The organism is Streptomyces sp. NPDC047017 (assembly GCF_040644175.1).
Lineage (GTDB): Bacteria > Actinomycetota > Actinomycetes > Streptomycetales > Streptomycetaceae > Streptomyces.
Genome location: NZ_JBEYVW010000002.1, coordinates 398,711 through 499,280, shown reverse-complemented (window position 1 = coordinate 499,280; position 100,570 = coordinate 398,711). Strand labels below are relative to the sequence as shown.

104 protein-coding genes, 1 tRNA gene, 2 rRNA genes and 1 pseudogene (1 of these 108 only partly in view) are annotated in these 100,570 nt (G+C 72.6%); 60 read left to right on the top strand and 48 right to left on the bottom strand.

Features of this window, described 5'->3' with window-relative positions; genetic code table 11:
• The 3 genes from ABZ858_RS05630 to ABZ858_RS05620 all read left to right on the top strand — a co-directional run.
• A 23S ribosomal RNA gene (locus ABZ858_RS05630) occupies window positions 1–74 on the top strand; the annotation flags it as partial.
• Between the two features lie 84 nt (window positions 75–158).
• Window positions 159–275: ribosomal RNA gene (gene rrf / locus ABZ858_RS05625) — 5S ribosomal RNA — on the top strand.
• A 71-nt stretch (window positions 276–346) separates the two neighbouring features.
• Window positions 347–913, top strand: a complete 567-nt coding sequence (locus ABZ858_RS05620) for a GNAT family N-acetyltransferase (RefSeq protein WP_361372910.1) — start codon at window positions 347–349, stop codon at window positions 911–913.
• Window positions 914–928: 15 nt separating this feature from the next.
• Here ABZ858_RS05620 and ABZ858_RS05615 read toward each other — a convergent pair whose 3' ends face one another.
• The 6 genes from ABZ858_RS05615 to ABZ858_RS05590 form a co-directional block, all read right to left on the bottom strand.
• The gene (locus ABZ858_RS05615; protein WP_361372908.1) at window positions 929–2,557 is read right to left on the bottom strand and encodes a type VI secretion protein; all 1,629 of its coding nucleotides are present in this window, start codon (window positions 2,555–2,557) and stop codon (window positions 929–931) included.
• 13 nt (window positions 2,558–2,570) lie between these two features.
• Window positions 2,571–3,998, bottom strand: a complete 1,428-nt coding sequence (locus ABZ858_RS05610) for an ATP-binding protein (RefSeq protein ID WP_361372906.1) — start codon at window positions 3,996–3,998, stop codon at window positions 2,571–2,573.
• Window positions 3,999–4,012: 14 nt separating this feature from the next.
• Entirely contained in the window at window positions 4,013–5,572 is a 1,560-nt protein-coding gene (locus ABZ858_RS05605; RefSeq protein ID WP_361372904.1) for an SCO6880 family protein, read from the bottom strand.
• Window positions 5,569–6,927, bottom strand: a complete 1,359-nt coding sequence (locus ABZ858_RS05600; RefSeq protein WP_361372902.1) for a hypothetical protein — start codon at window positions 6,925–6,927, stop codon at window positions 5,569–5,571. The genes ABZ858_RS05605 and ABZ858_RS05600 overlap by 4 nt, the downstream gene beginning before the upstream one ends.
• On the bottom strand, window positions 6,917–7,789 hold the full coding sequence (locus ABZ858_RS05595; protein ID WP_361372900.1) for a hypothetical protein: 873 nt from the start codon (window positions 7,787–7,789) through the stop codon (window positions 6,917–6,919). Before ABZ858_RS05595 ends, ABZ858_RS05600 begins: the two co-directional genes overlap by 11 nt.
• A 255-nt stretch (window positions 7,790–8,044) precedes the next feature.
• The gene (locus ABZ858_RS05590) at window positions 8,045–8,353 is read right to left on the bottom strand and encodes a hypothetical protein (RefSeq protein WP_009189392.1); all 309 of its coding nucleotides are present in this window, start codon (window positions 8,351–8,353) and stop codon (window positions 8,045–8,047) included.
• Between the two features lie 681 nt (window positions 8,354–9,034).
• On the opposite strand from ABZ858_RS05590, the gene ABZ858_RS05585 reads away from it, so the two are divergent.
• From ABZ858_RS05585 to ABZ858_RS05575, 3 genes are all read left to right on the top strand, one after another.
• Window positions 9,035–9,832 carry a trypsin-like peptidase domain-containing protein gene (locus tag ABZ858_RS05585; RefSeq protein WP_361372898.1) on the top strand — a complete coding sequence of 266 codons (798 nt, stop codon included), beginning with the start codon at window positions 9,035–9,037 and terminating at the stop codon, window positions 9,830–9,832.
• A gap of 185 nt (window positions 9,833–10,017) precedes the next feature.
• Window positions 10,018–11,019, top strand: coding sequence for a bifunctional lytic transglycosylase/C40 family peptidase (locus ABZ858_RS05580; RefSeq protein WP_361372896.1), 1,002 nt, complete (start codon window positions 10,018–10,020; stop codon window positions 11,017–11,019).
• A gap of 251 nt (window positions 11,020–11,270) precedes the next feature.
• Window positions 11,271–11,975 carry a phosphatase PAP2 family protein gene (locus ABZ858_RS05575; RefSeq protein WP_361372894.1) on the top strand — a complete coding sequence of 235 codons (705 nt, stop codon included), beginning with the start codon at window positions 11,271–11,273 and terminating at the stop codon, window positions 11,973–11,975.
• A 12-nt stretch (window positions 11,976–11,987) separates the two neighbouring features.
• Here ABZ858_RS05575 and ABZ858_RS05570 read toward each other — a convergent pair whose 3' ends face one another.
• Window positions 11,988–13,580 carry an FAD-binding oxidoreductase gene (locus tag ABZ858_RS05570; protein ID WP_361372892.1) on the bottom strand — a complete coding sequence of 531 codons (1,593 nt, stop codon included), beginning with the start codon at window positions 13,578–13,580 and terminating at the stop codon, window positions 11,988–11,990.
• A 457-nt stretch (window positions 13,581–14,037) separates the two neighbouring features.
• Between ABZ858_RS05570 and pstS the strand changes: the two genes are divergently transcribed.
• From pstS to pstB, 4 genes are all read left to right on the top strand, one after another.
• Window positions 14,038–15,165: a phosphate ABC transporter substrate-binding protein PstS gene (gene pstS / locus ABZ858_RS05565; protein ID WP_361372890.1), complete on the top strand. Its 1,128-nt coding sequence runs from the start codon at window positions 14,038–14,040 to the stop codon at window positions 15,163–15,165.
• Window positions 15,166–15,272: 107 nt separating this feature from the next.
• Window positions 15,273–16,286 carry a phosphate ABC transporter permease subunit PstC gene (gene pstC / locus ABZ858_RS05560; protein ID WP_361372888.1) on the top strand — a complete coding sequence of 338 codons (1,014 nt, stop codon included), beginning with the start codon at window positions 15,273–15,275 and terminating at the stop codon, window positions 16,284–16,286.
• Entirely contained in the window at window positions 16,283–17,344 is a 1,062-nt protein-coding gene (gene pstA / locus ABZ858_RS05555; protein WP_361372886.1) for a phosphate ABC transporter permease PstA, read from the top strand. Before pstC ends, pstA begins: the two co-directional genes overlap by 4 nt.
• 41 nt (window positions 17,345–17,385) lie before the next feature.
• Window positions 17,386–18,162 (top strand): phosphate ABC transporter ATP-binding protein PstB, encoded by a 777-nt coding sequence (gene pstB / locus ABZ858_RS05550; protein WP_361372884.1) that lies wholly within the window; start codon window positions 17,386–17,388, stop codon window positions 18,160–18,162.
• A 119-nt stretch (window positions 18,163–18,281) separates the two neighbouring features.
• Here pstB and ABZ858_RS05545 read toward each other — a convergent pair whose 3' ends face one another.
• Window positions 18,282–19,280, bottom strand: coding sequence for an inorganic phosphate transporter (locus ABZ858_RS05545; protein WP_361372882.1), 999 nt, complete (start codon window positions 19,278–19,280; stop codon window positions 18,282–18,284).
• Between the two features lie 7 nt (window positions 19,281–19,287).
• Window positions 19,288–19,908: a DUF47 family protein gene (locus ABZ858_RS05540; protein ID WP_026252685.1), complete on the bottom strand. Its 621-nt coding sequence runs from the start codon at window positions 19,906–19,908 to the stop codon at window positions 19,288–19,290.
• 227 nt (window positions 19,909–20,135) lie between these two features.
• Between ABZ858_RS05540 and ABZ858_RS05535 the strand changes: the two genes are divergently transcribed.
• On the top strand, window positions 20,136–20,510 hold the full coding sequence (locus tag ABZ858_RS05535; RefSeq protein WP_361372880.1) for a metal-sensitive transcriptional regulator: 375 nt from the start codon (window positions 20,136–20,138) through the stop codon (window positions 20,508–20,510).
• Between the two features lie 29 nt (window positions 20,511–20,539).
• On the opposite strand, the gene ABZ858_RS05530 is transcribed toward ABZ858_RS05535, so the two are convergent.
• A complete protein-coding gene (locus ABZ858_RS05530; RefSeq protein ID WP_361372878.1) occupies window positions 20,540–20,716 on the bottom strand; it encodes a hypothetical protein in 177 nt (58 codons plus the stop codon).
• A 109-nt stretch (window positions 20,717–20,825) separates the two neighbouring features.
• Window positions 20,826–21,674, bottom strand: a complete 849-nt coding sequence (locus tag ABZ858_RS05525; protein WP_361372876.1) for a hypothetical protein — start codon at window positions 21,672–21,674, stop codon at window positions 20,826–20,828.
• Between the two features lie 153 nt (window positions 21,675–21,827).
• Between ABZ858_RS05525 and ABZ858_RS05520 the strand changes: the two genes are divergently transcribed.
• Entirely contained in the window at window positions 21,828–21,971 is a 144-nt protein-coding gene (locus tag ABZ858_RS05520) for a hypothetical protein (protein WP_361372994.1), read from the top strand.
• A 35-nt stretch (window positions 21,972–22,006) separates the two neighbouring features.
• Here ABZ858_RS05520 and ABZ858_RS05515 read toward each other — a convergent pair whose 3' ends face one another.
• From ABZ858_RS05515 to ABZ858_RS05475, 9 genes are all read right to left on the bottom strand, one after another.
• The gene (locus ABZ858_RS05515) at window positions 22,007–22,426 is read right to left on the bottom strand and encodes an NUDIX hydrolase (protein WP_361372874.1); all 420 of its coding nucleotides are present in this window, start codon (window positions 22,424–22,426) and stop codon (window positions 22,007–22,009) included.
• 16 nt (window positions 22,427–22,442) lie between these two features.
• Window positions 22,443–23,504, bottom strand: coding sequence for a CHAD domain-containing protein (locus tag ABZ858_RS05510; protein ID WP_361372988.1), 1,062 nt, complete (start codon window positions 23,502–23,504; stop codon window positions 22,443–22,445).
• Window positions 23,505–23,628: 124 nt separating this feature from the next.
• Window positions 23,629–25,977 carry an RNA degradosome polyphosphate kinase gene (locus ABZ858_RS05505; RefSeq protein ID WP_361372872.1) on the bottom strand — a complete coding sequence of 783 codons (2,349 nt, stop codon included), beginning with the start codon at window positions 25,975–25,977 and terminating at the stop codon, window positions 23,629–23,631.
• Between the two features lie 143 nt (window positions 25,978–26,120).
• Window positions 26,121–27,041 (bottom strand): mycothiol synthase, encoded by a 921-nt coding sequence (gene mshD / locus ABZ858_RS05500; RefSeq protein ID WP_361372870.1) that lies wholly within the window; start codon window positions 27,039–27,041, stop codon window positions 26,121–26,123.
• Between the two features lie 54 nt (window positions 27,042–27,095).
• On the bottom strand, window positions 27,096–28,547 hold the full coding sequence (locus ABZ858_RS05495) for a HAMP domain-containing sensor histidine kinase (RefSeq protein ID WP_361372868.1): 1,452 nt from the start codon (window positions 28,545–28,547) through the stop codon (window positions 27,096–27,098).
• The gene (locus ABZ858_RS05490; protein WP_361372866.1) at window positions 28,544–29,284 is read right to left on the bottom strand and encodes a response regulator transcription factor; all 741 of its coding nucleotides are present in this window, start codon (window positions 29,282–29,284) and stop codon (window positions 28,544–28,546) included. The genes ABZ858_RS05495 and ABZ858_RS05490 overlap by 4 nt, the downstream gene beginning before the upstream one ends.
• A 123-nt stretch (window positions 29,285–29,407) precedes the next feature.
• On the bottom strand, window positions 29,408–30,664 hold the full coding sequence (locus ABZ858_RS05485; protein WP_361372864.1) for a trypsin-like peptidase domain-containing protein: 1,257 nt from the start codon (window positions 30,662–30,664) through the stop codon (window positions 29,408–29,410).
• Between the two features lie 112 nt (window positions 30,665–30,776).
• Window positions 30,777–31,799 carry a LacI family DNA-binding transcriptional regulator gene (locus tag ABZ858_RS05480; protein ID WP_361372862.1) on the bottom strand — a complete coding sequence of 341 codons (1,023 nt, stop codon included), beginning with the start codon at window positions 31,797–31,799 and terminating at the stop codon, window positions 30,777–30,779.
• 423 nt (window positions 31,800–32,222) lie between these two features.
• Window positions 32,223–33,134, bottom strand: coding sequence for a winged helix-turn-helix domain-containing protein (locus ABZ858_RS05475; protein WP_361372860.1), 912 nt, complete (start codon window positions 33,132–33,134; stop codon window positions 32,223–32,225).
• 259 nt (window positions 33,135–33,393) lie between these two features.
• Here ABZ858_RS05475 and ABZ858_RS05470 point away from each other — a divergent pair, with 259 nt between their 5' ends.
• The 8 genes from ABZ858_RS05470 to ABZ858_RS05435 all read left to right on the top strand — a co-directional run bounded on the left by ABZ858_RS05470 (window position 33,394) and on the right by ABZ858_RS05435 (window position 38,662).
• The gene (locus ABZ858_RS05470) at window positions 33,394–34,242 is read left to right on the top strand and encodes an alpha/beta fold hydrolase (protein ID WP_361372858.1); all 849 of its coding nucleotides are present in this window, start codon (window positions 33,394–33,396) and stop codon (window positions 34,240–34,242) included.
• A 46-nt stretch (window positions 34,243–34,288) separates the two neighbouring features.
• Window positions 34,289–34,543 carry a MoaD/ThiS family protein gene (locus ABZ858_RS05465; protein ID WP_361372856.1) on the top strand — a complete coding sequence of 85 codons (255 nt, stop codon included), beginning with the start codon at window positions 34,289–34,291 and terminating at the stop codon, window positions 34,541–34,543.
• A gap of 3 nt (window positions 34,544–34,546) precedes the next feature.
• A complete protein-coding gene (locus ABZ858_RS05460; RefSeq protein WP_361372854.1) occupies window positions 34,547–35,797 on the top strand; it encodes a hypothetical protein in 1,251 nt (416 codons plus the stop codon).
• 146 nt (window positions 35,798–35,943) lie between these two features.
• Window positions 35,944–36,669: a DUF2993 domain-containing protein gene (locus tag ABZ858_RS05455; protein WP_361372852.1), complete on the top strand. Its 726-nt coding sequence runs from the start codon at window positions 35,944–35,946 to the stop codon at window positions 36,667–36,669.
• 196 nt (window positions 36,670–36,865) lie between these two features.
• Window positions 36,866–36,946, top strand: coding sequence for an Ms5788A family Cys-rich leader peptide (locus ABZ858_RS05450; RefSeq protein ID WP_350751515.1), 81 nt, complete (start codon window positions 36,866–36,868; stop codon window positions 36,944–36,946).
• A gap of 143 nt (window positions 36,947–37,089) precedes the next feature.
• Window positions 37,090–37,935 carry a sulfurtransferase gene (locus ABZ858_RS05445; RefSeq protein WP_361372850.1) on the top strand — a complete coding sequence of 282 codons (846 nt, stop codon included), beginning with the start codon at window positions 37,090–37,092 and terminating at the stop codon, window positions 37,933–37,935.
• A 38-nt stretch (window positions 37,936–37,973) separates the two neighbouring features.
• Window positions 37,974–38,261 (top strand): DUF1416 domain-containing protein, encoded by a 288-nt coding sequence (locus ABZ858_RS05440; RefSeq protein ID WP_361372848.1) that lies wholly within the window; start codon window positions 37,974–37,976, stop codon window positions 38,259–38,261.
• A gap of 113 nt (window positions 38,262–38,374) precedes the next feature.
• Window positions 38,375–38,662, top strand: coding sequence for a DUF3099 domain-containing protein (locus ABZ858_RS05435; protein ID WP_361372846.1), 288 nt, complete (start codon window positions 38,375–38,377; stop codon window positions 38,660–38,662).
• On the opposite strand, the gene ABZ858_RS05430 is transcribed toward ABZ858_RS05435, so the two are convergent.
• Window positions 38,656–39,018: a DsrE family protein gene (locus ABZ858_RS05430; RefSeq protein ID WP_361372844.1), complete on the bottom strand. Its 363-nt coding sequence runs from the start codon at window positions 39,016–39,018 to the stop codon at window positions 38,656–38,658. The genes ABZ858_RS05435 and ABZ858_RS05430 overlap by 7 nt on opposite strands.
• Before the next feature lie 88 nt (window positions 39,019–39,106).
• A complete protein-coding gene (locus ABZ858_RS05425) occupies window positions 39,107–39,511 on the bottom strand; it encodes a hypothetical protein (protein ID WP_361372842.1) in 405 nt (134 codons plus the stop codon).
• A gap of 166 nt (window positions 39,512–39,677) precedes the next feature.
• On the opposite strand from ABZ858_RS05425, the gene ABZ858_RS05420 reads away from it, so the two are divergent.
• The 5 genes from ABZ858_RS05420 to ABZ858_RS05400 all read left to right on the top strand — a co-directional run bounded on the left by ABZ858_RS05420 (window position 39,678) and on the right by ABZ858_RS05400 (window position 43,022).
• Window positions 39,678–40,520, top strand: coding sequence for a helix-turn-helix transcriptional regulator (locus ABZ858_RS05420; protein WP_361372840.1), 843 nt, complete (start codon window positions 39,678–39,680; stop codon window positions 40,518–40,520).
• On the top strand, window positions 40,502–40,777 hold the full coding sequence (locus tag ABZ858_RS05415) for a DUF397 domain-containing protein (protein WP_361372838.1): 276 nt from the start codon (window positions 40,502–40,504) through the stop codon (window positions 40,775–40,777). Before ABZ858_RS05420 ends, ABZ858_RS05415 begins: the two co-directional genes overlap by 19 nt.
• 225 nt (window positions 40,778–41,002) lie before the next feature.
• Entirely contained in the window at window positions 41,003–41,578 is a 576-nt protein-coding gene (locus ABZ858_RS05410; RefSeq protein WP_361372836.1) for an FABP family protein, read from the top strand.
• Window positions 41,579–41,608: 30 nt separating this feature from the next.
• Window positions 41,609–42,046 carry a Fur family transcriptional regulator gene (locus ABZ858_RS05405; RefSeq protein ID WP_361372834.1) on the top strand — a complete coding sequence of 146 codons (438 nt, stop codon included), beginning with the start codon at window positions 41,609–41,611 and terminating at the stop codon, window positions 42,044–42,046.
• Between the two features lie 10 nt (window positions 42,047–42,056).
• Window positions 42,057–43,022, top strand: coding sequence for a folate-binding protein (locus ABZ858_RS05400; RefSeq protein ID WP_361372832.1), 966 nt, complete (start codon window positions 42,057–42,059; stop codon window positions 43,020–43,022).
• Window positions 43,023–43,059: 37 nt separating this feature from the next.
• On the opposite strand, the gene dtd is transcribed toward ABZ858_RS05400, so the two are convergent.
• Window positions 43,060–43,485: a D-aminoacyl-tRNA deacylase gene (gene dtd, locus ABZ858_RS05395; RefSeq protein ID WP_361372830.1), complete on the bottom strand. Its 426-nt coding sequence runs from the start codon at window positions 43,483–43,485 to the stop codon at window positions 43,060–43,062.
• Between the two features lie 191 nt (window positions 43,486–43,676).
• On the opposite strand from dtd, the gene ABZ858_RS05390 reads away from it, so the two are divergent.
• Together ABZ858_RS05390 and ABZ858_RS05385 are read left to right on the top strand one after the other, a co-directional pair.
• The gene (locus ABZ858_RS05390) at window positions 43,677–44,351 is read left to right on the top strand and encodes an AmfC protein (RefSeq protein ID WP_361372828.1); all 675 of its coding nucleotides are present in this window, start codon (window positions 43,677–43,679) and stop codon (window positions 44,349–44,351) included.
• A 557-nt stretch (window positions 44,352–44,908) separates the two neighbouring features.
• Complete coding sequence (locus tag ABZ858_RS05385; protein ID WP_361372826.1) at window positions 44,909–45,820, top strand: winged helix-turn-helix domain-containing protein; 912 nt, start codon at window positions 44,909–44,911, stop codon at window positions 45,818–45,820.
• 51 nt (window positions 45,821–45,871) lie between these two features.
• Here ABZ858_RS05385 and ABZ858_RS05380 read toward each other — a convergent pair whose 3' ends face one another.
• Window positions 45,872–46,060 carry a hypothetical protein gene (locus ABZ858_RS05380; protein ID WP_361372824.1) on the bottom strand — a complete coding sequence of 63 codons (189 nt, stop codon included), beginning with the start codon at window positions 46,058–46,060 and terminating at the stop codon, window positions 45,872–45,874.
• 190 nt (window positions 46,061–46,250) lie between these two features.
• Here ABZ858_RS05380 and ABZ858_RS05375 point away from each other — a divergent pair, with 190 nt between their 5' ends.
• The 4 genes from ABZ858_RS05375 to ABZ858_RS05360 all read left to right on the top strand — a co-directional run bounded on the left by ABZ858_RS05375 (window position 46,251) and on the right by ABZ858_RS05360 (window position 50,111).
• The gene (locus ABZ858_RS05375) at window positions 46,251–47,129 is read left to right on the top strand and encodes a GntR family transcriptional regulator (protein WP_361372822.1); all 879 of its coding nucleotides are present in this window, start codon (window positions 46,251–46,253) and stop codon (window positions 47,127–47,129) included.
• Window positions 47,129–47,860, top strand: a complete 732-nt coding sequence (locus ABZ858_RS05370) for an HAD-IA family hydrolase (protein WP_361372820.1) — start codon at window positions 47,129–47,131, stop codon at window positions 47,858–47,860. Before ABZ858_RS05375 ends, ABZ858_RS05370 begins: the two co-directional genes overlap by 1 nt.
• 84 nt (window positions 47,861–47,944) lie before the next feature.
• Complete coding sequence (locus ABZ858_RS05365; RefSeq protein WP_361372818.1) at window positions 47,945–49,030, top strand: phosphotransferase; 1,086 nt, start codon at window positions 47,945–47,947, stop codon at window positions 49,028–49,030.
• A gap of 409 nt (window positions 49,031–49,439) precedes the next feature.
• Complete coding sequence (locus ABZ858_RS05360; RefSeq protein ID WP_361372816.1) at window positions 49,440–50,111, top strand: RraA family protein; 672 nt, start codon at window positions 49,440–49,442, stop codon at window positions 50,109–50,111.
• Between the two features lie 316 nt (window positions 50,112–50,427).
• On the opposite strand, the gene ABZ858_RS05355 is transcribed toward ABZ858_RS05360, so the two are convergent.
• The 3 genes from ABZ858_RS05355 to ABZ858_RS05345 form a co-directional block, all read right to left on the bottom strand.
• Window positions 50,428–50,655, bottom strand: a complete 228-nt coding sequence (locus ABZ858_RS05355) for a hypothetical protein (protein ID WP_361372814.1) — start codon at window positions 50,653–50,655, stop codon at window positions 50,428–50,430.
• Between the two features lie 282 nt (window positions 50,656–50,937).
• On the bottom strand, window positions 50,938–51,279 hold the full coding sequence (locus ABZ858_RS05350; RefSeq protein WP_361372812.1) for a DUF6228 family protein: 342 nt from the start codon (window positions 51,277–51,279) through the stop codon (window positions 50,938–50,940).
• A gap of 159 nt (window positions 51,280–51,438) precedes the next feature.
• Window positions 51,439–51,972, bottom strand: coding sequence for an SMI1/KNR4 family protein (locus ABZ858_RS05345; protein ID WP_361372810.1), 534 nt, complete (start codon window positions 51,970–51,972; stop codon window positions 51,439–51,441).
• 166 nt (window positions 51,973–52,138) lie between these two features.
• On the opposite strand from ABZ858_RS05345, the gene ABZ858_RS05340 reads away from it, so the two are divergent.
• The 3 genes from ABZ858_RS05340 to ABZ858_RS05330 all read left to right on the top strand — a co-directional run bounded on the left by ABZ858_RS05340 (window position 52,139) and on the right by ABZ858_RS05330 (window position 54,060).
• Window positions 52,139–52,732 carry a helix-turn-helix domain-containing protein gene (locus tag ABZ858_RS05340; protein WP_361372808.1) on the top strand — a complete coding sequence of 198 codons (594 nt, stop codon included), beginning with the start codon at window positions 52,139–52,141 and terminating at the stop codon, window positions 52,730–52,732.
• An 86-nt stretch (window positions 52,733–52,818) separates the two neighbouring features.
• Entirely contained in the window at window positions 52,819–53,586 is a 768-nt protein-coding gene (locus ABZ858_RS05335; protein WP_361372806.1) for a hypothetical protein, read from the top strand.
• 129 nt (window positions 53,587–53,715) lie between these two features.
• Entirely contained in the window at window positions 53,716–54,060 is a 345-nt protein-coding gene (locus ABZ858_RS05330) for a DUF2516 family protein (protein ID WP_361372804.1), read from the top strand.
• Between the two features lie 102 nt (window positions 54,061–54,162).
• Here ABZ858_RS05330 and ABZ858_RS05325 read toward each other — a convergent pair whose 3' ends face one another.
• The 3 genes from ABZ858_RS05325 to ABZ858_RS05315 all read right to left on the bottom strand — a co-directional run bounded on the left by ABZ858_RS05325 (window position 54,163) and on the right by ABZ858_RS05315 (window position 58,038).
• On the bottom strand, window positions 54,163–55,554 hold the full coding sequence (locus tag ABZ858_RS05325) for a fused response regulator/phosphatase (RefSeq protein ID WP_361372802.1): 1,392 nt from the start codon (window positions 55,552–55,554) through the stop codon (window positions 54,163–54,165).
• Between the two features lie 334 nt (window positions 55,555–55,888).
• Window positions 55,889–57,043: an NlpC/P60 family protein gene (locus ABZ858_RS05320; RefSeq protein WP_361372800.1), complete on the bottom strand. Its 1,155-nt coding sequence runs from the start codon at window positions 57,041–57,043 to the stop codon at window positions 55,889–55,891.
• A gap of 209 nt (window positions 57,044–57,252) precedes the next feature.
• A complete protein-coding gene (locus ABZ858_RS05315; protein ID WP_361372986.1) occupies window positions 57,253–58,038 on the bottom strand; it encodes a class I SAM-dependent methyltransferase in 786 nt (261 codons plus the stop codon).
• A gap of 307 nt (window positions 58,039–58,345) precedes the next feature.
• Here ABZ858_RS05315 and ABZ858_RS05310 point away from each other — a divergent pair, with 307 nt between their 5' ends.
• The 3 genes from ABZ858_RS05310 to ABZ858_RS05300 all read left to right on the top strand — a co-directional run bounded on the left by ABZ858_RS05310 (window position 58,346) and on the right by ABZ858_RS05300 (window position 60,951).
• A complete protein-coding gene (locus tag ABZ858_RS05310; protein WP_361372798.1) occupies window positions 58,346–59,779 on the top strand; it encodes a glycosyltransferase in 1,434 nt (477 codons plus the stop codon).
• Window positions 59,772–60,356: a YbjN domain-containing protein gene (locus ABZ858_RS05305; RefSeq protein WP_361372796.1), complete on the top strand. Its 585-nt coding sequence runs from the start codon at window positions 59,772–59,774 to the stop codon at window positions 60,354–60,356. The genes ABZ858_RS05310 and ABZ858_RS05305 overlap by 8 nt, the downstream gene beginning before the upstream one ends.
• A 157-nt stretch (window positions 60,357–60,513) precedes the next feature.
• A complete protein-coding gene (locus tag ABZ858_RS05300) occupies window positions 60,514–60,951 on the top strand; it encodes a DUF2000 domain-containing protein (RefSeq protein WP_361372984.1) in 438 nt (145 codons plus the stop codon).
• Between the two features lie 39 nt (window positions 60,952–60,990).
• Here ABZ858_RS05300 and ABZ858_RS05295 read toward each other — a convergent pair whose 3' ends face one another.
• Window positions 60,991–62,346, bottom strand: coding sequence for an MFS transporter (locus ABZ858_RS05295; protein WP_361372794.1), 1,356 nt, complete (start codon window positions 62,344–62,346; stop codon window positions 60,991–60,993).
• A gap of 196 nt (window positions 62,347–62,542) precedes the next feature.
• Here ABZ858_RS05295 and ABZ858_RS05290 point away from each other — a divergent pair, with 196 nt between their 5' ends.
• Window positions 62,543–63,304 carry a phosphoglyceromutase gene (locus tag ABZ858_RS05290; RefSeq protein ID WP_361372792.1) on the top strand — a complete coding sequence of 254 codons (762 nt, stop codon included), beginning with the start codon at window positions 62,543–62,545 and terminating at the stop codon, window positions 63,302–63,304.
• A 53-nt stretch (window positions 63,305–63,357) separates the two neighbouring features.
• Here ABZ858_RS05290 and ABZ858_RS05285 read toward each other — a convergent pair whose 3' ends face one another.
• Both ABZ858_RS05285 and ABZ858_RS05280 read right to left on the bottom strand, forming a co-directional pair.
• The gene (locus ABZ858_RS05285) at window positions 63,358–64,590 is read right to left on the bottom strand and encodes a helix-turn-helix transcriptional regulator (protein ID WP_361372790.1); all 1,233 of its coding nucleotides are present in this window, start codon (window positions 64,588–64,590) and stop codon (window positions 63,358–63,360) included.
• Window positions 64,580–64,894: an antibiotic biosynthesis monooxygenase gene (locus tag ABZ858_RS05280; RefSeq protein WP_361372788.1), complete on the bottom strand. Its 315-nt coding sequence runs from the start codon at window positions 64,892–64,894 to the stop codon at window positions 64,580–64,582. Before ABZ858_RS05280 ends, ABZ858_RS05285 begins: the two co-directional genes overlap by 11 nt.
• 529 nt (window positions 64,895–65,423) lie before the next feature.
• Between ABZ858_RS05280 and ABZ858_RS05275 the strand changes: the two genes are divergently transcribed.
• Window positions 65,424–65,807: a hypothetical protein gene (locus tag ABZ858_RS05275; protein WP_361372786.1), complete on the top strand. Its 384-nt coding sequence runs from the start codon at window positions 65,424–65,426 to the stop codon at window positions 65,805–65,807.
• A gap of 237 nt (window positions 65,808–66,044) precedes the next feature.
• Here the strand turns inward: ABZ858_RS05275 and ABZ858_RS05270 are convergent, their stop codons facing one another.
• Both ABZ858_RS05270 and ABZ858_RS05265 read right to left on the bottom strand, forming a co-directional pair.
• Window positions 66,045–66,329, bottom strand: coding sequence for a ribosomal protein L7/L12 (locus ABZ858_RS05270; protein WP_361372784.1), 285 nt, complete (start codon window positions 66,327–66,329; stop codon window positions 66,045–66,047).
• Between the two features lie 213 nt (window positions 66,330–66,542).
• Window positions 66,543–66,707: a hypothetical protein gene (locus tag ABZ858_RS05265; RefSeq protein ID WP_361372782.1), complete on the bottom strand. Its 165-nt coding sequence runs from the start codon at window positions 66,705–66,707 to the stop codon at window positions 66,543–66,545.
• Between the two features lie 543 nt (window positions 66,708–67,250).
• Here ABZ858_RS05265 and ABZ858_RS05260 point away from each other — a divergent pair.
• On the top strand, window positions 67,251–68,015 hold the full coding sequence (locus ABZ858_RS05260) for an XRE family transcriptional regulator (protein ID WP_361372780.1): 765 nt from the start codon (window positions 67,251–67,253) through the stop codon (window positions 68,013–68,015).
• A gap of 117 nt (window positions 68,016–68,132) precedes the next feature.
• Here ABZ858_RS05260 and ABZ858_RS05255 read toward each other — a convergent pair whose 3' ends face one another.
• The 4 genes from ABZ858_RS05255 to phoU form a co-directional block, all read right to left on the bottom strand.
• Complete coding sequence (locus tag ABZ858_RS05255) at window positions 68,133–69,512, bottom strand: S53 family peptidase (protein ID WP_361372778.1); 1,380 nt, start codon at window positions 69,510–69,512, stop codon at window positions 68,133–68,135.
• Between the two features lie 205 nt (window positions 69,513–69,717).
• The gene (locus ABZ858_RS05250) at window positions 69,718–70,128 is read right to left on the bottom strand and encodes a nuclear transport factor 2 family protein (RefSeq protein ID WP_361372776.1); all 411 of its coding nucleotides are present in this window, start codon (window positions 70,126–70,128) and stop codon (window positions 69,718–69,720) included.
• 188 nt (window positions 70,129–70,316) lie between these two features.
• The gene (locus tag ABZ858_RS05245) at window positions 70,317–70,472 is read right to left on the bottom strand and encodes a hypothetical protein (protein ID WP_361372774.1); all 156 of its coding nucleotides are present in this window, start codon (window positions 70,470–70,472) and stop codon (window positions 70,317–70,319) included.
• Window positions 70,473–70,677: 205 nt separating this feature from the next.
• On the bottom strand, window positions 70,678–71,367 hold the full coding sequence (gene phoU / locus ABZ858_RS05240; RefSeq protein WP_361372772.1) for a phosphate signaling complex protein PhoU: 690 nt from the start codon (window positions 71,365–71,367) through the stop codon (window positions 70,678–70,680).
• A 295-nt stretch (window positions 71,368–71,662) separates the two neighbouring features.
• On the opposite strand from phoU, the gene ABZ858_RS05235 reads away from it, so the two are divergent.
• Complete coding sequence (locus ABZ858_RS05235) at window positions 71,663–72,979, top strand: ATP-binding protein (RefSeq protein ID WP_361372770.1); 1,317 nt, start codon at window positions 71,663–71,665, stop codon at window positions 72,977–72,979.
• The gene (locus ABZ858_RS05230; protein ID WP_361372768.1) at window positions 72,976–73,656 is read left to right on the top strand and encodes a response regulator transcription factor; all 681 of its coding nucleotides are present in this window, start codon (window positions 72,976–72,978) and stop codon (window positions 73,654–73,656) included. Before ABZ858_RS05235 ends, ABZ858_RS05230 begins: the two co-directional genes overlap by 4 nt.
• Before the next feature lie 138 nt (window positions 73,657–73,794).
• Here ABZ858_RS05230 and ABZ858_RS05225 read toward each other — a convergent pair whose 3' ends face one another.
• Window positions 73,795–74,499: a DUF461 domain-containing protein gene (locus ABZ858_RS05225; RefSeq protein ID WP_361372766.1), complete on the bottom strand. Its 705-nt coding sequence runs from the start codon at window positions 74,497–74,499 to the stop codon at window positions 73,795–73,797.
• A 738-nt stretch (window positions 74,500–75,237) separates the two neighbouring features.
• Here ABZ858_RS05225 and ABZ858_RS05220 point away from each other — a divergent pair.
• The 7 genes from ABZ858_RS05220 to ABZ858_RS05190 all read left to right on the top strand — a co-directional run bounded on the left by ABZ858_RS05220 (window position 75,238) and on the right by ABZ858_RS05190 (window position 82,658).
• Complete coding sequence (locus ABZ858_RS05220; protein WP_003953493.1) at window positions 75,238–75,720, top strand: CarD family transcriptional regulator; 483 nt, start codon at window positions 75,238–75,240, stop codon at window positions 75,718–75,720.
• Between the two features lie 464 nt (window positions 75,721–76,184).
• Window positions 76,185–76,949, top strand: coding sequence for a 2-C-methyl-D-erythritol 4-phosphate cytidylyltransferase (ispD, locus tag ABZ858_RS05215; RefSeq protein ID WP_361372764.1), 765 nt, complete (start codon window positions 76,185–76,187; stop codon window positions 76,947–76,949).
• A gap of 175 nt (window positions 76,950–77,124) precedes the next feature.
• Window positions 77,125–77,643, top strand: a complete 519-nt coding sequence (ispF, locus tag ABZ858_RS05210; protein ID WP_361372982.1) for a 2-C-methyl-D-erythritol 2,4-cyclodiphosphate synthase — start codon at window positions 77,125–77,127, stop codon at window positions 77,641–77,643.
• 73 nt (window positions 77,644–77,716) lie between these two features.
• Window positions 77,717–78,121 (top strand): PPOX class F420-dependent oxidoreductase, encoded by a 405-nt coding sequence (locus tag ABZ858_RS05205; RefSeq protein WP_361372762.1) that lies wholly within the window; start codon window positions 77,717–77,719, stop codon window positions 78,119–78,121.
• Window positions 78,122–78,194: 73 nt separating this feature from the next.
• Window positions 78,195–79,595, top strand: coding sequence for a cysteine--tRNA ligase (gene cysS / locus ABZ858_RS05200; protein WP_361372760.1), 1,401 nt, complete (start codon window positions 78,195–78,197; stop codon window positions 79,593–79,595).
• A gap of 174 nt (window positions 79,596–79,769) precedes the next feature.
• On the top strand, window positions 79,770–80,714 hold the full coding sequence (rlmB, locus tag ABZ858_RS05195; RefSeq protein WP_361372758.1) for a 23S rRNA (guanosine(2251)-2'-O)-methyltransferase RlmB: 945 nt from the start codon (window positions 79,770–79,772) through the stop codon (window positions 80,712–80,714).
• A gap of 162 nt (window positions 80,715–80,876) precedes the next feature.
• Window positions 80,877–82,658 carry a DoxX family protein gene (locus ABZ858_RS05190; RefSeq protein WP_361372756.1) on the top strand — a complete coding sequence of 594 codons (1,782 nt, stop codon included), beginning with the start codon at window positions 80,877–80,879 and terminating at the stop codon, window positions 82,656–82,658.
• Window positions 82,659–82,779: 121 nt separating this feature from the next.
• Here ABZ858_RS05190 and ABZ858_RS05185 read toward each other — a convergent pair whose 3' ends face one another.
• From ABZ858_RS05185 to ugpC, 3 genes are all read right to left on the bottom strand, one after another.
• Window positions 82,780–83,511 (bottom strand): nucleotidyltransferase family protein, encoded by a 732-nt coding sequence (locus ABZ858_RS05185; RefSeq protein WP_361372754.1) that lies wholly within the window; start codon window positions 83,509–83,511, stop codon window positions 82,780–82,782.
• A 535-nt stretch (window positions 83,512–84,046) separates the two neighbouring features.
• The gene (locus ABZ858_RS05180) at window positions 84,047–84,502 is read right to left on the bottom strand and encodes a hypothetical protein (protein ID WP_361372752.1); all 456 of its coding nucleotides are present in this window, start codon (window positions 84,500–84,502) and stop codon (window positions 84,047–84,049) included.
• A 275-nt stretch (window positions 84,503–84,777) separates the two neighbouring features.
• Window positions 84,778–85,917 (bottom strand): sn-glycerol-3-phosphate ABC transporter ATP-binding protein UgpC, encoded by a 1,140-nt coding sequence (gene ugpC, locus ABZ858_RS05175; RefSeq protein ID WP_361372750.1) that lies wholly within the window; start codon window positions 85,915–85,917, stop codon window positions 84,778–84,780.
• A 203-nt stretch (window positions 85,918–86,120) separates the two neighbouring features.
• On the opposite strand from ugpC, the gene ABZ858_RS05170 reads away from it, so the two are divergent.
• Window positions 86,121–86,194: transfer RNA gene (locus ABZ858_RS05170), tRNA-Thr, on the top strand.
• 64 nt (window positions 86,195–86,258) lie between these two features.
• On the opposite strand, the gene ABZ858_RS05165 is transcribed toward ABZ858_RS05170, so the two are convergent.
• On the bottom strand, window positions 86,259–87,902 hold the full coding sequence (locus ABZ858_RS05165; RefSeq protein WP_361372748.1) for an FAD-dependent monooxygenase: 1,644 nt from the start codon (window positions 87,900–87,902) through the stop codon (window positions 86,259–86,261).
• A gap of 263 nt (window positions 87,903–88,165) precedes the next feature.
• Here ABZ858_RS05165 and ABZ858_RS05160 point away from each other — a divergent pair, with 263 nt between their 5' ends.
• The 7 genes from ABZ858_RS05160 to ABZ858_RS05130 are packed head-to-tail and all read left to right on the top strand — an operon-like array spanning window position 88,166 to window position 93,462.
• On the top strand, window positions 88,166–89,308 hold the full coding sequence (locus ABZ858_RS05160; RefSeq protein WP_361372746.1) for a SchA/CurD-like domain-containing protein: 1,143 nt from the start codon (window positions 88,166–88,168) through the stop codon (window positions 89,306–89,308).
• A gap of 46 nt (window positions 89,309–89,354) precedes the next feature.
• Window positions 89,355–89,801: a cupin domain-containing protein gene (locus tag ABZ858_RS05155; protein WP_361372744.1), complete on the top strand. Its 447-nt coding sequence runs from the start codon at window positions 89,355–89,357 to the stop codon at window positions 89,799–89,801.
• Window positions 89,798–91,066 carry a beta-ketoacyl-[acyl-carrier-protein] synthase family protein gene (locus tag ABZ858_RS05150; protein ID WP_361372742.1) on the top strand — a complete coding sequence of 423 codons (1,269 nt, stop codon included), beginning with the start codon at window positions 89,798–89,800 and terminating at the stop codon, window positions 91,064–91,066. Before ABZ858_RS05155 ends, ABZ858_RS05150 begins: the two co-directional genes overlap by 4 nt.
• Complete coding sequence (locus ABZ858_RS05145; protein WP_361372740.1) at window positions 91,063–92,313, top strand: beta-ketoacyl synthase N-terminal-like domain-containing protein; 1,251 nt, start codon at window positions 91,063–91,065, stop codon at window positions 92,311–92,313. Before ABZ858_RS05150 ends, ABZ858_RS05145 begins: the two co-directional genes overlap by 4 nt.
• Window positions 92,314–92,359: 46 nt before the next feature.
• A complete protein-coding gene (locus tag ABZ858_RS05140) occupies window positions 92,360–92,617 on the top strand; it encodes an acyl carrier protein (RefSeq protein WP_361372738.1) in 258 nt (85 codons plus the stop codon).
• A 1-nt stretch (window position 92,618) separates the two neighbouring features.
• Window positions 92,619–93,104, top strand: a complete 486-nt coding sequence (locus ABZ858_RS05135; RefSeq protein WP_361372736.1) for an SRPBCC family protein — start codon at window positions 92,619–92,621, stop codon at window positions 93,102–93,104.
• Between the two features lie 25 nt (window positions 93,105–93,129).
• Window positions 93,130–93,462: a TcmI family type II polyketide cyclase gene (locus ABZ858_RS05130; RefSeq protein WP_361372734.1), complete on the top strand. Its 333-nt coding sequence runs from the start codon at window positions 93,130–93,132 to the stop codon at window positions 93,460–93,462.
• An 82-nt stretch (window positions 93,463–93,544) separates the two neighbouring features.
• Here ABZ858_RS05130 and ABZ858_RS05125 read toward each other — a convergent pair whose 3' ends face one another.
• The 3 genes and pseudogenes from ABZ858_RS05125 to ABZ858_RS05115 all read right to left on the bottom strand — a co-directional run bounded on the left by ABZ858_RS05125 (window position 93,545) and on the right by ABZ858_RS05115 (window position 96,651).
• Window positions 93,545–94,573, bottom strand: coding sequence for a methyltransferase (locus ABZ858_RS05125; protein ID WP_361372732.1), 1,029 nt, complete (start codon window positions 94,571–94,573; stop codon window positions 93,545–93,547).
• Between the two features lie 43 nt (window positions 94,574–94,616).
• Window positions 94,617–95,681, bottom strand: coding sequence for a right-handed parallel beta-helix repeat-containing protein (locus ABZ858_RS05120; RefSeq protein ID WP_361372730.1), 1,065 nt, complete (start codon window positions 95,679–95,681; stop codon window positions 94,617–94,619).
• 79 nt (window positions 95,682–95,760) lie between these two features.
• Window positions 95,761–96,651, bottom strand: a pseudogene (locus ABZ858_RS05115) (aminoglycoside phosphotransferase family protein).
• A 10-nt stretch (window positions 96,652–96,661) separates the two neighbouring features.
• Between ABZ858_RS05115 and ABZ858_RS05110 the strand changes: the two are divergent.
• Entirely contained in the window at window positions 96,662–97,327 is a 666-nt protein-coding gene (locus ABZ858_RS05110; protein ID WP_361372728.1) for a rhomboid-like protein, read from the top strand.
• A 9-nt stretch (window positions 97,328–97,336) separates the two neighbouring features.
• Window positions 97,337–98,755 carry an FAD-dependent oxidoreductase gene (locus ABZ858_RS05105; RefSeq protein WP_361372726.1) on the top strand — a complete coding sequence of 473 codons (1,419 nt, stop codon included), beginning with the start codon at window positions 97,337–97,339 and terminating at the stop codon, window positions 98,753–98,755.
• A 122-nt stretch (window positions 98,756–98,877) separates the two neighbouring features.
• On the opposite strand, the gene ABZ858_RS05100 is transcribed toward ABZ858_RS05105, so the two are convergent.
• Entirely contained in the window at window positions 98,878–100,416 is a 1,539-nt protein-coding gene (locus tag ABZ858_RS05100; protein ID WP_361372724.1) for a DHA2 family efflux MFS transporter permease subunit, read from the bottom strand.
• A 134-nt stretch (window positions 100,417–100,550) separates the two neighbouring features.
• On the opposite strand from ABZ858_RS05100, the gene ABZ858_RS05095 reads away from it, so the two are divergent.
• A protein-coding gene (locus ABZ858_RS05095; protein ID WP_361372722.1) for a pentapeptide repeat-containing protein crosses the window boundary here: on the top strand, window positions 100,551–100,570 show its start. The gene runs 649 nt beyond the window's last position; only the first 20 of its 669 coding nucleotides appear in the window; its start codon is at window positions 100,551–100,553; the stop codon falls past the right edge of the window.

Here is a 100,570-nt window from a genome sequence, read left to right as displayed (position 1 = left end):
GGTTGATAGGCCGGATCTGGAAGCACGGTAACGTGTGGAGGTGACCGGTACTAATAGGCCGAGGGCTTGTCCTCAGTTGCTCGCGTCCACTGTGTTGGTTCTGAAACCACGAACAACCCCATGTGCCACACATGGTGCGGTTGATTGTTTCATAGTGTTTCGGTGGTCATAGCGTGAGGGAAACGCCCGGTTACATTCCGAACCCGGAAGCTAAGCCTTACAGCGCCGATGGTACTGCAGGGGGGACCCTGTGGGAGAGTAGGACACCGCCGAACAATTCTTTGGGAAAGGCCCACACCTTAAATGGTGTGGGCCTTTTCTTTTTTCCTGGACTACGGTGATTCCCATGAGCATCCCCGATGACAACGAGAAGTTCCTGGTCCGGGCCATACGTGCCGAGGAGTGGCCGGCCATGAAGGCGCTGCGGCTCCAGTCGCTGCGGGACCCGATCGCCCACCTCGCCTTCCTGGACACCTATGACGCGGCCGTCGTCCGGCCGGACTCCTTCTGGGTGGAGCGGGCGGCGGGGGCCTGCGTGGGGGCCACCGGGACCCAGCAGTTCATCGCGGAAGGGCCGGACGGCCAGTGGGTCGGGACCGTCACCGTGCTCGTGGAGGAGGCCGGCACCACCGACTGGGCTGGGTTCCCGATCGAGCGGCGGCAGGGGCATCTCGTCGGGGTGTACGTCCAGCCCGAGCAGCGCGGCTGCGGCCTGACCGAGGTGCTGTTCGACGAGGCCCTGCGGTGGGCCTGGGAGGCCGAGGTCGAGCGGGTGCGGCTGCTGGTGCACGAGGACAACGGCCGGGCCCAGCGCTTCTACCGCCGGATCGGGTTCCTGCCGAGCGGGGTCACGGTGCCGATGGCCGGTGACCCGGACGCGCGGGAGCTGGAGTTCGTACTCGAACGTCCCTGAGAGCGACGGGCCCGGTCAGCCGGGGAGTTCGTCGTGCGGCCAGCGGGCGCGGCCCTGCTCGCGGGAGCGGAGCAGGGCCAGGGTCGGCAGGCCGCGACCGGCCCCGCCGGCCAGCAGCCCGGGGAGCTGGGGCAGCGGGGCGACGGCCGCCACGTCGTCCAGGACGAGCGCGAGTGGTGGGTCGAGCCGACCGGAGGATGACCGTTCGGCCATGCGCCGGCCGCGCTCGACCACGCTTGCGGCGAGAGCCGTCAGGAACGGCATCGCGCCAGGCTTGGAGCGGGGATCCTCGATGGACTCGCCCACCAGGTAAAGCGTTCCCCCTTCGTTGACGAAGGAATCCAAGGCGAGCGCATCATTTCGGTGAGGAGTGCACGCCTCGCGGATGTTCACCGTGAACAGGGCGGCCAGGGCACGGCCGGTCAGTTCCTGGGCGATGTCCCGGCGTTCGGGGTGCGAGGTGAGCGCGGCCTCCAGCTCGCCCGCCGTTCCCGGGGCCGCCTTGGGGTGGGTGCGCAGGGTCCGTACGGCGTCCTGGAGCTGGGTGCCCTGCGACCAGCGGTGGACGTGGCGGATGGTGCGGCCGTCGATGGCGGCGGCGTGCAGGTAACTGCGCAGCAGGGTCTGCGCGGTGTCGCTCACCGCCTGGTCGATCCGGGCGGTCGGGCGGACCGGGGCGAGCAGGGCGGCCGCCCGCGCCACCGCGGTGTCCTTGTCCTCGCAGCCCGCCGTGGGCGACCAGTGCAGGCGGGCCGGGGTGTCGCAGAGGTGGGCGGGGTCGTAGAGGAGGACCGGCCCCAGTTTGGCCCGCGCGTCCTTCGTCTCCTGCCACAGGGCGGGGTCGGAGGTGACGACGAGGGCCGGGCCGGCCGCGTCGCGGATCGTCTGGGCGGCGGTCGGGCGGCGGCTGTCCTTCGGGCCCACGAAGAGCGAGGGCCGCGGGTCCTCGGTGCCGCCGGACGGCTGCCGCTTCTGCGTGAGGGGCTGCGGGGCTTCCGGCGCGGCGGGCGCGGCGGTCACCGCTGCCGCCGACGCCACCAGGGGAGCGGCCGGGTCGGCCGGGGGCGCCTGGTGGGGTGCCGGGGCCTCGGCCGGGTGGTGGTGGCCGTCCGGCGGCGGGAGTCCCGGGGCGGGAGCTGTCCGTGGGCCCGGCAGGTCGTGCCGGGGAGCCGGCAGCGGGACCTCGTGGGCGGCCGGGGCGGGCGGCCGATCCGGTGCGGCGGCCGTGGTCCGGGCCCGGGCGGCCATGGCCTCGGCGCGGCGCCGTGCCCGTCCCGCCCGCCAGCGTGCCGTCGTACCGAGGGTGAACACGGTCAGCACGAACAGCACCATCAGCTGGCCGATGAACAGGCCCCAGAAGAGCCCGTACCCCGTCAGGCTGCCCGGCGGGGCGTCGGGCCAGGCGCCGGGGACGTCGTGCGGGCGGGCGATGAGGTGGCGCATGGCCGCGGGCGTACGGGTGAAGGTGACGCCGGACGGCCAGGAGCCGTGCGCGAACAGGCCGGCCAGGCCGGTCGCCGTCCACACCAGCACGGTCATGCCGAGCAGGAAGGCGAGCAGGCCGACCAGCAGGCCGTCCGGGATGCCGCCCTGGCCGCCCCGCCGGCCCGGCCCCTGCCGCTGGTCGCCGTCGTCCGGTCTCACCTCGCCGTGCCTCCTACGCCACCGTCGACTCGGACGAGCCGCCCAGGTCGGGGACGTGCTGCTCCATGAAGGCAGCCGCCCGCTGCTCGGCCTCCAGTTCGGCGGCGCGCAGGGCGTCGTCGGCGTCGAGGCGGTCGCGGGAGGACTCCGTCATGGCCCGGTCGGTGAAGACCAGCGGGCGTTCGGTCTCCGTGATCAGGTGCTTGACGACCTGGACGTTGCCGTTGACGTCCCACACGGCGATGCCCGGGGTGAGGGTGGGGATGATCTCCACCGCCCACCGGGGCAGACCGAGGACCCGGCCGGTGGCTCTCGCCTCGTCGGCCTTCTGGGCGTAGATGGTCCTGGTGGAGGCCATCTTGAGGATCGCGGCGGCCTCCTTGGCGGCCGCGCCGTCGACCACGTCGGACAGGTGGTGGACGACGGCGACGAAGGACAGGCCGAGCCGGCGGCCGAACTTCAGCAGCCGCTGGAACAGCTGGGCCACGAACGGGCTGTTGATGATGTGCCAGGCTTCCTCGACCAGGAAGATGCGCTTCTTGCGGTCGGGGCGGATCCAGGTGTGCTCCAGCCACACGCCGACGATCGCCATCAGGATGGGCATGGCGATGGAGTTGCGGTCGATGTGCGAGAGGTCGAAGACGATCAGCGGCGCGTCCAGGTCGATGCCGACGGTGGTGGGGCCGTCGAACATGCCGCGCAGGTCGCCGTCGACCAGGCGGTCCAGGACGAGGGCGACGTCCAGGCCCCAGGCGCGTACGTCGTCTATGGCGACGTTCATCGCCTCCGCCGACTCCGGTTCGGGGTGACGCAGCTGCTCGACGATGTCGGACAGCACCGGCTGGCGCTGGACGATGGTCTCGTTGACGTAGGCGTGCGCGACCTTGAGGGCGAAGCCGGAGCGCTCGTCCAGGCCGTGGCCCATCGCGACCTCGATGATGGTGCGCAGCAGCGCGAGCTGGCCGGTCGTGGTGATCGACGGGTCCAGCGGGTTGAGGCGGATGCCGTGGTTCAGGGCGGCGGTCGGGTCGAGGCGGATGGGGGTTATCCCCAGCTCCTCGGCGATGAGGTTCCACTCGCCGACGCCGTCCTCGCCCTGGGCGTCCAGGACGACGACCTGGCGGTCGCGGAAGCGCAGCTGGCGCAGGACGTACGTCTTCTCCAGCGCGGACTTGCCGTTGCCCGACTCGCCGAGGACCAGCCAGTGCGGGGCGGGCAGCTGCTGGCCGTACAGCTGGAAGGGGTCGTAGATGTAGCCCTTCCCGGAGTACACCTCGCGGCCGATGATGACGCCCGAGTCGCCGAGGCCGGGCGCGGCGGTGGGCAGGTAGACCGCCTGGGCCTGGCCGGTGGAGGTGCGCACCGGCAGCCGGGTCGTCTCGATCTTCCCGAACAGGAAGGCCGTGAAGGCGTCCGTGAGTGCGGTCAGCGGGTCCCGCATCAGAGCATCAGCCCCTACCGTCGGATTCCGGTGGCGAACGGGAGCGTGTTCACGAAGGCGCGGTGGTGCTCGCGGTCGCACCACTCCAGTTTCAGGTACGACTTCCCGGCCGAGGCGCGGATGGTGCGCTTGTCGCGGGCCAGGGCCTCGGGGGTGCGGGCGGAGACGGTGATGTAGCCGACGAGGTTGACGCCGGCGGCGCCGCTGGCGAGGTCCTCGCCGCGCTGGTCGATGCGGTGGTGGGCCTGGACGTCGCGCGGGTCCACGGTGCGGTTCATCTTGGCGGCGCGGCTGGCCTCGGCGACGTCGTTGGTCTTCTCGGTGAGCATGCGCTCGATGGCGACCTCGGTGGGTTCGAGGTCCATGGTGACGGCGACGGTGCGGATGACGTCCGGGGTGTGGACGAGCAGGGGCGCCAGGAAGTTCACGCCGACCGGGGTCATCGGCCACTCCTTGACCCAGGCGGTGGCGTGGCACCAGGGTTCGCGGGTGGCCGACTCGCGGGTCTTGGCCTGGAGGAACGTCGGCTCCATCGCGTCCAGTTCGGCCGGCCAGGCGTTGCGCTTGGTCATCGCCTGGATGTGGTCGATGGGGTGGTCCGGGTCGTACATGGAGTGGATCAGGGAGGCGAGCCGGCCCTGGCCGAGCGGCTGGCGGACGCGGATGTCGGCTTCCTGGAGGCGGGAGCAGATGTCGGTCAGCTCGCGGGCCATGACGACGGCGAGTCCGGCGTCCCGGTCCAGCTTGCGGCCGGCCCGGGGTCGGGCGGCGCGGGCCATGGCCTGGGCCTCGGCGGCCAGTTCGCGGGTGTAGTGCATGCAGGCGACGAGGTAGGCGCGGTGCTGCTCGCTGCTGGTGGACACCATGGACTGCAACTGGTCGTAGGACTCCTGGAGCCACTGCGGGGAGCGTTCGTCGCCGCGCTGGGTGACGTCCTTGGCGTGGGCGTCGGGGTCGGCGGGCAGGGTGCGGGCGAGCATCTGCAGCCGGGTGACGAAGCCGTCGCCGTTGGCCACGTGCTTGAGCAGGGTGCCGAACCGGTCGACGAGGGCTTCCTGGTCCTCGGAGTCGCGCAGGCCGACGCCGGGGCCCTCGATCTCGATGGCGGCGGTGACGGTCTTGCGGTCGGCGTGCAGCAGGACGGCGATCTCGTCGGGGCCGAAGGGGGCGGCGAGCCAGCTGATCCGGCCGATGCCAGGGGGCGGCCCGATCTCGATCTCGCGGCCGTCGAGGCCGGTGCCGGCCTCCATCACGCCGGAGCGGTAGGCGGTGCCGCGCTTGACGGAGCGCTTGTAGCTGCGGTTGATCTCGAACCACTTGTAGAAGGTGCGGTGCCGGTAGGGCACGTAGACGGCGGCCAGCGCCAGCATCGGGAAGCCGGCCAGCAGCATGATGCGCAGGGGCAGTACGGGGACGAGGAGTCCGCACATCATGCCGATGAACGCGCCGGCGACGATCAGGGCGATCTCGCCGGTCTCGCGGTTGCGGCCGATGATCGCGTTCGGCCGGGCGCGGCCGATGAGATAGGTACGGCGGGGCGTGATCGCGGGGGACACGTGGGACTCGGTCGTCAACGCCCTTCACCTCCCGTGCGGTTGGTGCTGCTGTTGCGGGTGCTGCTGGCGTGCGGGGTGTTCACCGGGCTGGGGGCGCGGGGAGCGGGGGCGGCGGAGGGGGCGGACCCGCCGCTGTCGGAGCCGCGCGAGCTGTGCGCGGCGACGCCGCCGGAGGCGGGGTTGGCGGGGCGGGGGCCGGAGGACTGGCCGCCGCCGCCCGCGCCGTTGCTGTCGGCGCGGGTGCTGTGGGTCTTGATGCCCTGGGCGACCAGGGTGGCCGGGGAGCTGATGACGGCCGCGGCCTTGCGTTCGGCGCCCTGCATGATGCGGTTGTTGCGGCCGGCGGCGATCTCGTCGCCGAAGCCGGGGACGAAGCGGTAGATCATCGCGCTGGCGAAGATGGCGAGCAGGATGATGGCGAGGCCGGAGACGACAGCGCCGAGGGAGTCGGGGCCCTTGTCCGTGGTCAGGGCGCTGGCGAGGCCGAGCACGATGACGATGACCGGCTTGACGAGGATCACGGCGATCATGACGCCGGCCCAGCGGCGGACGTGGCCCCAGAGGTTCTTGTCGACGAGTCCGGAGTAGACGACGACGCCGAGCAGGGCGCCCACGTACAGCAGGATCGCCCGCAGGAACATCTCCATGTAGAGCACGCCCGCGGCGAGGATCGAGATGAGCGACACCAGGATCAGCATGATCGGGCCGCCGCCGATGTCCGTGCCCTTGTCCAGCGCGGAGGAGAAGGTGCCGAAGAACGTGCCGGTCTGGTCGCCGGTGGCCTTGGCCATGACGTCGCTGACGCTGTCGGTCGCCGAGACGACGGTGTAGAGGACCAGCGGGGTGAAGGCGGAGGCGAGCACGGTCAGCCACAGGAAGCCGACGGCCTCCGACAGGGCGGTGCTCAGCGGCACGCCGCGCACGGCCCGCTTGGCGACGGCGAGCAGCCACAGCAGCAGGGTGAGGATGGCCGAGGCGGCGAAGACGATGGCGTACTGCTTACGGAAGGCCGCGTTGGTGAAGTCGACGGTGGCGGTGTCGTGCAGGGCCTTGGTGAGCTGCTTGATCGTCCAGGAGGCGGCGTCGGCGCAGCCTTTGGCGAGGGAGGAGAGGGGGTCGAGGCTGGAGCTGGGGTCGGTGCCGCCGCCGGTGGAGGTCGCGGGGGCCTGGCCCTTCTCGCAGTAGTCCTTGGCGGGGCCGCGGATCAGCCCGCACAGGTCCTTGCTCGGCGACGGCGAGGGCGACGACGGGGCCGACGAGGTGGGGCCGGGGGAGGGCGGTGCGGCCAGGGCCCGGCCGGCGAGCAGCACCATGCCGGTCTGTACGGCGGTGACGGCGGCCGCCACCTTGAGGAAGCGGTGATCAGCGCGCATACGTGAACCCTCCGTACTCCTCGACGGCCTTCGTCATGTCGTCGGCGGTGGAGGCACGCTGATCGCGTCCGACCGGCACGGGACCGTCCTTCTGCTGGAAGTCGGTGATCTTCCAGTCGTTGTCGACCCACGTCAGCTGGTACGTGGTGGTGTACCAGCTCTCGGACACGGGGTTGGTCGACGCCGCTCCGGACAGGCCGAACAGCGACGTGTACCAGACCTCGACGCTCGCCTTGTCCCCGCTCAGTGACGTGGTCCTGGTGCCCACCGGGACCACGCGGGAGATGAACGTCTGGCCGGAGGGTGCGGCGCCGTCCTTGCTGAGGCCGATGCTGCCGAGGAAGGACGGGCTGGAGTACGCGCTGTCCAGGTCGGTCTGGCGGCGGGTGGCGATGTCGGGGGCGTAGACGGTGTTCACGATCCGGTGGCGCTGGGCGGCGTCGAACATCTCCGCCGAGCCCAGTGCCACGGAGTAGTTCGCCGCCGCGCTCTGTGCCCCCTGTTCGTCGTGGGCGAAACCGGAGGGGATTCCTCCGGTCTTTGTGGTCACCGGGCGGGTGCCGGTCGGGGCGGTGGCCGAGGTCTTGGGGGCCTTGCCGCGGGCGCCCGAGGCGCCGGAGGAGCCGCCGCCGGAGCGGTTGGCGACCGCGATGGCGGCGATGAGGAGGACGACCACGGCGACCACCGTGATCAGGCCGCGCGAGGGCGAGCGGCCGCCGCGGCGGGCTCCGCCGTAGGGGTCGCCGGCCCGGTCGGGGAGCCGGGTGCGGGTCTGGCCGCCGCCGTACGGACCGCCGTACGGACCGTCGTCGGCGCGCGCCGGGTCGCCGGCGCCGTGTCCGTGCTCGTCTCCGAGACTCATGTCCCGCAGGCCCCCTCGACCTCGACCTCTACCTCGTACCGGAACGCGTAGACGTACGACGGTAGCCGTGCTGGTTCCCGCGCGGGCGCGGTGTGGTGACTCGACATCAGGGAAACGCAACCTCGGCCGGTGGGCACGGTGGGTGGGCGGGGGCAACGGGGGCACCGGTCGCGCCCGCGGGGGGCGGTCGGCGGTGCGGGCGGGGCGCCGTGCGCGGGGTGCGCGGGTGTGCGCCGGTCACCTGGCACGCACGTGCTACACCGCCATGCCGTACACGATGGTGAACAGGGTGCCGAGGGAACCGATGATGAACACCCCGGTGAGACCGGCGATGATCAGGCCCTTGCCCTGCTCCGCGCTGAAGGTGTCGCGCAGGGCGGTCGCGCCGATCCGCTGTTTGGCGGCACCCCACACGGCGATTCCGAGGCAGAGCAGGATGGCCACCGCCATCACCACCTCGATCATCACCTTCGCCTCGTTGCCCAGGCTGCCGAAGGGGCCCCAGTTCGGGGCGATCCCGCCGATGATGGTGTTGATGTCTCCCTTGTCGGCCGCAAAGAGCATGTAAGTCACCGCCCCTGGTGGGTAGTTCCGCGGCCCCTGCGGGCGCGCAGAGGTCGGCCCTCATTGTCGCCGACGACGACGCCCGCGTATGTCGACTTGGCGCCATTGGCGGCGAGTTTTGTCCGTATGGTCACTCTGTGTATCACGGCAGGTCACGCCGGGCAATGAGGTAAGAAACGGAACCTGTGGTGTGGTCCCGTCGTTGGCCACTTCTCGTGCCGGGCGCGGTTTCTGACGGCCGGTCGGGTGAGGCGCCGTTTCGATGGTCTCACGCTTCGCGGCGGTGGTCGCTCCGCCGGACGGCCCTGGTGGGCGTCCGTTCGGGTGAGCCGTCGGCGCGGCGGCCGGCCGGGCGTCCGGGAGGCGCGCGGCCGGGGTGGGCCGTACCGTGGTTTCCAAGGTCGGCGGGGTGCCGGGCCTTCCGGCGGTCCTGCTCGCGCGCCTGTCGGCGCCGGGAACGGAGGTGGCGGGCCATGGCCGAGTGGGACGTCCTCACGGGGGTATCAGCCTGTCGGCCGTCGCCCCCGGGTGCGGACGGCCGTTCGGGCATACGCGGCCGGGCCGAGCGGAGGGACAAGGAGGGCGATGCGGGGCAGACTGTGCGGTGAACGGGGGGTTCACAGGAAAATCTCAGTGAAGTCTGGAGCCGTTTCTCACCTTGGTGGGCCACAGTGGTGGCTGATGAAGCGCACCCCAGGTACCCAGAGCCCCGTTCACCACGGACGCCCGAGGACCAGCGCCCGGCGTCAGGCGCTGTTCGTCGGCCTGATGCTGGTCGCCGTGACCTCTGCCTCGGTCGCGTCCGCCGACGACGGTCCCGGTCCCCTCGGGGTGACCGCCGTGACCACGGTGACGCCGCAGAGCGCCCGGATCGGTGCGCTGTTCGACGCGGAGGACGCCCGGTCCCTCGCCGGCAATCACTTCTGCACGGCCTCGGTGGTGCACAGTCCGCACGGCGACCTCATCCTCAGCGCCGGGCACTGCCTGTCCGACAGCACCGATCTGGTCTTCGCGCCGGGGTACCGCGACGGCAGGGCGCCCTACGGCCTGTGGAAGGTGCAAAGACGCTTCCTGCCCACCGGCTGGACCAAGGAGCAGGACGAGGACAGCGACCTCGGCTTCGCCGTCGTGACCCCGCTCGGCGGGAAGAGCATCGAGGACGTCGTCGGCGCCAACCGGTTCGTGGCCGGGGCGGCGACCGGGGCGACCTCGGTGACGGTCACCGGCTACCCCGACTCCCGCGAACAGCCCATCAGCTGCACCAACCGGCCCACCGCGCACAGCAGCACCCAGCAGCGCATCGACTGCCCGGAGTTCACCAGCGGCACCAGCGGCAGCCCGTGGATCAACCGCGACCACGCGGTCGTCGGCGTCCTCGGCGGCCACGAGATGGGCGGCTCCACCCCGGACACCTCCTACAGCGTCGCCTTCGCCACCACCGCCGCCGCCCTGTACAAGGACGCCGCCGCGGAACCGTGAGGAGCACGACCGGGGCCCTGGCCGGTGGGGCGGCCGAGGTGACGGTGGCCGCGCGGGCGGTGGCCGCGCGTGCGGCGTCCGAGAGGTGGGATGGCCTGTTCCCGGTGTGTGACCCCCTCTGAAACCAGGCAGCGCACCCCTAGACTGTTCGCGGCGGACTCCCGTGCGGCGAGGGGCGGTTGACGGTGCGTAGGACCTGGGTGCTGGTGATCGCCGCCGTCGGCTCCGGGCTGGCTTTCGTGATGGCGCTCGTCGTCGCCGTGTACCTCGTCGCCGGGAACGCCGTGGGCGGAGCGGGCGCGGGAGCCGTCGGGCTCGCGCGGGGGGCGGTGCCGGCCGTCTACAGCACCCTGGTGCAGAAGTGGGGCAACCTCTGCCCGGCCATCAACCCGTCCCTGCTGGCCGCCCAGTTGTACCAGGAGAGCGGCTTCAACCCGCGTGCCGTCAGCCCGGCGCAGGCGCAGGGCATAGCGCAGTTCATCCCCGGCACCTGGGCCACCCACGGCATCGACGGCAACGGCGACGGCAAGCGCGACGTCTGGGACCCGAACGACGCGATCCCGTCGGCCGCCTCCTACGACTGCCAGCTCGCCTCGTACGTCAGGACGGTGCCGGGGGACGTCTCGTCGAACATGCTGGCCGCGTACAACGCGGGTGCGGACGCGGTCATCAGGTACGCGGGCGTGCCGCCGTACGCCGAGACCCGCAACTACGTGAAGACGATCAGGACACTGGCCGAAAGTTTCGCCGCCCCCGTCGCCCGTCTCGACCCCTCCAAGCAGGCCGCCGCCGCCATCTCCTACGCGCAGAGCAAGTTGGGGACGCCGTATCTGTGGGGTGGGGAGGGGACCGTCGAGCAGGGGGGGCGGTTCGACTGTTCGGGGCTGACGCGGGCGGCGTACAAGAGTGTGGGGGTGTCGTTGCCGCGGGTGGCGAACGACCAGTACAACGCGGGGCCGCACCCCAAGCGGGAGGAGCTGCTGCCGGGGGATCTGGTGTTCTTCTCCGACGATCTCACCAACTCGCGGGCGATCCGGCACGTGGGGATCTACGTCGGCGGCGGGTACATGATCGACGCGCCGCGGACGGGGGCCGTGATCCGGTTCGACCCGATCGACACGCCCGACTACTTCGGCGCCACCCGGGTCACCGAGGATGGCGCGAAAGCGCTGCCCACGTCCGTGTGAACCGAGCGTGAATCCCACCCCTGAGCTGCGGAGACGTGTTTCTCTTCGATAACGTCTGCGTGATCATTCGGTGGAGTGTGGAACGTATCAAACGGGGCCGTGCGTTCCTGTTGACGTAGCCCAGGGGGCGTCGGAGGAGCGCGCGTCGCACACGCGCGCGGACAGCGGAAGCGGACCTACGACCACGGGGGTGGCAGCAGCGGCGCACACACGGTGCGTCCGGAAGGACACGACGAAGGGGCCGCAGCACCATGGCTGGACTCGCCGAATCCGGGTCGAACCCCGACGTCGACCTGCTCTACGACATCAACGGCCTGGCCAAGGACGCACCGCACTGGTGCGACCGGGCCATGGAGTTCGTCGGTGAGTACGGGCTGCTGCTCGCCATGGTGCTGCTCGTGGTGTGGTGCTGGTGGTCGGTGCGGCGGCGCGGCGGGGAGGACGCCCCCGCGTCCGTGGCCGCGCTGGTGTGGGCGCCGCTGGCGGCCGGGATCGCGGTCCTGGTGAACGTGCCGATCCGCGGGTTCGTGGAGCGGCCCCGGCCCTTCCGGGACCATCAGGGGCTGGACGTCCTGGTGGCGGGGAAGACCGACTTCTCGTTCGTCAGCGACCACGCGACGCTCACCATGGCGATGGGGGTCGCGCTGTTCGTGGTCGACCGGCGGTTCGGGCTGGCCGGGATCGGCCTCGCGCTGGCCGAGGGCTTCTGCCGGGTGTACCTGGGCGTGCACTACCCGACGGACGTGGTCGGCGGGTTCGCGCTCGGCACGGCGGTCGCGCTGCTGCTGTCGCCGCTCGCCGGCGCGCTGCTCACCCCGGTGGTCAGGGCGGTCGCGAGCACGCGGTGGGGCGGGTGGCTGGTGCGCGGCCGGCGGGGCGCCGGAGTGAGCCGGGTGCTGTCCGGGACGTGCGGTGAGGAGCGGGCCTCGGTGGAGGAGCGGGATCTCGCGGCGTGAGGGCGGCGGGGCCTACAGGCCCTGCGGGGACGTGAAGAAGCGGTCCGGGTCGTAGCGCTGCTTCACCTTCGCCAGGCGGCCGGCCGCGTCGCCGTAGTACGCCGTGCGCCAGTCGGCCAGGGTCGGGTCGATGTAGTTCTGGTAGGCCGCCCCGGAGGCGTAGGGGCGCATCGCCCGGTGGGCGGTGGCCAGCCAGGACTGGGCGGCCGCCCCGGCGGTGCCCGGCGTCCAGGAGGCGATGTACTGGGCGAGCATGCGTGAGCGGCGGTGCACGAAGGCCGTCGCCGTGGGGGAGACCCGGTTGACCGCGCCGCCGAGCGCGACGAACGCGATGCTGCCCGCCCCGCCGTGGGCCGAGGCCAGTTGGGACACGACCGCCTGGACGCCGTCCTCGGTGAGCGAGCGGTCGAAGAAGTCCGAGCGGGCCGCGTACGTCTCCCGGCCGAGGGCGCCCTGCGCGGAGCGGCCCGGGGTGGCGCCGGGCAGATGGCACTGGGGTTCGGCCGCGAAGGACGAGCAGCCCGCGTACGCCTCCATCGCCCCTTCGTAGGAGTGGCGGTCGAGCGAGACGCCCGTCGCCCGGGCGCCGGTTCGGGCGGCCAGCCGGTCCACGGCGTTCTGCAGTTCGCCGTACGTGCCCAGGGAGAAGGCGGACACCGACACCTTCGGGCCGCCGCCGGCCGGCTTCTCCAGGCTGAGGGAGGACCAGATCTCGTCGGGCTGGTCCGGGCCCCACTCCTGCCAGGCCCGCACCACCGCGGCCGCCTGCGCCCACGGCCAGGTCAGGTGGGCCGAGACGGCCTGCGGGGCGGGGTGGGTGGCGAAGCGCAGTTCGGTGACGACACCGAAGTTCCCGTTCCCGGCGCCGCGCAGCGCCCAGAACAGGTCCGGGTTCTCGGTGGCGTTCGCGGTGAGCTGCCGGCCGTCGGCGGTGACGAGGGTGGCCTGGGTCAGGCTGTCGCAGGTCAGGCCGTAGGCGCGGGAGACGATCCCGTGGCCGCCGCCCAGCGCCAGGCCGGAGACGCCCACGGTCGGGCAGGTGCCGGCCGGTACGGTCACGCCCCGCGCGACGAGCGCGCGGTAGACGTCGATGAGCTTGGCGCCGGCGCCGACCACCGCGGACGTGCCGCTCACCCGGACCCGGTCGAGCCGGGAGACGTCGAGGACCAGACGGCCGTCGCCGGAGGACCAGCCCGCGTACGAGTGGCCGCCGTTGCGGATCGCCACGGGGACCCGGCGGGCGCGGGCGTAGCCGAGCAGCGCGCGGAGGTCGCCGGCGTGCGCCGGGTAGGCGACGGCGGCGGGCCGCAGCGTGTCGAAGCGGGTGTTGTAGAGGCGGCGCGCGGTCGTCCAGTCGGCGTCGCCGGGGCGGACCAGGGAGCCGTCGAGGTCCCGGGCGAGCGCGGTCCAGTCGGCGGGGGCGGCGGCCCCGGTGGTCCGCGCGGCGGTGCCGGAGGGGCTTCGGGAGGCGGTCGTGCCCGGGGCGCCGCCGCCGGCCGCCCCCGACGGCGTACCGCCGCCGCTGCCGCCGTGGCCGCCGCACCCGGCCGTGGTGACGGCGGCGACCGCTCCCGCGCCGCCCGCGATGAACGTGCGCCGTTCCATGTCCGCGTCTCCTGTCCGCGCCTCCTGCCGGCTCCCCCTGGACCGAGACGCCACGAGGGCCCGGCGGGTTCCCGTACGGCGCAAGCAGAAGGCGGAACGGCAGGCGCAGCCGGAAGGGCGGAGGCGGAAAGCGGAAGGCGGAAGCGGAAGGCGGAAGCGGAAGGCGGAAGCGGAAGGCGGAAGCGGAAGGCGGCGCGGGCGGTGCTACGGGGCTCTGCCGGGCGGCGGGGGCGTGGCTGCCGGAAGCCGCGCGTGCCCTGTCCGAGAGCATTCCGTGACCTCACCACGCCGACGGCAGGGGTTCACCCCTCGTTCACTTCCGGCCATCGGACGCTTCACCTGTTCTGCCTAATTTCGGCCTTACCCGGTGCCGGGGTGCCCCGCGGGGCCCACCCGGCGTCGCCCACTCTTCGCACGCCGCCGATCAGGACGGCGGCTCCTGGAAGGAATTCCCTCAGTGAAGCTTCAGCGCAAGAACCGGCGGGCACTCGCTCTCGGCGTCCTCGCCGTCTCCGGCGCCCTGGCCCTCACGGCGTGCGGTTCGGACGACACGGGCGGCAAGAGCGGCTCCGACGGCGGCAGCACCGCGGCCTCCAAGTCGTCCGTCAAGTGCGACGGCGCCAAGGGCCAGCTGCTCGCGGACGGCTCCTCCGCGCAGAAGAACGCGATCGACGCCTGGGTGAAGCAGTTCAGCCAGGCCTGCGGCGTGCAGATCAACTACAAGGGCGGCGGCTCCGGCGCCGGTGTGACGGCGTTCACCCAGGGCCAGGTGGCCTTCGCCGGTTCCGACTCCGCGCTGAAGCCGGCGGAGGTCACCGCCTCCCAGAAGGTCTGCACCGGCGGCGGCCAGGGCATCGACCTGCCGATGGTCGGCGGCCCGATCGCGATCGGCTACAACGTCTCCGGGGTCGACAACCTGGTCCTGGACGCCCCGACCCTGGCCAAGATCTTCGACGACAAGATCAAGACCTGGGACGACCCGGCGATCAAGAAGCTCAACCCGAACGCCAAGCTGCCCAGCCTGAAGATCCAGGCGTTCCACCGCTCCGACGAGTCCGGCACCACGGACAACTTCACCAAGTACCTGAAGGCCGCCGCCCCGAGCGACTGGACGTACTCGGGCGGCAAGGCGTGGCAGGCCAAGGGCGGCCAGGCCGCGCCGCAGTCCTCCGGCGTGGCCCAGCAGGTCAAGCAGACCAACGGCGCCATCGGCTACTTCGAGCTGTCCTACGCCAAGGACGTGAGCACGGTCGCCCTGGCCACCGGCGCCGCCGCCCCGGTCAAGGCCACCGTGGAGAACGCCACCAAGGCCATCGCGGACGCCAAGGTCGCCGGCACCGGCAAGGACCTGGCGCTCAAGCTCAACTACAACACCAAGGCCGAGGGCGCCTACCCGATGGTCCTCGTCACCTACGAGATCGCCTGCGACAAGGGCAACAAGGCCGACACCCTGCCGGCCACCAAGGCGTTCCTGCGCTACATCGCCAGCCAGGACGGCCAGAACCTGCTCTCCCAGCACGACTACGCGCCGATCCCCGACGCGATCATCGGCCAGGTCCGCACCACCATCGAGGGCCTGAGCTGATCCGCGTGCGGCCCGGCCCCCGCCACGCCGGGGGCCGGGCCGCACCGTCCGGTGCACCGCCGCCAGGAGCCGTACACCGCGTACGGCGCCGCAGACCGGAGAACCCGATGGACATATCCACACAGAACACAGACGCGGGCGCGCCTGCCACCCCCCGGCCGCCCCAGACCGAGCAGCAGCAGCGCGCCACCCGCGGCGCCACCCGGCCCGGAGACCGCATCTTCCTCGCCCTCTCCCGGGGCTCGGGCATCCTGCTGCTGGTGATCATGGCCGCGATCGCGGGCTTCCTCACCTACCGCGCGTTCCTCGCCATCGGCAGGGACCACGGCAACTTCCTGACCACCTTCGAGTGGAACACCAACCTGCAGCCGCCGGTCTTCGGCATCGCCGTGCTGGCCTTCGGCACGGTGGTCTCCTCGGTGGTCGCCATGGTCATCGCGGTCCCGGTCGCGGTCGCCATCGCGCTCTTCCTCACCCACTACGCCCCGCGCCGGCTCAGCGGCCCCATCTCGTACGTCATCGACCTGCTCGCCGCCGTGCCGTCCATCGTGTACGGCCTGTGGGGCGCCCTGGTCCTGGTCCCGCACCTGGACGGCCTGTTCGGCTGGCTCAACGACTACCTGGGCTGGACCGGGATCTTCTCCTGGGACGGCGGCGCGCCCCGCTCGATGCTCACCGTCGGCGTCCTGCTGGCCATCATGATCCTGCCGATCGTGACCAACGTCAGCCGTGAGGTGTTCCGCCAGGTCCCGCGCATGCACGAGGAGGCGGCACTCGCGCTGGGCGCCACCCGCTGGGAGGTCGTGCGCATGTCGGTGCTGCCCTTCGGGCGCTCCGGCGTGATCTCCGCCTCGATGCTGGGCCTCGGCCGCGCGCTCGGCGAGACGATGGCCGTGGCCACCGTGCTCTCGCCGACCTTCGACATCCAGGCCAGCCTGCTCGACCCGGGCGGCGGCACCTTCGCGCAGAACATCGCCAGCAAGTTCAGCGAGGCGACCCAGGACGGCCGGGACGCGCTGATCGCCTCCGGCCTGGTCCTCTTCGTCATCACCCTGCTGGTCAACGGAGCGGCCCGGCTGATCATCGCCCGCCGCAAGGAGTACTCGGGGGCCAACGCATGAGCACCGCGACCACCGCCGCGCAGCGGGGCGGCAGCCTGCGCGGCGCGTCCCTGCCCCGCTGGTCCCCCTGGGCCATCGCCGCCGGCTCCCTCGCCGCCGCCGTCCTGATCGGGCTGGCCGGCGGCCTGCACAGCCACGTCCAGTGGGGCCTGATCGCCGGGATTCTCTTCGTGCTGGGCACCTACGGCATCGCCGCCCGCGTCGAGGGCCGCCGCCAGGCCAAGGACCGGGTCGCCACCAGCCTGGTCTGGGTGGCCTTTCTGCTCGCCGTGGTGCCGCTGGTCTCCCTGGTGTGGACGACCGTGCAGCGCGGCGTGAAGGTCCTGGACGTCTACTTCCTCACCCACTCGATGGGCGTGGTCGCCGACACCGAGCCGGGCGGCGGCATCTACCACGCCATCATCGGCAGCCTGGAGCAGGTCGGCCTCGCCACCCTGATCGGCGCCCCGATCGGTGTGCTCACCGCGATCTACCTCGTGGAGTACGGGCGCGGCGCGCTCGCCCGGGCCGTGACGTTCTTCGTCGACGTGATGACCGGCATCCCCTCGATCGTGGCCGGCCTGTTCATCCTCAGCCTGATGCTCATCTTCAAGATGGAGCCCTTCGGCTTCGCCGGGTCGCTGGCCCTGGCCATCCTGATGATGCCGGTCGTGGTGCGCTCCACCGAGGAGATGCTCAAGCTCGTCCCGAACGAGCTGCGCGAGGCGTCCCTCGCCCTGGGCGTGCCGAAGTGGCGCACCATCGTCAAGGTGGTCCTGCCGACCTCGATCGGCGGCATCACCACCGGTGTCGTGCTGGCCATCGCCCGGATCGCCGGCGAGACCGCCCCGGTGCTGCTGCTGGTGTTCGGCAACCCCTTCATCAACACGAACCCCTTCGAGGGGGCGCAGTCCTCGCTGCCGCTGTACATCTACCAGCAGTACGCGAACAGCGCGGGCTCCGGCGCGGCGTACGACCGCGCGTGGGCGGCCTCGCTCACCCTGATCGCCTTCGTGATGATCCTCAACCTGGCGGCCCGCGGCATCGCCCGCTGGAAGGCCCCGAAGTCCGGTCGCTGACCGCGGCCCAGCGACCGAAGAAGACTGGAAGTGAAGTAGTCATGGCCAAGCGAATCGACGTGAGCGGGCTCACCGCCTACTACGGCGCACACAAGGCGATCGAGGACATCTCGATGACGGTGGAGCCGCGTTCGGTGACGGCGTTCATCGGCCCGTCCGGCTGCGGCAAGTCGACGTTCCTGCGCACCCTGAACCGGATGCACGAGGTCACCCCCGGCGGCCGCGTCGAGGGCAAGGTGATGCTGGACACCGAGGACCTGTACGGCGCCGGGATCGACCCGGTCTCCGTCCGCCGCGAGGTGGGGATGGTCTTCCAGCGGCCCAACCCCTTCCCCACCATGTCGATCTTCGACAACGTGGCGGCGGGGCTGCGGCTCAACGGCGGCCACAAGAAGAGCGAGCTGGGCGACATCGTGGAGAAGTCGCTGCAGGGCGCCAACCTCTGGAACGAGGTCAAGGACCGCCTGAACAAGCCGGGCGCGGGGCTGTCCGGCGGCCAGCAGCAGCGGCTGTGCATCGCGCGCGCGATCGCGGTCGCGCCCAAGGTGCTGCTCATGGACGAGCCCTGCTCCGCGCTCGACCCGATCTCCACCCTCGCCATCGAGGACCTGATCGGCGAGCTGAAGGAGCGCTTCACGATCGTCATCGTGACGCACAACATGCAGCAGGCGGCGCGCGTCTCGGACCGTACGGCGTTCTTCAACCTCGCCGGGGTCGGGCAGCCGGGCCGGCTGATCGAGATCGACGACACCGAGCGGATCTTCTCCAACCCGTCGGTGCAGGCCACCGAGGACTACATCTCGGGCCGCTTCGGCTGACCGGCGCGGGCCGGTCCACGGACCCCTCGCGGTGCTGCATGGCGGTGCCACCGTGAGGACGCGGAAGGGCCCGCCCCCGAGGCCGGGGGCGGGCCCTTCCCGCGTGTACCGCGGTGTTCCTACAGGATCACGAGGTTGATCAGCCAGAAGGCGACGGCCGAGACGATCGCCGCGGCCGGCATGGTGATGAACCAGCCGAGCACGATGTTCTTCGCGACGCCCCAGCGGACGGCGTTCACCCGCTTGGTGGCGCCCACGCCCATGATCGCGGAGGTGATCACATGCGTGGTGGAGATCGGCGCCTTGAAGACGAACGCGGTGGTGAACATGATCGACGCGCCGGTGGCCTCGGCCGCGAACCCCTGCGGCGGGTCCAGCTCGATGATCTTGCGGCCCAGGGTGCGCATGATGCGCCAGCCGCCCGCGTAGGTGCCCAGCGACAGCATCAGCGCGGAGACCAGCTTCACCCACACCGGGATCGGGTCGCCGTAGGTCTCGGCACCGCCGATGACCAGGGCCATCACCACGACACCCATGGTCTTCTGGGCGTCCTGGAGGCCGTGGCCGAGCGCCATGCCGGCCGCCGACACGGTCTGCGCTATGCGGAAGCCGCGCTTGGCCTTGTGCGGGTTGGCCCGGCGGAACATCCACAGGATGGCCGTCATCACCAGATAGCCGACGATCAGGCCGACCACCGGGGACAGGAACATCGGAGTGACGACCTTGTCGACCACCCCGGACCAGTACACCGTGGTGCCGCCCGCCAGCGCCGCGCCCACCAGGCCGCCGAACAGGGCGTGCGAGGAGGACGAGGGCAGGCCGAAGTACCAGGTGACCAGATTCCAGACGATGGCCCCGAGCAGGGCCGAGAAGAGGATGCCCATCCCCTTGCCGCCGGAGGGGGTCTCGATCAGGCCCTCGCTGACGGTCTTGGCGACGCCGCTGCCCAGGAAGGCACCGGCGAGGTTCATCACCGCGGCCATCGCCAGTGCCGCGCGCGGGGTGAGCGCCCGGGTGGAGACGGAGGTGGCGATGGCGTTGGCGGAGTCGTGGAAGCCGTTGGTGTAGGCGAAACCGAGCGCGACCAGGATGGTCAGAACCAGAGCGAAGGTGTCCATGGACGCCTCAGGACTCCTTGACCGCGATGGTCTCCACCGTGTTCGCCACGTGCTCGAAGGCGTCGGCCGCCTCCTCCAGTACGTCCACGATCTGCTTGAGCTTCAGCACTTCGATCGCGTCGTACTTGCCGTTGAACAGGTGGGCCAGGAGCTTGCGGTGGATCTGGTCCGCCTGGTTCTCCAGGCGGTTCACCTCGATCCAGTACTCCGTGAGGTTGTCCATGGTGCGCAGGTGCGGCATCGCCTCGGCCGTCAGCTCCGCCGCCCGGGCCAGCACCTCGATCTGCTGCTCGACGCCCTTGGGCAGTTCCTCGACGTTGTAGAGGACGACGAGGTCGACGGCCTCCTCCATGAAGTCCATGATGTCGTCGAGGGACGACGCGAGGGAGTAGATGTCCTCGCGGTCGAAGGGCGTGATGAACGAGGAGTTCAGCTGGTGGAAGATCGCGTGTGTGGCGTCGTCGCCCGCGTGTTCGGCGGCCCGCATACGCTCTGCGATCTCGGCCCGGGCGGAAGCGTCCGCCCCGAGCAGTTCCATCAGGAGCTTGGAGCCCGTGACGATGTTGTCCGCGGACGCGGCGAACATGTCGTAGAAGCTCGTCTCCCTGGGGGTCAGACGAAAGCGCACGTGGGGTCCTCGGGGTGCTTCGGTTTCGGTCAGGGTGATGCTAAGCGCATCATCCGGCCACGGCTAAGGGGCCGTCCCCCAGTGTCGCCCATCAGGCACAGTGGTCGGCACGGGGGCGGTCCCAGGGCCCGTCAGGCAGGTCTCGGGCCCCGGTGCGCGGCGAAATTCGTTACGATATACCCAGCGGGGGTATATCCCCCGATTTCCGTTCCGAGCGGGAGGACGCGATGACGACCACCGAGGCCGGCCCGACGGCGTCCTTGGGGACCCCCGGGCAGCAGGACGCGGCGCCGCACGGGGACGCCGGTCACGACCACGCCACGTACGGCTACCACCAGCAGAAGGACGAGCACCTCAAGCGGCTGCGCCGGATCGAGGGCCAGATCCGCGGGCTGCAGCGGATGGTCGACGAGGACACCTACTGCATCGACATACTCACCCAGGTCTCCGCCTCCACCAAGGCCCTGCAGTCCTTCGCCCTGCAACTGCTCGAAGAGCACCTGCGGCACTGCGTCGCCGACGCGGCCGTCGAGGGCGGCTCCGAGATCGACGCGAAGGTCGAGGAGGCCACCAAGGCGATCGGGCGGCTGCTGCGCACCTGACCAAGGCGCGGAAGAGTGCGTACGGCGGCTCAGCGGCCCGTGCCGGACCGGCGTTCCTCGGCCACTCTGAGCACCTCGTCGATGCTCTCCAGGCTGAGCCGCTCCGCGGCCGCCGAGGCGGCGATGATCAGCTCTCCGCACAGTTCGATCTCGGCGAGGGCCACGTGGTCCTGCACTGCCGTACCGCCCACCGGAGCCACGCGCATCACCCCATCTCTGCCGTCGACAGCTTCCTAGAGTAAGGAGACCGGGGCGGTTCGCGCATGGCACGGAAGGGCTAGTCCGCCGCTCATTTCGGCGGTCGTCCCCGGTGGCTCACTGCTCGGCCACGTGCCCGGTGTAGATGTCGGCAGGCTGCGGCAGCCGTACGGTCACCGGGGTGCCGAAGGCGAACAGCAGCGTGGTCGCGTAGACGGCGACGGTGCCCTTGCGGCGGGCGTTGACGAAGACGAAGCCCTGCCGCAGCTTGCGGATGCGGCCCTGGTCGTCGAGGTACACGTCGAACGGGACGTCGGCCGTGGCGAACCCTTTCGCCGCCGCCCGCAGCGCCCCCTGGTCCGCCGCCCCGGCACCGCGCGCCGCCAGCGCGAGATCGGCGGTGCCCTGGAAGTGCCGCACGGCGATGCCCGCCACCCGGGTCCGCCCCACGTACGCCGCCGTGCGCGTGCCGCGCAGCACCTCCGCGGCGACGAACGGGTCGGTGGCGCCCCCGGTGACGAGGTTGCCGTCGAGCAGGGTGGCCGTCGCCACCCGCACCCACTTGCCGGCGGGCACTCCCGCCCCCCGGTTCTTCATGAACAGCGCGCCCGGCGCCAGGATCTCGACGATGGGCACGTGCTCGGCGGCACCGGCCGGGTCCTGCGGCAGCACGACCGTCAGCTGCCCGAGCTGCCCCCGGTAGTCGTAGGCGCCCTCGCCGCGGATGGTCACCCGGGTGCCGCCGGTGGCCATCTCCATCGACGTACGCAACTGGGAGGTGCCCGCCGCGCGCAGCGCGTCCGCGGCCTGCCGCACGGTGCGCACCGGACCGCCGGCGGGCCGCGCGTCCTCGGCGGCCGCGCCGCTGCCGGCGCACCCCGAGACGCCCGCGCACAGCGCCAGCGCCGCCGCGAGCGCCGCCGCGCCGATCCTGCCCCGAGGGGGGACTCCCAGCCGCTCCGCCATCGCCTGCCTACCCCCAGCCGGTCCGTCCCGTCGCGGGCCTTCGTCGTCCGGTTAACGACGGGTAGGGAACGCCGTCACGCGCCGGAGGGCGGCCGGGGGCATCCGCACGGGGCCGCAACCGGCCGTTCACCCGGCCTGGGTAGCGTGGTCACCGTGGCGCAGCAGGAACATCGCACGACGACCGTCGAACAGGGCCGTTTCTGTCTGGCCCGCTGCAGCTGCGGCTGGCGCGGCCCGGCCCGCCGGGCGCGGAGCGCGGCCCGCACGGACGCGGCGGAGCACGAGCGGGGCGGCTGACCGCCCCGGGGCGGCTGCCCGCGCAGTGGCCGGTTTCAGACCCTGCGCAGGGCGCGCAGCAGCTCGTCGACCAGTTCGCGGTCGCGGAGCCGGGTCAGGCGGTCGCGGGCGTCGTCCGGCGGGAGCCAGCGCAGCCGGTCCACCTCCTTGTTGGGGACGAAACGGCCCGCCGCGGCCTCGGCGGCCCAGTACCGCACCTGCTTGGGGCGGCCGCCGGTCCGGTAGGCCAGGGTGCTCAGCGGCGGGCCGGGCACGGCGGTGTACCCGGTCTCCTCCTCGACCTCGCGCAGGGCGCCCGCCAGCGGGTCCTCGCCGGGTTCGAGCTTGCCCTTGGGCCAGGACCAGTCGTCGTACTTGGGCCGGTGCACCAGGCACAGTTCGAGCGTCCCGTCCGCCGGCGAGCGGCGCCACAGGACGCAGCCGGCCGCCAGGACGGGCTTCTCGGGGCTCGTCATGTCGCTCCCTCCCCGCTCAGCCGGCGCCGACCGGCTGCCCCAGCCACGACTGCTGGAAGGTGAACCTGGCCGCCTCCACCTCGTGCCGCTGGTCGGCGTGGAGCACGCCCAGCGCGTACGCCGTCGCCGGGGCGATCCGCGGGGTGCGGGCCGCCGAGGCCGCCGCGGCGGCGGCCTCCGAGGCGTCGCGGTGCCGGTCGAGGGCCTGGCCGGCCGTGCGCAGCCGCAGCTCGGCCGGGGCGGCGGGGGCGGCCGGGCGGGACGCGGCTCCGCGCAGCGCCTCACGGGCGTACCGGTGCAGGCGCAGCAGCAGGCGGACCTGATGCCAGGGCGCGTCCTGCGGGTGCGGGGACAGGTCCGGGGACAGGCCGTGGACCAGGGCCTCCGCGTTGTAGGGGCTGCCCGCGGTGACGAGGGGGAGCGCGGTGACGGCGTCGGCGAGGCGGTCCTCGGCGGCGGTGGCCAGGGGCCGCAGGTCGGTGCTGTGCGCGGCGGGGGCGAGCGGGACGTCGCTGGCGAGGACGGCGACCTTGTCGGCGACGGCGTGGAAGCGGGAGGAACCCAGCGCCTGGAGGGCCGTGGAGTGGGCCCGGGTGCGGGCGAGGGTGAGCTGACGGTCCAGCAGGGCGCCCGCCTTCGCCGCGCCCACGGTCAGATGGCCGCGGTCCACCGCGCCCGGCCGGCCCGGATGGGCCGCGCCGCCGGACGCCGCCGCCCGCTGCGCGGCGGGCGCCGCCCCGGCGCCACCGGCCGCGCCGCCCGCGCCGGGCTCCGCCGTACCGGCCTCCCCGCCGCGCGGCGACAGCCGGTGCAGGGCCAGCAACAGCCGTTCCAGGCGCGCCTGGTAGGCGTGCTCGCGGGCCAGCGTGCCGGACAGCCAGGCCAGTTCCGGGCGCAGCTCCTCCGCCCAGGTCTCCTCCAGCGCGGGCCGGAAGGTGTGCAGGCTGCCGCTGATGCGGCGGGCCGCGCGGCGCAGCGCGCGGGCCGCGTCGAGGGACTCGGCGGTGCCGGCCGCCGCGCCGCCGCTCTCGCCGTGCAGCCGCAGGGCGCGGAGGAACTCGGTCGCCTGCGCCCGCAGATAGGCCGCGAGGGCGTCCGCGGTGCCGTCCCCGGAGGTGGCCGCGGCGGTGTCCGTGACGGGGGCGTCGTCCTCCCCGGTGAGCCGGGGGACGGTCCCGGCGGCGGCGGTGCGGTCCGTCGGGTCAAGGTGTCGCTGTGCCACGCCGGCGCCTCCGGGCGTCTATGAGCATCTCCTGGATGTTGCGCAGGGGCTGGCCGTCCGTGTCCGTCGCGTGCCGGGTCCAGTCGCCGTCCGGGCCGAGGTGCCAGGAGGCGGTGGTGTCGGACATGCCGGTCTCCAGCAGCCGGTTGAGCATGGCCCGGTGGGCGGGGTCGGTGACCCGGACCAGGGCCTCGATCCGGCGGTCGAGGTTGCGGTGCATCATGTCGGCGCTGCCGATCCACACCTCCGGCTCGCCGCCGCCGCCGAACGCGAACACCCGGGAGTGCTCAAGGAACCGGCCGAGTATGGAGCGGACGCGGATGTTCTCCGACAGGCCCGGCACGCCCGGGCGCAGCGCGCAGATGCCGCGCACCCACACGTCGACCGGGACGCCCGCCTGGGAGGCCTGGTAGAGGGCGTCGACGACGGCCTCGTCCACCACCGAGTTGACCTTGATCCGGATGAACGCGGGCCGCCCGGCGCGGTGGTGCTGGATCTCCTTGCGGATACGGGAGACCAGGCCGTCGCGCAGGGACTTGGGGGCGACCAGCAGCCGGCGGTAGGTCTCGCGGCGGGAGTAGCCGGAGAGCCGGTTGAACAGGTCGGAGAGGTCGGCGCCGACCTGCGGGTCGGCGGTGAGCAGCCCGAGGTCCTCGTACAGGCGGGCGGTCTTGGGGTGGTAGTTGCCGGTGCCGACGTGGCTGTAGCGGCGCAGCGTGTCGTCGCCCTCCTGGCGGACCACCAGGGACAGCTTGCAGTGCGTCTTGAGGCCGACGAGGCCGTAGACGACGTGGCAGCCGGCCTCCTCCAGCTTGCGCGCCCACTTGATGTTGGCGTGCTCGTCGAAGCGGGCCTTGATCTCGACCAGCACGAGGACCTGCTTGCCGGACTCGGCGGCGTCGATGAGCGCGTCGACTATGGGGGAGTCGCCCGAGGTCCGGTACAGGGTCTGCTTGATGGCGAGCACGTCCGGGTCGGCGGCGGCCTGCTCCAGGAACGCCTGCACGGAGGTGGAGAACGAGTCGTAGGGGTGGTGCAGCAGCACGTCCCGGCCGCGCAGCGCGGCGAAGATGTCCGGCGGCGAGGCCGACTCGACCTCGGCGAGGTCGCGGTGGGTGCCGGCGATGAACCGGGGGTACTTCAGCTCGGGCCGGTCCAGGCTGTGGATGCGGAACAGGCCGGTCAGGTCGAGCGGGCCGGGCAGCGGGTACACCTCGGCCTCGCTGATCTTCAGCTCGCGCACCAGCAGGTCGAGCACCTCGCGGTCGACGGACTCCTCGACCTCCAGCCGCACCGGCGGCCCGAAGCGGCGCCGCATCAGCTCCTTCTCCAGGGCCTGGAGCAGGTTCTCGGTGTCGTCCTCCTCGACCTCCAGGTCCTCGTTGCGAGTGAGGCGGAAGGTGTGGTGCTCCAGGACCTCCATGCCCGGGAACAGCTCCTCCAGGTGGGCGGCGATCACGTCCTCCAGGGGGACGTAGCGGCCCGGGGAACTCTCCAGGAAGCGGTTGAGCAGCGGCGGCACCTTGACGCGGGCGAAGTGGCGGTGGCCGGTGACCGGGTTGCGCACCACGACGGCCAGGTTCAGGGAGAGGCCGGAGATGTACGGGAAGGGGTGCGCGGGGTCGACGGCCAGCGGGGTCAGCACCGGGAAGATGCGCTGCCGGAACAGCGTGAACAGGCGGGCCTGCTCCTTCTCCGTCAGCTCGCTCCAGCGAACCAGGTGGATGCCCTCCTCCGCGAGGGCGGGGGCGACGTCCTCGTGGTAGCAGGCGGCGTGCCGGGCCATCAGCTCGCGCGAGCGCGCCCAGATCATCTCCAGCACCTCGCGCGGCTGGAGGCCGGAGGCGGAGCGGGTGGCGACGCCGGTGGCGATACGGCGCTTGAGGCCGGCCACCCGGACCATGAAGAACTCGTCCAGGTTGCTGGCGAAGATCGCCAGGAAGTTGGCCCGCTCCAGCAGCGGGGTGTCCGGGTCCTCGGCCAGTTCCAGAACGCGTTCGTTGAAGGCGAGCCAGCTGCGTTCCCGGTCGAGGAAGCGGCCCTGCGGCAGCCGCTCCCCGCCGTCCCCCGGCTCCTCGTAGTCGTCGAGGTCGGCGTCGAGGTCGGGTTCCAGGTCGGAGACCGCCGCGGCCACGGTGTGCGGGCGGCGGGCGGTCAGGGAGCCCGCGGAGGGCTGGAGCCGCGGGACGGATGCTGCCGGCTGGGCGTCTGGCTCGCTCATGAACCCATTCTTCCGCGCTGGGTGCGGGACAGGCGCGTCGGAGAGCACGGGCGGGAGCGCGGGTGGGGATCCCCCGGGGGGCGCGGGCTCTGGCACGGCGGGTTTCATGGGGCGAGCGTCGCAAGCCAGTCTGAATGACCGGTTACGGAGACATGACGTGCGGGACACCGGGAGGCGGCCCGCGGGTACTCGGCCTCTCCCGGAGGCCGCCCCCAAACCGCCCTCTCCGGCCCCCGGTGCTCAGCCGGTGCTCAGGTCTCCGTCCGGTACATGAGGTCCGTCTCGTACGTCGTGAAGCCCAGCCGTTCGTAGACCGCCACCGCGGCCTTGTTGTCGGCGTCGACGTACAGCATCGCGGCGGGCAGGCCCCGGGCGGCCAGGTGGCGCAGGCCGGTCACGGTGAGCGCCTTGCCCAGGCCGCCGCCCTGCGCGCCGGGCCGCACCCCGACGACGTACACCTCGCCGAGGCGCTCCTCGGCGTGCACCTTGGTCCAGTGGAAGCCGATCAGCCGGCCCGCGCGCTCGGCGAGGAAGAACCCCTCCGGGTCGAACCACGGCTCGGCCTCGCGGGCGTCCAGGTCGCGCTGGGTGAGCGAGCCCTGCTCGGGGTGGTGGGCGAACGCCTCCGCGTTCACCGCGAGCCAGGCCGCGTCGTCCTGGCCGGGCACGAAGGCCCGTACCGTCACGCCCTCGGGCAGCGCGGGCTCGGGCAGGTCGAAGCCGGCCAGCGGGCGCCGCATCTGCCGCAGCTCGCGGAAGAGCGTCAGCCCGAGGACCTGCGCGAGGTGCCGGGCGGCGGAGTGCCCGCCGTGCGCCCACACCCGCAGCCGCTTGCCGGAGGCGGCCAGCAGCGCCGAGCCGAGCGCCCGGCCGTGCCCGTGGCCACGGTGCGCCGGGTGCACGACCAGCTCGGCGGCGGGCGCCTCCACCGGGTCGGTGTCCTCCAGCTGCGCGTAGCCGATCAGCTCACCGTCCAGGCTCAGCAGCAGATGGGACACGCCCGTGCGGGCGCCGCCGCGCAGCAGCAGCCGCCCCTGCTCGGACACCGCCTGCTGGCCGTCGGCGCGGGCGGCCTCGGCGAGCAGGGCGAGCACGGCGTCGGCCTGGTCCGGGGCCAGTTCGGCGCGGGTCTCCACTGAGCGGGCGATCGGTGCGGTGTCGTCGCTGGTCATGCGTCCGAGAGTACAGAGCGGGGACCGGGAGCGGGCCTCAACGCCGTCCCGCCCTCACGGCAGTTCCGGGGGCGGGGTGGCCGCGCCCGGCAGCCGTACGGTGGCCACCGTGCCGCCGCCGTCCGCCGGGGTCAGGGCGACCTCGCCGCCGGACTGGCGGACGGTGCGGTCCACGATGGACAGGCCGAGCCCGGAGCCGGGCAGGGCGCGGGCGCCGGGGGAGCGCCAGAAGCGGTCGAAGACGTGCGGGAGTTCGTCGGCGGGGATGCCGGGGCCGTGGTCGCGGACGGTGAGGACGCCGTGGGCCAGCCGCACCTCGATGGTGCCGCCCTCGGGGCTGAACTTCACCGCGTTGTCGAGGAGGTTGACCACCGCCCGTTCCATGGCGGCCGGTTCGGCGCGGACGAACCAGGGTTCCAGGTCGGCGGTGACGGTCAGCTCGGGGCCGCGCAGCCGGGCGCGGCGCAGCGCCGCCTCCACCGTGTCCTGGAGCGCGATCACCTGGATGCGCTCGCCGCGCTGGCTCTCCGAGCGGGACAGTTCCTGGAGGTCGCCGATGAGCGAGGCCAGTTCGGTCATCTGCGCCTTCACCGAGGCCAGCAGCGCCTTGCGGTCGGCCTCGGGCAGCGGGCGGCCGGTCTCCTCGCTGCGGGTGAGGAGTTCGATGTTGGTGCGCAGCGAGGTCAGCGGGGTGCGCAGCTCGTGGCCCGCGTCGGCGATGAGCTGCTGCTGGAGGTCGCGGGAGGAGGCCAGGGAGGCGGTCATCGAGTTGAAGGAGCGCGACAGCCGGGCGATCTCGTCCTCGCTGTCGTCGGCCACCGGGATGCGGACCGCCAGGTCCTCGGTGCGGGCCACGTGCTCGACGGCCTCGGTCAGCTCGTCGACCGGGCGCAGCGCGGCGCGGGCGACGGCGAGGCCGGTGGCGCCGGCGCCGATCACTCCTATGCCGGAGACGAGCAGCAGCAGCAGGGCCAGGTCGTTGAGGGTCTTGTCGGTGTCCTTGAGCGGCGAGGCGATCAGCAGCGCGTGGCCGGGGTAGAGCTGGGAGCCCGCCGGGAAGGTGACGAACAGGGGGGCGGTGAGCACGCGCACCGGGTTGCCGTGGGTGTCCGTGCTGTTGTGCATGGTGCCGTCGCGCCCCGGGTCGCGGGCGATGGCCAGGTCGCGGTCGGTGGCCCGGACGGTTCCGGCGGAGTTGCCGAAGACGCAGGTCACGCCGGTGGAGCTGATCACCTGGACGTAGTAGTCGGTGGAGCCGGGGCCGCGGTCGCCCGGGGCGGAGGGCGTGCTGGAGCAGTTGTTCAGCAGGCTGTCCACGCTGCGCGAGCCGACCGGGCCGCCGGCCGCGCGCAGATCGTTGTCGATCTGCTGGTACAGCTTCCCCTGCACGATGAACCAGCAGGTCACCGACACCGCGGCCACCCCGAAGGCGACCGCCGCCGCCACCAGGAGCGCGAGCCGGGAGCGGATCGGCAGGGAGCGGAAGCGGCGCAGCGCCCTGGTCACTCCGCGCCGCCCTGGCGCAGCACGTACCCGACCCCGCGCACGGTGTGCACCAGGCGCGGCTCGCCGCCCGCCTCGGTCTTGCGGCGCAGGTACATCACATAGACGTCGAGCGAGTTCGAGGAGGGCTCGAAGTCGAAGCCCCAGACCGCCTTCAGGATCTGCTCGCGGGTGAGCACCTGGCGCGGGTGCGCCATGAACATCTCCAGGAGCGTGAACTCGGTGCGGGTCAGCTCCACCTGGCGTCCGGCGCGGGTGACCTCGCGGGTCGACAGGTCCATGCGCAGGTCGCCGAAGGTGAGCGCGTCGTCCCCGTCGGCCGCGGCGGCGACGGCCGCCGCGTAGGTGCTGCGGCGCAGCAGGGCCCGGATGCGGGCGAACAGCTCGTCCAGCTCGAACGGCTTGACCAGGTAGTCGTCCGCCCCGGCGTCCAGGCCGGTGACCCGGTCGCCGACCGTGTCGCGGGCGGTGAGCATGAGGATCGGGGTGGTGTCGCCGGCGCCGCGGAGCCGGCGGGCCGCGGTCAGGCCGTCCATGCGCGGCATCTGGATGTCGAGGACGACCAGATCCGGCCGGTAGGCGCCCGCCTTCTCCAGCGCGTCCGCGCCGTCCACGGCGACCTGGGTGTCGTAGCCCTCGAAGGCGAGGCTGCGCTGGAGCGCCTCGCGTACCGCGGGCTCGTCGTCGACGATCAGGATGCGCTGGGTGTCACGGTCGCGGTCGGCGTCGGCGGGGCTCATCGGTCGCTGTTCCTCGGTGGCTCGGGTCCGGGGCGGACACGGTCGGGTCGGGGCGTTCTCGGGACGTACCCAGACTCGCACGGTCCGCACCCGCCCCGTGCGGTACGGCGGCGGGGGCCCGGGTCAGTTCTGCGCGCCGGAGCGCAGCTTGGCCAGGTCGGCCTTGACGGTGTTGACCGGGATGGCGAAGCCGAGGCCGACACTGCCGGCGTCGGAGGAGCCGGAACCGGAGCCGGAGGCGGACGCCGCCGAGTACATCGCCGAGTTGATGCCGACGATGTTGCCGTTCGCGTCGATCAGCGCGCCGCCGGAGTTGCCCGGGTTCAGGGACGCGTCGGTCTGGATCGCCTTGTAGGTGGTGGTGGAGGAGCCGGTGTCGCCGTTGAAGTGCCGGCCGCCGAACTCGAACGGCCACTGGCCCTCGCCCTGCCCTTGTCCCTGGCCCTGTCCCTGGCTCTCGTCGGTGGACACGGTCACGTCCCGGTTGAGGGCGGAGACGATCCCGCTGGTGACGGTGCCGGTCAGGCCCTCGGGGGAGCCGATCGCCACGACCTGGTCGCCGACCGCGACGCCGTCGGAGTTGCCGAGGGCGGCCGTCTTGAGCCCGGAGGCGCCCTGGAGCTTGATCAGGGCGAGGTCCTTGGAGCTGTCGGTGCCCACCACCTGCGCGGTGTACGTGCTGCCGTCGCTGGTGCGTGCCTTGACGGAGGAGGCGCCCGCGATGACGTGGTTGTTGGTGACGATCTCGCCGCCGCTGGAGATGATCACGCCGGAGCCGGTGGAGGTGCCGTTGTCGAGGGTGGCGGTGATCTCCACGACGCTCGGGCTGACCGCCTTGGCGATGGCGGCGACGCTGCCGCGCTGGCTGGAGGGCACCACGTTGGTGCTGGTGCTGCTGGAGGCGACGGTGTCCTTGCCGGTCAGCTCCTGGAAGGCGTACGCGGTGCCGCCGCCCACGGCCGCGGCGGCGATCGCCACGGCGGCGAGCAGCGCGAGCGGGCCCTTGGCGCGCTTCTTCGGCGCGGGACCGGGACCGGGGGCGGGAGCGGAACCGACGGGGGGCAGTACGGCGGTGCCGCCGTCGTGCCCGCCGTGATGCCCGCCGCCGTGGGCGCCCCACGCGCCGCCCGGGGCGCCCCAGGTGCCGCCGTGCGCGGCGGTCGGGCCGGGCTCGGCCGCGTAGGACTGCGCGGCGGGCTGAGCGGCGGGCTGAGCGTAGGGCTGCGCCGGGGCGTACGCCGGCGGGGGCGGCCACTCCGGGTTCACCGGGGAAGAGGTGTGGGGGTGCTGATCCGCCGACTGCGCGGAGTGAGCAGTCGGGGTCGTTCCGTCACCCTGGGTGTACTCGTACGCGCCGCTGCGGCGGATGCTGTCGGTCATGTCATCGACTGTGTCCCGTGATCATGAGAGCTTCCTGAGTCCCCGCTGAGAAGCCCGACAGAACCGCGTATGCCCGATGTAAGGGGCCCGGCCGGGCGGCTCGGGGCCGGGGTCAGGCGCAGCCGCAGGACCGGCGGACGACCAGCCGGGAGGGGAACACCTTGAGCCGCTCCCGCCGCGAACCGGCGACCCGCAGCCCGTCGTCGAGCACGAGGTCCACGGCCGAGCGGGCCATCGCCGACCGGTCGGAGGCGACCGTGGTCAGCTGCGGGTCCGCGAGCGCCGCCTCCTTGATGTCGTCGAACCCGGCCACCGCCAGCTCGCCGGGGACGTCGATGCGCAGCTCCCGCGCGGCCCGCAGCACGCCGATCGCCTGGTCGTCGGTGGAGCAGAAGATCGCCGGCGGCCGGTCGGGCCCGGCGAGCACCTCCAGGCCGACCCGGTAGGCGTCGTAGCGGTTGTACGGCGCCTCGAACAGGCGGCCCTCGGTCGGCAGCCCCGCCTCGGCCATCGCGCGCCGCCAGCCCTCGACGTGGTCGGAGACCGGGTCGCCCACGGCCGGGGTGTCCGCGGTGCCGCCCAGGCAGGCCACGTACGCGTGGCCGTGCTCCAGCAGGTGCCGTACGGCGAGCTGCGCGCCGCCCAGGTCGTCGGTGACCACGGCCACGTCGTCGATCGCCTCGGGCCGCTCGTGCAGCAGCACCACCCGGGCGTCCCAGGCGTCGATCTCGGCGGCGGCCAGGTCGTTCAGCGCGTGCGAGACGAGGATGAGGCCGGAGACGCGCATCCCGAGGAAGGCCCGCAGGTAGTGGACCTCGCGCTCGGCGACGTAGTCGGAGTTGCCGACCAGGACCATTTTCCCGCGCTCGGCCGCCGCCCACTCGACCGCGTGCGCCATCTCCCCGAAGAAGGGCTGGCGGGCGTCCGGGACGATCAGGCCTATGAGGTCCGTGCGCCGCGAGGCCATCGCCTGGGCGACCCGGTCCGGCCGGTACCCCAGCTCCTTGATCGCGGCGAGGACACGCTCGCGCGTGGCCGGGGCGACCGGCCGGGGTCCGTTGTTGATCACGTAGCTGACCACCGCGGTGGAAGTCCCCGCCAGCCTCGCCACGTCGTCCCGAGTCACCTTGGCCACGCGCGGAGTCTACGCGGATGGACCCGCCCTGGGCACGGCGTATCAGTGCGTGGATGAGCGATGGGGGCGGGGCGCGCTTTCGGGTGCGCTGGGACGCGGCCCGGGCCTTCGCGTGCCGTGCGACTCGGGGCGCGCTCTCGGGTGCGCTGGGACGTGGCCCGGGCCTTCGCGTGCCGTGCGACTCGGGGCGCGCCCTCGGGTGGGTTGCGACGTGGCCTCGGCCTTCGCGTGCCGCCCGACTCGGGGCGCGCCCCCGCGTGCGGTACGCGTGCTCGACGACTTGGCCCGGGGCCTCGCGTGCGCTGCGCCCCGGGGCGAGCCCCGGCGTGCGGCTGGGGGTGCTCCGGCGCGCGGCTGGGGGCGCGCCCCGGGCGCGCGGCTGGGGAGGCGCCTCGGCGGGCGGCCGGGGCGCCTCGGCGTGCGCTACGACTCCGGCCGGGTCTTCGCCGCGCCGTGGCCCGCCGTGGCCTGCCGGCCACTCTCCTGGTCCTGGTCCCGGCTCCCGTCCTGGTCCCGGCTCCCGTCCTGGCTCCGGCTCGCGTCCTGGTTCCGGCTCGCGTCCTGGTTCCGGCCCCGGTCCCGCTCCCGGCTCCGGTCGCGGCCCCGGCCGGGCTGGTCCGTGGGCTCGGGCCGGGTCCTGGCCTCCTCCGCCGACCGCTCCGGCTTCTCGGGGGTGACGAAGCGGTAGCCGACGTTGCGCACGGTGCCGATCAGCGACTCGTGCTCGGGGCCGAGCTTGGCGCGCAGCCGCCGGACGTGCACGTCGACGGTCCGGGTGCCGCCGAAGTAGTCGTAGCCCCAGACCTCCTGGAGGAGCTGGGCGCGGGTGAAGACCCGGCCCGGGTGCTGCGCGAGGTACTTCAGCAGCTCGAACTCCTTGAAGGTCAGGTCGAGCACCCGGCCCTTGAGCTTGGCGCTGTAGGTCGCCTCGTCCACCGACAGGTCGCCGTTGCGGATCTCCATGGGCGAGTCGTCGTCGACGAGCTGCTTGCGGCCCATGGCCAGCCGCAGGCGGGCCTCCACCTCGGCGGGACCCGCGGTGTCCAGCAGGACGTCGTCCACGCCCCAGTCGGCGGTGACCGCGGCCAGGCCGCCCTCCGTCACCACGAGGAGCAGCGGGGAGCCCGGTCCGGTGGAGCGCAGCAGCTGGCACAGGCTGCGCACCTGCGGCAGGTCGCGGCGCCCGTCGACCAGGATGACGTCGGCGCCCGGGGTGTCGACGAGGGCGGGGCCCTCCGCCGGTGCCACCCGCACGTTGTGCAGCAGCAGGCCCAGGGCGGGGAGCACCTCGGCCGAGGGCTGGAGGGCGTTGGTGAGCAGCAGCAGGGAACTCATCGCGCCGTCCCTCCCCCGGGCACTCGGCATCGCTCGCGCGGGGCGGCCCCCGATGCCTGGGCCGTCGTATGGTCGTGCACGGTTCGCTCGTCCATGGCGTCTCGTTCCTCCGCGTGTGGCCGTGGGGGAGTGTGCGGCACTGCTGCGTCTCTTCCAGTCGTACACCTGCGGTTTCCCGCGTCGTATACAACGCTTCCGAAAGCACGAAAGGACCCGGGGGCTTCGCTGCCCGAGTCCTCTTCCCAGCACAATAGCCGACATGAGCGGGGATTCGGCAGGTCATGTGGCGCGTCCGACGTCCGCCCCGACGTCCGCCCCGGCGTCCGGGACGCCGCCGCGCGCCCCGGTCAGGACGTTCCTGCGCACGGCGGACGGGGTGGCGGTCGAGGCGGCGTACGAGCCGGGAGCGGCCCCGCGCGGGACAGGCCAGGTGTTCGTGGTCGCGCACGGTTTCACGGGCGGCCTGGACCGGCCGCACGTCCGCCGGGTCGCCCGCGTGTTCGCCCGGTACGGTGCCGTGGTCACGTTCTCCTTCCGCGGCCACGGGGCCTCCGGCGGGCGCTCCACGGTCGGCGACCGCGAGGTGCTCGACCTGGCGGCGGCGGTGGCGTGGGCGCGCGGCTTCGGGCACCCGCGGGTGGCGACCGTCGGTTTCTCCATGGGCGGCTCGGTGGTGCTGCGGCACGCGGCGCTGCACGGACCGGAGGGCACGGACGCCGTGGTGTCCGTGAGCGGCCCGGCGCGCTGGTACTACCGGGGCACCGCCCCCATGCGCCGGCTGCACTGGCTGGTCACGCGCCCCGAGGGCCGCCTGCTGAGCCGCTACGGCCTGCGCACCCGCGTCCACCACCGCGACTGGGACCCCGTCCCGCTCTCCCCGGTGGAGGCGGTCCCGCGCATCGCGCCCACCCCGCTGCTGATCGTGCACGGCGACCGGGACGCGTACTTCCCCCTCGACCACCCCCGCATGCTCGCCGCGGCCGCCGGTGACCACGGCGAACTCTGGCTGGAGCCCGGCATGGGCCACGCCGAGAACGCCGCCCCGGACGCCCTGCTGCACCGCCTGGCCCGCTGGACCCTCGCCGGGGAGGGCCCCGGAAGGGCCTAACCTGAACCCTGTTCATCACGAGTGGCATGAGGACATGAGGAACGGCATGGCAAAGGTCACGGTGCGCTACTGGGCGGCGGCGAAGGCCGCGGCCGGGGTCGCCGAGGAGCCGCACGAGGCGGAGACGCTGGCCGGGGCGCTCGCCGCGGCGCGCGAGCGGCACCCCGGTGACCTCGCGCGCGTCCTGCCGCGCTGCTCGTTCCTCATCGACGGCGACCCGGTGGGAACGCGCGACCATGAGACGGTACGGCTGATCGAGGGCGGCACGGTCGAGGTGCTCCCGCCGTTCGCAGGAGGGTGAGCGATGACCGACCGGCCGTATGAGGGATCTCCGCACGAGGGCTACGAGGGATACGAGGGCTACGACCCGTACACCCAGCAGCAGCACAGCGGGCAGCAGCAGCACAGCGGGCAGCAGCAGTACCCCGCCCAGCAGCAGTACCCCGCCGAGCAGCCGTACGCCGCCCGGCAGCCGTATCCGCAGCAGGCGCCGCAGCCCTGGCCCGGAAGCGGGGACGGAGGCGGAGACGGGTACGGCCAGCAGCAGCCGTACGCGGACCCGCACGCCGCCCCCTACACGCAGCAGTGGCAGGGCCAGACCTGGGAGACGCAGACCCACGGGCAGCCGGTCGTCGCCGCCCCGGAAGCGGCGGCGCGGACCGCCTACCTGCCGTCGCTCGACCACCCGGCCCCGGCGTCGGCCCAGGTCCCGGCCGCGGACCCCGCCCCCGCCCCGACACCCGCCCCGACCGGCGCCGACCCCGACTACGGGCCCGCCACGCTCGGCGGCAACACCCGTGTCACCGACGCGCAGCGCGCCCGGGCCGAGGGCCGCTCGCCGGTCATCGACCCGGGGATGCAGCCGGCCGCGCTCACCGCGCTGCTGGGCCTGCTGCTGGCGGGCGCGGCGCAGGCGGGCACGTACGCGCTGCTCGTGCCGCTGGTGGTGCTCCAGGCGGTGACGGCGGCCGGCTGGTTCCGGCTGAACGGCATGTGGCCCGCCCGCCAGGGCATCGCCCTCGCCTTCGCGGGCGCGCTGGTCTCGGACGCGGCCGTGCTGGGCGCGGGCCGCGCGCACGCCCCCGCCGCCATCCTCGGCACGCTCGGTGTGTGGGTGCTGCTCTCCCTCGTCCTCCAGCTGCGCTCCCACGCCGACCCGGACGAGCGGATGTACGGCCTGATGGCGACCGTCGCCTCGGCGGCGCTGTCCGTCGTGGCCACCGGGTACCTCGCGGGCGGCGCGGACGCGGTCACGGTCGGCGCGGCGGCGGTCGCGGTGGCCGTCCTGGCGCGGGCGCTGCCGCTGCCGGGGGCCGCCTCGGTGGTGGTCGCGCTGCTCGCGGCGGCCGGTGCGGGCATCGCGGCCGGCACCATGACGGGGCTGGGCACCAAGGGCGCGCTGCTCGGCGCGGGCGCGGCGGTGTGCGCCCTGATCGGGCACCGGGTGGCGGCCTACGACTACCCCTCGCGCTTCGTCCACTTCACGGCCGGTGTGGCCCTGCCGCTGTCGGCGGCGGCGCCGGTGGTGTGGGTGCTGGGCCGGGCGCTGGGATAGCCGGCGCCCCGCCGCGCGGGGATACCTCCGGGCGCCCCGGGTAACAGCTGGTCTACAGACTTCGGGCCGGGCTCGCCCGCGGGGTTACGCTCGCGAAGGCGGCCGCCCGGTCGTCGCCAGGTCCGCCGAGGTGGGGGAAACACCGCATGCGCGCGCTGCGAGTGCTGCTGATCGTCGCCGTCGTCCTCGGCGTGCTCTTCGTGGTGGCCGACCGGGTGGCGGTGCGCTACGCGCAGGGCCGGGCGGCCGACGAGCTGCGGAGCACGGAGAACCTGGCGAGCACCCCCGACGTGACCATCAAGGGGTTCCCGTTCCTCACCCAGCTCGCGGGCGACAAGCTGGACGACGTCGAGGTCGGCATCCGCGGCTACGAGGCCGACACCGGCGACGGCGGGCAGAAGATCCGTATCGACGATCTCGAAGCGGACCTGAAGGGCGTGCGGTTCTCCGGCGACTACAGCTCCGCCACCGCCGCCACCGCCACCGGCACGGCCACCGTCTCCTACGCCGAGCTGCTGAAGGCGGCGAAGGCCCGGCCGACCCAGGTGCTGCCCGGGGTGACCACGCAGGTGGTGGGCCTGTCGGACGGGGGCAACGGCAAGATCAAGGTGGCCGTGAAGGTCTCCGTGCTGCCGACGCCGATCTCCGTGCTCAGCTCCGTCGCCGTGGACGGCGACAAGGTGCGGGTCAAGGCCGACGGCCTGCCCACGCTGGCCGGTCTCGCGCTCGCCGAGAACCGGATGCGCTCGATCACCGACTTCCAGCAGGCCATCGACCGGCTGCCCGGCGGCATCCGGCTGGACTCGGTGCGGGCGGCGAAGAACGGGGTCGAGATCAAGGTGAAGGGTTCCGACGTCAGGCTTGAGGGGTAGGACTGCGAAGGCGCCCGCTCCGCTGTCCGACTGGCGAGACACCCGTCCGCGGCGCAGCTCCGGGGCCCGTGGCAGGCGCCCCGCCCCCCGCGCGCACCACCCCCCACCCCCTCCTCGTCCCACATTCCGGACGATCGTGTCTCATCATCCGACATGCCGGTGACATGGCCGCCTGTCCCTCCCTACGATCGCCCTTATGAAGCGACAGGCGGATCTCACAAAGCGGCGGGCAGTGGACCTGTGCCGCGTGGCCGCCATGCTCTGTCGCCCCTTCTGAGCGGGGGCTCCGGCTCCCGTATCGCCCGGCCCCGTACCTGACCGGGGGCCGTCCGCGCGCCGCGCACGCCCCGCCGCACCGGCTGTCCGCGCGCCCCCTCGCACTCGCACGCCCCGCCGTACCTGCCCCGGAGGAGATTGAGCATGAGCCGCAGCGACGTCCTGGTCGACGCCGACTGGGTCCAGGAGCACCTGGACGACCCGAGCATCGTCCTCGTCGAGGTGGACGAGGACACGTCCGCCTACGACAAGAACCACATCAAGAACGCCGTCCGGATCGACTGGACCCAGGATCTCCAGGACCCGGTCCGCCGTGACTTCGTCGACCAGGCCGGCTTCGAGAAGCTGCTGTCGGAGAAGGGCATCGCCAACGACCAGACGGTGATCCTGTACGGCGGCAACAACAACTGGTTCGCGTCCTACGCCTACTGGTACTTCAAGCTCTACGGCCACGAGAACGTCAAGCTCCTCGACGGCGGCCGCAAGAAGTGGGAGCTGGACGCCCGCGAGCTGGTCGACGGCACCGACGTGCCCGAGCGCGCGAGGACCGAGTACCGGGCCGAGCCGCAGAACACCGCCATCCGCGCCTTCCGCGACGACGTGGTGAAGGCCATCGGCGCGCAGAACCTCGTCGACGTCCGCTCGCCCGACGAGTTCTCCGGCAAGCTGCTCGCCCCGGCCCACCTGCCGCAGGAGCAGTCGCAGCGCCCCGGCCACGTGCCGTCCGCCAGGAACATCCCGTGGTCGAAGAACGCCAACGACGACGGCACCTTCAAGTCCGACGACGAGCTGAAGGCGCTGTACGCCGAGGAGGACGTCGACCTCGCCAAGGACACCATCGCCTACTGCCGCATCGGTGAGCGCTCGGCCCTGACGTGGTTCGTCCTGCACGAGCTGCTGGGCGTGGAGAACGTCAAGAACTACGACGGCTCCTGGACCGAGTACGGCTCCCTGGTCGGCGTGCCGATCGAGCTGGGCTCCGGCAAGTAACCGACCCGACCGACCTTTCAAGACCTCTGGAGAAGCACATGTGTGGAGCGAAGGCCGGCGGCCCCGACGCCTCGACGATCAAGCCCGGTGAGACGACGATCCAGGGCCAGGTGACCCAGGACGGCGAGCCGGTCAAGGGCTACGTCCGGCTGCTCGACTCGACCGGCGAGTTCACCGCGGAGGTCCCCACCTCCGCCACCGGCCAGTTCCGGTTCTACGCCGCCGAGGGCACCTGGACCGTCCGCGCCCTCGTCCCCGGCGCCACCGCCGACCGCACGGTCGTCGCCCAGCAGGGCGGCCTCGCGGAGGTCGCGATCGCGGTCTGAGACCGCCGAGCACGCGGAAGGGCCGTACCCCGGGGTTGGACGCCAGGGGGGTACGGCCCTTCGGCACGTTCCGCGGCATGTTTACGCGGTCCCCGCCGACCTACCCTGGACGTATGTACGCACGCCGTCGTCACGCGTATTTCGCCATGATGGGCACCTGCCTCACGCTGTTCGTCCTGGCCTGGGGAGTCGTGCGCATCTGGTCGGTACCGGCCGCCGTGGGCATGTGCCTGTTCGCCATGGTGATCCCGCCGGTCGCCGCCATGGTCGCCAATCGCCGCGGCCCCGACGACCGCTGGTGGGACGACCCGTCCGGCGACCCCAAGTCCGACGAGTGGTGGGACGAACTCGACGGCAGAAAACGCCACGGGGACGACCACCGGGGCGGTACGCCTCAGTAGACGAGGGCCTGCGTCCCCTCGGCCAGCGCCTCCTGCACGAAGACCTGCGCGCCCGCGATCCGTACGCCCTCGATCACGTCGTTCTCCGTGATGTCGCGTCGGGCCGCGCACTGGGTGCACAGGGTGACGCGTCCCGCCGTGAGGACCGAGTCGATCAGGTCGGGCAGCGGCGCGGCGTGCGGCAGCTCGAACTCGGCCGCCCGGCCCGGCAGCGCGAACCACGACGATTCCCCGGTCAGCCACAGCGAGACGTCCACCCCGCTGGCCACGGCCACCGCCGCCACCGTGAACGCCTGCGAGCACCGCTCCGGGGCGTCCGCCCCGGCCGTCACCTTGATCACGAGCTTCTTCGCCATGCGGGCAGCGTAGTCGCCACGATCGCGGCGAGCAGGCCCGCGATGCTGAGCGTGATGAGCACGCCGGCCCAGAAGGCGTCGTCGCGCTTCACGCGCGGTGCTCCTGCCGCTGGTGCCGGCGCAGCAGGACGTTCGCGTCCGTCTCTCCGGTGAGGTCGCCCTCGGCCTGGGCGATGCGCCGCTGGACGGCCAGATCGGTGCAGGCCGCGCAGCCGCGCACCGGCAGCGGCGGCCGGCTCAGGTCCTCCGGGTCGGGGGCGCACAGCCCGGCCGCCCGGGTCCGGTCGTTGGCCGCCCGCACCTCGGCGCTCAGCCGCTCCTCGGCGGTGGCGGGCCGCAGCGCGGCGGGATCGGCCTGCCATTCCCGGCCACCGCCGAGGGGACGGAGCATCGCGTAGGGGCCCGAGCGGTCCCGGTACTCACCGACTCCGCCGCGTGCGGGGTCGTAGAGGAGTGCTCCGGGCTCGAAGGGAGGTGTGGACTCCGTCCTCATGATTTTGCTCCTTTCATCCAACTTCTATACGGATTGCGACAGTTGCACTACTCTGCGTGGTGTGGGCTGTATCGAGCATGGCCCAGAGACGGGGGCGGCACACCGTTGACGAGCGGTTCTTCGTCACCCGGGAGCGTTCGTTCCACAAATTCCACAGGAGGGTGCGATGCCGACGAGGCGGGTGATCACGGGCCGGAGCCAGGAACCGAGGCAGCGGTTCGTGGAGGAGCTGCGGTTACTGCGGGCCGCGAAAGGGGATTCGCTGCGCGAGCTGGGCGACAAGCTGGGCTGGGACTGGTCCCTGTTCGGCAAGATGGAGAACGGCCACACACTGGGCAGCCCGGAGGTGGTCCAGGCCCTTGACCAGTACTACGGCACGACGGACCTGCTGCTGGCCCTGTGGGAGCTGGCGATGGCGGACCCGACGCAGTTCAAGGAGCGGTATCGGCGGTACATGGTGCTGGAGGCGGAGGCGGTGAGTATGTGGCAGTACTCACCGAGCCTTCTCCCGGGCCTGCTGCAGTCTCCGGAATACGCTCGTGAGCTGCTCATGGAGGGCGGTCTCAAGGGAGACGAGCTGGAGGCACAGGTCGAGGCAAGGGTGGGCCGACGTGAGTCGCTGCTCAGGGACGATCCGCCCCAGTTCCGCGCCATTCTCTCCGAAGCGGTGCTGCGCAGCCCTCTCGAAGACCCCGGGGAATGGCAGGCGCAATTGGAGCACTTGGACATGATGGGGCATCGCCTCAACATCACCGTTCAGGTGCTGCCGTCGTCTGTGGGTCTCCACGCTCTGTCGAACACCGACACCATGCTGCTTCGAGGCACGGACGGACAGACCGTGGCCTGGATCGAGACGGGCTACTCAGGTGAGCTGGTTCAGGAAGCAGCAGCCGTCGAACGTCTCCAGCTCCGATACGATCGGGTACGCGATTTGGCCCTGTCTCCGGACAAGTCGCGGCAGTTCATCGAACGGATGCTGGAGGAAGCGCCATGCGAGCCATTGACCTGAGCACAGTGATGTGGCGCAAGAGCAGCTACAGCAACCAGGACGGCGGAGCCTGCGTCGAAGTCTCCGACGACCTCCTGCACGCTGCCGAGTGGCGCAAGAGCAGCCACAGCAACCAGGACGGCGGCAACTGCGTAGAGATCGCCGACAACCTCCCCTCCGTCGTCCCCGTACGGGACAGCAAGGCCCCCACCCGCGGAGCGCTCCTCTTCCGGGCGGGGGCCTGGAGCCGGTTCGTGGACGGGGTCAAGCGGGGCTGACCCGTGCAGCGCACCTCATAGAGAGGGCCGGTGCCCAGCCGACTAAGCTGGGCACCGGCCCTTCGTGACATACGTACCGCACCGCGCTCGACAAGGAGCACCCCGTGGAGATCTTCTTCGAAACCCTGCTGGTCCTGGTCTGCGTCGGCGTCCTCGCCTTCGCCTACCTGACCGTGAAGAAGCTGTACCAGGGCCAGCGCTGACCCCGAACAGGAACCGCAGCTCATGATCGAGATCCCGTCCGACCTCCACAAGGACCTCGTGCCCCTCGCCTTCCTGCTCGGCAACTGGGCCGGCGCGGGCGTGCACGACTTCCCCGGCGCCGAGAAGTGCAACTTCGGCCAGGAGGTCTCCTTCACCCACGACGGCCGGGACTTCCTGGAGTACCGCTCCCACACCTGGGTGCTGGACGAGGAAGGCAACAAGGTGCGCCCCCTGGAGTCGGAGTACGGCTTCTGGCGGATCGACGCCGAGCGCAAGGTCGAGGTGACGATGACCCGCGACGACGGCGTCATCGAGATCTGGTACGGCGAGATGGCCGCCAAGAAACCGCAGATCGACCTGGTCACGGACGCCGTCGCCCGGACCGCCGCCTCCCGCCCCTACTCCGGCGGCAAGCGGCTGTACGGCTACGTCAAGAGCGACCTGATGTGGGTCGGCGAGAAGCAGACCCCCGAGGTCGAGCTGCGCCCCTACATGTCGGCCCAGCTGAAGAAGGTCGTCACCCCCGAGGACGTCGAGCGCTGGGCCAAGGCCCTCCCGGACGACCTGCCGGACGACGGCATCGCTTTCTTCAAGTAGTCCGCGGCCCGTGGTCCTAGACTCTGGGGTGTGGTGAGCACCGACTGGAAGAGTGATCTCAGGCAGCGCGGCTACCGGCTGACGCCGCAGCGGCAGCTCGTGCTCGAAGCGGTGGACACCCTGGAGCACGCGACCCCCGACGACATCCTCGGTGAGGTGAGGAAGACGGCGTCGGGGGTCAACATCTCCACCGTCTACCGGACCCTGGAGCTGCTGGAGGAGCTGGGCCTGGTCTCGCACGCCCACCTCGGGCACGGGGCGCCCACCTACCACCTGGCCGACCGCCACCACCATCTCCACCTGGTCTGCCGGGACTGCGAGAACGTCATCGAGGCCGATGTCGAGGTGGCCGCCGACTTCACCGACAAGCTGCGCCGCCAGTTCGGTTTCGACACCGACATGAAGCACTTCGCGATCTTCGGCCGCTGCCAGGACTGCTCCACGAAGGGCCCCGGTAGCGGGTCGTAGGCTTGGCCCTATGAAGAGCCCCCTGCTGTCGCTGCCCGGCGCCGTCCTCGCCGAGGGCCCGGACGAAGGCGTCGCCGCCCACTACGGCGACCTGTTCCGCGAGCAGCGCGCCCTCGCGGACGGCACCGGCTTCGTCGACCTCTCGCACCGCGGTGTCGTCACCGTCACCGGCGAGGACCGGCTGAGCTGGCTGCACCTGCTGCTCACCCAGCACATGAGCGACCTGCCCGCCGGCCGGGCCACCGAGGCGCTGATCCTGTCCGCCAACGGCCACATCGAGCACGCGCTCTATCTGGTCGACGACGGCGAGACGGTCTGGGCGCACGTGGAGCCCGGCACCCGCGAGGCGCTGCTCGCCTACCTGGAGTCCATGAAGTTCTTCTACCGGGTCGAGGTCACCGACCGCACGGACGACTTCGCCGTGGTGCACCTGCCCGCCGGTTCGATCACCGAGGTGCCCGAGGGGATCGCCGTACGGGAGACGCCGTACGGCCGTGACCTGTTCCTGCCCCGCGCCGACCTGGAGGCGTACGCGGCGCAGGCCGGGCCGCCCGCCGGCATCCTCGCCCACGAGGCGCTGCGCGTCGAGCAGCACCGGCCCCGGCTGGGCTTCGAGACCGACCACCGTACGATCCCGCACGAGCTGGGCTGGATCGGCACCGCCGTCCACCTCCAGAAGGGCTGCTACCGGGGCCAGGAGACCGTCGCCCGGGTGCAGAACCTGGGCAAGCCGCCGCGCCGCCTGGTCTTCCTGCACCTGGACGGCAGCGAGGTCCGGCTGCCGGCGCACGGCACGGAGATCCGGCTCGCCGACGACGGCCCGGACGGCCGCCGGATCGGCGTCATCACCACGTCCGCCCGCCACTACGAGCTGGGCCCGGTCGCCCTCGCCCTGGTCAAGCGGAACGTCCCGGTGGACGCCCGGCTGATGGCGGGGGACACGGCGGCGGCGCAGGAAGTCGTCGTCGAGCCGTAGGGCCCGGTCGGGCCGTGGGGCCTGCCTGCCCCCCGGCTCAGATCTCCAGCAGGACCGTGAACGGGCCGTCGTTCGTCAGCGCCACCCGCATGCTCGCGCCGAACCGGCCCGTCGCCACGGTCGCGCCCAGCGCCCGCAGCCGGTCGACCACCTCGTCCACCAGCGGCTCGGCGACCTCGCCGGGCGCCGCCGCGTTCCAGGTGGGACGGCGGCCCTTACGGGCGTCGCCGTACAGGGTGAACTGGCTGATCACCAGGAGCGGGGCGCCGGTGTCGCTGCACGAGCGCTCCTCGTGCAGCATGCGGACCGTCCACAGCTTGCGGGCGAGCTGCGCCGCCTTCTCCTTCGTGTCCTCGTGGGTGACGCCGACCAGGACGCACAGCCCCTCGCCCTCGATGGCCCCCACCGTCTCGCCGTCCACGACGACACTCGCGCCGTCCACCCTCTGCACCACTGCACGCATGCCGACCATCATGCCGGGCGCCCGGCGCCGCCCCGCACCGCCCTGTTACGGGTGGGTCGGTATCCATATCGTGCTTCTTTCTGCTTCGTAACCCCCCATCTGGGGCTGATCGGGGGCACTCGGTCACATACTGACCACTCGGGGTGGCACGATGCTCCCGTACGCGCCGGTCGAGGGGACGGTTGAGGCGCATGAGCGCATGGAGTACCGAGCAGCACAGCACCACCCGCCGGGCGCCGGTCCAGCGCACCGACAGCCCACCGCTGCCCGCGACGGAGCCGGCGGCCACCCACCCGGTGGGCGCGGAGCCGGCAGGCGCGGACCCGGTGGCCGCGGACGGGGCCCGCGCGCTGGAGGCGCTGAGCCTGCCGGAGCTGCGCGTCCTGCGCCGACAGGCTCAACGGGACGAGGCCGACCTGAGTTACGTACGGCGGCTGCTCCAGGGGCGGATCGACATCCTGCGCGCCGAGCAGGACCGGCGCGGTGCCGGGGCGCCGCGCGAGGCCGGGGCCGGTCCCGAAGCCGTCGTGGCCGAGGACCGGGCCTCCGTCGTCGAGCGGCTCGCGGAGATCCTCAAGGACGCGCCCGCCCGGCAGCGTTCGTCGGCCCGGCACGTGACTGTCGGCACACCGCACGGCGAGGAGTACCGGCAGCTCGCCGCCGGGATGCTCGCCGAGGTCGAGCTGTCGGACCTGGCCGCGCGCACCGACCTGGAACTGGGCACGGCGATGGGCCGCCTCGTCCGCTACGAGCAGGAGGTCTCCGGCCGCCGCCAGCAGTTGCAGCGCACGGCCGACGACTGCAGCGCGGAGATCGCCCGCCGCTACCGCGAGGGCGAGGCCCAGGTGGACGACCTGCTCATGTGACGCTCGGCGGAGGTCGCCGAGCGCGGCGGGCCGGCGACGGCCGCCGACGGGTCCGGGAAGAACGAGCGGGCGCCGCCCGGATGGCCGACGCCCTGCTGCGTACGTCCGGGCGACCGTGGTGCCCGGATGTGTTCTGAGTACTCCTTCCTGCCGGTGGTCGTGGTGCGGGATGACATGTCCGTAGCGTGGCTGTTCAGTTGTGGCTGTGCCGGCTGTGCCGGCTGTGCTGGGTGAACCGTCTTCAGTTGTGACTGTGCCGGGGTGAACCTTCTTCAGTTGTGACTGTGCTCCGAGACGCTGTTCGGTTGTGGCTGTGCTCAAGGACGTTGTTCTGTTGTGGCTGTGCGACGCCGTCGACCGGGCTCCCGGCTCCCCTCCGGAGAAGGAGCGCGGTCCGGCGTGTCCCCGCTGTCACCGGGGTGGCCAACCCCCTGAAGGCCTGACCATGTCGGCCAAGTTGGCCACCAACTTCACTCTTCTTATCTCCGCTTGGGCGCGACGCATAACCACCTTTCCGTGAACTATTCGAAGATGGCGGGAAGTTGTACTGTTCAGAGGTGGACCCGGAACACGTTGTGGCCAGTGAGCGGAAGACGGCGCACCGGTCACAGGCGTCACACCGCGAGGTGGCCGACGAACTGCGGCAGCGGATCAGGGCCGGCGTGCTGCGGCCCGGCGACCGCATGCCCACGCAGGCGAAGCTGGCCGACGAGTTCGGCGTCGAGCGCGGAGCCGTCCGGCAGGCGCTGCGCATCCTCCAGGCGGAGCACCTGCTCACCAACGTGACCAAAGGGAGCCCGGCGACCGTCGCGGCCGGCTCGTCGCGGTCCGACGCCGGCCCGGCCGGCTCCACCGGCCTGCCCCAGCCCACCACGGCCGCGCTCGCGCCCCGGATCGCCGCCGCCTTCGCGGCCCCCCAGGTGGAGATCGACGCGCTGTGCCTGACCTCGGTCTCGCTCACCCTCGCGGTCGGTGAGGCGCTGCGCCAGATCCACGCGGGGCGGCTGAAACCGGCCAAGGTCGACGTACGGGTGCTGCTGCCGGCCCGGGACATCGAACTGGCATTCCCCGCTCCGGTGGACCGGGCCGCGCCGGGCGGGCTGCACGGGCGCTGGCTGGCCCAGCGCAACGCCCAGGGACAGGTGCTGCGGCACAATCTGCTGTCGCTGCGCGCCACGCACGGCATCGACGTGCACGTGACCTTCCGGGCGCTGCCCTTCACCCCGCCGGTCAAGCTCTACCTGCTCAACGGGTCCGAGGCGCTGTTCGCGTACTACACCGTGCGGCGGCGCGAGGAGGAGGTGGACCACGAACAGCTGCGGTACTACGACACGCAGGGCACCCGGGCGATGCTGTTCGCCTTCCAGGAAGGCGCCGGGCCGCGTGACACGGCCTTCGTCCAGCAGTCGCACGGGTGGTTCAACGCGTTGTGGGAGACGATCAGTTCGGAGCTGGTGCTCACGGGCTGAGGTCTCCCGGGCGAGTGGCGGCGGACCGTCGTCGTGCGGGCCGCCGGCGGGTCACAGGGCGGGGCCGGCGATCAGCATCGCCAGCACCACCGCTCCGGCGGAGCTGACGGCCGGGCTCTTGGCCTTGAGGCCGACACTGAGCAGCAGCAGACCGACGAAGCCCGTCGCGCCGAACTTCCACTGGACGATCTGCTCGAAGGCGATGACGAAGACGGCGGACAGAAGAGCGAGGACAGGCACGGCGTTTCCCCCTTCGGACACTTCGGATACTTCAGACGCTTCAGGTACTTCTGACTTTCACTTCCGACTTCAGGCTTCGGACCAACTTCGTAGAGTTGGCAGCCAACTCTACTGAAGTAGTGCCCACTTGGCAGGCACTCATAAACAAGTTCGAAACAACTCCCGCCAAGTGGATCAAAGTTGTAGCGTTTTGGTCGTGACCCAGGAGAACGTGGCCGTGGACGGCAGCCGGAGAAGCTCTCCCCAGGACATCGCGGACGCCCTGCGCGAGCGGATCCGCGCGGGCGAGCTGAGGCCGGGCGACCGGCTGCCCACCCAGGCCGAACTGGCCGAGGAGTTCGGGGTGGAGCGCGGCGCCGTGCGCCAGGCCCTGCGGGCACTCCAGGACGACGGCCTGCTCAGCAACGTCAGCAAGGGCAGCCCGCCGCGGATCGCGGAGGCCACCCCGGTCCGCGAGGAGCCCCAGCCCACCATGGTGGGCCTGGCCCCCCGGCTCACGGAGGCGTTCGGGGCCCGGCGGGTGCGCATCGACGTGGTGTGCCACACGGCGGAGACGCTGATGGTGGCCATCGGCGAGCCGCTGCGCCTGATCCACGAGGACCGGATGCGCCCCGAGGCCGTCGACGTGCGCATCCTGGTGCCGTCCCGGGACATCTCCCTCGCCTTCCCGGTCTCCGTCCAGGGCCGCGGCGAGGACGACGCGGTGCACCAGCGCTGGCTGGAGATGCGCAACGCCCAGGGCCAGGTGCTCCGGCACAACCTCCAGGCCCTGCGCGCCACCCACGGCATCGACGTGCACGTCGCCTTCCGCGCGCTGCCCTTCACCCCGCCGGTCAAGCTCTACCTGCTCAACGGCGAGGAAGCGCTGCTCGGTTACTACACGCTCACCCGGCGCGAGGAGGACTGGGGCGGCGAGACGCTGGACATGTACGACGCGCTGGGCTCCAAGTCCCTGCTCTTCTCCTTCACCCAGCGGGGCGGCCGGCGCGACGCCGCGTTCGTGACGGAATCCCAGAAGTGGTTCGACGCCCTCTGGGAAACCATCACCACGGACCTGACACTTTCCTAGTGACTTCTGATGCGACGCGGACCGATCCGCCGGCGGCGGACGACGGGGCACTGCGGGAGCTGATCACCCGGGCCCGGGTGGTGCTGTGGGACTTCGACGGGCCGATCTGCCGGCTGTTCGCCGCCCACCCCGCGGAGAAGGTGGCGAACGACCTGGTCGGATGGCTGGCGGAGCGGGGCCTGCGCGGCCTGCTGAGCGAGGACGAGCGGGCGTCCGTGGACCCGCACGTCGTCCTGCGCGCGGTGGACCGCCGGCACCCCCGCAGCGATCTGGTGACCGAGCTGGAGGAACGTCTCACCCAGGAGGAGCTGAAGGCCGCCGCCGTGGCCATGCCCACGCCGTACGCCGACCCGCTGATCCGCACCTGGACCGCGCTCGGCACCCGGCTGGCCGTCACCAGCAACAACTCCCCCGAGGTGGTGCGCGCCTACCTCGAAGGCCGCGGCCTGCTGCCCTGCTTCGCCCCGCACCTCTACGGCCGTACCGGCGAACTGCGCCACCTCAAGCCCGACCCGCACTGCCTGCACCGCGCGCTGAACGCCATGGGCGCGGCCCCGTCGCACGCCCTGATGTTCGGCGACGCCCCCACCGACTGCGAGGCCGCCCGGCGCGCCGGCGTCCCCTTCCTCGGCTACGCCCGCGACACGCACAAGGGCGACCGACTGCGCGCGGCGGGCGCCCGGCATGTGGTGGACTCGCTGGAGCTGCCGCTGCGCGTGCTCAGGGAGTGAGGGGCGGTGCGCACGGGGGCCGTACGGGCGGTTCCCGGGTGGTCGTCGTATCCGCCGTGGCGCGACCCAGTACTCTCTGCCGCCATGCTCCCTCTGTCACCGAAAACGCGCCGGGCGCTGCTCGAACGCCACCTGGAGCGCGGCCTCGACGGCAGGGGCGAGGTACGCGCCGGTCACCACAACACCAATCACATCCTGCGCCTCGGCGTCGTCCCCGCCGTGCTGCTCGGCTCGGTGCCCTTCGCCCGGCTGAAGTACCGGGTGCCGCTCGCCACGGTCGAGGTGGTGCCGCGCATCTGGCCGTGGGAGCCGGACATCCTCGAAGTGGTCTGCCGGTATCTGCGCGAGGTGCCGCGCTGCCTGGCCGTGCTCGGTGACCGGTCCCTGCACGTCTACCGCCGCGGGCGGGTGCTCAGCGAGCACAACCCGGACGGCCGTGTCGAGGAGCGGTTGATGCGGCAGTTCGCGGCCTTCTTCGCCAGGACCGCCCGGGTGCCGGCCGAGGCGCTGCCCCCGCTGCCGCCCGACTGGCCGGCCCACGGGGACAGCGACGGCTTCCTGCGCTGGCTCGTCGCCTTCACCGAGGAGCGCGTCCACCGGACGAACCGGGAACGCTTCGGCGCCCTCTTCACCGCCGTGGGCATTCCCGAGGACGCCATGGACGGCTTCCGGCGCCGCCACCACGGGCTGACCTCACGGCCCTTCACACTGCTGCACACCGACGTCCACCGGGCGAACGTCGTGGTGCGCCGCGGACGGATCACGGTGATCGACTGGGAACTGGCGATATACGGGGATCCGCTGCACGACCTGGCGACCCACATCGTCCGCATGGGCTACGACAAGGAGGAGCAGGCCCGGATGACCGGCCTGTGGGCCGAGGCGATGACCCGCGCGGGGCTCCCCGAGCTGACCGCCGGCCTCCACGACGACCTGGGCGTCTACCTGGCGTTCGAGTACGCGCAGTCGGTGTTCCCGGACGTCATGCGGGCGGCGCTCGCCCTGCCGGCCGCGGCTGGGCCGGACCACTTCCGGGCGGCGGCACGGCGGGTGGCCCGGGCCCTGGGGCGCGCTCGCGAACCCCTGCGCCTGGTGGACCTGCCCGACGACGACCGGATCGTACGCGCGCTGCGGCAGTGGCACGCCCGCCACGGAGCGGCCGCACGCTGATCCGGCGGCGGCCGGTTCCCGCCGTCCCCTTTCTCACCGGCCACCCACCGGGCACCATGGGATGTTCCGCACAAGTCGACGTCGCACAGGGTGACTTGATGTCGAACGTCCGGTCGCGGAACAGGAGACCGGCCGCCAGTTGGGAGCGGACCGAGGCGGCCACCACCAGGCTGCTGCTCCTGGGCATCTTCGCGGTCGGGCTGGTCGCCCCAGTTCGTCCAGCCGGTGGGCGACGCGCTGCAAGGCAAGGCGCCCATGGGCCACGACTGGCTGCTCACCCGCTGGAGCCGCGCCGACGGCGGCCACGCGGAGCAGATCGCCGCCGCCGGGAGCTGTTCGACACCCTGGGGAACGCCGCCCACCGGCTCACCCCGGCGGCCCGTTGAAGCGGCCCATTAAAGTCGTGCACATGACCGATGCAGAGACCAGCGGCGCCGCGTCCACCGGCGCCGGCGCGGACGTCGCCGCCGCCTTCCGGGACGTCCCCACCACCACCCTCGCCGACCTGCTGGGCCGCGAGCAGGTGATGGACCTCGGGATACGCCCGCTGTGGCAGCCGGTGCCGCGGGTGGCGGGACCGGCGTTCACCGTGCGGTGCCCGCCCGGGGACAACCTCATGCTGCACGCCGCCATCCACCGGGCCGCGCCGGGCACGGTGATCGTGGTGGAGTCGGGCGACCTGGACTACGCGCTGGCCGGCGGCAATGTGTGCGCCGTCGCGCAGCGCCGTGGCGTCGCCGCGTTCGTCGCGGACGGCGTGATCCGCGACCTCGCCGAGGTGCGCGAGCTGGGCTTCCCCGTGTTCGCCCGGGGCATCGTCCCGATCCCGGGCACCAAGGCGCAGGTGCGGCCCCTGAACGAGCCGGTGCGCTGCGGCGGCGTGCGGGTCCGCGCTGGTGATGTCGTGGTGGCCGACGAGGAGGGCGTGGTGACGGTCCCGGCCGCCCGCGCCGGCCAGATCCTGGACACCGCCCGCGCCCGGCTCGCCGCGGAGGCCGCCCAGAGCCTGGACGACTGGGCGGCGGTCCACCGGGCACGCGTCGACAAGGCCCTGCGGGAGCAGGGCTTCGAAGAGGTCTGAGGAAGAGGTCTGAGGAAGGGTCTGGAACAGGCAGCCCGCCGTCACGTACCAGCCGGGTGAGGGGCAGCCGGGTGAGGGCGTGTCCGTCCGTCAGGCCGCTTCCGGCCGCCGCCCGCCGCCGCGCCCAGGGCCTGTCTGACCATTCCCGTCGTCGCCCGGAGGGCGGCCGCGCGGCGTCAGGTGCGTGCTCTGGGGGTCCCCCCTGCTCGAAGAGCTTGGGGGAGTGCCGGGCGGAGAGCCTCGTACTGGGTGTACTCGGCTCTGCGCCCGGTGCGGCGAGAGGGCGTGCCTGGCGTCGCGCGGCAGACGGGAATGGTCAGACAGGACCGAAGGCCGGGTGGCGCCGGTGCGCCTCGTGGCTGTCGGGGGTGAACGGCCAGGCGCCGAGCGTCCGTTCCAGCTCCGTCGCGGACAGCAGGCCGTGCCAGGAGATGTCGTCGGCGCGGGGTCTCACCCCGCCGGGCACCACCGCCTCGTGCGCGGCGAGGAAGCGCGGGCCGGGGCCGTCGCGGCGCGGCAGCGTGAACAGATGCCGCACCGGCACCGGCACCCGCACCCCCAGCTCGTCGGCCGGCTCCCGGGCCGCGGTCCGCCCGTAGGACTCCCCGACCTCGACCGCGCCCCGACCGCGATCTCGTACCGCCCCGGGAAGCGCGCCACCCCCGCCGCGCGCCGGCACACCAGGAACCGCCCGCCGCCGTCCCGGCACACGGACACGGCGACCCGGTGCAGCTACCCGTTGCGCACCGCCTCCCCGCGGTCCACCACCCCAGCACCCGGTCCTCCTCGTCGACGCGCGCCGCCCGTTCACCCCTGCGCCCACCTGTCACGGCCGCACTCCGGCGAGGAAGTCCCGGACGTCCGCCGCCAGGGAAGCCATCTGCTCGCCGGCCTCCAGCCAGGTGGTCACCGAGGCGCCCCAGCCGCCGGCGGCCTGCGGCCACGGCCGCAAGGACCAGGTCAGCCCGACGTGGCCGCCGGACCGGAAGACGGCCGACACCGTCAGGTCCCGGTCGTGGTTCTGCCGGCGCCGCTCGCCGTCCCATCCCCGGTAGTCGGCGACCAGCTCTTCCAGGAACGTGGTGAGATCGCTGTCCCAGATCCAGGCGACGACCTCGTCGGCCCGGGCGGTCAGGCCGGGGGCCCGCAGCTCGACGGCATGGTGCACGGAGTCCTGGTCGAAGCTGAACCGGTCGCGGAACGCGTCACGCCCACGGACGCGTTGTCCTGGCAGCGGACGGTCACGCCGGCCTGGTCGTCGAGATCACTGTCCGGGGAGGTCACGCACGGAACGCTGGATCGGCGCCGCCTCGTTCGTCATCCGGATTCAGCGGCAGAGGTCCATGACGGTCTCGTCGAAGTCAGGGAACTCCTGTGCGGCCTGCTCGATGATGGTGTCCGCCGGTGCACGGTGGTCCGGTGCGAAGTGTTCCGCGATGGCCGTCAGTTCATGATCGCGGCGGGGGGCCCAGCCGGGTTCCGGATCGTACGAGGTGGACGCTTCCCACGGGCCGAAACCGTCGGCCAGCAGCCAGAGGAAGGCAGCGAGGTTCCGGGCCACGACACCGGTCTCGCCCTCGGAGCCGAGGAAGACGACGGGCTGTTCGACCAGTGGCCGACCCGGGCGGATCAGCCAGAACGCGGCGTAGCCACCGGTGCCGTCCTGGCCCAGCACGCGGAAGTCGTCGCCGTTCAGCGCGGCATTACCCGTCCACGCCCGGAACCAGTCGGTTGTCTCGTCAGCGGTGAGGAAGGCCCCGAAGGGCTCGAAGTCGACACCGTCCTCGCCGATGCGGTCGAGCCGGACCGCCATGGCAGCGGCAAGCGCAGCGGGGAAGCGGCGGTCCTCGTTCGATGTCATGCGAACAGGCTGGCGACCGGCTGGGCCTGGGCGGCATCGGCCCGGAGGGCTCTCGTGCCCGGCCCGCCCGTCGCCGGTCGCCGGTCGCCGGTCGCCCGTCGCCCGCCGCGCGCTCTTGCAAGCGGTGTGCTTGCATTTGTTAGCGGGGGTGGGGCAAGGTGGAGGCATGGCATCGCTCAACGTCGGCAATCTCGGTGAGTACCTGCGCGAGCAGCGGCGCAACGCGCAGCTGTCGTTGCGCCAGCTTGCCGATGCCGCCGGGGTGTCCAATCCGTATCTGAGCCAGATCGAGCGCGGGCTGCGCAAGCCGAGTGCGGAGGTGCTCCAGCAGGTCGCCAAGGCGCTGCGGATCTCCGCCGAGACGCTGTACGTGCGGGCCGGCATCCTCGACGCCGAGCGCGACCGCGACGAGGTGGAGACGCGCGCCGCCCTCCTGGCCGACCCCACGCTCGACGACCGGCAGAAGCAGGTGCTGCTGCAGATCTACGAGTCCTTCCGCAAGGAGAACGGGTTCGGCGGCAGAACCGAGGGCCGGGCCCGCGACGAGGACACCGGTCAGGGCCGGCCCGGCGACAGCGTCGGTGGCGGTGGCGGCGTCGGCACCGACGATGCCGACGACAGGGACGGTGACGGCGGCGGTGTCATACGGGCCGCCGCCGTTCCCGGACCGGGCGACGGCGGCAGCGGCCCGGCGACCACCGGGCACCCCACCCACGCGTCCGGCGGCAGTGACGCCGACCCGCGGGAGGCGGCCGGCTGACCGTACGGCCCCCACGGACCGGACGGCCGGTCGCCCGCGGCACATCGAAAACCCTCAGCCGAAAGCGATCCGGGAGGATCATCACGATGGCCATCACCGACGACCTGCGCAAGACCCTCAGCGACCCCACCCCGCTCTACTTCGCCGCGGGCACGGCCGACCTCGCCCTGCGCCAGGCCCGGAAGGTGCCCGCCCTGGTGGAGCAGCTGCGCGCCGAGGCCCCCGGCCGCATCGACGCCGTGCGCAACACCGACCCGAAGGCCGTCCAGGAGCGGGCCGCCACCCGTGCCAAGGAGGCCGGCGCGCGCGTCAAGGAGACCCAGGAGAGCGTCCAGAGCAGGGTCGGCGCCTTCCTGAACTCCCTCGACTCCGACCTGAAGAAGCTCAGCACCAACTTCGACGCCGACCTCAAGCGGCTCGGGGAGAGCGCCCAGGACCTCGCCCTGCGTGGCGTCGGCGTCGCCGCCGAGTACGCGGTGAAGGCCCGCGAGACCTACGAGAAGGTCGCCGAGCACGGCGAGCAGGCCGTGCGCACCTGGCGCGGCCAGGCCGCCGACGGCATCGAGGACCTCGCCGGCGGGGTCGAGGAGTTCGCCGTCGCCGTCGAGCCCGAGCCGCGGACGCCGGCCAAGGCGCAGCCCGCGCCGCGGTCCCAGGCCGAGCCGGTCGTGGTCCGCGAGGAGAAGCCCGCCGCCTCCAAGACCGCGCCCGCCCCGGTGGCGAACCCGGCGGCGAACCCGGTGGCGAAGAAGACCCCGGTGAAGAAGACTCCGGCGGAGAAGGCTCCGGCGCCCCGTAAGACCAACGGCACCACCCCGGCCGGCGCCAAGAAGACCACGCCGCCCGCCAAGTAGCCGGGGCGGGCACGGGCGCGCGTCACCCGTGCGAGCGACAGGACGACGGGCCGGGCACCTCCGGGGTGCCCGGCCCGTTCTCCGGGTACGGTGACCGGACTGGAGTCGGAGAGAACGGGCGGTGGCGGCATGCTGATGTTGGGCTTCGCGGGGTTCCTGGGGTTGCTGAAGATCCTCCTCATGGCGCTGGCCGCGTTCGGCCTGTGCGACGCCGCGATCCGGCGCGAGGACGCCTTCCGCGCCGCCGACAAGCAGAACAAGGTGTTCTGGCTGATCATCCTCGGCCTGGCGCTCGTCGTCAGCTACCTGTTCTCGATCTTCGCGTTCCTGCCGGTCATCGGCGCGGTCGCGAGCATCGTCTACATCGTGGACGTACGCCCCGCGCTGAAGCAGATCTCCGGCGGCAGCGGCTGGGGCCGCCGCCGCGGCAGCAGCAGCGACGGCCCGTACGGTCCGTACAACGGCGGCCGGTAGGGCGCGGCCGCGGCAGGGCGGGCAGGGTCCGTCGGGGCCGGCAGCCCCGCAGCAGTCCCGCGCAGGCCGCGCAGGCCGCGCGCCCCTGCCGCCCCCGCCTCGCTACGGCTCGCGGTCCAGCAGGACCACCGCCACGTCGTCCGCCAGCTCGCCGCCGTTGAGGTCGCGGACCTCGTTCACCGCCGTCCGCAGCAGGTCCTCGCCGCGCAGGCCCTGGGCCAGCTGGCGGCGGACCATCTCCACCATCCCGTCCTGGCCCAGGCGCTCGCCGCCGACACCGGTCCGGCCCTCGATCAGCCCGTCGGTGTAGAGCATCAGGCTCCACCGGGCGCCCAGCTCCACCTGGAGCCGGGGCCAGCGGGCACCGGGCAGCACGCCGAGGGCGGGGCCGTTGTTGTCGTACGGCAGCAGCTTGGCGGGCCGGCCCGGCGTCATCACCAGCGGTGACGGGTGACCGGCCAGGCACAGCCCCGCCCGGCGCCCGTCCGGCGCGATGTCCACCGTGCACAGCGTCGCGAAGATCTCGTCGTGGGCGCGCTCGTGCTCCAGCACCTGCTGCAACGTGTTCAGCAGCTCGTCGCCGCACAGCCCGGCCAGCGTCAGCGCCCGCCAGGCGATGCGCAGCTCCACGCCGAGCGCCGCCTCGTCGGGACCGTGCCCGCAGACGTCGCCGATCATGGCGTGCACCGTGCCGTCGGGGGTGCGTACGGCGTCGTAGAAGTCGCCGCCGAGCAGCGCCCGCGAGCGGCCGGGCCGGTAGCGGGCGGCGAAGCGCAGCGTGGAGCCGTCCAGCAGCGGTGTCGGCAGCAGGCCGCGCTCCAGCCGGCGGTTCTCCTGGGCGCGCAGCCGGCCCTCGGCCAGCCGCCGCTCGGCCGTGTCGGAGCGCTTGCGCTCCACCGCGTACCGGATCGCCCGGCTCAGCAGCGGCCCGTCCAGCTCGTCGCGGAGCAGGTAGTCCTGGGCGCCCACGCGTACCGCCGCGGCGCCGCGCTCGGCGTCACCGGACGCGGTGAGCGCGAGGACGGCGTGCCGGGGCGCCAGCTCCAGCACATGCCGCAGCACGGCCAGCTCGTCGTCGCCCTCGCCGGAGCGGCCGGGGGCCGGCAGCGCCAGGTCCAGCAGGATGCAGTGGACGTCGTCGGTGAGCAGCCGCCCGGCCTCGGTGAGGTTGCGGGCCGTGCGGACCCGGATCGGCCTGCCCGACGAGTCGAGCAGCTGGGGCACGACCGGCGAGCCGCCGGGATCGTCCTCGATCAGCAGCAGGGTCAGCTGGGTGGCCTGGTGAGTGCTCTGGTGGGCGGTCGGGTGAGTGTTCCGGGTGGTGGGGTCGTCCTTGTCGACCGTGGGCTCCTTCGTGGTGTTCTCCGGGGCCTCGGGCGTCGCCTCCGCGTGCGGGGCCGGTGCTGCGGAGGGGCCGCCGCCGTGGGGCACGGTCTGCGCCTGGCCGCTCTCCACGGCCGGGATCTCTCTCTGCCGCGGTACGGGCACGGGCATCGTTTCGGGTTCCTTCCCTCCCCCCGAGGGCATGGCGGACACGAGGGACCTCGTTCCACCGACCGGGACCATAGCGGTAGTCGGCGGTGCGGCGGAATGGTGTGAGGCGCGTCGCTCGCCACACTGCCGCTGTCATATGCCGCGATCCGTAACGGAGTTGGACACGGCGACCGCCGCGACGGGATGACGAAGGTCACGTCGGGGGTGCGTGCGGCGCCGAATCGCGGTGCGCTGCGTCACATGGCCCCGGTCACCGGAGCCCCGGCGCCCTCCCGAGGACATCTCCCGGAGGCCCTTCCGGAGGCCCTCCCGAAGGCCCTGCCGGGGCGGCCCCTCAGTCCGCGTCCGGCCGTACGACCCCCAGGATCGGCATCGTCCCGGCGCCCGCGAGCGTCACCGTGCGCCCCGGCCGCGGGGCGTGGACGATCATGCCGTCGCCGACGTACATCGCGACATGGGTGGCGTCCTGGAAGTAGATGATCAGGTCGCCGGGGCGCATGTCCGCCACGGCCACGTGCCGCAGTTGCTTCCACTGCTCCTGCGAGGTGCGCGGGATGGGCCGGCCGGCCGCCGCCCAGGCCTGCGAGGTCAGCCCCGAGCAGTCGTACGTCTTCGGGCCCTCGGCGCCCCACTCGTACGGCTTGCCGATCTGGTCCGTGGCGTAGCGCACCGCCTTCTCGCCCGCCGTGGTCGCCCGGCCCCGCAGCTCCTTGAGGATGCCGGTGCCCAGCCAGGCCGTCTGCGCCTGCCGGGCGGCCTGCCGCTCCAGCTCGGCGAGCCGCTCCAGTTGCCGCTTCTCCAGCGTGGCCTGGAGCTGCTCCGCCTCCTTGATCCGGTCCTTGACCCGCTGCTGGGCGGCGGCCTTGGCCTTCCGGTTGGCCTCCAGCTTCTTCCAGCGGTCGGCGGCGTCGTCGGCGTCCCGCTTCAGCTCCTGCTGGGTGCGGGTCATGTCCAGGAGCAGCCCGTCGGCCGCCCGCTCGCCCTCCAGCACCCGGCCGGCCCCGTCCAGGAACTGCTGCGGGTCGTCGCTGAGCATCAGCTGGGCCTGCGGCGGCAGCCCGCCCGTGCGGTACTGGGCCTGCGCGGCGGCGGCGATACGGTCCTTGAGCCCGTCCAGCCGCTGCTGCCCCTGGACGACCTTCTGGGCCAGCCCGACGAGCGCGGCGGACTGCTGCTGGGCCTGCTCCTCGGCGGCGTTGTACGCGTCCGTGGCCACGGCGGCGTCGTGATACAGCCCGTCCAGCTTGGTGCGGACCGCCTCCAGGTCCTTGTCCGGCGGGAGCACGGGGGCGGGAGAGGCGGAGGAGCCGGGGGAAGCGGGAGAGGCGGGGGAAGCCGGAGAGGCTGGGGAAGGGGGAGAGGCGGCGGAGGCGGCCGGGTCCGGGTCGGGCCGTCCGCTCGCCAGCGCCGTGCCCGGCGCCCCCAGCACGGTGACCGCGCAGACCACGGTCACGGCCACCGCGAGCCCACTGCGCCTGCCCCGCCCCATACCCGCCCCCAGCTGATTTACCGTCAGTAACTTAGCCCGTCCGGTGGATCGTGCCACGACTCGGCGCAAAACGACAGAGGCCGACTCCGGTCAGCTCCCGCGCGCCCGCCACCAGCGACGTTCCCGGGTCATTCCCCGGTCATGGGACGAACGGCACGCGCGGATCGTTCCGCACCGGGCGGCCTGGAGCGGAGGGCGGACCGAGTCCGTCACCCCCGTGGCGCCAACGCCCCCCACTCCAACGTCACTTCGCCCTGCCGCCACCGCGCCGGACCGTCCGTCACCGGCCAGTCGGCCGTCAGGTCGCGCACCGCGCGGACCCACCGCTGGCGGGCGCCGTAGGAGGCGTAGGGCGCGGCGGCGGCCCAGGCGCGGTCGAAGTCGCGCAGGAAGGAGTGCACCGCCTCACCGGGGACATTGCGGTGGATGAGCGCCTTGGGGAGGCGCTCGGCGAGGTCGGAGGGCCGGTCGAGGGAGCCGAGCCGGGTGGCGAAGGTGACCGTGCGCGGCCCCTCGGGGCCGAGCGCGACCCAGACGTGCCGCCGGCCGATCTCGTCGCAGGTGCCCTCCACGAGCAGGCCGCCGCGACCGGCCCCCTCCGCCGGGGCGAGCCGCGCGCACAGCCGCTCCCAGACGGCGGCGACCTCACCCTCGTCGTACTGGCGCAGCACGTTCGCCGCGCGGATGAGCGACGGGGGCCGCGCGACGGGCACCTCGAAGCCGCCGTGCCGGAAGACCAGCCCGTCGCACGCGTACGGGCGCGCCGCCGCCACCCGGGCCGGTTCGATCTCCACGCCCACCACGCGCGTGCGCGGCGCGACGGCGCGCAGCCGGTGCAGCAGTTCGACGGCGGTCCACGGGGCCGCGCCGTAGCCGAGGTCGACGGCGACCGGATCGGCGGCGCGCCGCAGCTCGGCGCCGTGCACGGCCGCGATCCAGCGGTCCATGCGGCGGAGCCGGTTGGGGTTGGTGGTCCCGCGCGTCACCGCCCCCACGACAGGGCTCCGCCCGCTCGGGCCGGGCCGGGAGCGGGGGCGGGTCGCCGCGCGGGATGTCATGGATAAGAGGGTATGGGGGCACTCGGTGACTCGGTGACTCGGTGACTCGGTGACTCGGTGACTCGGTGACTCGGTGGCTTGAGTGCGAGAGATGCATCGAACGGTTGAGCGAACCCGATAACGATCGGGTAAAAGCCAGGACGCCCGAAAGGGAGCCGGAAATGGAGCTGTCCTCTCCGGTGTTGCCCGTGCGGGGCGCACCGCGCCTTCGGTACGGCATGCCCGCAGCAAGGAGGAGCGCCTCGTGAGCCAGTACGCAGGCATACTCGGGCGGCGTTCCCCGGCGGCGTCCGCGCGGCTGCGGCTGCACCGCAGGCCCCGGCGCGTCGCGATGCTCTCCGTGCACACCTCACCGCTCCACCAGCCCGGCACCGGCGACGCCGGCGGCATGAACGTCTACATCGTGGAGCTGGCCCAGCGGCTGGCCGCCCAGGGCGTCGAGGTGGAGATCTTCACCCGGGCCACCGCCGGCGGCCTGCCGCCCCGCGTCGACCTCGCCCCGGGCGTCCTGGTCCGGCACGTGGACGCCGGCCCCTACGAGGGCCTGGCCAAGGAGGAGCTGCCCGCCCAGCTGTGCGCCTTCACCCACGGCGTGATGCAGGCCTGGGCGGGCCACCGCCCCGGCTACTACGACCTGGTCCACTCGCACTACTGGCTCTCCGGCCACGTCGGCTGGCTGGCCGCCCAGCGCTGGGGCGTCCCCCTGGTGCACGCGATGCACACCATGGCCAAGGTCAAGAACGCCAACCTGGCGGCCGGCGACACCCCCGAGCCCGCCGCCCGCGTCATCGGCGAGACCCAGATCGTCGCCGCCTCCGACCGGCTGATCGCCAACACCGACGAGGAGGCCCAGGAGCTGGTACGGCACTACGCCGCCGACCCCGCCCGGGTCGCCGTGGTGCACCCGGGCGTCAACCTCACCCGCTTCCGCCCCTTCCCGGAGGGTCCGGCTGGCTCGGGGGGCTCGGAGGGCTCGGAAAGCGCGGGGAAGTTCTGTACCGGCAGGGCGGCGATGAGCCCGGAGCGGGCCCGTGCCGCCCGCGTCGCCGCCCGTGCCCGCCTCGGCCTGCCCGAGGACGCCCTGATCCCGCTGTTCGCCGGCCGCATCCAGCCGCTCAAGGCCCCCGACGTGCTGCTCAGGGCCGTGGGCGTCCTCCTCGACGAGCGCCCCGACCTGCGCTCGCGCATCGTCGTCCCGATCGTCGGCGGCCCCAGCGGCAGCGGCCTCGCCAAGCCGGAGGGCCTGCAGAAACTCGCCGCCCGGCTCGGCATCGCCGACGTTGTGCAGTTCCGCCCGCCGGTCGGGCAGGACCGGCTCGCCGACTGGTTCCGGGCCGCGTCCGTCCTGGTCGTGCCCTCCTACAGCGAGTCCTTCGGCCTGGTCGCCATCGAGGCGCAGGCGGCCGGCACCCCCGTGCTCGCCTCGGCGGTCGGCGGCCTGCCGGTGGCCGTACGGGACGGCGAGACCGGATTCCTCGTCCAGGGCCACGACCCGGCCGCCTACGCGCGCGTGCTGCGCGACTTCGCCGACCATCCGCACCTCGCCGACCGGATGGGCGCGGCCGCCGCCCGGCACGCGCAGTCCTTCGGCTGGGACGCCTCGGCGGCGGCCACGGTCGAGACGTACACGGCCGCGCTGCACGCCCACCGTCGTCGCGTACGCTCCCACCATGGGTGATGTGGAAAGCACCGAGGACGGCGCCGAGTACGGCACCGAGGCCGGGGCGGCACCGAAGCCGGCACGGGCGCGGGAGGACGGGGCGGCCCGGGCCGGCCGGACCCTGGAAGCCGTCTTCGCGGACACCGGACTGGAGTGGGAGAGCCCCGAGCCCGGCACCTACGTGGTCAAGCTCCCCGGCACCCGCAAACTCTCCACCACCGTCTCCTTCCTGGTGGGCCGTCACTCCCTCTCGCTGAACGCGTTCGTCGTCCGCCACCCCGACGAGAACGAGGCGGGCGTCCACCGCTGGCTGCTGGAACGCAACCTCAAGATGTACGGCGTCGGTTACGCCGTCGACCGCCTCGGCGACGTCTACGTCACCGCCCGGCTCTCCCTCGCCTCCGTCACCGCCGACGAGGTGGACCGGCTCCTCGGCCAGGTCCTGGAGGCCGCCGACGGCGCCTTCAACACCCTGCTGGAGCTGGGCTTCGCCGCCGCGATCCGCAAGGAGTACGCGTGGCGGGTCTCCCGGGGCGAGTCCACCCGGAACCTGGACGCGTTCACCCACCTGATCGAGCGCCCGGCGAGCGACTGACCGGGCGTCCGGCGGGCGACTGACCGGGCGTCCGGCGGGCGCTGAGCGGGCGCCGAAGTCAGATCGGCATCACCGGGTACGCCGCTCAGCGCGTGGCGCGGCCGCGCCGGTAGCGCCCGGGCGCCACCCCGACCAGCCGCTTGAAGCGCCGGGTCAGCTGAACGCCCGGACCAGATGGGCGGGATGGGCGTGCAGCACCAGGATCGCCGTACTGCTGCGCGAGGACCTGGAGTCCTGGCAGCGCCTGAACGTCACCGCCTTCCTGGTCAGCGGCCTCGGCACGACGCTTCCGGAGGTCATCGGCGCGCCGTACGAGGACGCCGACGACGTGGCCTACCTGCCGATGTTCCGCCAGCCGGTCCTGGTCTTCGAGGGCACGAAGGAGACCCTGGCCGCCGCCCGCACCCGGGCCCTGTCCCGTGCCCTGCCGCGCGCGGTCTTCACCTCCGGCCTGTTCGGCACGGGCAACGACCGCGACAACCGGGCGGCGGTACGGGCCGTACGGACCGGCGACCTGGATCCGGTCGGCCTGGCGGTGTACGGCCCGCGCAACGCGGTGGACAAGGTGCTGAAGGGGGCGCGGATGCACCCGTGAGGGCGGCGGGGCGCACCCGTGAGGGCGCCGGACGCGCGGTCAGCCGGCGTGCGTGCCGGCGCCGGCGGACACAGCCGGGGCGGCCGAGGCCGCCGAGACCGCCGACGCGGCTGGGGCAACCGACGCAGCGGGTGAGGCCGAGGCAGCCGGGGCAGCGGGTGCGGCCGGCGAAGGAGGAGTGTCGCCCTCCTCCGGCAGGCGCCGCATCAGCGCCCCGTAGCCGACGGCGGCGACCGTGCCCACGGCCGCGCACATGGCCCACAGCCAGGCCGCGCCGAGGCGGTCGATGACGGCGCCGGACATCAGCGGGGCGACGAGCGCGGCGAGTGACCAGGACAGGGAGTAGACGCCCTGGTAGCGGCCGCGGCCGTGCACGGGGGAGAGGCGGACGACGAGCCCGGTCTGGGTCGGCGCGTTGATCATCTCGCCGAGGGTCCAGACGCACACGGTCAGGGCGTAGACGCCGACCGACCCGGCGAAGGCGGTGAGCCCGAAGCCGTAACCGGCCAGCAGGGAGGAGACGACGAGCAGTCGCTTGGGGTCGCGGTGCTCGATGAGGCGGGTGACCGGGAGCTGGAGGGCGACGATGAGGACGCCGTTGACGGCGACGGCCACGCCGTAGTCGGCGGGGGTGAACCCGGCCCGGCCCATGGCGACCGGCAGGCCGACCGACCCCTGCTGGAAGACGAGCGCGACGAGGAAGGACAGCCCGACTACGCTCATGAACCGCCGGTCGCGCAGGACGGCGGCGAGCCCGACGGAGGCGTCGGCGCCCGGCGCCTCGCTGCCGTGACCGGCGGCGGGCCGGGACTCGGGCAGCTTGAGGAAGACGACGACCGCGCAGATCAGGGTCATCGCGGCCTCGATCAGGAACCCGGCAAGGTAGCTGAACTCGGCGATGAACCCGGCGGCCATGGAGGAGACGGCGAAGCCGAGGTTGATGGCCCAGTAGTTCAGGGAGAAGGCCCGCACCCGGTCCTCGGGCCGCACGATGTCCGCCATCATGGCCTGCACGGCGGGCCGCGAGGCGTTGGAGGCCATGCCGACGAGGAAGGCGACCGCCGCGATGGCGACGGGGTGGGTCATGAACCCGAGCAGGGCGACGGACCCGGCGGTGGCGGACTGGGCGACGAGCAGGGTGGGCCGCCGCCCGAGCCGGTCGGCCATCACACCGCCGCCGAGGGAGGAGACGACCCCGCCGAGCCCGTGCAGGGAGGCGACGAGCCCGGCGTAGGAGGCGGAGTAGCCGCGGTCGAGGGTGAGGTAGAGGGCCATGAAGGTCGCGACGAACGCGCCGAGCCGGTTGACGAGGGTGCTGGTCCACAGCCACCAGAACTCGCGGGGGAGCCCGGAGACGCTCTCCCGGGCGGCACGTCTGAGACTGGTGACGGACATGGGCGACCCCCGGATGTAAGTGGCTGGCGCGGTGATCACAACTTACGGCCTGAGATCCCCGGCGAACCACTCGTTTAACAGAAGCCGTCAACTGACGGAGCGCTGCTCCTTGCCGCTGCCGCTGCCGCTGCCGCTGCCGCTGTCCGGGGCCGGGCGTACGGACGGGTCACCGATCGCGTGGATTAGGCTCAGAGGCATGGCCGACGCACCGTACAAGCTGATCCTCCTCCGCCACGGCGAGAGCGAGTGGAACGCGAAGAACCTGTTCACCGGCTGGGTGGACGTCAACCTCAACGAGAAGGGCGAGAAGGAGGCGGTCCGCGGCGGTGAGCTGCTCAAGGACGCCGGCCTGCTGCCCGACGTGGTCCACACGTCCCTCCAGAAGCGCGCGATCCGCACGGCCCAGCTGGCACTGGAGGCCGCCGACCGCCACTGGATCCCGGTCCACCGCAGCTGGCGCCTGAACGAGCGCCACTACGGTGCCCTCCAGGGCAAGGACAAGGCGCAGACGCTGGCCGAGTTCGGCGAGGAGCAGTTCATGCTCTGGCGCCGCTCGTACGACACCCCGCCGCCCGCGCTGGACCGCGACGCGGAGTACTCCCAGTTCTCCGACCCGCGCTACGCGACGCTCCCGCCGGAGCTGCGCCCGCGGACGGAGTGCCTCAAGGACGTCGTCGTCCGCATGCTCCCGTACTGGTTCGACGCCATCGTCCCCGACCTCCTCACCGGCCGCACGGTCCTGGTCGCGGCCCACGGCAACAGCCTCCGCGCCCTGGTCAAGCACCTGGACGGCATCTCCGACGCCGACATCGCCGGCCTCAACATCCCCACCGGCATCCCCCTCACCTACGACCTCGACTCCGACTTCCGCCCCCTGAACCCGGGCGGCACCTACCTCGACCCGGACGCGGCAGCGGCGGCGATCGAGGCGGTCAAGAACCAGGGGAAGAAGAAGTAACCGAGCTTTGTCGACCGGCCCCTCTGCTTGCGGTTCCCTCGCGAGCGGAGGGCTCAGTCCCTGTGAGCGCCATGCGCGCCCAACTCCCCAGCCAACCGCCGCAACGCTTCGGAGGGCGGCCGGCCCATGAGCAGCAGGTCCGACACGAGTTGCTTCGCGGACGGCAGGGCGTTCATCAGCTGGGGTGACAGTTCTTGGGCCTTCAACAGTGCGGATACGGCGTCGTCCACCTGCCGGCGCTGGGCGTGGGCTTGGGCGAGGTCGATGTGGAACCGTGCTTGCCGCTCCTCGGACAGCACCGACACATCGACCCTCCGCGCTGCCCGAAGAGCCACCCCGGCGTCCCCGAGGCCGACCGCCACGGACACCTCGTGCACCGACACGTTGGCCGGACCGAACTCGGTGTTGTAGTCGTTGCGCCCCTCACCCACCTGTTCGGCCAGGTCCCGGGCCTTACGGAGGTACGCGTACGCGTCATCGGCCAGGTTGAGCCGGGCAGCGGCGAGGGCCCGTTGCAGGGTGAGGGCACCACGGAGCGCCACCGCATCGATCCGGTCGGCTCCCGCCACGGAAGTCAGTGCCTCGGCGGCGCTCCCGGAGACTCGGGCTGCCTGCTCGAAGCGACGCGCCCCGAGGAAGACGATCGACAAGCGGAACGCGCCGGCGGCCATCAACAAGGGATCTCCCGCCCGCTCGGCGGCGGCCACGGCACGGTCGATCGCGACCCACGCGGCCTCGGGCTCCGCCATGTTCGCGAGCGCGGCCCCGAACGCCTGGTACATGACGGCGAGCACCCGGAAGGCGTCGGCCCGGTCCGCTTCTGTGGCGGTTCGGGCGGCGGACTCCAGCCGGGGAACCAGCGCCTCCAGCAGCTCGGTCAGGTCGGCATAGGCCCCTCGGTGAGCAAGGTCCCAGACCCGCTCGACCTCCGTACGAAGCGCCGGCATGTCGGCGGCCGCGCCTTCTTGTTCCTCACCGAGAAGCGCCTTGAGAGCATGCGGAGTGCTGAGCAGCAGCCGCAGGCGGTCCGCTCCGGCCGATGCGTCCTCGGCCGGTGAGGCCATGAGGGGTGCCTCGGCCGCCAACTCCGCCGCCGGTACGCCCAGGACGTCTGCCACTTTCTCCAGTACGGTCATCCGGTCGATGCGGCGCACTCCGCGCTCCACCTGCGACAGCCAGGCTTCGGAACGCCCCAGCAGCGCGGCGAACTCCTTCTGCGAGAGCCCGCGCCGCTTGCGGTAGGAGGCGACCTTGCGGCCGAGAGCCTGCTGATAGTCACTGCTCAACGCGCACGCCCTTGCCGGAGACGAAGTCCAGGCGATCGACCTCCGTGGCGGAGAGGTACTGGTCCCGCTCGGAGAGGAAGAGACGGACGTAGTCCTTCGACTCGTGCTCCTGGAAGGCGTCCTCGTCCCGGTACAGCTCGTAGAACATGCGCTCCAAGGGGCGGCCGTCAACACGGTGCACGGCGTAGATCACCGTTCCGGGTTCGTGCGCACGGATGTGCTCACCCGTCCGCGCCACCAGATCGTCGAACGCAGCCGCCGCCGCGTCGTCCTTGCAGGTGAAGCGCACCATCAGTCCGAACATGCGAGGTCCTTCCTCCGTCGGCATGCAAGTCGGCAACCAGCTCCACGGCGACGTTATGCGCCTCAGCGCCCGCACGAAAAGTACGGATACACGTCTCCATGTGCCCGTACTTTTAGTACGGTGCCGATACTGATTCTACGGCTCGCCTGCTCCACTCCCGCCGATGGGTCGTCTCGTCCCGGAGATCAGCAGGTCATCGCCCATGGAGGACGCCATGCCCATCCATCGACGCAGCTTTTCCGGCGATCCCCGGGAACTCCGTGCCGTCCGTACGTGGACGCGCGCGATGCTGGACGACCACCCCCGCCATCGCCGTGACGGACTCCGGAACGTCCGAGACCAGCCCCCGGATCCAACGGCCGGCTCCCGAATCCACCAGCGGCCGAGGGCTCGGCATGGTCGCCGCGCTCGCCGACCAGATCCGGGTCGAGGGCGGCGCTTCGGGCCGTACCGTCACCGCCGAACTCCACGCACCTGCTCAGGCTCAGCGGCCCGCGTCCCGTCCCACGCACTCCGAGGGCCTGCGGTCATGACCGGCATGCTGCGCCGCGGCTACTGGTGCGAGTGCTCGACCGAAGCCATCCGCGGGCCGCAGGAAGGGCCAGTGCTCCTGGCCTCGTTCGACGCGTGTTCGGCCTCACAGGCCGACAGATGGGTGGCGGTCGCCCTGCGGACGATCTCACCGGCCCTCGACGCGGCCGCTTCCGACGAAGCGTGGACGTGGCTGTACGACGGCCGCCTTGAGACGCGCCGAGCACTACTGCGCCGAGAACCCTGCACGGTGACGATCACACACGCCAACACCCGCATCACCTGGGCGATCCGCCCAGTACTTTTCCTGCCACTCGCACACCGTCAGGCCGCGGTACTCCCAGCGTGCGCAGAAGCTTTCAAACCCGGTGCCACGAACTGAGTCGCAACTTCCTCTACTGGTTCAGGGCGGCCCGCTGCGCTCCTGTCTCCGCCCCGCCCCGCCCCGGGCCGGAGCCCATGCCGCGTGCACAGCAATCAGTCACCTGATGCCAGGGAAGGGGTACGTCGTGGCTGGCGGGGGAGGGGGGCGGCTCCACGCAAGCCGAGGGCACTCAACGTGCCGTGCCCCGGGTCGTCGAGCAGGTGGCGCGCCAGACCTTTGACGCGGCACTAGCCACTAGCCGATCTGATCCACCGCGTCCTTGGCTTCCTTCAGGCCGGCGCCGGTCATCTCGCGGTACGCCTTGATCGCTGCGACCTGCTTGCCCTCGCGCACCAGCGACTCGACCCGCTCCCGCTGGGCCCGCTGCCCGTCCGGCTCCTCCAGCCCCAAATGGTCGGCGACCGCGGCGAGTCGACGTTCGATGCGCACCAGTCGCTTGTCCATACCGGAGAGACGGCTCTGAACGCTCGCGATCCCAGCGAAAAGGCCCAGAAGGAGGAGAAGTTCCACGATGTCCATGACAGGCGATCCTAGGCCGGTCCGGGAAGCGGACGGTCCTCGGGGATCTCGTCCGGGACGTCCGCTGATCCTGACTGGCCATCACGCAAACGACTGCCGCGCCAGCGTGAGTGACTCGAAGAATGCAGCGCCATTCCCGCAGCTGTCGAGGCACCCGAACGTGCGTGGACGCAGTGGGCCAGCCCCCGAAGGTGGCCTCTTGTCCGCCGTGGCCTACTGCCACTCGGTACGGGTGTAGGCGTGCCAGTGCGGGCCGTCGTGTTCGGCGGGTTCGGTACAGCGCAGTCCTTGGACCGGGTGCTCGCGCAGGCAACTGCTGGAGCCGTACGCCGGCCGGACGGGCCATCGCGGCGTGGCGTTCGCGGCCTCGCCGTTCATCGGCGGCCCTCCCGGATCAGGCGGTACAGGAGTCGGCCGACGTCGCACGTTCCCGCCTCGTCCACGCACTGTTCGCACATCGGAGCGTGCGTGAACAGTCCTCGGTGCGCCCGGTCGGCAGCGCAGGCGCGGCAACCGCGCGGGAACCAGGTCGTGCCGCCTCCGCTTTTCTGTCGGCCGAGGTCGACGGAGGTCTCGACGGTCAGCGGACCTTGGCCGCACCAGACGCAGTCGGAGCCGCGCGACTGGCCGTCGGTGACACCGGCCAGGGGAGGGAGCGCGAGGGTTTCCAGGACGGCGAGCGGGAGCTCGAACGGGACCTCGGGTGCTTGTGTCGGCAGGGGGTGGGCGGCAGGGCATGTCATGTCGACTCCTCACTGGTCGGCACGCTCCGGGACCCTCCCGCGGGTCGGGCTCGGCGCGTCACCGATCAGAGTGGACTCGTAGCGCTCCGCGCGCGACGGCGCACGGGGCGTTATATCGGCGGCGTCGGAGACGTCATTTCGGTGTCACTTTTGTCGCGATGCGGCTACCGTGAGTCGCATGGCCACTCCAAACGGAGCCCTCCGAGCGGTTCGGATGGGTCTGCTCATGAGTCAGGACGACTTCGCCCGCGCCATCCGCCGGGCCGGAGACCAGGCGGGAGCCCCCAACGACGCATCGAAGAGACTCGTGCAGCGCTGGGAGTCCGGCACCACCGCCGCGCCCCGCCCCGTCTACGCCCGCGCGCTGGAAGCGGTGACGGGCCTGCCGATCGAGTCCCTCGGCTTTCCCGCTCCCGTCCTCGTCCGGATCTCCGAGGACGGGCACGGCGGCCACGATCTCCAGGACTCGCCCGTCGGTGTCCCGGCCGGCGGCGGGGCGCCGAGCCCGCAGGCCGCTCCCCGGGGCAACTACTCAGGCGTCTGGCTGAGCACCTACGAGTTCATCTCCAGCGGGCGGGGAAACCAGGTTTTCCCCGGGAAGCACCACGTCGTGCTCCTCCAGCACGGCAACCGGCTCACCGGCCGCAGCCTGCCCAACGCGTCGCTGAACCCGAACAGTGCGCTGACCCTCGACCTCCAAGTGGAAGGCGGTGCCGTGACCGGAACATGGACTGAGCAGACCGCGACCGACGGCTACTACCGAGGCGCCCGTTACTTCGGGGCCCTCCAGCTGCTGGCCGAGCCCACCGGGCGGCGGATGGCCGGCAAGTGGGTGGGATTCGGCAAGGAGTTCGACGTGAACACGGGTCCGTGGGAGCTGCGGCTCATGGACCCCTCGACGGCCAAGGCCACGCTGGCCTCCTACGACCGGCCCCCTGAATAGTCATCGGTCGCCGTCACCAGCAGGGGCAGGACCAGGAAGCGGGTCACTGCTCGCGGGGGCGAGAAAGAGAGGACGGCCCGGGCCAGAAGCCCGGGCCGTCCCCGTCTCAGGTTCGCGTCAGCGGCGCTGGGCCGTCGCCCAGGCCAAGGCCGGGACGAAGTGGAGGGCGTCGACCGTGCCTACGCCGGTGGCCATGTCGTAGCCGTTGACGGCCTGGTAGCCGGTGACGCCGGCGTACGTGTTGTCGGTGCCGTCGTTGACGTCGGTGATGCCGGTGCCGTGGTGGCGGGCGAGGCGGTACAGCGCGTCGTTGATGTTGCCGACGCGGTGGCCGGCCGCCTGGTCGGCGAGGGCGACGATGCCGGAGAAGAGCGGGCTGGCCTCGCTGGTGCCGCCGGAGACGTCCCAGCCCGTGGCGGTCGGGTCGTAGCTGGAGTAGACCCACGCGCCGCCGTTGACCGCGGCGGACATCGACACGTCCGGGGTGCCGCGGCGGGCGCCGACGACGTTCTTCACGCCGTTCTGGAAGGCCGGCCGGGAGAAGACGTGGGACTGGCCGCCGCCGCCCGCGCCGTTGTCGTTGTAGACGCTGTCCGGCTTGACGCGCCGGCCCTGGTCGTCCAGGTGCAGCTGGGTGCCGCCGATGGAGGTGACCAGCGGGTCCGAGGAGGGCCAGGAGTTCACGCGCTCCTTGTAGTAGCCCTTGCCGTCCGCGGTCTCGTCGGTGGCGCCGCCGTCACCGGAGGAGGCCAGCACCGTCACGTTCTTGCGGTTGGCGTCCTCGAAGGCGTAACGCAGCTTCCGGATGCTGGAGAAGTCGCCCTTCTCGAAGCCCGGGAAGGTGTTCTCGGTGGCGCCGAAGCTCTGCGTGATGACGTCGCCGACACCGTGGTCGATCAGGTACTTCTCGGCGTTCATCATCTCCGGGAGGCCGGTGGTGCCCTCCGTCTCCGCCACCGCCGTCTCCACCAGGACGATCCGGGCGCCGGGCGCCACGGCGTGGGCCATCTCGACGTCCAGCGTGCTCTCGCCGGCCCAGCCGGTCATGTCGGAGTTCTTCGGGTCAAAGACAGGGACCTTGCCCCACTTGACCACCTGCACCTTGCTGCTGGGCAGCCCGAACTGCTTGCTGTAGACGTCCAGGTCGTGCTGGATCGTCGGGGAGCCGTACGAGTCGACGATGACGATCGTGCGCCCCTTGCCCGTGACGCCCTTGCGGTACAGCGGGTTCAGGTCGTACGCGGTGCGGTACTGGAGCGGGCTGTAGCAGGCGATCTTCCACTTGGCCTGGCACTGCTCGGTGGGCAGCGGCGCGGCCACGCCGTGGACGAGGGTGTGCCCGGCGATGGCCGGTACCGCCTTGGTGCGCGGTACGGCGGCGGGCGCGGCGGCGCTGGTGGCGCCGGCCGAGGGCGCGGTCGCCAGTGCGGCGGCGGCGAGGGCGGCGGCGACGGCGGTGGTCGCCACGGCGCCCCGTCCGGTACGGGCTATGTGCACGAAGTCTCCCCTGGGATGTGCGGAGTCGCACGAAGTGGTCTCCGCGCATCCCATCGACTGAGTCATGCACAGGACAAGACTGTTGAACGGTCGATGCCGAATCCTTTACCGGAACCGCACCCTCATTGCCCGCCCGGTCGCCCGCCCGGTCGCCCGCCCGGCCACCCGGCCGCCTGTCCGTACGGCCGCCCGCGTCCCGTCGCTCCTACTCCGCTTCCGGCGGGACCGGCGTGGCCTGGTGGTAGTACATCCGCCAGACCGCCCCCTCGCCGTCACCGCTCCGCCGCCACACCGAGCTGCGGCGCGCGTGCCGTCCCTCGATCACCGTCTCGAAGGTGAGGTGGACCAGGCCGGGGGCCAGGAGCACTCCCCGCATGCGGGAGGGCTCGTAGCGGGGGCCGTCCTGCGCGGCGCCGGTCATGCCGGGCAGCGCGGCGAGCATCTCCTCGTACGTCCATCGCCGGCCCGAGGCGCCCACCTCCACGAACTCCGGGTCGAGGAGCTGCCCGGCCAGCTCCCGGGACGCCCGCACCCGCGGGTCCATCAGGCGCAGTTCACCCGCGACGGCCGCCTCCACCGCCTCGGACGGTTCCCTTGGTTCTGTCACGTCGGTCATGCCCACCATGATCAGGCGGCGACGGCCAGGCTCGCCATCAGCGAGGGGGTCGACGAGGACCCCGGCGGTGATGCCGGGGCCCCGCGTCGTACGTCGGTGTGCCGTCAGCCGTCAGCCGTCAGCCGTCAGTCGTCAGCCGTCAGCCGTCAGCCGTCAGGTGACAGCAGACGGTCGTCAGACGACAGCCGTCACCCGCACTGGCATGGCGCGCCCGACTGGCAGCCGCAGCCGCAGCCCGAGCCGCAGCCGCAGGCGGCGAGCATCGGGAGGCTTCTGACCGCGGCGACCTGCTCGGTCTCGCGGTCCTGTGTGGGATCGGGGGTGACACTGGGGGATTCGGCCATGGGTCCCTCCTCTGGGCGGACGCGCAGAAGCATCTGAGACACCTCTGCAATGCCTCGGCAATGCCTCTGCTCATTCCATGCCCGTTCCGCTGGGCGCATCAACGGCGCACAGTGGCTCATCCGCGCCCCTGCGCCGGGTTCGCGCCCCTGCGCCGGGCCGCCCGCCCGGCCGGCCCCTCCCGCCCCCCCGGGACGTACGACGGATTCAGGCCCCGTCGACCTTCGTCACCCCCTGGGCGTCCTGCTGCAGCTCGTCCGCGTGCTCGCCGGTGACGAGGTACACCACCCGCTTGGCCACCGCCACCGCGTGGTCGGCGTAGCGCTCGTAGTAGCGGCCGAGCAGCGTGACGTCCACGGCCGTCTCGATGCCGTGCTTCCAGCGGTCGTCGATCAGGTGCTGGAAGAGGGTGCGGTGCAGCAGGTCCATCTCGTCGTCGTCCTGCTCCAGCTGGAGGGCGAGATCGACGTCCTTGGTGACGATCACCTCGGCGGCCTTCGCCATCAGGCGCTGCGCGAGCTGGCCCATCTCCAGGATGGTGGCGTGCAGGTCCTGCGGGACCGCGCGCTCGGGGAAGCGCAGCCGGGCCAGCTTGGCCACGTGCTGGGCGAGGTCGCCCGCGCGCTCCAGGTCGGCGGACATGCGCAGCGACGTGACGACGATCCGCAGGTCCGTGGCGACCGGCTGCTGCCGGGCCAGCAGCGCTATCGCCCGGGCCTCCAGGTCGTGCTGCAGTTCGTCGACCTTCTGGTCGGCCTCGATCACGCTTTCGGCCAGTTTGAGGTCGGCGTCGAGGATGGCGGTGGTGGCGCGTCCGATCGCCGACCCGGCCAGCCGGGCCATCTCCACCAGACCGTCGCCGATCGAGTCCAGTTCCTCGTGGTACGCGTCCCGCATCTTCGGTTCCCTCTCGTGCTCTTGTGAGCGCTCCTGCGAGTGCCCTCGTGCGTGCTCTCGTGAGTGCTCTCGTTACGTCTTCTCCCGGGGCCGCAGGGGTGGCAACCAGGGGTGGTGAACAGGCCGACAACCGGTGGTCTGCAAGCCCACGCTCCCACGGTCCGGCCCCCACGCGTCCGTTTCCGCCCGCTCACGTGAACCGGTACTGGCCTGAAGGTGAACTCTGGGCGACGAGTGTTCGAGGACGCACCCGGACGGGTGCGGGCACCTCGTCCGTCATGCCTAACCTGGAGGCATGGACGTGAACGCGGCGGTCGCCGCAGCGGCAGCGATCGCCGGAGTGCTCACCGGTGTCATCGCCATGCTGGCGTTCCGGTTCAGTGAGCGCGAGCAGAAGCGTCCGACGCGCACCTCGCTGCACACCGATCCGGTGCTGCCACCTGGCGTGGACACCGTCCTCTCGGTACTGCGCTCCTCCGCCGTCGTGCTCGACGAGGCCGACGCCGTGGTCAAGGCGAGTTCCGCCGCCTACGCCCTCGGGCTGGTCCGCGGCGGCAAGCTCTCCGTCGAGCCGATGCTCCAGATGGCCCGGGACACCCGGCGGGACGGGGAGATACGGCAGGTCGAGCTGGACCTGCCACGGCGCGGCACCGGGCGCGGCGAGGCCCTCGCCGTCTCCGCGCGGGTCGCCCCGCTCGGCTCGCGGCTGGTGCTGCTGCTGGTGGAGGACCTGACCGAGGCACGCCGGATCGAAGCCGTACGACGCGACTTCGTCGCCAATGTGAGCCACGAGCTGAAGACGCCGGTCGGCGCGCTCTCCCTGCTGTCCGAGGCCGTCATGGACGCCTCGGACGACCCGGAGGCGGTGGAGCGCTTCGCCGGGCGGATGCAGATCGAGGCGACCCGGCTGACCAATCTGGTGCAGGAGCTGATCGACCTCTCCCGGGTGCAGAACGACGACCCGCTGGAGGACGCCGAGCCGGTCCGGGTCGACGAACTCGTCGCCGAGGCCATCGACCGCTGCCGCCACCAGGCCGGCACCAAGCAGATCACCATGGCCGCCGGCGGTACGGCGGACCTGCGGGTCTGGGGCAACCGCGGCCAGCTCGCCGCCGCCCTCGGCAACCTCGTCGAGAACGCCGTCAACTACTCCCCGGCCCGCACCCGCGTCGGCATCGCCGCCCGCCGGATCAACGCGCCGGGCGGCGACCTCATCGAGATCGCCGTCACCGACCAGGGCATCGGCATCTCCGACAAGGACAAGGAGCGCGTCTTCGAGCGCTTCTACCGCGTGGACCCGGCCCGCTCGCGCGCCACCGGCGGCACCGGCCTCGGGCTCGCGATCGTCAAGCACGTGGCCGCCTCGCACGGCGGGGAGGTCACGGTGTGGAGCGCCGAGGGACAGGGCTCCACCTTCACCCTGCGGCTGCCGGAGGCGGCAGCGGCCCGGGAGGCGCGCGACCGGGACCGCGCGCGGCAGCACTCCGCCACCGACCCCGGCGACGAGGCCGGGGGCGGTACCGGTACCGGCCCCGCCCCCGGACAGTCCCGCACAGCATCACCGCAGTCATCCCCGTACGAACCGCTTCCCGCCCCGGAGGTCCTTCCGTGACCCGAGTGCTCGTCGTCGAGGACGAGGAGTCCTTCTCCGACGCCCTGTCGTACATGCTCCGCAAGGAGGGCTTCGAGGTCGCCGTCGCGGCCACCGGGCCCGACGGCCTCGACGAGTTCGAGCGCAACGGCGCCGACCTCGTCCTCCTCGACCTGATGCTGCCGGGCCTGCCCGGCACCGAGGTGTGCCGCCAGCTGCGCGGCCGCTCCAACGTCCCGGTGATCATGGTGACCGCCAAGGACAGCGAGATCGACAAGGTCGTCGGCCTGGAGATAGGGGCCGACGACTACGTCACCAAGCCCTTCTCCTCCCGCGAGCTGGTCGCCCGGATCCGCGCGGTGCTGCGCCGGCGCGGCGAGCCGGAGGAGGTCACTCCGGCGGCGCTGGAGGCGGGCCCGGTCCGCATGGACGTCGACCGGCACGTCGTCACCGTCTCCGGCACCAAGGTCGACCTGCCGCTGAAGGAGTTCGACCTGCTGGAGATGCTGCTGCGCAACGCCGGCCGGGTGCTGACCCGGATGCAGCTGATCGACCGGGTCTGGGGCGCCGACTACGTGGGCGACACCAAGACCCTCGACGTCCACGTCAAGCGGCTGCGCGCCAAGATCGAGCCGGACCCGGGCGCGCCGCGCTTCCTGGTGACGGTCCGCGGACTCGGCTACAAGTTCGAGCCGTAGGCCGCAGCACGGCCGGAGCCAGGTCAGCGCCCGGCCGGCGCCCGGCCGCAGTACGCCGAAGGGCGGCACCCTCCTCGCGAGGGTGCCGCCCTTCGGCGTGTGCGTGCGTGCGTACGCCCGTACGCGCGCCGCCCGGTCTCAGTGACCGGCGGACGACTGCGACCCGGAGTCGCTGGGAGTCACGGTCCTGCCATTGCCGTCGACCGGCCGGCCCGCGGTGTTCGAGGCGGTCGGCGCGCCCTCGGGCTTCTTCGTCCCCTTGGCCGGCGAGCCCGGCTTGCCGCTGGTGGAGGCGGTGGGCGTGCCGCCCTGGGCGCCGGGCGCCGCCGGGACGCTGCTCGGCCCCCACTTGTCGAAGTAGCTCTCCGCCGGGACGACGAAGGCACGCAGGTTCACGTCACCGGCCTTGCTGAAGGTGAAGGTGATCTGCTGCGCGTTGCCGTCCTGGACGACCGGGCCGGGGTCGGTCAGCGCGGCGGAGGCGTTGCCCTTGCCGCCCAGGAGCACCGAACCGTGGCCCGGGACGGTGATCTTCCCCTGGCCCTTGGCCGGGGTGAGCTGGGCGGTGCCACCGCCGTCGACGCGGACGGCGTCCAGGGTCTGGGCGTCGTCCCCGTTGTTGAAGAGGGTCACCGAGACGACGGCCGGGCCCTTGGTCTGGGTGCCGGGCTGGGTGATGATCACCGCGTTCTGGACCTTGATGGCACCGACGGTGACGGCCGCGTTGTCCGGCTTGACCTCCAGCGTCTGGGCATCGTTGCCGGCGCCGCACGCGGCGAGCGAGGCGATCGAGAACGCGATGGCGGCGGCGGCGAGGGCGCCGCGTCGAAGGCTGCTGCTCACGGCGGCGGCAACTCCTTGAACGTGGGCGGTGCAGGACGGCCCCTATAAAGCCGCCCTAAGTGTCTGTCAGCGGGGTCAGGTTACCGAGCCGTTCCGGCGGGTCCGCACCCGACCCGCCCCTCGGCGTCCCCGGGCACCCGGACACCGCTCGCGGGAGGGGCCGGGGAGCGCTCTCCACGGGCCTCTCGCCGCGCATCGGCCGGGGTGCCGCCCGCCATTCACATAAGCGTCCTCCGGCTTACGGTCCTGGATACCCGCCCCGGATACCCGTCCCTGATACCCACGGCTTACCGGCCGCCTTACCCGCCCTCTTACCCGAGACACCGGCGTGGCGGATCTCGCGGATTTCCGGCACCGGAATGCGCGGCGCCGCCGGAATTGATCACCGGCCGCCGGGCGGCCCGTTGCGGTCGCGGACGTGATCAATTCCGGATTCGGCCGGGACGCGACCGGCGTCACCGAACGGAGTAGCGGAAGTCGATCGTCTGGGGGTGGACAAACCGGGACGTTTGGCCGTTTGGCCGGACGGCCGGATGTGTGTAACGTACGCGTTTCACCCCGTGCGAAGAGCCCCTCCGACCTGCGAATACCTGCTTCCGCTCGGCTCACCCGACCCTTCCGAAGCACGTCCCGGTTGCAGTTGTCAAGCCCCGAGATATGCCCTGACCTGCGAAAACGCCATTCAGAACCCGCCGTATCCGTGTTACCCTGGATAGCCACGGAAGGGGTACCTGTCACATGACGTTCAAGGTTGGCGACACCGTGGTCTATCCCCATCACGGGGCCGCGCTGATCGAGGCCATCGAAACTCGCCAGATCAAAGGCGTGGACAAGACCTACTTGGTGCTGAAGGTCGCCCAGGGTGACCTGACGGTACGTGTGCCAGCGGACAATGCGGAGTTCGTCGGCGTGCGTGATGTGGTCGGTCAGGACGGGCTGGACCGGGTCTTCGAGGTGCTGCGTGCTCCGTACGCCGAGGAGCCCACGAACTGGTCGCGTCGCTACAAGGCAAACCTGGAGAAGCTCGCCTCCGGCGATGTCATCAAGGTCGCGGAAGTCGTGCGCGACCTGTGGCGTCGTGAGCGCGAGCGCGGTCTCTCCGCCGGTGAGAAGCGCATGCTCGCCAAGGCCCGCCAGATCCTGGTGAGCGAGCTGGCCCTCGCGGAGAACACGAACGAGGACAAGGCCGAGGCTCTGCTCGACGAGGTTCTCGCGTCCTGACACGCGTGTCCCGACACTCCATGTCCTGACATGTCATGTCCTGACACGGGACGACATCCTGGTCCGGGGCGACAGGAACCACCTCCGCCTCTGCTCAGCACTGTGCAGTGCAGTCACATGCCGCGGTGCCCGATGACGCGACTTCTGTCGCCGGGTGCTGCGGCATGCGCGTACCCACGTGCCGGACGGCGTATGCCTGCCGAATCCGACGTACTCCCACGTGACGTGTCGCACACCCACGTCCGCGACGTGACGCACACCCCACGTCCATGACGTCGACGTACTCCCACGTCCTGACGGCGGGAAAGATCCCCCGATACTGTGTGCCGGGCCCGGGCGGTCGGCTCGACCGAGGTCACGGAAGGGTCCGGTCGAGGCGTCGCGCCCGGCACGGTGAGGCCATACCCACCTGGGCCCCGCCGCCAAACCGGCGTCCGCAGCGCGCCCGAACCCGACAGGAACCGATGTCTGACGATCCGCGCCCCTCGCCCCCGGCCGCCCGGCAGGAGGCCCCCGTCGCCGTCGTGATCCCGGCCGCCGGCCGGGGGGTGCGGCTCGGCCCGGGCGCCCCCAAGGCGCTGCGCACCCTGAGCGGCACGCCCATGCTCGTCCACGCGGTGCGCGCCATGGCCGCCTCCCGTGCCGTGTCCCTGGTCGTCGTGGTCGCCCCGCCCGAGGGCGCCGCGGAGGTCAAGGCGCTCCTGGACGCGTACGTGCTGCCGGAGCGGACCGCGTTCCTCGTGGTTCCCGGCGGCGAGTCGCGCCAGGAGTCGGTGCGGCTCGGCCTGGACGCGCTGCCGCCCGGCCACGAGGTCGTCCTGGTGCACGACGCGGCCCGCCCGCTGGTCCCGGTGGACACCGTGGACGCGGTCATCGAGGCCGTGCGCGAGGGCGCCGCCGCCGTCGTACCGGCGCTGCCGCTCGCGGACACCGTCAAGGAGGTCGAACCGGCCGCGGCCCCGGGCGGCCCGGAGCGGGTGCTGGCCACGCCGGACCGGGCGCGGCTGCGGGCCGTGCAGACCCCGCAGGGCTTCGACCGGGCCACCCTGGTGCGCGCCCACGAGACGGTCACCGACAACGTCACCGACGACGCGAGCATGGTCGAACAGCTCGGCGAGCCGGTCGTGGCCGTCCCCGGCCACGAGGAGGCGTTCAAGGTCACCCGCCCCCTCGACCTCGTCCTCGCCGAGGCGGTCCTGACCCGCAGGAGGCTCAACGATGGCTTCTGAGACGTCGACGCCTGGGACTCCGGCGCCTGCCGTGACTCCGGCGCCCGCCGTGGCCCCCGCCGAGGCTCCAGTGGCCGCCGAGACCTCGATGCCCGCTGGGACTCCGGCGCCCGCCGAGACCCCGTCGCCTCCCAGGACCTCGGCGCCCGCCGAGCCCCCGGCCCCCGCCGAATCCCTGGCCCCGTCCGGGCCCCCCGCGGCCCCCCGCGGCCTCCCCGTCCTGCCCCAGGTCGGCATCGGTACCGACATCCACGCCTTCGAGGAGGGCCGCGAGCTGTGGTGTGCCGGGCTGAAGTGGGAGGGCCAGGGGCCGGGCCTGGCCGGGCACTCGGACGCCGACGTCGTCGCGCACGCCGCGTGCAACGCGCTGTTCTCGGCCGCCGGGCTCGGTGACCTCGGGCAGCACTTCGGCACCGGGCGGCCCGAGTGGTCGGGCGCCGCCGGGATCACGCTGCTGACGGAGGCCGCGCGGATCGTGCGCGCGGCCGGCTTCCGGATCGGCAACGTCGCCGTGCAGGTCGTCGGGGACCGGCCGAAGATCGGCAAGCGGCGCGAGGAGGCGCAGCAGGTCCTCTCCGCGGCCACCGGCGCACCGGTGTCCGTCTCCGGCGCCACCACCGACGGGCTCGGCTTCCCCGGCCGCGGCGAGGGGCTGATGGCCGTGGCAACCGCCCTCGTGGTGCGGGTGAGCTGAGGGCGTGCGAGGGTACCCGCAGAGTCACCGGCTGCCAGTGAACCCAGTGAACAAGGACCCGGAGGGTGCCCCCATGTCCGCCGTACTGTCCGACCGTCTCAAGAACCTCCTCGACGGCCCCGTCTTCATCGTCGTCGGCACCGTCCAGCCCGACGGCAGTCCGCAGCTGTCCCCGGTGTGGGTGAAGCGGGACGGCGACGACCTCCTCTTCTCCACCACCGTGGACCGCCGCAAGAAGAAGAACCTCGACCGCGACCCGCGCGTCAGCGTCGTCGTCCAGGACCCCGGGGCGCCCTATGAGTACGCCGAGATCCGCGGCAGCGCCGAGATGACCACCGAGGGCGGCCGGGACCTCATCGACGAGCTGTCGCTGAAGTACACCGGCAAGAAGTACGCGGAGTTCAACCCGGCCTCGTCCCAGGACGCCGAACGGGTGGTCGTGCGGATCAGGGCGCGCAAGGTCGTCGGGAGCCTGTGACCGCGCCCCCGTGCGGCGGGGCCCGTAGGGAAAGGGGCGCGAGGCACTGTCCTCGGGCCACTACCCTGGAGTGGTGACGATTCGCCTGTACGACACCAGCGCCCGGCAGATCCGTGACTTCACCCCGCTCACGCCGGGCTGTGTCTCGATCTACCTGTGTGGCGCCACCGTGCAGGCGGCCCCGCACATCGGGCACATCCGCTCGGGCCTGAACTTCGACATCATGCGCCGCTGGTTCGCCCACCGCGGCTACGAGGTGACGTTCATCCGCAACGTCACCGACATCGACGACAAGATCATCAACAAGGCGCGCGAGCAGGACCGCCCCTGGTGGTCGATCGGGTACGCCAACGAGCGCGCCTTCAACGACGGCTACACCGCGCTGGGCTGCCTGCCGCCCACCTACGAGCCCCGCGCCACCGGGCACATCCCCGAGATGATCGAGATGATGCGGCGGCTCATCGAGCGCGGGCACGCCTACGCGGCCGACGGCAACGTCTACTTCGACGTGCGCTCCTTCCCCGGCTACCTGGAGCTGTCCCGGCAGGAGCTGGACAATCTGCTCCAGCCCTCCGGCGAGGGCGAGACCGGCAAGCGCGACCCGCGGGACTTCGCCATGTGGAAGGCGGCCAAGCCCGGCGAGCCGACCTGGTCCACCCCGTGGGGCGAGGGCCGGCCCGGCTGGCACCTGGAGTGCAGTGCCATGGCGCACAAGTACCTGGGCGCCGCCTTCGACATCCACGGCGGCGGCCTGGACCTGATCTTCCCGCACCACGAGAACGAGATCGCCCAGGCCAAGGCGTACGGCGACGAGTTCGCCCGGTACTGGGTGCACAACGCCTGGGTGACCATGGCCGGCGACAAGATGTCCAAGTCGCTCGGCAACAGCGTGCTGGTCTCCGAGATGGTCAAGCAGTGGCGCCCGATCGTGCTCCGCTACTACCTGGGCACCCCGCACTACCGCTCGATGATCGAGTACAGCGAGGAGGCGCTGCGCGAGGCCGAGTCGGCGTTCGCCCGGATCGAGGGCTTCATCCAGCGCGTGGTGGAGAAGGCCGGTCCGGTGGAGCCCGCCGAGCAGGTGCCGCCCGCCTTCGCCGAGGCGATGGACGACGACCTGGGCGTCCCGCAGGCGCTCGCCGTGGTGCACACCACCGTCCGGCAGGGCAACAGCGCGCTCGCCGCCGACGACAAGGAGGCCGCCGTGGCCCGGCTCGCCGAGGTGCGGGCCATGCTCGGCGTCCTCGGCCTCGACCCGCTGGACGAGCAGTGGGCCGGTGAGGGCGGCGACCGCGGCGAGGACCTGCACGGGGTGGTCGACACCCTGGTCCGCATGGTGCTCGACCAGCGCGAGGCAGCCCGGTCCCGCAAGGACTGGGCCACCGCGGACGCCATCCGCGACCAGCTCGGCCAGTCAGGACTGGTCATCGAGGACAGCCCGCAGGGCCCGCGCTGGAGCCTCGGCCCCCGCTGAGCCCGCCCCCGGGCACCGGGGCCCCGCTGTGCCGCCCGGCCGTCCGGGCGGCACACTGCATAGACGTACAGACGCAAGACACACGTACAGACACACCAGTCGTACGGACACACCAGACGTAATGGACGTACGCACGCCACGTGCGGACGACGCTTTCGACAGACAGGTAGTTTCATGGCCGCGAACAACCGCCGCATGTCCGGCAAGAAGGGCGCGCAGGTCGGCAGCGGCGGCAAGCGGCGCCGCGGCCTGGAGGGCAAGGGCCCCACGCCCCCCGCCGAGATGCGCAAGGGACACGTCAAGCAGCGCGCCGCCCAGGCGAAGGTCCGCCGGGCCCAGGGCGGCCGCCCGCAGCAGCGCCGCGGCGCCGGCCGCTCGGCCGCCGAGTACGTCGTCGGCCGCAACCCGGTCGTCGAGGCGCTGCGCGGCGGCGTGCCCGCCTCCACGCTCTACGTCCAGCAGTTCATCGACAACGACGAGCGGGTCCGCGAGGCGCTCCAGCTCGCGGCCGAGCGCGGCGGCATCAACCTCATGGAGGCCCCGCGCCCCGAGCTGGACCGGATCACCAACGGGCTCAACCACCAGGGCCTCGTCCTCCAGGTCCCGCCGTACGAGTACGCGCACCCCGAGGACCTCGCCGACGCCGCCGCCGACGCGGGCGAGGACCCGCTGATCGTGGCCCTCGACGGGGTGACCGACCCGCGCAACCTCGGCGCGGTCGTCCGGTCCGTCTCCGCCTTCGGCGGGCACGGCGTGGTCGTGCCCGAGCGGCGCGCGGCCGGCATGACCGCCGGTGCCTGGAAGACGTCCGCCGGCACGGCCGCCCGTACGCCGGTGGCGCGCGCCACCAACCTGACGCGCGCCCTGGAGACGTACCAGAAGGCGGGCATCACGGTCGTCGGCCTGGCCGCGGACGGCGAGGCCGAACTCGGTGACCTGGAGGCCCTGGGCGGGCCGGTCGTCATCGTCGTCGGCAGCGAGGGCAAGGGCCTGTCGCGGCTGGTCGGCGAGACCTGCGACGTCCGGGTGCGCATCCCGATGCCGGGCGGCGCGGAGTCGCTGAACGCCGGTGTGGCGGCCGGGATCGTGCTGTACGAGGCGGCCCGCCGCCGCGCGTGACCGGGCCACCGGCCGGGAGGCAACCGGCCGGGAGCGGACGCTCGAACGGGCGTCCGCTCGTTCACCTGGACGGGCAAATCCGTCCGTCCGGGGCATCCTTGACGCGGCCCGGACAGATCCGACCGGTCAAGGCAGTGTCCTAACTCGCCGTCACTCGGTTAGATGAGTGTGGACACCAGAACACCCCGCACACCCACGGGGGACCGCTCGTCGGGGTACGACGACGCTCCCGCGCTGAGCATGGTGAAGGTGCCGAGCGATCCGGCGCAGGTCATCGTCGCTCACGCGAGCTTCCGCGTGCAGTTGGGCGCCGCCTCGCGGCGCACCCTGTCCCCGCGGATCGCCCGGTACCCGAGCGCCACCGACGCCACCGCCCGCATGCCGATCGGCGGCCAGGCCGGCCGCGCCCAGGGCGCCGGCCACCGCCGCCCGCTCGTCTGGAGCGGCCGGTCCGCCCCCGACGACACCGGCGCCCACCGGCTGCTGCAGGCCGTGCGCAGCACGAGCGTGCGGCACGCCGAGGAGCCGTCCGCCGACCCCGGGGCCACCCAGGTCATCCCACGCATCGGCGCCGGCCCCGGTTACGGCCCGGGCTACGGGCCCGGGACCGGCGGCTACGACGGCCTCGACGCGACCGTCGAGACCCCGGTCGTCGGCCCGCAGCGCACCGCCGAGCCCGGCGAGACCCGCCTCCTGCCGCACATGCGGTCCGTGGGCAGCGCCTACGAGGAAGCGGGATACGGCGGCGGCCCGGGCCACCCGGCCCAGGGCGGCCGGCCGCCCTACGGCGAGGCGGGCCCCGGCTACGCGGGCGAGGACTTCGGGACCGACGGTTACGCGTACGCCGGCGGCCACCCGTACGAGGACCGCGACGTCACCGCCGCCACCGAAGGCGACGCCCGCCCCCGCGGCAGGCGGCACGACGATCCGGCCCGCCACGCCTACTACCCCGGCCGCCGGATGAACCTCGGCGTCGTGCTGCTCCCGCTGCGGATCTTCCTCGGGTTCATCTCCGTCTACGCCGGCATGGGCAAGCTGTGCGACCCGCTCTACTTCGACGGCGGCAAGCGCGGTTCCATGGTCAAGTGGCTCACCGCCCTGCACCCCTGGGAAGTCGCCGAGCCGCTGCGCCAGTTCGCGCTCCAGCACCCCGTCGGCTCCGGGCTCTCCATCGCCTTCCTCCAGGTCATCGTCGGTGTCCTCACCGTGCTGGGCTGCTGGCAGCGGGTCGCCGCCGTGTTCGGCGTGCTGCTGTCGGCCGCGCTCATCGTCACCGTCAGCTGGCGGACCGTCCCCGTCTACGACGCCCCGGACATCATCTACCTCGCCGCCTGGTCCCCGCTGATCATCGCCGGCGCCCCCGTCTACTCGGTCGACGGCCGGCTCGCCGCCTCCGCCTGGCGGCGGCTCGGCCCGCGCTCGCACATCTGGGAGCTGCGCCGGTACGTGCTGCGCCGCGGCGCCCTGCTCACCGTGGTCGTCACCGGGCTCACGCTGCTGGCCGGCTCGCTGCTGGGCGGCGCGGTGCGCGACGCCGACCGGGTGGTCGTGCCCGGGCCCGGGGACGCCCCGCGCAACGAACTGCCCGGCTCGCCGCTCCCGCAGCGCTCCGGCGGCGCCGCGCACCAGGGCGCCCCGTCCGCCTCGGCCTCGCCCGGTCACCGCGGCGCGTCGGCCGACCCGTCCGGCGGTCCCTCGTCCACGCCGGGCTCGGCCAAGGAGAGCGGCAGCGCCACCGGCGGCTCGCCCAGCCAGAGCCAGGGCACCACCGGCCGGACCCGGCCGCGCCACTCCGCGCCCGCCCAGCGGGCGCCCAGCACCAGCGCGGGCCCGGCCTCCGGCGGCAGCACCACCGGCGGCTCCGGCAACGGCTCGGGCGCGTCCGGCGGCTCCGGCTCGTCCTCGGGCGGCCAGCCGGGGCTGGTGGGCGGCCTGCTGGGCTAGCCGCGCCGGCAGCCCCGTACGGCATACGCCGAAGGGCCCCGCACCGTGATGGTGCGGGGCCCTTCGACGTAGGGCTCGCACGTAGGGCTCAGACGCAGGGGACGGTCGAGGTGGCGGGCCGTCACCTGCCCAGCGCGGACAGCTCCTTCGCGGCCTCCGTGAGGTCCTTCGCCGTGTCGATGGCACGCCAGTAGGCGCCCTGCGGGATCGGGAAGCCCGCCAGCCGCAGCTCACGGGCCAGCCGCGGGAACGTGGTGCGCTCGTGGTCGCCCCGCTCCGGGAGCAGGCCGGCGAACTCGGGGGAGAAGACGTAGACGCCCGCGTTGATCTCGAACGTGGAGGGCGGCGCCTCGATGAAGTCCGTGATGTGCCCGAAGCCGTCCGTCTGCACGGCGCCCCACGGGATGCGCGGCCGGGCCAGCGCGAGGGTGGCGACCGCGTCGCGCTCGGTGTGGAAGTCCGCCATGTCGCGCAGCGAGAAACGGGTCCAGATGTCGCCGTTGGTGGCGTACCAGGACCGCTCGGGGTGGGGGAGGTGGGCGGCGGCGAACTTCAGGCCGCCGCCGCGTCCGAGCGGCTCCGTCTCCACGACCGTGGTGACGTGCACGGGCAGCGCAGCCGACTTGAGCCAGTCCTGCAGCACCTCGGCGAGATGGCCGCAGGAGACCACCACGTCCGTGACGCCCTCCTCGGCGAGCCAGGCGAGCTGGTGGCCGATGATCGGGGTGCCCGTGCCGGGGATCTCGACCATCGGCTTGGGCCGGTCGTCGGTGTACGGGCGCAGCCGCGACCCCTGGCCACCGGCCAGGATGACGGCTTGGGTGGGACGGGCCACCGTGTTCGGATGGGTCATGCCCGAACTGTACGTGCCGGTGCGGGGCGGTTCACGACGTGGCGGGGCGGTGCGCGGGGGCGGGGCGGGCGCCGGTGGGTACCGGGCGGAGAGGGCCACGCCGTGCCGTGTCCAGCGGGGGCGGCGGCCGTACGTCGCTGCCTGGGCCGGCGGCGCGAGGGGTACCGGGGCTGTGCGGAGTGCTGCCGGACCGCCGGGCGGCGAAGTGACGGGACCGGCCGGGCGGCAGGCGCCGGCGGGACGGCGTGCGAGGGGCGGTGGCCGTGGCTGGTGGGCCTCCGCCGGGACAGCCGACAGCCGAAGCGGTGCCCGCGCGCGGCCGCGAGCCGTGGAGGACGAGCCAGGGCCCACGGGCCACCAGCCACCGGCCGTGGGTCACCGGCCGCGCGTCACGCGTCGCGAGCCGTGACCCGGGCTGGGCCGCCGCCCGTTCGGCGGCCCCCACACGCGGCTGGGGCCCGGAGGCCCACCGTCGGCGTGTCTCCGGGCCCGGCCCGCTGTGGGCCGTCTGCTGTGGACCGTCTGCTGTGGGCCGTCAGCTGTGGGCTGCCAGGACGCCCGAGGCGAAGGAGGTGTCGCAGACGGGGCGGGCGTAGGACTGCGCGCGGGAGGGGCCGTAGAGGCGGACGGCGGCGCGGCCCAGGGTGCGGGCGATGGAGGCGCAGTGCCCGGCCAGCGACGGGCGGCCGTTGACCGCCTCCTGGAGGTGGGTCAGGGCGACGCCCGGGTCCTTCTCCCGCAGCTCCGTCAGCAACTGGTCGCGCAGCACGTCCTGGGGGGCGCGGGCGCGGGTGCGGGCGGTGGTCCCGGTCACGGACGTGTCGGACGCGGTGAGCACCGAGTTCGAGGGGTTCCCCGACCAGTTGACTCGGGTGACCGCGAGGGTCCCGGAGAGCACCAGGACGACGGGCAGGACGAGGGCGAGGGAGCGGCCGATCCGGCGGGCGGGGCCCCGGCCGCGTCGCGTGGGGTTCGTGGTGGAGTGCTTCACGCGAGTGAGGGTAGCGCCCGGTAATGATTTGGCGACATTTAGTCACCCCTTCGAGGGACGGAAAAGTGCCCGTTTCGGGGCGCCGTGTTGACGCCTGGCGCCCGGAGGATCGGGTGCGCCGGGGTGGCGCGGGGCAGCGGAAAGGGCCCCGCGCCAGTTCGCGGGGCCCTTCTCGTCAACCTGTGTGGAAACCTGGGTGCCGTCCCGGGGATTCCGCCGCGCGCCGCCCGTACGAGTGACACCGGTGGACGCCGCGGGAGGGGCGGCCGGGGGGCTCAGTCCGAGAGGCGCTCGCCCGTGGAGGTCGAGAACACGTGGGTCTCGCCCGGCCGCGGCACGACGTGCACGGTGGCGCCCTTCTCCGGGACCGCGCGGCTGCTGACCCGCACGACGAGGTCCCTCTGCTCGCCGCCGACCTCGACGGTGCCGTAGACGTACCCGTCGGCGCCGGTCTCCTCGACCACGTTGACCGAGACGGCGAGGCCGGCCGGCCGGTCCGCGCTGTCCTTGGTCAGGGAGGCCGCCGCGGCGGCGCCGCCCTGCTCGACCACGTCGAAGTGCTCGGGCCGGACGCCCACGGTGACCGTGCGGTCGCCCTTGTCGGCGGCGGCCTTGAGCGCGTCGCGGTTGACCGGGACCACGCTGTTGCCGAACTTCACGCCGCCGTCGGCGATCGGCACCTCGATGAGGTTCATGGCGGGCGAGCCGATGAAGCCGGCGACGAACAGGTTGGCCGGCTTGTCGTACATGTTGCGCGGCGAGTCGACCTGCTGGAGCAGGCCGTCCTTGAGGACCGCCACCCGGTCGCCCATCGTCATGGCCTCGACCTGGTCGTGGGTGACGTAGACGGTGGTGATGCCCAGGCGGCGCTGGAGCGAGGCGATCTGCGTACGGGTGGAGACACGGAGCTTGGCGTCCAGGTTGGACAGCGGCTCGTCCATGAGGAAGACCTGCGGCTCGCGCACGATGGCGCGGCCCATCGCGACCCGCTGGCGCTGACCGCCGGACAGCGCCTTCGGCTTGCGGTCCAGGTACTCGGTCAGGTCGAGGATCTTCGCGGCCTCCTCGACCTTCTGCCGGATCTCCGCCTTGTTGACACCGGCGATCTTGAGCGCGAAGCCCATGTTGTCGGCGACCGTCATGTGCGGGTAGAGCGCGTAGTTCTGGAACACCATGGCGATGTCCCGGTCCTTGGGCGGCAGGTGGGTGACGTCGCGGTCACCGATGCGGATGGCGCCCGCGTTGACGTCCTCAAGCCCCGCGAGCATCCGCAGCGAGGTGGACTTGCCGCAGCCGGAGGGGCCGACCAGGACGAGGAACTCGCCGTCCGCGATGTCGATCTCCAGCGCGTCGACGGCGGGCTTGTCGGAACCCGGGTAGACACGGGTCGCCTTGTCGAACTGAACAGTGGCCATGGTGAATGGGCCCCCTTCTACCGGCAGGAACGTGCCGGACGATCCGTTGTAGGAAGGTGGTGTAGTCCACACAGGTGAACTGGCACAGGACGGTACCCGGCGTTCACCTGCTCTGTCAGTACTTGAGGGCCCGTGAACTTCGCGGAAATTTTCGACGGGACCGGGTGGGGGCCCGGGTACACTGCACGGACGTGGACGCGCACGCCTCCTTAGCTCAGCTGGTCAGAGCGCCGCTCTTGTAAAGCGAAGGTCGTCGGTTCGAATCCGACAGGGGGCTCGGCGAAAGGCCAGGTCGGAGTAGCTCTGACCTGGCCTTTCACGTTTCTCGGGACCCGTTGGGGTCAGACGCTGCGCAGGACCGCCGCCAGGGTCTCCCGCAGGGTGTCCTCCGGGTCGGGCACCGTGCCCGGTGCGCGCCAGGCGACGAAGCCGTCCGGGCGGACGAGGACCGCGCCGTCGGGTGTGATGCCGTGGGCGCGGGCCCAGTCGGGGGTGTCCTCGCCGGCCGGCTGGGGCTCGGGGGCGAGTTCGGCGCCGAAGCGGTACGACACCAGGGGGACGCCCGTGCCGTCGGCGACGCGCCGGGCCGCGGTGTGCCAGTCGGTGGCCGAGCCGGCGTCGCTGAGCAGGACCGGGGTGCGCTCGTACAGGTCGAGGGTGGAGATCAGGCTGCCGGAGCGGCGTACCCACAGGTGGGGGGCGCGGCCGCCGGGCTCGCCGGTCAGCCGCAGCGCGTCGGGCACGACCTCCTGGCCGGGGTCGGCGCCGACGACCGCGCCCCGCGGGTAGCGGTAGCCGAGGACGACGTTGAGGATGCCGCCGCGCTTGCCGCCGCCGATGCCGGGGGCGGGGGCGAAGCCGGGGTGGCTGTGCTCGACGGAGCGGGCGGAGGCGCGGGCGCTGGTGGCGGCGGCCACCGGGCGGCGCTCGGCGTCGTAGGTCTCCAGGAGGCCGGGGCCGGCCCAGCCGCCGAGCACGGCGGCGAGTTTCCAGGCGAGGTTGTGGGCGTCCTGGATGCCGGTGTTGGAGCCGAAGGCGCCGGTGGGGGACATCTCGTGCGCGGAGTCCCCGGCGAGGAAGACCCGTCCGGCCCCGTAGGCGTCGGCGACGCGTTCGGCGGCGCGCCAGGACGCCTTGCCGGTGATCTCGACGTCGAGGTCGGGGGCGCCGATGGCGCGCCGGATGTGCCGCTGGAGGCGTTCCTCGGTGAACTCGTCGAGGCTCTCGCCGTTCTCGGGGTGCCAGGGGGCGTGGAAGACCCAGTGCTCCTTGTTGTCGACCGGGAGCAGGGCGCCGTCGGCGTCCGGGTGGGTGAGGTAGCAGCAGATGAAGCGGCGGTCGCCCACGACCTCGGCGAGCAGCTTGGACCGGAAGGTGACGCTGACGTTGGCGAACAGGTCGCCGGGGCCGCTCTGGCCGATGCCCAGGGCCCGGCGGACCGGGCTGCGCGGGCCGTCGGCGGCGACGAGGTAGTCGGCGCGGACGGTGTACCGCTCGTCGCTGGCGCGGTCGCGCACGACGGCGGTGACGCCCTCGCCGTCCTGCGCGAAGGACTCCAGCTCGTGGTGGTAGCGCAGGTCGCCGCCGATCGTACGGGCGCCCTGGAGCAGTACCGGTTCGAGGTCGTTCTGGCTGCACAGGCACCAGCCGGTGGGGCTGAACCGCGCCATGCCGCCGCCCGGGTCGATGTGCTTGAACAGCCATTCGCCGGCGTCGCCGACCAGGGTCGGGGTCTGCAGGATGCCGTGGTTGCCGGCGAGCAGGGAGGCCGCGGCCTTGATGTCCTCCTCGACGCCGGCCGTCCGGAACAGTTCCATCGTGCGCACGTTGTTGCCGCGGCCGCGGGGGTGGAGGGAGGTGCCGGAGTGCCGCTCGACCAGCAGGTGCGGCACGCCGAGGCGGCCCAGGAACAGCGAGGTGGACAGGCCCACCAGGGAGCCGCCGACGATGAGGACGGGTACCCGGTGGTCGGCTTCTTGGCGCATCGATGCCTCCAGGGGCGGGGTGCGGATGGGGCGCGCGGGGCGCGGTCGGACGGGCGCGTCGGAGGTTCCATGCCCGGCGCGGAGGCGGTCCGCGTGGGTTCGCGGGGCCAATCACCCGTGTGATCACCCACGTGGTGCACACGAGTCGCGCATTGATCGCAACCGGCACAGGATCGAGATCACGCTGACGTCGCGTCACCCGCGGCCGGCGCCCCTCCCTGTCCCCGCCGATGCCCCGTGAACCACCAAGGAGACGTACGCAGATGACCGCCATCTCTGAGCGTGTTTCAGACCCGACCCCGCAGCAGGCCGCGAAGCGTGTCTCCCAGTCCGTCTTCGACGGCTCCCGGCTCCGCGTCGTCCTGCTGGTGGACGTCTACGACGGCGCCCAGCAGCAGTTCCTTGAGGCGTACGAGCAGATGGGCAAGCAGGTCTCGTCCGTTCCCGGGCACGTCAGCGACCAGCTGTGCCAGTCCATCGAGAACCCCTCCCAGTGGCTCATCACCAGCGAGTGGGAGAGCGCCCCGCCGTTCCTCGCCTGGGTGAACAGCGAGGAGCACGTGCGGATGGTGCAGCCGATGCACAGCTGCATCCGGGACACCCGGTCGCTGCGCTTCCACATCGTCCGGGAGACCGGCGGCGCGGCGACGGGCGCCGCGTCCGGCGAGCGCCGGCTCCAGACGGACCCGCGGATCGGCGACGGCGTGATCCGGCACGCGCTGACCTTCACGGTGAAGCCGGGCAGCGAGCAGAAGGTCGCCGAGCTGCTGGCGAACTACGCGTCGCCCGAGGCGCGGGTCGACGACACCACCCGGCTGTGCCGGACCTCCCTGTTCATGCACGGCAACCGGGTGGTGCGCGCCATCGAGGTGCGCGGCGACCTGCTTGCGGCGCTGCGGCACGTGGCGCGCCAGCCGGAGATCCGGGCGGTCGAGGAGGCCATCAACCCGTATCTGGAGCAGGAGCGGGACTTCGGCGACCAGGAGTCCGTGCGGGTGTTCTTCACCCGGGCGGCGCTGCCCGCCGTGCACCACGTGACCAGCGGCCAGGACATCGAGCAGGCCGAGCGGCACGCGCTGTACTACCCGGCGCGGCCGGGCCAGGGCATGCGGCTGGCCCAGTTGCTGGCCCAGCAGGACGAGCGGGCCGCGGAGGACCCGGCGAGCCCGGTGCTGCGCAGCACGGTCTTCGAGCGGGACGACGTGGTCGTCCGGCTGATCGACGTGCGGGGCGGCCTGGACGCCGACCCGGCCGCCGCGCTGGGACTGGCCGACCCCGCCCGGATGGCGGAGCTGACGAAGCTGCTCGACGAGAGCGCCGCCGAGCAGGACGGCGACCTGGCCCGGCTGCTCACCCTGGCCCGGATGGACCTGGTCACCGACCGCCGCTCCGCGCCGGACGCCTGACCGCTGACGCCGCCCCCAGCCGCCGTACACACCACCGGAGGAAGTCGTGATCAAACCCAGGCCCAGGATCGTCGATCTGAGCGAGACCGAGCCCAACACCAAGCGCGGAGGCGATCTGCGCGCCATGCTCACCCCGGCCACGGTGGGCTCGACCAGCGGTTTCATGGGTGTGGCCCTGGTGCAGCCCGGTGACCGCATCGGTGAGCACTACCACCCGTACTCCGAGGAGTTCGTGTACGTCGTCTGCGGCGAGCTGGAGGTCGACCTGGACGGCGAGCCGCACACGCTGCGGCCCGAGCAGGGGCTGATGATCCCCGCGTACATGCGCCACCGGTTCCGCAACGTGGGTGACGTAGAGGCGCGGCTCGTCTTCCACCTGGGGCCGCTGGCCCCGCGCCCGCAGCTCGGGCACGTGGACACGGAGGGCACCGAGACGGTGCCGGCCGCGGCGGGCGCGGAGGCCGCCGCCGAGGCCGCGGAGGTGCGCTCATGACCCGGCGGGTCGCGGTCACCGGCATAGGCATCGTGGCGCCGGGCGGCATCGGCGCCCCGGCGTTCTGGGACCTGCTGGCCAACGGGCGCACCGCGACGCGGGGCATCACGTTCTTCGACCCGTCCGGTCTCAGGTCCCGGATCGCGGCGGAGTGCGACTTCGATCCGGCGGCGGCGGGACTGGAGCCGGAGCTGGTCGCGCGCTGCGACCGCTACATCCAGTTCGCGCTGGCCGCGGGCCAGGAGGCGGTGCGGGACTCGGGACTCGACCTCGCCGGGGAGAACCCCTGGCGGGTCGGGGTCTCGCTGGGCACCGCGGTCGGCGGCACCACCCGGCTGGAGGAGGACTACGTCCTGGTCAGCCACGGCGGTGAGCGCTGGGACGTGGACCACGAGCGGTCCCAGCCCCACCTGGAGCGGGCGTTCACGCCGAGCACGCTGGCCTCGACGGTGGCGGAGCGGTTCGGGGCGCGCGGCCCGGTGCAGACGGTCTCCACGGGCTGCACCTCCGGGCTCGACGCGGTCGGGTACGCGCTGCACACCGTGGAGGAGGGCCGGGCCGACATCTGCATAGCCGGGGCGTCGGACTCGCCGATATCGCCGATCACGATGGCGTGCTTCGACGCGATCAAGGCCACCTCGCCGAACAACGACGACCCGGCGCACGCCTCGCGGCCCTTCGACAACGACCGTGACGGGTTCGTCATGGGCGAGGGCGGCGCGGTGCTGGTGCTGGAGGAGCTGGAGCACGCCCGGGCGCGCGGTGCGCACGTGTACTGCGAGCTGAGCGGCTACGCCACCTTCGGCAACGCCTACCACATGACCGGCCTGACCAGTGAGGGCCTGGAGATGGCGCGGGCCATCGAGACCGCGCTCGACCACGCCCGGCTGGACGGCTCCGCGATCGACTACGTCAACGCGCACGGCTCCGGCACCCGGCAGAACGACCGGCACGAGACGGCCGCGGTGAAGCGGGCGCTGGGCCACCACGCCTACGACACGCCGATGAGTTCCATCAAGTCGATGGTGGGTCACTCGCTGGGCGCGATCGGGGCGATCGAGGTGGTGGCGTGCGTGCTGGCCCTGGCCCACCAGGCGGTCCCGCCGACCGCGAACTACACGACCCCCGACCCCGAGTGCGACCTGGACTACGTCCCGCGCCTCGCCCGTGAACGGAAGCTGGACAGCGTGCTGTCGGTGGGCAGCGGGTTCGGCGGCTTCCAGTCCGCGGTGATCCTGACCCGGCAGAGGGAGAGGACCCGATGAGCGCACCCGCGAAGCGAGGGGCGGTCGTCACCGGCATCGGTGTCGTCGCGCCCAACGGCACCAGCACCGAGACCTTCTGGAAGTCCACCCAGGAGGGCGTGAACGTCCTGGACCGCGTCACCCGCGAGGGCTGCGAGCAGCTGCCGCTGAAGGTGGCCGGCGAGGTGCGGTCCTTCGATCCCTCGGCCTCGGTCGAGGAGCGCTACCTCGTGCAGACCGACCGGTACACGCACTTCGCGATGGCGGCGGCGGACGCGGCCCTTGAGGACGCCCGGCTGGGCCGGGCCGACACCGACGGCGCGCCGTTCTCGGCGGGCGTGGTCACCGCGGCCGGCTCCGGCGGCGGCGAGTTCGGCCAGCGAGAGCTGCAGAAGCTGTGGGGCAAGGGCAGCCGGTACGTCGGCCCGTGGCAGTCGATCGCCTGGTTCTACGCGGCCAGCACCGGCCAGATCTCCATCCGGCGCGGCTTCAAGGGGCCGTGCTCGGTGGTCGCCGCCGACGAGGCGGGCGGCCTGGACGCCCTCGCGCACGCGGCACGCGCGGTGCGGCGCGGTACGGACGTGATCGTGGCCGGTTCCACGGAGGCGCCGCTCGCCCCGTACTCGATGGTCTGCCAGCTCGGCTACGGCGAGCTGAGCCCGGTGAGCGACCCGGAGCGGGCGTACCGGCCGTTCACCGGGTCGGCGTGCGGGTTCGTGCCCGCCGAGGGCGGGGCGATGCTCGTGGTGGAGGCGGCCGAGTCGGCCCGGGAGCGGGGCGTGCCGGTACGGGCGACCGTGGCCGGGCACGCCTCGACCTTCACCGGCGCCTCCCGGTGGGAGCTGTCCCGGCAGGGCCTGGCGGAGGCGATCCGCGCCGCCCTGGCCGACGCCGGCTGCGCCCCGCAGGAGGTCGACGTCGTCTTCGCGGACGCGCTCGGCGTCCCGGCGGCGGACCGGGCCGAGGCGCTGGCCATCGCCGACGTGCTCGGCGCGCACGGGCGGCGGGTGCCGGTCACCGCGCCCAAGACCGGTACCGGCCGGGCGTACTGCGCGGCCCCGGTGCTGGACGCGGCGGCGGCGGTGCTCGCGATGGAGCACGGCCTGATCCCGCCCACCCCCAACGTCTTCGACATCTGCCATGACCTCGATCTGGTGACCGGCAGCGCGCGTGCCGCGCAGGTGCGCACGGCGCTGGTCCTCAGCCGGGGGCTCATGGGCTCGAACTCGGCGCTGGTGCTGCGGTACGGCACCGCCGACGCCCCCTAGCGGCGCCGGGAGCAACACGCCGGGAGCAACAAGGAGAGGAACTGGCATGAGTGACCGCATCACCGTGGAAGAACTGTCCGAACTCATGAAGAAGGCCGCCGGTATCACCGTCAGCCCGCAGGAGCTGACGGACCGGGCCGACGCTGGCTTCGAGGAGCTGGGCATCGACTCGCTCGGCCTGCTCGGCATCGTGGGCGAACTGGAGAACCGGCACGGCATGCCGATGCCGGCCGACGCGGAGCGCTGCAAGACGCCCCGGAAGTTCCTCGACCTCGTCAACAGCACCCTTCTGGCAGGAGCCTGAGATGGCAGGGCACACGCAGAACGAGATCACCATCGCCGCGCCGGTGGACCTGGTGTGGGAGATGACCAACGACGTGGAGAGGTGGCCGCAGCTGTTCAGCGAGTACGCCTCCGCCGAGATCCTTCGGCAGGAGGGCGCCAAGTGCACCTTCCGGCTGACCATGCACCCCGACGAGAACGGCACCGTGTGGAGCTGGGTCTCCGAGCGGGAGCCGGACCGGGCCACGCTCACCGTCAGGGCGCGCCGCGTGGAGACCGGGCCGTTCGACCACATGGACATCCACTGGCGGTACGAGGAGGTCCCCGGCGGCACCCGGATGGTGTGGACCCAGGACTTCGCGATGAAGCCGGACGCGCCGGTCGACGACGACTGGATGACCGACAACATCAACAAGAACTCCAAGGTCCAGCTGGCCCTGATCCGCGACAAGGTCGAGCAGGCCGCGGCGGCCGGGCGCCGGCCCGAGCCGGCCCTGACCACCGACTGAGCCGGGCGAAGGAAGGACAAGGCCCATGCACCAGGCCCTGATCGTGGCCCGGATGGCCCCGGGCTCGGCCCCGGACATCGCCAAGATCTTCGAGGAGTCGGACCGCGGTGAGCTGCCGCACCTGGTCGGCGTCACCCGGCGCAGCCTCTTCCAGTTCGGCGATGTGTACATGCACCTCGTGGAGGCCGACCGGGACCCGGGCCCGGCCATCGCCGAGGTGGCCCGGCACCCCGAGTTCCGGGACATCAGCGAGCGGCTGACGGCGTACGTCAGCGCCTACGACCCCGAGACGTGGCGCTCGCCGAAGGACGCGATGGCGCGGCGCTTCTACCTCTGGGAGCGCGACGGCCGCGGCTGAGGCCGCCGCCGGACGGACAACGGCCGCCGGACCCGCGACTCGCGGGTCCGGCGGCCGTCGTCGCGCGCGGGGGCGCGGCCGGTCAGGCGGGGACGGTGCAGTCGAAGGCGTGCAGGTAGGGGTTGACCGGGCTGATGTCGTCGATGACCAGGCCGGCCGCCTCAAGGCGGCTCACCATGGACCGGGTGGTGTGCTTGGCGCCGCCGACGTTGAGCAGCAGCAGCAGGTCCATCGCGGTGCTGAACCGCATGGAGGGGGAGTCGTCGACGAGGTTCTCGATGACCACGACCCGCGCCTTGGGGCCGCCGGCCTCCATGACGTTGCGCAGGCAGCGGGCGGTGGAGTCGTCGTCCCACTCCAGGATGTTCTTGATGATGTAGACGTCGGCCCGGACCGGGACGGCCTCGCGGCAGTCGCCGGGCACGATGCTCACCCGGTCGGCGAGCGCGCCGCCCGGCCGCAGCCGCGGGTCGGCGTTGTCCACCACGCGCGGCAGGTCCAGCAGGGTGCCGTGCATCCGGGGGTATTTCTCCAGCAGGCTGGCCACCACATGGCCCTGGCCGCCGCCGATGTCGGCGACCGAGTCGGCCCCGGACAGGTCGAGGAGTTCGGCCACGTCCCGCGCGGACTGCCGGCTGGAGGTCGTCATGGCCCGGTTGAAGACGTCCGCCGACTCGGGGGCGTCCTCGTTGAGGTAGACGAAGAACTCCTTGCCGTACAGGTCCTCGACGACGTTGCGGCCGGTGCGCACCGCCTCGTCCAGCTTGGGCCAGGCGTCCCAGGTCCACGGCTCGGTGCACCACAGGGAGATGTTGCGCAGGCTGTTCGGGTCGTCCTCGCGCAGCAGCCGGGACATCTCGGTGTGCGCGAAGGCGCCGTCGGGGCGCTCCTCGAAGACGCCGTAGCAGGCCAGCGCCCGCAGCAGGCGGCGCAGCGGCTTCGGTTCGGTCTTCACCGCGGCGGCGAGGTCCTCCGCGTTCATGGGGGAGTCGCCGAGCGCGTCGGCCACGCCGAGGCGGGCCGCCGCGCGCAGGGCGGCGGCGCACGCCGCCCCGAACACGAGCTCCCGCAGCCGCATGGACGGCGGTGGGGCGGTCTGAGCGGTCGTCATGTGCCGCCTTCCTTCCTTGGGGTTCGACGGATCGCCGGGTGGTTCAGCACAGTCCCGCGGGCCTGGAGGCCGCGCAGGAGTTGTCGCGGAAGGTGTTGCCGCGCTGGGCGCTCTCCTGGTCGACCAGGTCGGCGGGGGCGTTGCCCTCCAGCGCGTTGCCGCTGATCAGGTTGTTGTCGCTGGTGGCGCCGACGAAGCTCTTGTAGAGCACGATGCCGCCGGACAGCGGGGAGGTGCCCGAGTTCTGGGCGACCGTGTTGTCGGTGATCTCGCTCTTCTCGGCGCCGGTCAGCACGATGCCGGAGCCTTGCAGGAAGGGCAGCCGCTCGGTCTTCGCGCAGTACTTGTTGTTCTGCACGACCCGGTTGTCGCGCACGGTGACCGCGCCGGCCTTGGGCTTGTTCTCGTCGCCGACGACGAACACGCCCGCGCAGTTGCCGGTGATCTCGTTGGCGGCCACCGTGAGGTCGCGCAGCCGGCGCACGGTGACGCCGATCCGGTTGCCCACCAGCAGGTTGTGGGAGATCAGCGTCTCCTTGCTGTCGGCGGCGCCCTGCTCGGCGGTGATCGTGTTGGCCAGGAAGAGACCGGCGTCGCCGTTGTCGCGGGCGGTGTCGCCCTCGTACGTGCTGTGCTCGGAGCGCTCCTCGGCGAAGCCCCACACGGTGTTCTTCTCGGACGTCACGTGCCGCACGGTCAGCCCGTCGGCGCCGACGGCGACCAGTCCGGCCCGGGGGTAGCCGGTGAGCCGCAGCCGGGAGACGGTGACCCCCATGAGGCGCTTGCTCTTGGTGCCCGCCACGCAGATGCCGTTGCCCCGCTTGCCGCAGTCGCCGGTGGCCTTCGCGGCCGGTTCGAGGACGGTGGAGCGGCCCATGCCCCGCAGGGTCAGGCCGGGCGTGGTGATCCTGACGCTCTGGCGGTAGGTGCCGGACAGCACCAGCACGGTGTCGCCGGGCCGGGCGGAGTCCACCGCCTTCTGGATCGATTCGCCCGGGTGCACCAGGAGCGTGCGCGCGAAGGAGGCGGGTGCCGCGGCGGCGACGCCGGAGCCGACGAGCGCTGCGGCGCTGACGCCGACCAGCAGAGAGATGTGGCGTTTCGTCATATTCTGTACGCTATGACCTGATGACCCGTTGGACTGCCGGATGGGCCGTCCGGCGGCGTGTCACGCGGGCGGCGCCGTTTCAGCGGCGCAGCGCCCGGCCGATCTCCAGTCGCCCGGCCTCCAGGGGCCGGCCGTCCTCGATCTCCCACAGGCGGTTCCGCGGCACCCGCCCGAGCGTCCAGGCGCGGGCCCGCTCCCGGTCCAGGCCGAGCCGCGCGGTCAGCGCGTCCAGGCGCCAGCGGATCTCGGCGGGGTCGTAGCGGTTGCCGAGCGCGGGCAACAGCTCGAAACCGGGGTCGCCGGCCAGCGGTCTCGGGTCGATGGCGAGCCAGGGCGCGCGGTCGGCGCCCAGGACGTGCCGTAATGCAGGTCCCAGTGCGGCAGCCGGTCGCCGGGGGCGTCGGCCACCTCGCGCACGGCGGCCGCGCAGTCGGCGAGCAGCCGCCGGTCGGCGGGGTCCGGGACGTGGGCCAGGGCGTCCGGCACCTGCTCCGGCATCGCCCGGGCGATGCCCTCCAGCCGCCGGGTGCCCGGCGGGGCGGGCCGGGCGGTGAGCCGGGCGAGCAGGTCACCGACGACCCCGACGGCCGCGCGGGCGTCCGGCAGGTCCGACAGCGTCCGGGACGCGTCAAGGCGCTCCAGCGGCAGAGTGCAGGTGGGTTCGTCGTACGCCGGCAGCCGTACGGCCCCGTCGCCGTCCCAGGCGCCGAGCGCGACCGGCTCACCCGCGCTCTCCTCGTCCCGGGGCTGGAGCTTGAGCACGGCCCGGTCGCGGCCGGCCCGCACCACCGGCAGGACCAGCGCGCACCCCGCCGTACCTCGGCGGGCCGTCCGGACGCAGGCCCCACCGGCGCAGTAAGCGCGCCGCCCGCGCGGGCGGCTCCGCGACGAACGCCCGGCCCGCCGCACCGCTGAATTTCGCCTGGGACGCGGCCGGCTCGGCGGGCACCTCGATCACTCCGCCGACCATACTGGCGCCTGTGGACGCGGTCATCCGACTTCGGCGCGGGCTTCGGGCGGTGGTGGCGTACGTGCGCGGCGCCCCGGGCACGTACGTGTGGCTGCTGATCCTGTTCGTCACCACCGTCGCCCTGCACCACATGTCACCGGCGTTCGAGGCGGACTTCCTGCGCCAGCGCTCCACCAACATCCACGAGCTGTCGGACAGCCCGCTGCGGGTACTGGTCGCCAGCGCCATGTGGATCCCGGGCGGCCGCTGGCTGCCGTACGCGGTGCTCTACACGGTCTTCCACGCGCAGGCCGAGCGCTGGCTGGGCACCCTGCGCTGGCTGGCGGTGTGCGTGGCCGCGCACGTGCTGGCCACGCTGATCAGCGAGGGCGCGCTGCTGTGGGCGATCGAGAGCCGGGTGGCGCCCGCTTCCGCCGTCAACAGCCTCGACGTGGGCGTCAGTTACGCGCTGGCCGGAGTCGTCGGGGTGCTCACCTACCGGCTGCCGCGGCCCTGGCGGTACCTGTACCCGGCCGCCGTGCTGGTCTTCTTCGGGATGCCGCTGCTGACCGGGCGCACCTTCACCGATCTCGGGCATTTCACCGCCGTACTGATCGGCCTGGCGTGCTATCCGCTGGTCAGGGGCCCGGAAAAAGCACGGAATCCGAAGGAGACACCGGCCCCCTCCAGGCGTTAGCGTCCGGCCATGAGCAGCTCGGCAAACGCCGCCGGGGGCGGCTTCGTGAACGGCGGCATCTCCTTCTGGTTCGCCGGTGACGGCCTGCCCGCGGCGCGGGAGCCGCTGACCGGGGACGCGAGCGCCGACGTGGTGATCGTCGGCGGCGGGTACACCGGCCTGTGGACCGCGTACTACCTGAAGAAGGCCGCGCCCTTCTTGCGGATCACCGTCCTGGAGCAGAAGTTCTGCGGCTACGGCGCCTCCGGCCGCAACGGCGGCTGGCTCTACAACGGCGTCGCCGGCCGCGACCGGTACGCGCGGCTGCACGGCCACGAGGCCGCCGTCCGGCTCCAGCGGGCCATGAACGACACCGTGGACGAGGTGATCCGCGTCGCCGCCGAGGAGGGCATCGACGCCGACGTGCACAAGGGCGGGGTGCTGGAGGTGGCCCGCACCCCGGCGCAACTGGCCCGGCTGCGGGAGTTCCACGCGCACGAGCTGGCATACGGCGAGCAGGACCGCGAGCTGTACGGCGCCCGGGAGACGGCCGGCCGGGTCCGGGTCGCGGACGCGGTGGGTTCCACCTGGACCCCGCACGGCGCCCGGCTGAACCCGGCCAAACTGGTCAAGGGCCTGGCGGCGGCCGTCGAGGCGCTGGGCGTCACGCTGCACGAGGCCACCCCGGTCACCGAGATCCGCCCGGGTCACGCGGTCACCCCTTACGGCACCGTCCGCGCCCCCTACGTGCTGCGCTGCACGGAGGGCTTCACCGCCTCCCTCAAGGGCCAGCGGCGCACCTGGCTGCCGATGAACTCCTCGATGATCGCCACCGAGCCGCTGACCGGCGCGCAGTGGGCGGCGCTCGGCTGGGACGGGCGCGAGACGCTGGGCGACATGGCGCACGCCTACATGTACGCCCAGCGCACCGCCGACGATCGGATCGCGCTCGGCGGGCGCGGGGTGCCGTACCGCTTCGGCTCGCGCACCGACAACGACGGCCGCACCCGGCGGGAGGCCGTGCGGGCGCTGCGCGACATCCTCGTCGCCTTCTTCCCCGCCCTGGCCGGGGTGCGGATCGAGCACGCCTGGTCCGGGGTGCTCGGCGTGCCGCGCGACTGGTGCGCGACCGTCACCCTGGACCGCACCAGCGGCCTGGGCTGGGCCGGCGGCTACGTCGGCTCGGGCGTCGCCACCGCCAACCTCGCCGCCCGCACCCTGGCCGATCTGGTGCGGCTCGACTCCGGGCAGGGGGGCGCGACCCCGCTCACCGGGCTGCCCTGGGTCGGCCACAAGGTCCGCAAGTGGGAACCGGAACCGCTGCGCTGGCTGGGCGTGCAGGGCATGTACGCCACCTACCGCGAGGCCGACCGGCGCGAACAGGCCGGCCACGGCGCCCGCTCCTCCCGGCTGGCCCTCCTCGCCGACCGGGTGGCCGGCCGGCACTGACGGCCGCCGCAGGAGGAGGGCCCCGGGTGCGAACTCGGGACCCTCCCTGCCCCTCGCGGGCTCTGGTACGTCTGCCCCGCCCCGCGGGCTCACACCACCCGTCTCGGGCACCGCCGCCGGGCTCACACCACCGTCTCGGGCACCGCCGTCCCGGCCGGGGTGCTGTGCTTGGGGGCCCGCGCGGTCACCATGAAGCCCGCGACCAGCCCGGCGAGCAGCATCACGGCCGCCGCCCACCAGATGGCCACCGTGTACCCGTGCACGATCCCCTCGGGCACCACCCGGGCCCGGTCGGCCGGGCCGCGCAGGTGCGCGGTGATGTACGCGGCGCTGCTGGTGGTGGCGACCGTGTTGAGCAGCGCGGTGCCGATCGAACCGCCGACCTGCTGCGCGGTGTTCACGGTCGCGGAGGTCACCCCGGAGTCCTGCGGGGCGACGCCCGCGGTGGCCGTGGCGAACACCGGCATGAAGGTCAGCCCCATGCCCAGGCCCATCAGCAGCAGCGCGGGCAGCACCTCGGTGGTGTACCGGGAGGTGACCGTCAGCCGGGTCAGCAGCAGCAGTCCGGCGGCCGCGAGGAGCATCCCGGGGACCATGAGGGCGCGCGGTGCCGCGTGGTGCAGCAGCCGGGCCGAGACCTGGGTGGAGCCGACGACGATCGCGGCGGTCAGCGGCAGGAACGCCAGTCCGGTGCGCAGCGGCGAGTAGCCGAGGATCTCCTGGAGGTAGTAGGTCATGAACAGGAACAGCCCGAACATGCCGATCACGGCCAGCAGCATGGTCAGGAAGCAGCCGGACCGGTCGCGGTCGCGCAGCACCCGCAGCGGCAGCAGCGGCACCGGCGCCCGGCCCTGCCACCACACGAACGCCCCGAGCAGCACCACGCCGCCCGCGAACAGGCCGAGCACCAGCGCATCCGTCCAGCCGCGCGGCTGGGCCTCGCTGAACCCGTAGACCAGGGCGACCAGGCCGCCGCAGCCCAGCACCGCGCCCGGCACGTCCAGGCGGGCGCCCGCCGTGCCCGGCCGGTCGTGCAGCAGCGCGAACGCGCCGAGCACGGCGACGACCGCGATGGGCACGTTCACGTAAAGGCACCAGCGCCAGTTCAGGTACTCGGTCAGCAGGCCGCCGACGAGGAAGCCGATCGCCGAGCCGCTGCCCGCCAGCGCGCCGTAGATGCCGAACGCCTTGCCGCGCTCACGCGGGTCGGTGAAGGTCGTGGTCAGCAGGGACAGCGCGGACGGGGCGAGGACGGCGGCGAACGCGCCTTGCAGCGCCCGGGCGCCGAAGAGCATCCCGGAGGAGGTGGCCGCGCCGCCGAACGCGGAGGCCGCGGCGAAGCCGGTCAGGCCGGTCACGAAGGTCCGCTTGCGCCCCGCCAGGTCGGCGATCCGGCCGCCCAGCAGGAGCAGGCCGCCGAAGGCCAGGGTGTAGGCGGTGATGACCCACTGGCGGTTCGCGTCCGACATGTGCAGGGCGCGCTGCGCCGAGGGGAGCGCGATGTTCACGATGGTCGCGTCCAGCACGACCATCAGCTGGGCGATCGCGATCACCACCAGCCCCCACCAGCGGTGCGACTCGGCGGCGGGCCGGGCGTGACGCGGACGGTGGCCGTGTCGGTGGCGCAGGAGCGAGGATTCACCTTTTCGGGTGACACTCATCCCGTCAGAACATCATGAATCGGCACATACCGCATCCGCAGTCCGGGCGCGGTCCGGTCGCGGTCCGGCCGCCTCCCCCGGCCCGCTGTCAGTGGCGGGGTGCAGGATGGGGACATGGTGAGGAGAGCGGGGACATGGTGAGGAGAGCGGCCGG

Excerpts from the sequence above, each read along its gene's own strand:
- ABZ858_RS05455 (WP_361372852.1), top strand. The coding sequence starts at position 35,944 with ATGCGCGCGCTGCGAGTGCTGCTGATCGTCGCCGTCGTCCTCGGCGTG.
- ABZ858_RS05345 (WP_361372810.1), bottom strand. The coding sequence starts at position 51,972 with ATGACATCGAACGAGGACCGCCGCTTCCCCGCTGCGCTTGCCGCTGCC.
- ABZ858_RS05245 (WP_361372774.1), bottom strand. The coding sequence starts at position 70,472 with ATGGCCGAATCCCCCAGTGTCACCCCCGATCCCACACAGGACCGCGAG.
- ABZ858_RS05430 (WP_361372844.1), bottom strand. The coding sequence starts at position 39,018 with ATGGCGAAGAAGCTCGTGATCAAGGTGACGGCCGGGGCGGACGCCCCG.
- rlmB (WP_361372758.1), top strand. The coding sequence starts at position 79,770 with ATGGCCGCGAACAACCGCCGCATGTCCGGCAAGAAGGGCGCGCAGGTC.
- ABZ858_RS05525 (WP_361372876.1), bottom strand. The coding sequence starts at position 21,674 with ATGGCGGAGCGGCTGGGAGTCCCCCCTCGGGGCAGGATCGGCGCGGCG.
- ABZ858_RS05260 (WP_361372780.1), top strand. The coding sequence starts at position 67,251 with ATGGCCACTCCAAACGGAGCCCTCCGAGCGGTTCGGATGGGTCTGCTC.
- ABZ858_RS05435 (WP_361372846.1), top strand. The coding sequence starts at position 38,375 with ATGTACGCACGCCGTCGTCACGCGTATTTCGCCATGATGGGCACCTGC.
- ABZ858_RS05600 (WP_361372902.1), bottom strand. The coding sequence starts at position 6,927 with ATGCGCGCTGATCACCGCTTCCTCAAGGTGGCGGCCGCCGTCACCGCC.
- ABZ858_RS05220 (WP_003953493.1), top strand. The coding sequence starts at position 75,238 with ATGACGTTCAAGGTTGGCGACACCGTGGTCTATCCCCATCACGGGGCC.
- ABZ858_RS05490 (WP_361372866.1), bottom strand. The coding sequence starts at position 29,284 with ATGAGCCCCGCCGACGCCGACCGCGACCGTGACACCCAGCGCATCCTG.
- ABZ858_RS05545 (WP_361372882.1), bottom strand. The coding sequence starts at position 19,280 with ATGGACACCTTCGCTCTGGTTCTGACCATCCTGGTCGCGCTCGGTTTC.
- ABZ858_RS05125 (WP_361372732.1), bottom strand. The coding sequence starts at position 94,573 with ATGACGACCGCTCAGACCGCCCCACCGCCGTCCATGCGGCTGCGGGAG.
- ABZ858_RS05590 (WP_009189392.1), bottom strand. The coding sequence starts at position 8,353 with ATGCTCTTTGCGGCCGACAAGGGAGACATCAACACCATCATCGGCGGG.
- ABZ858_RS05365 (WP_361372818.1), top strand. The coding sequence starts at position 47,945 with ATGCTCCCTCTGTCACCGAAAACGCGCCGGGCGCTGCTCGAACGCCAC.
- ABZ858_RS05400 (WP_361372832.1), top strand. The coding sequence starts at position 42,057 with ATGAAGAGCCCCCTGCTGTCGCTGCCCGGCGCCGTCCTCGCCGAGGGC.
- ABZ858_RS05190 (WP_361372756.1), top strand. The coding sequence starts at position 80,877 with ATGAGTGTGGACACCAGAACACCCCGCACACCCACGGGGGACCGCTCG.
- ABZ858_RS05610 (WP_361372906.1), bottom strand. The coding sequence starts at position 3,998 with ATGCGGGACCCGCTGACCGCACTCACGGACGCCTTCACGGCCTTCCTG.
- ABZ858_RS05145 (WP_361372740.1), top strand. The coding sequence starts at position 91,063 with ATGAGCGCACCCGCGAAGCGAGGGGCGGTCGTCACCGGCATCGGTGTC.
- phoU (WP_361372772.1), bottom strand. The coding sequence starts at position 71,367 with ATGCGGGACGCGTACCACGAGGAACTGGACTCGATCGGCGACGGTCTG.
- ABZ858_RS05450 (WP_350751515.1), top strand. The coding sequence starts at position 36,866 with ATGAAGCGACAGGCGGATCTCACAAAGCGGCGGGCAGTGGACCTGTGC.
- ABZ858_RS05470 (WP_361372858.1), top strand. The coding sequence starts at position 33,394 with ATGAGCGGGGATTCGGCAGGTCATGTGGCGCGTCCGACGTCCGCCCCG.
- ABZ858_RS05415 (WP_361372838.1), top strand. The coding sequence starts at position 40,502 with ATGCGAGCCATTGACCTGAGCACAGTGATGTGGCGCAAGAGCAGCTAC.
- ABZ858_RS05160 (WP_361372746.1), top strand. The coding sequence starts at position 88,166 with ATGACCGCCATCTCTGAGCGTGTTTCAGACCCGACCCCGCAGCAGGCC.
- ABZ858_RS05340 (WP_361372808.1), top strand. The coding sequence starts at position 52,139 with ATGGCATCGCTCAACGTCGGCAATCTCGGTGAGTACCTGCGCGAGCAG.
- ABZ858_RS05120 (WP_361372730.1), bottom strand. The coding sequence starts at position 95,681 with ATGACGAAACGCCACATCTCTCTGCTGGTCGGCGTCAGCGCCGCAGCG.
- ABZ858_RS05445 (WP_361372850.1), top strand. The coding sequence starts at position 37,090 with ATGAGCCGCAGCGACGTCCTGGTCGACGCCGACTGGGTCCAGGAGCAC.
- ABZ858_RS05105 (WP_361372726.1), top strand. The coding sequence starts at position 97,337 with ATGAGCAGCTCGGCAAACGCCGCCGGGGGCGGCTTCGTGAACGGCGGC.
- ABZ858_RS05515 (WP_361372874.1), bottom strand. The coding sequence starts at position 22,426 with ATGACGAGCCCCGAGAAGCCCGTCCTGGCGGCCGGCTGCGTCCTGTGG.
- ABZ858_RS05135 (WP_361372736.1), top strand. The coding sequence starts at position 92,619 with ATGGCAGGGCACACGCAGAACGAGATCACCATCGCCGCGCCGGTGGAC.
- ABZ858_RS05585 (WP_361372898.1), top strand. The coding sequence starts at position 9,035 with ATGAAGCGCACCCCAGGTACCCAGAGCCCCGTTCACCACGGACGCCCG.
- ABZ858_RS05325 (WP_361372802.1), bottom strand. The coding sequence starts at position 55,554 with ATGCCCGTGCCCGTACCGCGGCAGAGAGAGATCCCGGCCGTGGAGAGC.
- ABZ858_RS05295 (WP_361372794.1), bottom strand. The coding sequence starts at position 62,346 with ATGTCCGTCACCAGTCTCAGACGTGCCGCCCGGGAGAGCGTCTCCGGG.
- ABZ858_RS05205 (WP_361372762.1), top strand. The coding sequence starts at position 77,717 with ATGTCCGCCGTACTGTCCGACCGTCTCAAGAACCTCCTCGACGGCCCC.
- ABZ858_RS05290 (WP_361372792.1), top strand. The coding sequence starts at position 62,543 with ATGGCCGACGCACCGTACAAGCTGATCCTCCTCCGCCACGGCGAGAGC.
- ABZ858_RS05275 (WP_361372786.1), top strand. The coding sequence starts at position 65,424 with ATGACCGGCATGCTGCGCCGCGGCTACTGGTGCGAGTGCTCGACCGAA.
- ABZ858_RS05425 (WP_361372842.1), bottom strand. The coding sequence starts at position 39,511 with ATGAGGACGGAGTCCACACCTCCCTTCGAGCCCGGAGCACTCCTCTAC.
- ABZ858_RS05390 (WP_361372828.1), top strand. The coding sequence starts at position 43,677 with ATGAGCGCATGGAGTACCGAGCAGCACAGCACCACCCGCCGGGCGCCG.
- ABZ858_RS05505 (WP_361372872.1), bottom strand. The coding sequence starts at position 25,977 with ATGAAACCCGCCGTGCCAGAGCCCGCGCCCCCCGGGGGATCCCCACCC.
- ABZ858_RS05150 (WP_361372742.1), top strand. The coding sequence starts at position 89,798 with ATGACCCGGCGGGTCGCGGTCACCGGCATAGGCATCGTGGCGCCGGGC.
- ABZ858_RS05465 (WP_361372856.1), top strand. The coding sequence starts at position 34,289 with ATGGCAAAGGTCACGGTGCGCTACTGGGCGGCGGCGAAGGCCGCGGCC.
- pstB (WP_361372884.1), top strand. The coding sequence starts at position 17,386 with ATGGCCAAGCGAATCGACGTGAGCGGGCTCACCGCCTACTACGGCGCA.
- pstC (WP_361372888.1), top strand. The coding sequence starts at position 15,273 with ATGGACATATCCACACAGAACACAGACGCGGGCGCGCCTGCCACCCCC.
- ABZ858_RS05360 (WP_361372816.1), top strand. The coding sequence starts at position 49,440 with ATGACCGATGCAGAGACCAGCGGCGCCGCGTCCACCGGCGCCGGCGCG.
- ABZ858_RS05620 (WP_361372910.1), top strand. The coding sequence starts at position 347 with ATGAGCATCCCCGATGACAACGAGAAGTTCCTGGTCCGGGCCATACGT.
- ABZ858_RS05420 (WP_361372840.1), top strand. The coding sequence starts at position 39,678 with ATGCCGACGAGGCGGGTGATCACGGGCCGGAGCCAGGAACCGAGGCAG.
- dtd (WP_361372830.1), bottom strand. The coding sequence starts at position 43,485 with ATGCGTGCAGTGGTGCAGAGGGTGGACGGCGCGAGTGTCGTCGTGGAC.
- ABZ858_RS05330 (WP_361372804.1), top strand. The coding sequence starts at position 53,716 with ATGCTGATGTTGGGCTTCGCGGGGTTCCTGGGGTTGCTGAAGATCCTC.
- ABZ858_RS05335 (WP_361372806.1), top strand. The coding sequence starts at position 52,819 with ATGGCCATCACCGACGACCTGCGCAAGACCCTCAGCGACCCCACCCCG.
- ispD (WP_361372764.1), top strand. The coding sequence starts at position 76,185 with ATGTCTGACGATCCGCGCCCCTCGCCCCCGGCCGCCCGGCAGGAGGCC.
- ABZ858_RS05140 (WP_361372738.1), top strand. The coding sequence starts at position 92,360 with ATGAGTGACCGCATCACCGTGGAAGAACTGTCCGAACTCATGAAGAAG.
- ABZ858_RS05535 (WP_361372880.1), top strand. The coding sequence starts at position 20,136 with ATGACGACCACCGAGGCCGGCCCGACGGCGTCCTTGGGGACCCCCGGG.
- ABZ858_RS05530 (WP_361372878.1), bottom strand. The coding sequence starts at position 20,716 with ATGCGCGTGGCTCCGGTGGGCGGTACGGCAGTGCAGGACCACGTGGCC.
- ABZ858_RS05440 (WP_361372848.1), top strand. The coding sequence starts at position 37,974 with ATGTGTGGAGCGAAGGCCGGCGGCCCCGACGCCTCGACGATCAAGCCC.
- ABZ858_RS05130 (WP_361372734.1), top strand. The coding sequence starts at position 93,130 with ATGCACCAGGCCCTGATCGTGGCCCGGATGGCCCCGGGCTCGGCCCCG.
- ABZ858_RS05410 (WP_361372836.1), top strand. The coding sequence starts at position 41,003 with ATGATCGAGATCCCGTCCGACCTCCACAAGGACCTCGTGCCCCTCGCC.
- ABZ858_RS05475 (WP_361372860.1), bottom strand. The coding sequence starts at position 33,134 with ATGAGTTCCCTGCTGCTGCTCACCAACGCCCTCCAGCCCTCGGCCGAG.
- ABZ858_RS05250 (WP_361372776.1), bottom strand. The coding sequence starts at position 70,128 with ATGACCGACGTGACAGAACCAAGGGAACCGTCCGAGGCGGTGGAGGCG.
- mshD (WP_361372870.1), bottom strand. The coding sequence starts at position 27,041 with ATGACCAGCGACGACACCGCACCGATCGCCCGCTCAGTGGAGACCCGC.
- ABZ858_RS05570 (WP_361372892.1), bottom strand. The coding sequence starts at position 13,580 with ATGGAACGGCGCACGTTCATCGCGGGCGGCGCGGGAGCGGTCGCCGCC.
- ugpC (WP_361372750.1), bottom strand. The coding sequence starts at position 85,917 with ATGGCCACTGTTCAGTTCGACAAGGCGACCCGTGTCTACCCGGGTTCC.
- ABZ858_RS05270 (WP_361372784.1), bottom strand. The coding sequence starts at position 66,329 with ATGGACATCGTGGAACTTCTCCTCCTTCTGGGCCTTTTCGCTGGGATC.
- ABZ858_RS05460 (WP_361372854.1), top strand. The coding sequence starts at position 34,547 with ATGACCGACCGGCCGTATGAGGGATCTCCGCACGAGGGCTACGAGGGA.
- ABZ858_RS05575 (WP_361372894.1), top strand. The coding sequence starts at position 11,271 with ATGGCTGGACTCGCCGAATCCGGGTCGAACCCCGACGTCGACCTGCTC.
- pstA (WP_361372886.1), top strand. The coding sequence starts at position 16,283 with ATGAGCACCGCGACCACCGCCGCGCAGCGGGGCGGCAGCCTGCGCGGC.
- ABZ858_RS05100 (WP_361372724.1), bottom strand. The coding sequence starts at position 100,416 with ATGAGTGTCACCCGAAAAGGTGAATCCTCGCTCCTGCGCCACCGACAC.
- ABZ858_RS05595 (WP_361372900.1), bottom strand. The coding sequence starts at position 7,789 with ATGAGTCTCGGAGACGAGCACGGACACGGCGCCGGCGACCCGGCGCGC.
- ABZ858_RS05165 (WP_361372748.1), bottom strand. The coding sequence starts at position 87,902 with ATGCGCCAAGAAGCCGACCACCGGGTACCCGTCCTCATCGTCGGCGGC.
- ABZ858_RS05280 (WP_361372788.1), bottom strand. The coding sequence starts at position 64,894 with ATGTTCGGACTGATGGTGCGCTTCACCTGCAAGGACGACGCGGCGGCG.
- ABZ858_RS05305 (WP_361372796.1), top strand. The coding sequence starts at position 59,772 with ATGGGTGATGTGGAAAGCACCGAGGACGGCGCCGAGTACGGCACCGAG.
- ABZ858_RS05265 (WP_361372782.1), bottom strand. The coding sequence starts at position 66,707 with ATGAACGGCGAGGCCGCGAACGCCACGCCGCGATGGCCCGTCCGGCCG.
- ABZ858_RS05320 (WP_361372800.1), bottom strand. The coding sequence starts at position 57,043 with ATGGGGCGGGGCAGGCGCAGTGGGCTCGCGGTGGCCGTGACCGTGGTC.
- ABZ858_RS05485 (WP_361372864.1), bottom strand. The coding sequence starts at position 30,664 with ATGACCGACAGCATCCGCCGCAGCGGCGCGTACGAGTACACCCAGGGT.
- ABZ858_RS05235 (WP_361372770.1), top strand. The coding sequence starts at position 71,663 with ATGGACGTGAACGCGGCGGTCGCCGCAGCGGCAGCGATCGCCGGAGTG.
- ABZ858_RS05185 (WP_361372754.1), bottom strand. The coding sequence starts at position 83,511 with ATGACCCATCCGAACACGGTGGCCCGTCCCACCCAAGCCGTCATCCTG.